Source organism: Shewanella kaireitica, assembly GCF_023284045.1.
In the GTDB taxonomy this organism is placed as follows: Bacteria; Pseudomonadota; Gammaproteobacteria; order Enterobacterales; family Shewanellaceae; genus Shewanella; species Shewanella kaireitica.
Genome location: NZ_JAKIKQ010000006.1, coordinates 1 through 115,343, shown reverse-complemented (window position 1 = coordinate 115,343; position 115,343 = coordinate 1). Strand labels below are relative to the sequence as shown.

Sequence of the window (115,343 nt, the reverse complement as noted above, 5' to 3'; positions counted from 1 at the left end):
GCACCGAGTTCACTTTCTGTTGGGGTATAACTCACTTGAGCGATACCGTTTTCTTTAGTGAGTGCAGAACTTGGAGTTAGATTAACGCTACCCGCTACAAAAGTTGCCATTTTACCGGCAACGCCTAAGCCTTGTTCATCCAAAAACTGTGCTTGCAGTTGTACTGTCTCTTCAGCTTTGAATTGAGTCACTATGGTAGTGCCATTAATGATGGCGCTGTTGAGACTAAATGTTGGCTCTGACGGCGATGTGGCTGAGGTAAATTCGAAATTACGAGTGCCACTGGCAGTATCTTCATTTTCAGAGAAGTTTGCAGTTAGAGTGCCTGCACCTTCAGTTACAGCTGAATTACTAACAATGACTTCGGCTAGACCACTGCTGTTGGTCAGTTTTGTAGCCGCTGAAAGCTCGCCAAAGCTGGTTGAGAAGGCGATCAGCTTGCCATTACGGTTACTGCCATCTTGCTTAAGGTGAGCGACTGCACAGAATGAACTATCGGCACTGAAACTAAGTGCATCAGTGGTTTCTGCACATTGTCCATCAACCACAGTTTTATAGCTTAAAGACAGGCTATAAACACCGCCATTATCGGTATCTTCATTATCGCCTGAAGCGCCATTACAACCACTTAAGGCAGATAAACATAAAAGAGTAACAGGGAGGGCGGCCAGCTTTTTGGTGAGGGGCATTCGCAAATTCCTTGTGCAACTATATACAGTAATGTTTGAAGGGGAGTTGTGTAGTCATATATAGGTCTATTTCCACCCTATTTGACCCAAAAAATAGCTCTCTGAATAAACTACTTATTCAGGGAGCTAATGTCTAGATTAGTCACGCTTATTCTGTGATTTCGTTACGTAAATATTTACTTAACTCTTTCGCTGTTTTCGACAGAGTAATATCAGCATTTTTAGTCAGTTCTTTCTTTGCCTGACGTACAAACTGACGTAACTTCTGTCTATCAAGCTGTGGATGCTTCTCTATTAATGCTTGAATCGCAGGATCGCCTTCGTTCAGCAGCTGATCACGCGTCTTGTCTGCAACGTTAGTTTTAGCACTTTCATTGCTGTTTTGATTCAATACATTTTTCATTGCGAGCTGTAGCTCTTCAATGTCAACGTAGCGCATCAACTTACCAATATATTGCAGGTGACGACGATAGGCTTCAGTATTGATCTTAATCGTCTTCGCTTTTAATACGTTGTCATAAACTATTTCATCTAGATTGAGTCTCTCAATCTGACTTTTACTAAGTAAAATCAATTTTTTACCTAGTTCTTGATAGATGACGATTTCACGCTTAGCATCTGCTCTGCTTTCGTAATCATCATTTTTGTCATAGGGCTGGTGGAAGTGTTCTGAGTCACCGACAATCTTCATATCTTAAATCTCTTACAAATACTAAGATAATAATAACATTTATAAAGCCAGTTGACCTGTCAATTTTTGGCCTAACCTAATTAGGGCGATCTAAAAGCTAAAGTTATTTAATGTGATTGGTTTTTGGGTTTGTTATGCTTATGTCATTACCGATTATTGAAGAGTAGATTTGTGTCCTCACCTAGCATTGATATCGAATTAGTTCCCCTTAAAGACGCTGTTTCAATAGCGTTGGAATATGCCAAGACCTTAGGCACTTCAGGTGCAGAAGTTGCAATTAGCAAGCAACAAGGCCTTTCCGTTTCAACTCGTATGAAAGAGGTTGAAACGGTAGAGTTTAATAAAGATGGTGCTTTGGGGATCACGCTATTTAGAGATGGTTGCAAGGGCAGTTCTTCAACCTCAGATCTTAGCCCTGCGGCAATTAAACAAGCGGTAAAAGCGGCTGATGATATTGCTCGCTTTACTTCTGCAGACCCTTTTAATGGCCTTGCTGAAAAGTCACTGATGGCGAAGGAGTTTCCTGATCTTGACCTCTATCATCCTGAGACTGTTTCGCCTGAAGAGTTAACGCGTATTGCGATTTTGGCTGAAGAGGCTGCTCTTGATGCTGATGATCGCGTGCAGATATCCGATGGGGCTAGCGCTAACGCTCATTCAAGTGTCAAAGTTTATGGCAATAGCCATGGATTCCTACATGGTTATTGCAGCTCTCGATATAGTTTAAGTTGTGTCGCTATTGGTGAAAACGATAACGGTATGCAGCGAGATTATGACTATACCGTCGCTAGAAAATACGCTGACTTGTTAGCGCCTGAATTGGTCGGCAAGAAAGCGGCTACCAAGACAGCAGGCAGATTAGGTGGCCGTAAACTTGCTACCACAGAGCTACCAGTGCTGTTTTCGCCTGAAATCGCTACGGGCTTGATGGGGCACTTAGTTGGCGCCATTAGCGGTGGCAGTATTTATCGTAAATCCAGCTTTCTGTTAGATGCGGTTGATACCCAAGTCTTTCCTGATTGGTTTAGCATTGAGGAGCAACCACTGCTTAAAGGAGCATTAGCCAGTGCTGCCTACGACAGTGAAGGTGTAGGTACTCAAGAGCGTAAAATTATCGACAATGGTCGTTTAGCAACGTATCTGCTAACAAGTTACTCGGCTAGAAAGCTTGGACTGACCAACACCGGTCACGCGGGTGGGATTTATAATTGGACATTGTCATCAACTGGGCAAACATTTGATCAACTCGTTCGAGAGATGGGGACTGGTTTGATTGTCACTGAAGTGATGGGGCAAGGGGTTAATACGGTGACTGGTGATTACTCACGAGGCGCTGCAGGCTTTTATGTCGAGAATGGCGTTATCTTGTACCCAGTGGAAGAGATCACCATTGCTGGTAATTTAAAAGATATGTACAGCAACATTGTCGCAGTGGCAAAAGATAGAGATCTTCGCTCATCAATTCGCACAGGCGGAATTTTGATGGATAAAATGAAGATCGCTGGTAGTTAGGTTATTCGTTTTTGCGAGCTATCCCCCGTTATACCTGAAGAAAAAGGCTTCCTCTGGAAGCCTTTTTTGTGGTTATCTTTTGCTGTGCGCCTGTTCACTCTCTTGCCAAAAGCTATTGAGTGTTTGGAGTAGCTGGTCATTGCTAAGAATGCTGACATGATCTTCATTTAATCCATAAACTTTGACAGCTCGTTGTTGCGCTTTATCGCTGAGTTGGCTCTCGAGGCTAATGACACCATCGCTGCTCTCTTGGTTTAGAATTCCACTCATCTTATAACCAAAAATTAGCAGATGTGGCGGTGTTGTAGAGTGAAGCTCACTGCTAGAGAATAGCTTGCCAATAAAATCACTACTCGGGGCTAAGTCTCGCCATGCTGGCATGACAACTGGGGCGTAATCAATGCCGCTTTGAGCTGAGCCGACTCCGCCAAAAGGGCTAGATATTGAAGTGAAGCTGGCAATATCATTACAGCCTAATTGGTTTCGGCAAAGATCGAGGTAAGCTTGAGCCACTAAGCCGCCCATACTATGAGCCACTAAGTGCAGAGTTTTTACGTTATAGCGATAGTCGATAATTTTAATCAGGCTGTTAAGGCCATTTGCTAATAACTCAAGCGGTAAACCGCTGGGGTAGTTCATTACCCAAACTTGATACTTCTGTCTATCTATATTGGCAAGCAGTGGTGCAAAGTCTCTGGCTGTTCCGTTCATGCCGTGAATGAAAAGAATAGGCGTTTTATTGCTATCAAACTCATCAAGAAAGAACACGCCACTGTTACCCTCAAACAGGTGAGTAACAGGTTTCCACATACCAAGTTTCGCCGTTTTACGATCGAATTTGTCTTCATTTAGCTGAGCTTTTTCACCTATTTTTGCAGGGCTAATTTTTACGTCGACTAGGTTAACGAGTGGTCTATCAATCAATGCCGTTGGCGGAGTCCCCTCTGTCTTGCTGAGCGTTATTGTAAGATCAGTGTCATGGCTATTTACGGCTAATTCAGTAATAGCAAAAGCTTCACCAACCTGAAAGCGCAAGTCATGGTTTACATCGTTGAAAGTAAAAAGATACTTGCTTAGAGCATCGGTTGTTACAGTGATCTGTTGGTTGCCAATAACAACTTCGTAGCCATCGATAGTCTTAGCATCGACTTGCTGCAGCAGCACTAACACAAAAGATCCCACTTGATGCTCAGGCTCGATATTAACCTGATACTCGACATAGACCTGTTCCAGCATGTCGACCTCTTTGGCTAGATCTCGAAAATTGGCACAGCCGCTGAGAAAAATCATCAGTGCTACAGTTAAAAATATTTCCTTTATTTTCATTGCTATGACATGAATACAATTTTGAAAATCATATAGATAACTTAGCAGTAAACGGATCTAAAGCTCAATTTTCACGACTATTTCGTTACTTTTTCAAATTAAAACTTGAATATATGGTAAATCGTATATATCATTTTTCATATATCTAGTCTCTAATACTTATACTCTTCGGGTAATGAAAATGAAACCTTTAACGTTTTTTAAGGCGATGGCCGACGACACTCGACTGCGTAGCTTATTGCTGATCCAGGCTGAAACAGAGCTTTGTGTTTGTGAGTTGATGACGGCGCTTGATGAGATCCAACCTAAAATATCTCGCCATTTGGCACAGCTGCGCAAACTGGGATTATTGGTTGATAGACGTCAAGGTCAATGGGTTTTTTATCGAGTTAATCCGGAGTTACCAGCGTGGGCAAGCGAGATCCTAACGACCTTAGCAAAGCAGCAAAATGAGATTATCAAAGACAATTTAAGTCAGCTTAAGCAAATGGGCGATCGTCCTGAACGCATTAAAACATGCTGCTAACAGGCTGCTATTTTTATTCTGTTTCACTATTTTAAATTTAGGTCAGATGTTATGGGTATTTTTGAGCGTTATTTAAGTGTTTGGGTTGGGCTAGCAATTGTGGCTGGTGTGGTTTTAGGGAACTTATCTCCAGGCTCTTTTGCCATAGTTGCAGGGCTTGAATATGCCCATGTTAACTTGGTCATCGCAGTCCTCATTTGGGTGATGATATACCCGATGATGGTGCAGATCGATTTCTCAGCGGTAAAAGATGTCGGCAAGAGCCCGAAAGGATTAGTACTGACCTTGGTGATTAACTGGTTGATTAAGCCATTTACCATGGCGGCGTTAGGCTGGCTATTTTTCAAAGTGTTCTTTGTCGAGTTTGTCGATCCGCAGACCGCCAGCGAATACATTGCTGGTATGATATTACTTGGGGTTGCGCCGTGCACTGCGATGGTTTTTGTCTGGAGCCAGTTAACTAAAGGTGACCCTAATTACACGCTAGTGCAAGTATCGGTGAATGATCTCGTCATGGTGGTCGCCTTTGCACCTATCACCGCACTGTTACTGGGCGTCAGTGATATTCAAGTGCCTTGGGCAACGCTGTTGTCATCTGTTGGCTTGTATGTGGTTTTACCATTAGTGGCAGGCGCTATTACTCGGCACCTTTTACAAAAAAAGGGCAGTGATGCCCAGCTCAATGCATTTGTTGCCAACTTAAAACCTTGGTCAATGGTTGGATTATTAGCAACGGTTGTATTGTTATTTGGCTTTCAGGCTGAAACCATTATTGCGCAGCCGCAAGATATATTTCTCATCGCAATCCCATTAATGATCCAAACTTATGGCATTTTCTTTATCGCTTTTTATGCAGCGAGAAAGCTCAAGCTAACTCATAAAATCGCCGCACCAGCTTGCATGATTGCCACGTCCAATTTTTTCGAGCTAGCAGTCGCCGTCGCTATCTCGTTATTCGGGCTACACTCTGGTGCAGCACTCGCTACGGTGGTCGGTGTGCTCGTAGAGGTGCCTGTGATGTTGTCGCTGGTGGCAATCGCTAATCGCAGCCGACATATGTTTGCTGATGAGGCTTAGGCCGTTATCACAGAATATGGCAGATGCCATATCGGAAATAGTTTTGCACGCTAGTCTTGAGCATGAACTCGATCACTAGTACTACTTACATGATTAAATAACAGGTTAAGAGGGCACTATGACAATCAAAATTGGTATCAATGGCTTTGGTAGAATGGGGCGTTTAGCACTACGTTCAGCTTGGCATCATAGCGATGTAGAGTTCGTACAGATTAATGATCCCGCTGGAGACGCGGCGACATTAGCCCATCTACTGACTTTTGACTCTATCCATGGCCGCTGGTCTGAAGAAGCGACCGCAGAGGGTGAAAGTATTGTTGTTGCTGATAAACGGATCGCAACTAGCCGCAATAATACTATTGAGGCAACAGATTGGTCTGGTTGTGACGTGGTAATTGAAGCCTCTGGCGTTATGAAGACTAAAGCCTTACTGCAAGCTTACTTGGATCAAGGTGTTAAAAGAGTTGTGGTTACTGCACCTGTTAAAGAGGAAGGGGTGCTTAATATTGTTATGGGAGTGAATCATCAACTTTATAACAAAGATATCCATCCGATTGTGACCGCCGCATCTTGCACCACTAACTGCTTGGCGCCAGTGGTAAAAGTTATTCATGAAAAAATAGGTATAAAGCACGGTTCGATGACAACCATTCATGACATTACCAATACGCAGACGATTCTAGATGCCCCCCATAAAGACCTTAGGCGCGCACGTGCTTGCGGTTTGAGCCTCATCCCGACAACAACTGGCAGTGCTACGGCGATTACTCATATTTTCCCTGAGTTAAAAGGTAAGTTAAACGGTCATGCAGTGCGTATTCCTCTTGCCAATGCCTCGTTGACCGATTGTGTATTTGAAGTTGAGCGCGATACTACTGAAGCTGAAGTTAATGCGCTGCTGCAACAAGCGGCACAGGGTGAGTTAAAAGACATTCTAGGCTTTGAAGAGCGTCCTTTGGTTTCAGTCGATTACAAAACTGACCCTCGTTCGAGCATTATTGATGCACCATCAACCATGGTTGTTAATGGCACGCAAGTTAAGCTCTATGTGTGGTACGACAATGAGTGGGGTTACGCTAATCGCACCGCAGAGCTGGCGATTATGGTCGGTCAACAAGATCAGGAATAGCCTGGCCGCCAAAGAGTAGGGGCTGTCTGTATATTGCTGAGCTGCTTGATTTCTATTGGTCAATGATTACTGTGGTTTTTGAAAAAACTTAGGTTGATAAAAGTGTTAGAAAAATATCGTGCTTTACCTGAAAGTGTTCGGCAGTACTTGTTAGTTACTGCTAACTACTGGGCCTTTACACTCACCGACGGTGCGCTGCGTATGTTGGTAGTGTTGCACTTCTATGACCTAGGTTATACACCTCTTGCCATTGCAATGCTGTTTCTGTTCTATGAGATTTTCGGCGTTATCACCAACCTAGTCGGTGGTTGGTTAGGCGCGCGTCTGGGACTTAATCGCACTATGAATATAGGCTTGGGGCTGCAAATTGCCGCATTATCTATGTTGTTGCTACCAACCGCTATGCTGACCGTACCTTGGGTGATGGCAGCACAGGCGCTTTCTGGGATAGCTAAAGATCTCAACAAAATGAGCGCCAAAAGTGCGATAAAGACTCTGGTACCCAAAGATGCCGAAGATAAACTTTATCGTTGGGTAGCCATGCTAACAGGCTCGAAAAATGCTTTAAAAGGTGCTGGCTTCTTTCTCGGTGGAGTGTTGCTCACAGCGGCAGGCTTTACTGGTGCAATAGCGATTATGGCTGCTGCTTTGCTAGTGGTCTGGCTTTGCAGTCTAGTCAGTTTGAAAGCTGATTTAGGTAAAGCGAAATCTAAGCCTAAATTTACCCAAATTTTTTCTAAGAGCGACAAGGTCAATATTCTCTCTGCTGCAAGACTATTTTTATTTGCAGCCAGAGATGTTTGGTTTGTGATTGCACTGCCAGTGTTTCTTGCCAGCCAACTAAATTGGGATCATAGCAGTGTTGGCGCTTTTCTCGCGTTGTGGGTCATTGCTTATGGGATGGTGCAATCGATAGCGCCATCGTTCACGGCTAGAAAATCAGCCCCTGATGGCAGAATTGCAACAATCTGGGCTGGGCTACTGTCATTGGTTACCGCATTATTAACTCTGGCAATCTATACCGCTTGGGTCGCTCCCCAAGTGGCTCTAATTGTTGGCTTGTTGGTCTTTGGGGCCGTATTTGCGATCAACTCTTCACTGCATAGTTATCTTATAGTCAGTTACGCAGGGGATGATGGTGTCTCTCTCGACATTGGTTTTTACTATATGGCGAATGCAATGGGAAGGCTTATTGGTACCATATTGTCTGGCTGGGTATATCAAGTTGCTGGGCTTGGGGCGTGTTTAGCTATTTCTACAACCTTCTTACTGCTGACTTGGCTTATCTCTTTTAAGTTACCAAGAAAGTAATCAATCACTAACATCTAATAGCGTCATTGGACGCTAGTATCATAATCTTCAAGCGCCTTTCTCTCATGTGGCCTTTTCAAAGGTGAACATTTCGTTGTACTCTGTTTGTTCGATGTATTTTGTTGACTTAAGTCACGTTACATTAGGGCCTTTTGACCTTGCTCTTGTTATGGGGAAGATCAAAAAGCCCTACATAAAAATAAAACGATAAAAATAACTATAAATAATCTGTATCAACGAGGTTTGAATGGAAGCTATTACTGAATTTGTTGGCATGATCAACGGTGTAGTATGGGGTACTCCTATGCTAGTCATGATCTTAGGGGTGGGTTTATTCCTCACCTTTGGTTTACGCCTAATGCCAATCTTAAAACTGGGCACTGGTTTTAAACTGCTTTGGTCAGGCCGTATTCCTGATAAAGACAAAAACATGAAAGGAGAGATTAGCCCGTTTAACGCGCTAATGACGTCATTATCAGCAACCATAGGTACTGGTAATATTGCTGGTGTCGCTACCGCCATTTTTATTGGCGGCCCAGGCGCGCTATTTTGGATGTGGTGTACGGCATTAGTGGGCATGGCCACCAAGTTTGCCGAAGCTGTATTAGCGGTTAAATATCGTGAAGTGGATGACAATGGTAACCACGTGGGTGGCCCAATGTACTACATCAAGAATGGTTTAGGTTCAAAGTGGGCTTGGTTAGGTACAGCGTTTGCTCTATTTGGTTCTCTAGCTGGTTTCGGTATTGGTAATACTGTACAAGCTAACTCAGTGGCCGATGCATTAAGCAGTAACTTTGGCGTTCCGACTTGGGTGACTGGTTTAGTGTTGATGGTATTAGTTGGCGCGGTATTAATGGGCGGCATTAAGCGTATTGCTGATGTTGCCGGTAAGCTTGTACCTATTATGACCATTTTTTATATTGCTGCAGGTATTGCGGTATTGGTGGTATATGCTGCAGAAATTCCTGCGGCATTTGAATTGATTATCCACAGTGCATTTAACCCCGTTGCTGCACAAGGTGGCTTTGCTGGTGCAGCGGTATGGGCGGCAATTCGCTTTGGTGTGGCTCGTGGTGTGTTTTCCAACGAGGCGGGCCTTGGTAGTGCGCCGATTGCACACGCTGCTGCTCAAACTAACAATCCTGTGGCTCAGGGCTTAGTCGCTATGTTAGGTACCTTCATTGATACTTTGATCGTTTGTACCATTACAGGTTTGGCGATTATTGTGTCAGGGGCATGGACATCAGGTGAGAACGGCGCAGCACTCACTTCGTTTGCGTTTTCCCATGCATTCCCGTTAGGTAACTATGTGGTCGCAATTGCTTTGTCAGTCTTCGCATTTACTACTATTTTGGGCTGGAGTTTCTATTGTGAGAAGTGTGTACAGTTCCTGTTTGGTGTTAAAGCGATTAAGCCGTTTAGGATCCTTTGGGTGATCGTTGTGCCTTTAGGTGCAGTCAGCTCATTAGAGTTTATCTGGCTACTTGCAGATACGTTAAACGCAATGATGGCGATACCAAACTTAATCGCATTGGCATTATTAAGCCCTGTGGTGTTTGCGTTGACAAGAGAGTACTTTCTTAAGAAGCGTGAAACGGAAGCTGCTGAGTCGTAGTTTGTAGTATAAGCCTACAATAGACTTGATTCATAAAGCTCCTGGATGTTTTTCAGGAGCTTTTTATTGCGCTTATATCTTTGATATTAAGCCCAGAACTCGTCATCACCCATTGCTTGTTTTAGCTGGGTTCTTTCTAAGTAGGCTTCTAAGCGTTTTTTGACATCTTTCTTGTGCGCTAGATCATCAGCAGCCTTTTTGTTTTTAGGGGCTGTTAACGCTTCAATTTCTGCATCGTTGGGCACAAAATCTAGTATCTGAGCCATCACGAATTCCTCTTTAAGAAGTATCCACTCTCTTGGCATTTTTTTATTGCCGAGTCGTAAGAATGTTATTGATACTTATAGGTTAATAACAGATTTTTTCGTGCTCGCATTGGCATTGTTAACTGCCACATTAGTGAGCGCTTAAGAAGGAATTTAGCAGGCAATTAATTAAAAATATGCGATCTGTGTAACAAAATTACAGTTTGGTCGATTCAATGGTTCTAAATACTACTGAATGCGAGTTTAAGTGAAATTTAATAACGATATATTGCGTAGCTTTAGATTTTATCTCGGCTTGATTCATGTAAGTTTACCACTAAGATAGCGACCTAAGAGAGGTTTTGGCTTGTCAGTGCTGATTATGTATTGAATGAAAATGCAATGGGAGCCAAATGCATAATGCATTCACCTTGCACTAGTTTGCCAAAAACACCCTATGTAGATCGTTTGCTTATAGTTAATCTAGTGATTAGAGAGCGAAACTGTAGCTGTAGCCGAGCAGAACTTTTGCATCATCTTCTTCGAGATCTGTATCGCTAACGATGAAAGATACTGTGCCAAAGTCAGTATCTTTACTGAGAGACAGTGAGTAGTCGGCATAGTTATCGGTGCCATACCAAGCGCTAACCACATCACCCGTTGAATAACCGTAATGAGCAGCAATGGATAAGCTTTCTGAGAGTGGAAAAGTTAAGGTTGTTTGCAAGTAACCCATATCTTTTTCATCGAGTGTTGGTTCGCCTGTGACGTCGCTACCCGCATTCACAACATGGGCGTAGCTGACTTCAATCCACTTCCAGCTAACGGCTGCTGTTACTTCGCCAAAATCAACACTGTCGTCAGCATCAGGGTAGGCGTAGTAAAGATAACTAATATCGTAACCAAACTCGTCCCCTATGCTGCCAGCAAACCCGGCATAGAAGTCAATCTCGTAGCTTGTCTCATTACCAAAATCGACATTGGATGCCCATGTTCCTGCGTAGAAGCCCACATCATGGCTATAATCAATTCCACCTTGAACTGCAACAGCATCATCTGTTTGAGTTATACCGCGCCACAAATAGTTAGATGTTGCACCAATATTGGCTTCAACGGCAGCATGTGCTGAAACACTCAGTAATGCAGTTGTGGTAATAACAGCTGTACCTATTAATAGCTTGTTCATTCTCTTCCCCTAGAATTATCATTTTTGTCATTGTCGTGGAGGATAAAGCAAAGACCAAGCCAGAAATTTTCATGTTATAAAACAGTTGGTTAATTATGCGACTACAATGTCTGTAAGTCGAATTGAATCAATCTAGGGCAGAGGGCACTGGTTTAGTGCAATATTACAGCAGTTCTATTAACTGCATTAAGTCTCTGTTCATACAGTGGGAATTTAAATTGCAGAAGGCAAGGCGAGTTTGAGGTTAATCGCTGTCAGTAGGTCTTCATTGGACTGGCACCTCCTCTATCTGACGGCCAAAGAAGACGGCAATAGCAAATTCTGTACGGAACAAGATAGAGCATTCAGTCATATATCAAGAATGGTTGCAGGCAAGGGGCATAAAAAAACCTCCTTAGAGGAGGTTTTATATTAATCACAGAGATTGTGATTAGTTAACGCTATCTTTAAGCGTTTTACCCGCTTTAAACTTAGGTACTGTAGCCGCTGGGATCTGGATCTCTTTACCAGTCTGTGGGTTACGACCTGTGCGAGCTGCACGCTCTGAAGTTTCAAAAGAGCCAAAACCAACAATAGAGATTTTCTCTCCATTTTTCATCGCTTCTGCAACAGTTTCTTCAAAAGATTTTAATGCACGTGCGGCTTCAGCTTTCGTTAATTCCGCAGATTCAGCCATTTTTGCAACAAGTTCAGTCTTATTCATTTGAATCGTCTCTTCTTTCCGTAGATTTATTTGTTAGTAGCGCTATCTAACATGCCACAAGCTTTTGCATTTGAAAAGCGCTTTAAGCCTATGAAATAGCCTTTAAAGTCAAAAATAGGAACGATTTCTCAATTTTTCTACTCTTCGAGCAGTTGAAACAGGATTTGTTTGACTACTTGAGGCTCAAATGGCTTATCACAAAGTGCATTTACTCCAGCTTGTGACACGTTACTTAGGTGGGTGTCATTAGCTTCTGATGACACCATCAGAATAGGAATGTGAGATTGCTCGCTATCGTTGCGAATAAATTGCGTCAGTGCTAAGCCATCAACACTGGGCATATTGTAATCGGTAATCACCAAATCAAACATCTGTTGCTGCATGAGCTCAATCGCTTCTTGGCCATCTTGCGCTTCGGTAATCATACGTAAACCAAGGTTGGTGATGGTGCGCTTAATGACGTTTCGTGCCATCTTGCTATCATCGACCACCAGTACTCGCAGATCTTGTACATCGAAATGAGTCAGATCTAATTCGTCGTGGCTAAGTAGGTCAATCGTTGCGTTGAGTGCTTTACCAAGATGACTGGACGTAAACGGCTTTGGCAGAATGGCCACAACGCCAGATTGCCGATAGCTTTCTAGCTGCTCTCGACGGCATTCGCTAGAGACTAACATGAACTGAATATCGCTAAATTGTTCTGATGATTTGAGTTGTTTTAGCAGTTCTAGGGCTGTGCCATCCTCAAAATGCATTGCACTGGCAATCAGATCAGGCTGATGGCGTTTAATGATAGTGAGTGCCTGCTGAAGGTTCGTTGCTGTTTGGATCTGTTTGACACCTTCTTGCTCTAATCGATTGGCAATGATTTTTCGCTGAGTATCTGAAGGTTCAACCAGCAGAATCGACAGTTCACTCGGTTGTAAATCGCTCATATATAGCTTTACCACTTGTTATTATTAGTTATATGGTTTGTCCACCGTATTATAGTGCGATGGTCATACTTGTTAAATTGAAACTTATTCTTCTTGTTTTAAGTAATCTTTTGTCTTTTGGCTAAAGGCAATCCAATATTGGAAACTCATGGCAATTAATGCTGAGAAAACTATGGCGCTAATAGGGATATCACGGCCTTGAAAAACCACTTTTACATCTTCCGGAGTAATTTGGTAAGCGATAACCGCTGCAGTGGCTAATGCTAATAGTGCTACGGTTTGAATAGCCAAATATATTTTGAGCACCACAGCAGCCCAATAGCGGCGCATGATAAGGCCGTATAACACCGGGAAAACACCTAAAGTGAACAGGTCATAGGATTGGGTTGTCGCTGTACGCCATAGAGCGGCAAAAGCCAGTAAGACATAGATAAACATTAACACTGCCAGCATGGGGTGAGGCTTCTTCATTGGCTTCCTAACTTTGTTGTATAAAAAAGGTTAACTCTTCGTACAGAGCGCTGTGAGTGTAAAAAAATCAGCGCAATGAGTCCACTTTATCAGCTTGCTAATTGTCATTAGTTTGCTAACTATTTTATCGAGGATTACGCTAGAATAGCGCTATAGCCACCGTATTTTAGAGAGCAAAATGACAGAGTCACAGTTTTGGGAACTGGTTAGCCGTACTTCTCCCACGCAAAATCAAACAGATTTGGCTGAAACGTTGAAACAGAAACTTGAGCCCTTGAGTAATCAAGAGTTGCGTGATTTTGATAAAATCTTTGGCCAACAGATGCGCCGCAGCTATTCATGGACTGTTTGGGGCGCTGCTTACATCATCACTGGTTGTGATTCTGAGTACGCTTTTGCTGAATTTAGGTGCTTTCTGATCTCTCTAGGTAAGGACTGGTACGACAAAGTTGTAGAGTCACCCGACGAGCTTGGGCATTTGACTGAGTGGCCAGAGAAAGATGGCTATGCTTACCCATTTTTAGATGAATATGATTTGATCGCCGGTCAGATCTATGAAGAACGCGTCGATGATGAACTTCCCTATGTGCCATCAGGCCAGGCGTCACCAGCGGGTAAGAAATTCTCTCATAAGAAAAAACAGCTCAAGGCTACTTATCCATTATTGAGTGCCGCTTTTCCGTTTTAAGACGGTAGTAAGAGACAAAAAAACGAGGCAAGGCCTCGTTTTTTTGTATCGCGATATTTAGTCGGTACAAGCGCTAATTTCACTGTCGAAGTCATAACCGTGCGCTTCACATGTTAGCTCCATAAACTCCTCTTCTGAGTCGCTTACCTGCTCGTCAAACTCTGCTTGAAGTTTACTCTCTAGCTCTTGGTCTGATTGAGCTTGCTGTTCTGCAAGGATTTCAAAGTGTCCGTCGACTGCAGCTTGCTCGGCTGGAGTGAAGTCATTGGCACTTGCTTGGCCAATGAAGCTGAATGAGAAAAGTATTGCAGCGATAAATGCCAGACGACCTGAAAACGGTAGTTTTGTAATGTTTGAGTAGTTCATATTTGACTCCAAGTATTAATTAGTGACCAGTATAGGAACTGCTTTCTCTTAACTTGTGCGTATTGCGACTTAGCTAAGAGGTTTTCCTCTGGGGATGCGTTTGCTTGATACGTATGTTATCGAATACTTCATGTACCAAAGCTGAACGAAAAGTGAGCAGAGGGTCGTTTAAGACTTAGAGTTTATAAATATGAATATAAACAAGTGATTAAGTCTCTGCTTGTTTATTTTGAGTAACTGATAATTGTTACGGTTAGAGATTTTTGGATACCAATGCTGTTAACATTTTTATTCGTTAGTCATTGTTTCACAATGAAATCCTTGGCGCATTGAATCAAAACTACAATTAAGGCCGCACTCCCAAGTAGCATTATTCAGTTGTTTAGATTGCTGTTGAGAGAATGCCTTACAGCTAGAGTAATCATCAAAGTTGTCTTTTTTGTCGTATCCTCCCGAATTATAGCCACTCTTATATACGAAAGAGGACCAAGTCTCATAAGATGAGCTTTGTTCTGATTCATTGATACTGACGATAGCCAAGGCTAGGGCAGAAAAAATGACGATCACTAAAATGACTGGAGCAAACTTTTGCATGAAAATATATCCAATTGATATAGGTAGCGAGCTGTTGCTGACAGGATAATATTTAAGCTTGAGAATGCAAACTGTTGCTTCACCCAATTTGTTTAATCGTGAACTGATACAGATTGATGCAACAAATCAGTATGCGCTGTGGTCTACTAATATAAGACTGGCTGAATATTAGACGTTTCATATTAAGCAGTGATTCAGCTAAAGGCGATTATACTTAAGAAATAGAACATACCCTTTGTTTAACCGTGGAGCCAATATATGAATTTAAAACACTTACTCGTTGCAGGACTGATGTTATCAGGTTCGATGGTAACCGCATCAGCTATAGCTGCTGATGAAGCGGTTGAAAACCCGATTACTGAGGATGGTATTGTTAAAGTTGAGTGGCAAGATCCTAAGAGTTTTCGCGATGTTAAATCCAGTGGTGATATTCAATCTCGCTTTGAAGCTCGAACTTTTAAGGAGCTGACTAAAAACCTAAACAAAGAAGCGGCTAAAATTCTTAAGCCGAATCAAAAGTTGGAAATGGTGGTAACAGATCTCGATTTAGCCGGAGATGTGAGACCTACATTTGGGGCGACGACAAATGATTTAAGAGTGGTTAAAGATCTTTATCCACCGCGTATTACCTTTAGCTATAAAATCACTGAAGGTGAGCAAGTAATCATCGCGGGTGATGAGAAGCTGACTGATCTAAACTTTATGTACTCAATTAATAAGACCAATAACAGGCCAAATCGCTATGAAAATGCGATGCTGACTTCTTGGTTAAAAGATACCGTTGCACCTAAGATTTGATTATCGCTAATCATGTTTAGTATTTAAATGCTAAGCAATTCTCTCTTGGTGTAATTGAAATAGGCTAAATGAGCTGCTGGCTTGCTTAGCCTGTTTTTTTGCTTGGGCACTATAGACGGACAACTGATGCTCATTGCAGTTTGATGTGATGAATGGTGGTAATAATCCTGCTGTTAATGCAATTAAGCCGTGATAACAAGTCACCCCTTTTCTATCTTCCGCCAACATGCGTTGCTCTATCCAGTGTTTATCTGAATAAAACAGTGATTTTACCGCTTCAAATTCGTCAATGATGCTGAGTGCTTGCTGCTGAATGTCATCACATGTACTTATGATTACAAAATCATCTCCGCCAACATGACCGACAAAGTTGTCGCTGTTTTGCTGGCGCTGTAATAATCGAGAGACCTCCATGATGACTTCATCGCCACGGCTGAAGCCATAGATATCGTTGTAAGGCTTAAAATACGATAGGTCGAAGTACGCCAAATAGAATGGTTTCTTCTGTTGCTTTAATCGTTGTAACTCTTGCTGGATCGGTATGTTGCCAGGTAAGCCTGTTAACGGATTTGCATGACGTGCGACAGTAATTTTTTGCTCAGTGATTTGTGCTAGCAGATCTTTGGTATGGCCAATACCCAAAAGTCGCCCTTGCTTGAGGACAATAAATTGCTGTGCGACAAGGCCTGTTGATTCTGACGTTAGCCGCTGACTAACCTGGGATAAAGGTTGGTGGGCCTCTATTTGAATGACATTGTTATCGAGAATATTGTCAACAGCTTGATGTTCGTGTAGCGAGCGACCATAGGGGGTGCTGAAAAGTTCGATGACGTGCGAACGTGCAATGAGGCCGATCACCTTATGCCTATCCATTACCACTATCGCCCGTAGGGCCGGCTGTTGACTAAATTGTTTGCCGACAATTTTTAGTTTAGTCCCTGAGTCACAAGTTATCGCGCTGCAACTGAGGCTTTCTGCTGAGTCTGCGAACCGAATGTGATGAGTCATTGGTTCTATATTCGCTTGACGTGGAATGCTTGTTTTTGGTGAGGCTTCGGGACGGCCCAGCAAATAGCCCTGACAATAGATAATGCCCAACTGTTTTAATACTGCGAGCTCCTTTTCAGTCTCAATGCCTTCGGCGATAACTTTGCAACTCAAGTTTTGGCAAAGATCCACGATAGAGCGAACGAACTCCTGTTTAACCGGAGAGGAATCAATCGAATCAATGAAGTGTCTATCAATTTTAACATAATCAGGTGCCAGCTCTGACCATAATCTTAAGCCTGAGTACCCTGCGCCTAAGTCATCAATTGCGGTCAAGAAACCTTGGCTGCGATAGTGATTTAAACAAGACTTTAGCAGGTCGATATCATCGGCAGGGTATTGCTCTGAGAGCTCTATCACGACTTGAGAAGGGTGGATCCCTAAATCCTGCACTAAGCTTAAAGTCAGCCCTTTGGCGTGATTGGGGTCGAGTAGTGCTTTCGGAGATATATTGATAAACAACTTACCGGGCAGCGCGCCATTTTTGAATTGCTGGATAGATATCCGGCGACATAAACTCTCAAGTTCTGACAAACGGCCTTCATAGGCTGCGGTTTTGAATAGCGGCACAGGAGAGTAAAGTGGGCTGTGTTCTGGACCACGGCTCAGTGCTTCAAAACCATGAATTTGGAAAATTGAGATATTACAGATGGGTTGAAAAACCGCGTTGATTTTTTCTCGCTCGATTATTTTAGCGAGTTCATTTTTGAGATCTATTGCGGTCATATTATCTACCTAATATCTAATACTTAGTCTCTAAGAGGCAGAAAATTATATGACGTTAGAATGACATTTAGATGACAGAAATCAATCCATTAACAAATTAGTAGCAACCGATGACCTCTATGCGCTAAGTTTGGTTGCTATGCCATTAATGGACTGTTCTTGCTGTTAAATTATTTGGCGTTAGATTTAAAAGCCTGCATAGTTTGCAGTAATAGGCCAAGCTTACGCACATAACCTTCAAGCGATTGTGCCATTGTCTCTGTGTTTTGAGTCATGGCTTCCATCTCAACTGCGAGCTCTTGTACATAAGGTTGAAAGCGATTGCTGGCAGTAGAAAAGCCTTCGTCTTTGGTAAAGATAGTATCAAACTTAACGTGACCCGCTTTTTTTAGCTCATCAAGTCTGGTATCTGCATCGATAGCTTGGCGGTATGCGGTTTGCAAACTGGCTTTTAATTGCTCGGTAACCTGTGTGTGTGGCATAACAGCCTCTCATTTTAAAATTTGCTGAATTATAAGGGGCAAGTATGTTGGCAACAAGTATCAAGAAAACTTTATTATCGTTAGTTAGTGTTTCTAGTCTATTGTTGGCAACGTTTGTTAACGCTGCCCCCACCGATAAACCGCCGTTTTATCAAATCGATTATCAAGGTAAAACTGCTTACCTGTTAGGTTCTATTCACATTGGAAAAGCTGATTTTTACCCATTTGCCGAACAAATTGAGCAGGCATTTTTACAATCAAAAGCGTTAGTTGTTGAGGCTGATGTTAGAGGCGCTAACGTACCAGCGCTATTGCAAAAATACGGCGCTGAAACTTTACCTATGGATGATGATACTAAACAAGTGTTAGCGACTTATTGTCAGGATAAGGCGGCCTTATGTACTGCGTTAAGCAGCTATGCCCCTTGGTTGCAATCGATGCAGTTAAGTATGGGACGTTATACAGCTTTAGGTTATAGCGCTCTTTATGGTGTTGATTCAGTTTTAGTGGAACAAGCGGGTCAACGCCCTATTTATGAGCTAGAAAGCACTGAGTTTCAGTTTGAACTGTTGTCTTCTTTTAGCCCTGAGACACAGTGGGAGATGGTGCGTGAAGCAATAGAGGCGCCCGATTCAGATATGTTGGAGCTGATTTCGGCCTGGCGAAGCGGTGATGAAACTGAGTTGGCTGACTTGATGGAAGGGGAAATGCTACGTGATGGTAATACGGAGATGGTGGAACGGATGTTATGGGGGCGCAATAAGGGCATGGCGAGTAAACTGATCGAGCTGATGAATTTGTCGACAACAAAACAACCTTTATTCGTGGTTGTTGGTGCAGGGCATTTAGTGGGGGCTAAGAGTGTTCAGGCCTACCTAACGCCTTACGGAGTAAGTAGTAAAAACTGTTGGCAAAGCAGTTGTATTTAAAGCTTTTATAATGTGGATTATCGGCTTTGGGCATTTTAGGGTATAATCCGCCGCTCGTTTTATTTTTGTCTGCGTTCTAATGTAAGGTTTGATTAGTTTGAGTAAAGAATACTGTATTGATTTAAAGGCTATGCCGTCACTGTTTTCGCTGTATCGAAAGATATTTTTTGGGCGTAAACCAGGGTGGGATGAACAGCCGCTGCCTATGATTAAAGTGAGCAGTCCCAATGTGGCATTAGCTACAGATAAGGTCGAGCAGTATGCCAAAGTATGTGGTTTTGAGTTTGATGGTCAAACTTTGCCGCCTACCTATTTGTATGTGATGGCATTTAGATTACATGCGATGATTTTTACTCACGAAGCGATTACGTTTCCTTTGCTGGGGATGATCCACTTAAAGAACAGTATCACTCTGCATCGCGCTACAAGTGTGGCAGAAAACTATGATATTGAATGTTCGTTAACCACCAGTCAAATGACAGATTCAGGTCTAGAGTTTGAATTAGTATCAAAAGCCTTTGTAGCTGGCGAGCTGGTTTGGGAATCACTATCAACCTACCTTTACCGTATTGAAGGTAAAACCAAACGCGTGCGTCCGCCTAAAGCAAGTGATATGAATTGGGATGCGCCTGAAGCGTGGAGCCTAACTGAAGACTTAGGTCGCCGTTACGCTAAAGCATCGGGAGATTACAACCTTATTCACCTGCACCCTGTGTTGTCGAAACGTTTCGGTTTTGACCGTGTTTTGGCCCATGGAATGTGGTCTAAAGGTCGTTGTGTCGCACAAGTTATGCCAGAGATCATCAATAAGCCGTGCAAGATCGATGTCGCCTTTAAACTACCTTTGTTTATGCCTGGCAATGTTAGTTTTTCCGCTGAGAAACAGCAAGATAGTTTAGTTTTTGAACTAAGAGATCAAAAAGGTCGCCGTCCACACCTAACGGGTGAAATTAGCTTCTTGTAAGCTGCAGGCATATATAAAGGCGCGTAATTGCGCCTTTTTTTGTATCTGAAAACTGCCGATATTATGGTACACCGTGGCCGGTAGATGCTTGCCAAATACTAAACCACTGTTGCCGTGTTAGTGTAATCTTATCGGATCTAACTGCTGACTCAATTCGGCTAATATTACCACTGCCAATGATTGGATGAGGCTTACTAGGGAGAGCAAGCACCCAAGCATAAATCACTTGGCTGATGTTCTGTGCACTGACTTCATCTGCAATGGTTTCCAATACTGCACGTAGCCTTAGAGATTGCGGATCGTTAGCCTCAAATATATTACCACCGCCCAAGCAGGACCACGCCATTGGTGCCACATTGTGCTGTTGACAGTGATCTAAGGTACCGTCATGTACCGTGCTCATGTTAATGGGGGAAATTTCTACTTGATTACACACCAGCTTTTGTGAGGTGCGTGACTGCAATAGGTCAAATTGTTGCGGACTAAAATTAGACACGCCAAAGTGCCGTACTTTGCCCTGCTGATGCAGAATCTCGAAAGCCGAAGCGACTTCATCGGCATTCATCAATGGATCGGGGCGGTGGATCAATAGAAGATCTAAGCGGTCGGTTTGCAGATTTTGTAGTGAGGCTTCAGCGCTTTTAATAATGTGTTGGCGACTAGTATCGTAATGATTGAGGTAGTTATCGGGAGTCTTATCAGTGACCAGTTTTATGCCACACTTACTGATGAGTTGGATGCTATCTCTTAAGCTTGGCTGTAAAGCTAAGGCTTCACCAAATAGAGATTCACATTGATAGCCACCGTAAATATCGGCGTGATCCATACTGTAAACGCCAAGTTCAATGTAGCGCTCAATAATGGCTAAGCGCTGCTGGGCTGATAACTGCCAGTCGGCAACTCGCCAAAATCCCGCGACAAACTGTGATAGCTGAAATTCACTACTTTGCATGAGCTATTCCTGTCTATTTTATTGATGTAGATTATGAAAAGCTAAAATAGTGTCGTATCACTATTCTACCGTGGTTTCAGATCCACTATATTGCTCTACTAGCTAGTTTACCCCAACAAATAAAACAGTGGATACATAGCAATGCTGTCAGATATAAACATTTCTCGTAAACATGCCTGTAAACCTATCGTTGAAATCGCGACCAATCTTGGAATACTCGAGTCAGAACTCTCTTTACACGGTACTAACAAAGCCAAGATCTCATTGTCTGTTACTAACCGCTTAGCTAATAAACCTGATGCAAAACTGGTCATTGTCACAGCGGTAACGCCTACGCCTTATGGTGAAGGGAAAACAGTTACTACCGTAGGCTTAACTCAGGCGATGAATGCAATCGGAGTGAAAACATGCGCTTGCATACGTCAACCAAGCATGGGACCTGTATTTGGGATCAAAGGTGGTGCTGCGGGAGGTGGCTACGCTCAAGTGGTGCCAATGGAGGAGTTGAATCTACATTTGACCGGTGATATTCATGCGGTGAGCAGTGCACATAACCTTGCTGCAGCGGCGATTGATGCTCGGTTGTTTCATGAAACAAGATTAGGAGGCCCAGCTTTCACAAAAGAGTCAGGCCTCAACGCTGTGAATATCGATCCTGACAATATCCTATGGCGTAGAGTTGTCGACCATAACGAGCGCAGTTTAAGGCAGATCGAGGTGGGCTTTGGAGCGATAAACGGACCCGTGCATAGTTCGGGCTTTGATATCACTGCAGCATCTGAATTGATGGCGATTCTCGCACTGAGCAAAGATGTTAAAGATCTGCGCCAAAGAGTGGGTCGACTAGTGCTAGCACTTGATCTAGATGGTAAACCTATAACGGCTGAAGATATCGGAGTTGCAGGCGCGATGACGGTTATCATGCGTGATGCAATTGAGCCAACGTTAATGCAAACATTATCGGGAGATCCTTGCTTTATTCATGCCGGTCCCTTTGCCAATATCGCCCACGGTAACTCGTCGATTATCGCTGATAATATTGCTGCAAAATTGGCCGATGTAGTGGTTACCGAAGCTGGGTTTGGTTCTGATATGGGCTTTGAGAAATTCAGTAATATTAAGGTTAGAGAGTCAGGGTACAAGCCATCGGCCGCAGTTGTGGTTGTTACACTAAGAGCACTGAAAGCTAATAGCGGTATAGAATCTGACATAGCCATCGATCAGCCTGATATGGCTCGTTTAGAGGCTGGTTTTGCGAATCTGCAGTGGCATATTAACAATGTACACCAATACGGCGCGCCTGTTGTGGTGGCGATTAATCGTTTCCCAACAGATACTTCAGCTGAGCTTGATTGGTTACAGGCAAAGGTGGCAACGACCAGTGCATTTGGCTGTGCGATCAGTGATGCCTTTGCCAATGGTGCTCAAGGGGCTGTTGAGCTGGCAAAAGTCGTTCATGCAGCAACAATGGTACAGTCCGAGTTCAATTGCTTATACGAAACAGCAGATACGCTAGAGTCCAAATTGATGACCTTGGCCGAAGTCGGTTATGGCGCTGCCAGTGCTTCTCTATCAGATAAAGCAAAGCTACAGCTAGCTTGGTTACACAAACACGGTTACAGCGAGTTACCGCTTTGTATTGCTAAAACACCTATGTCGATTAGCCATGATGCTAATGTGAAGGGAGTGCCCCACGGCTTTGAACTGCCTATTAACGAGTTAAGACTTAATGCTGGTGCTGGATTCATTACTGCGCTTGTTGGTAAAGTGATGACGATGCCTGGACTTGGAGTTAAGCCTGGCTATTTGAATATAGATATCGATGCTGATGATGAGATTATTGGTTTAGCCTAAAATAAACTCGTCATAAAAAAGCCCCATCAGCCTTTGCTGGTGGGGCTTTTTGTTAGCAGTGTATTTTAGGTCGTTTGATAGATATGTACATCGCGTTGCGGGAACGGAATGCTAATACCTTCAGCGTCAAAGCGCATTTTCACTTCGCGGGTAATGTCCCAATAAACATCCCAGTAATCTATAGGCTTAGCCCAAGGGCGAACGATAAAGTCGACAGATGACTCGCCTAATACGTGCAGCTTGATCAAAGGTTCAGGATCTTTTAGCACCTTAGGGTGCGCCATGACAATTTCATTAAGCACCTTTTCAGCATGTTCAATGTTATCGCCATAACCGATACCAAAGGTTAGGTCGACGCGGCGCTGATGTTCAACAGTAATGTTGTTGATAGTGTCTCCCCAGATTTTGTTATTGGGGATAATTAGTCGTTGGTTGTCTAACGTTTTGATCGTGGTTGATACCAGACTCATATGGCTGACTCGGCCGGTAACACCTGCGGCATTAATGAGGTCGTCGACGTCAAAAGGGCGGTAGATTAAAATCATCATGCCTGAAGCAAAGTTAGATAGGGTATCTTGCAGGGCAAAACCAATAATCACACCCGCAATACCAAAACCTGCTAACAGTGGCGCCAGTTCAAATCCGAGTTGTGACAGACCAATTAATAAGCCTAAAGCAAAAACTGCTTTACCAGAAAGTGAGATAAAGAAGTCTTGCAGTAGCAAGCTAAATTTAAGCTTAGAATTACTCACTGTTTTCTGTACTACGCGTTTAACAATTTTGCCAACCAAACTGGATAGAAACAGAATTAGGCTGAAAATAATCAGCTTAAACACAACGCTAGCACCATTTTCTAAGGCTTGGGTTTTGGCAATCGACATCCACTCACTGAGCAGGCTGCTTGCAACATCGAAGTTAAGGACGTCTTGAGTAATATCGCCTGAGATACTAAATAGAGTTTGCTTATACATCGCAGTGTCTTGCCCTAACTCATCAAGCAAGCCAATGGCTATCGACAGGCTTGATGAACTTTGGTCAAGGCGCTCTTTTAGCTCAACCACTATGGCAGTTTGGTCGCTGCTGACATCTTTCCCCGCGACGGTGACATCCGCAACGGCTTGAGCGAGCCGAGACTGATTGTAATGAACAAAACTATCGAGATCGTCAGCTCTGTTAACCAGTGCGGCAATGAACTGTTTGTTTTTGTCTTTTACATCGACACCAACCATTAACGCCCAATCGATTAACTGCTTCTCGGCTACATAAAGCTTGTCTTGCTCCCGTTGTATATGGATCAATTGCAGCATTATCTTGCGGTCATTGTCGGCTCCCACCTGACCCATTAGTGTTTTTTTCTGATCGTTAAAATAGTCCTCAACTAAGTTAGTGAAGGCAAGCTGTTTAACAATATAAGGCTTAAGCATCTCTAAATTAGGTGGTGTTGCCTCAATTTGCTCTTTGAGTTTTTCTTGTAATAAAGTGGCATTACGGCTGATGCGATATTCTAGAAATGATTTTATTTCGCCTTTAGTACCAACGAGCACCTTAGCATCGCTATCAATGGCGCTTTGGATTTTGTTGAGCTCTTTTGTTAGTGGATCATCATTTGCAGATATGATGGAGGAGAAAAAGCATAAGCTGATAAAGATGAGTCGGGTAAGCAATCTATGCATCTGTGCGCGTCCGTTAATTCCCTAAAGTAATAATATTATACCAATTATATTAAATAGGTAGTCAAATCAGAGACGCAAATTTTCTTCAGTTCGCTAGGAATTCGATAATGGCAGTTAGCATATCAGCCGCCCGTTGTAAGTTTGATAGCAGCATTGAGAAAAATAACGCCCTGAAGAAAGTCTAATCTGTTAGAATTGGCGGCCAGTTTTTGGCTGCATATGGCACTTATTGGTGTTGTTAGCCACAAAACAAATTTAATTGATGATATAGAGAGAAACCGCTTTGATATGTGCACATTGTTCTAAGTCTTTCGCGATCGACAAAATAGTCAACCAAAGGGGAAAAGGCTTGAGTGGAGAGATCCAATGTCCACTTTGTGACGCATGGTTAGGAAAAAGTGCACCGATGGCGCGAGTAAAAATGGCAGGTTTCTATATTGGATTTATGGCAATCGTATGGGGGTATTTCGACGAAAGCATACGTAATATCTGTATCCCGGTAGCGATATTTGCGGTGATGTTGTTGCTGGTTAGTCATATGATGGATCATATGAAAGTCACCGAAGCGCCTGAGCAAGTTGATAACAGTGAAGAGCGGCAGAAGTATCGTTAATAGCTTATAGGTAATTAACAGAGTTAGCACTAGAGAGTGCAACTCTGTCATGACGTAAAGACTAGTCTACAACCTGAACCTGTGCTTCAAGTGCAGCTTCAACGTAATAAATCCCGCCAAGCACTACAATAAAAAATAGCGACGTCAAAATAAGAAATTTTAAGTTTGAGCGAAGAAGTTCAAGCATAGTATTTGCGCCTTATTAATAAATAAACTCTTGTTTCATATCACTATGAATGCATTTTACAGCAGTTATATTAGCTGTATGAGCTTAAGACAGTATTAATTGTCATTCAAGTATAAGTGATATTCGTCACAAACACTTTGTAACGCTTTCAATTAGTGAACGCTTGACTTCGACTTCGAACGACATAGAATTGGCATGTTTTTTTTGTAAACAAGGTTAACACTTTGATTCAACTGAGTAGCGTAAAACAGAAACTTGCAATAGGGCTTATTGCCGTATTCTTGTGCCTGTCATTTGCAGCGTCCGCTCATGATCTGAGTCATTTGGATGATGGCGCTCAAAACCATTGTACTCTGTGTTATCACCAACACCACGTCAATAAGCTGCTACCTAGCTTTGAAATACATATTGCGGTAGAACGACAGTTTGTTGAGAGCAAAGAGTATATCCTTCCTGTTTTTAATTCACTTCATGTGAATTTCTTCAATAGCCGCGCCCCTCCTTTTACAGTTTAGTAATTCAAAAAATAACTAAAAATTAAATTAAGTATTCCTATTGGGAAGACTTTGCTTAGCTGTATTTCGGAGACAAAATGACTATTTCTACTATGCGCCTAACCGGTGTAGCTGCTGCATGCGCCTTTTTTTCAATCAACGCTTATGCGGAAGATTCAAGCCTAACCAACCCTGCGATAAGTGCAGTTCTAGATGGTTACTATCAAAACACTGAACGCCCGATGAGCGAACGTGTTGAAGGGTTTGGCTTAGGCCACACTGAAGTGGCGATGAGTGCCAATATCGATGATATGTTCTACGGTAAGCTTACCGCTGTCATAGAGGTGCATGATGGTGAGACTGAACTAGGCCTTGAAGAAGCGTTCATTCAAACAATGGCAATGCCTTACGGCCTTTCCATGAGAGCGGGTCGCTTCTTATCAGACATTGGCTACTTAAATAATCAACATGTACACACTGATGCGTTCTCAGACAGACCAGCAGCCTACCGTGCCTTTCTAGGCAGCCATTATTTTGATGACGGTCTGCGAGTGAGCTATGTGGCGCCTACAGATCTATATTGGACTATGGGGGCTGAGGCATTTAAAGGCGATAGTATGCAAGCCGCTGATGAGCATGGTGAACGCGATTACAAAACCATTGGTGTTTATACTGCATTTACCAAGATCGGTGGCGATGCAGGTGTTAATGGTTCGTGGCAGGCGGGATTAAGCTACCTACGTAATGAAAATGGTCGCATGACTGCTGAAGAGCACGATGATCATGCCGCCGTTCAAGAAGAGCATGATCATAGCCATAGTGCGCAGTACACCGGTGAAAACACCTATGTAGCTGATTTTGTCTACAAATGGGCGCCTAATGGTAACTACAAATATCAGCATCTTACTCTAAGTGGCGAATACTTTAGAGTGACTGATTTTAAACCGTTAGAAGAGGGGCATGATGATCATGACGAGCATGATCACGACGATGCAGGTAAAGACTATCAGGATGGCTGGTACTTAAGTGGTGTCTATCAGTTCTCACCAAAGTGGTCTGCAGGTGTACGTTATGGCCAGGTAGATACTCAATTGATGCATGATGACCATTTTGACCCGCAAAAGCTGAAAGAAACTGAAGTCAGCTTAGCTTGGCACCATAGTCATTTCTCAACGGTTCGTTTGCAATATACCAACCAGCAAGGTACTAACTTTGACGGTATAGAAGACGATAATGTTATAACTCTTCAGTATGTTATGACTCTGGGGGCTCACGGTGCGCATCAATTCTAAGCAGTTTTTAACTGGAGGGCTTAAGGCTCTCACTTTGACCTTGGCTTTAGGTACCGCTAACAGTGCTGTCGCTGGGCTTAATATTTTTGCTTGTGAGCCTGAGTATGCGGCGTTAGCAAAGGAGCTGGCGCCAGATGCGCGGATCTATTCGGCCACAACGGCGATGCAAGATCCTCATCAGGTGCAGGCGAGACCTAGCCTGATCGCAAAAATGCGTCAAGCTGATTTAGCTGTTTGTGCAGGAGCGGATTTAGAGATTGGCTGGTTGCCAATGCTACAGATGAAGTCGGCCAACGCCAAAGTACGCTCAACTGATCAAGGGTTATTCTTTGCTGCTGAGCAAATTGACACACTGGATCAGATGAGTTCTGTTGACCGTTCAATGGGAGATGTTCACGCTAAAGGTAACCCACATCTGCAGTTCGACCCAAGACGTTTGCTGGGCGTAGCAGAAGCACTAACACAGAAGCTGGCTCAAATTGATGCGGATTCTGCTGCTGAGTATAAAGCTAACTTTGCTAGTTTTAGTGAACGCTGGAGCCAAGCTATTCCTCGTTGGGAAGAAAAAGCTAAACCATTACAGGGAAAGAAGGTTATTGCTTACCACTCAAGCTTTAAGTACTTGTATAACTGGTTAGGCTTGGAGCAAGTAGCCGATCTTGAGCCCAAACCCGGTATTCCGCCTAGTAGTTCTCATTTAGCAGGTTTGTTAAATCGTGCTAAGCAGGGCGACATTTTAGCTATTATCATCGCTTCATATCAAAGTGAACGCGGTGCTGACTGGCTAGGGGAGCGTGCTGATCTGCCTGTTATCGTATTGCCAATGTCAGTGGGTGGTAATGATGATAGTGTTGATCTGTTTAGCTTGTACGATAGTGCAATTGATCTGTTGTTAGCAGCTCAATAGTTTCCTATGAGCCCGCTGCAGCTGAGTATTGTTGTTAATACTCAGCTGCAATTTGATCACCTAACCAGAGTTAATGCTAATGTTTGATCTGGACCTATTATCAATTTTACTGCCTGCTTTCGTTGCCGGAATGCTGGTTCTATCTACCCATGTTGTCCTCGGACAACAAGTATTGAAACGTGGCATCATTTTTATCGATCTTGCCATTGCCCAAGTGGCAGCCTTAGGCGCTATTGTGGGTCATATGAACCACGATATTGAGGCTTTACCTTTCTCTAATATTTGGATGCCAGCGCTGTTTGCAATTGCAGGCGCAGGTTTCATCGCCTGGCTGTCAAAACGAATGGCCGATGAGCTGGAAGCCATTATTGGCTGTTTCTATGTATTGGCGGCAGTAGCGGCTATGCTACTACTATCGAATGACCCTCATGGGGCTGAGATGCTAAAACAGCTGATGTCGGGGCAGATCCTTTGGGTCAACTGGAGCCAGTTAGTGTTGCCTGCAGTTATTTATGGCTCAATTTTGTTACTCTTGGCGCTAAAGCCTCAAATCCTTTCTGGTCGTGGTTTCTACCTGATATTCGCCATCGTTATCACGCTTTCTGTTGAGCTTGTCGGAGTCTATTTGGTCTTTAGCTCTTTGATACTACCAGCGCTCGCGGTCAATCACTTTAATGGCCGATTTAAGCTGGGTTGGGCCTACTTTGTTGGTTTATTTGGCTATGTTGCGGGACTAGTGCTATCTGCTTCATTTGATCTACCTAGCGGCGCAGCGATAGTGGCGACCTTAGCGGTAAGTGCAATTTGCTTTAGACTTATACTGCATTTTTCGAGTAAGCCGAAAGCTATTGCTGCTGAGGTCTGACCTTGAAAAAGTCGGTTATAGGCTAGAATTCGCGATGTTTAATATGTGCGCTAGATTAAAGTTCGCTTAAGTTGCGTGCGCTAAAGTAACAAGAGTACGTCATTGTATAGGCTTTGTTCAGGCTACATGTGTAAACTAAACATTGAGTCGCCAGAGCTTGCTGGCTATACTGGCGCCAATTAAATCGCGGGAGATTGTAGTGCTGTTAATCCTTAGATGTTTGATTTTAGCTGTTATGTTAGTTTTAGCCTTTATTATCGGTGGCTTAGCTTGCGTTTTACGACCACGTCACCGTGACAATGTGCATATGTTTGCTAAGATTTTTTCTTGGGCGGCGCCTGTACTTGGCATTAAGGTCATTGTTCGCAACTCTAAAGGCGAAAGTGAAGAGCCTTGTGTTTTCCTCGCTAATCATCAAAATAATTTCGATATGTTTACTCATACCGCAGTCGTGCCTAAAGGGACTGTTAGCCTAGGTAAGAAAAGCCTTGCTTGGATGCCGCTGTTTGGCCAAATTTACTGGCTGTCAGGTAACATATTGATTGACCGTAAAAATCGCAGTAAAGCGTTTGATACCATGGCTGCTACGGCAAGAAAAATTAAAGACAAATGTTTATCGGTTTGGATTTTCCCTGAAGGAACCCGATCTCGTGGCAAGGGGCTACTACCTTTTAAAGCTGGTGCTTTTTACACTGCAATTGCGGCAGGGGTGCCTATGGTGCCTGTGTTGGCGTCCAATCAAGGTCATATCAAATTAAACCGCTGGAATAATGGTGTAGTTATTATTGAAATGATGGAGCCTATCGAAACCAAAGGGGTTGATAAGACACAGGTGAAAGAGCTTTCTAAACGCATTCATACTTTGATGTCGGAAAAGTTATCACAGTTGAATCAAGAAGCTTCTGCATTAATGACTAAAGCGGTATAATCTTCGCGAAATTTTTGAGGAGCAACTGATGTCTATAGAACGCCTGTTAAACGAACAAAAAGCTGAGAACCGTGAAATCGTAGAAGCGATCCTTGCTGACGGTTCATTGCCAGATGCTGATTACACCATTGAGCATCACTTCTCATCGACCAATTTTGATCGCTTAGAAAAAGCAGCTGTAGACGCCTTCAAATTAGGTTTTGAAGTGAATGACGCTGAAGAGATGGAACTAGAAGATGGTTCGGTGATTATCTGTTTCGATGCTGTCGCCTCTCATAAGCTTGAGGTTGAGCTACTCGACACAGCTTGTGAAAAACTATTGCTGTTAGCGAATAAGCAAAAAGTGGATTATGACGGTTGGGGTACTTACTTCATCGATGAAGACGGTGAAGTTCGTGATGAAGAGGAAGACGAACTGGATTAAGCATCATAGTCAACTAAGTTCGAATCAAAAATGCCCATCATTGATGGGCATTTTGCTATCTAAAATCAGCCAATTAAGTGGCTAGCTGCTTTTATGCTGATGGATAGCACATGAGTTTCGGCCCGATTCTTTGGCCCGATATAAAGCCTGATCGGCTAAAGAAAGCCACGCTTCACTACTCATTACTTCTGGTTGGATATCGCATATGCCAATGCTTATCGTGACCTTAATGATCTGTTCGTTAAACACAGTTTCTGATTGTTCGACTTTTTTCCGTAATCGCTCAGCAAAAAATAGCGCATTAGCAGCAGGCGTATTGGCAAGCACTACGCCAAACTCTTCGCCACCATAACGGCCAGCACAATCTGTCTCTCGTAGTGACTTATTGATGAGGTGTGATACGTTTTGAATGACTTTGTCACCCGCCTGATGGCCGTAGGTGTCATTAATCAGCTTAAAGTTATCAATATCCAACATTACCAAGGTCGTCTCATCGCCGTAGCGACTATTGCGATCGAACTCTTTTTGCATACAAAGTTGCCAGTGACGGCGGTTATACAGCTGGGTTAAACCGTCGACCTGACTTAATACCTCAAGGCTTTCATTAACCGCTTTTAGCTGCAACTTGTTAATAGCGACATCAGTAACATCATAAACAATCATACTTAAGTGAGTCACTTCACCCGTCAATGATGACAGCGGCAGCAAAGTTACATTTTGGTACATGAAGTCTGCGCGACCGGTAATCGGACGATAGTTTTTAAATTGAAAAACAAATGGACGTTGTTCCCAGCTAATAAATGCGCGATTTTTTAGCTGAAATACTGACTCCATTTTGTGTTTAAGCCACTTTGAGGGAAGGTACTCAAACTGCTCAAACAGATTATTACCTTTAATCGAATTAGGTGAGACGCCACTGTGGTTTTCCATGAAACCATTCCACAGTTGGATGTTGTAATCGGTATCGAGTACGACTAATCCAACTTCAATGGTTTGCACCATATCAATCAGCCAGTGTAGCTCGTTCATCGCGCTTTGATCGTCTGCCATCTTATGATCCATCTTAATCTAGCAAGTAGCCGAGCTTATAGTTAAGCGTTGGCAATGAGTCTTCAGTAAATAGCAGCAGTAAATCACATTGAATATCATGATCTTCAATTTGATAGTTTATTTCCATTGCTAGGGTACGTTGCCATTTATCTGAATTCTCATGGATGAGTTCATTGGCGGTACAATGACGGCCTAATACCACGGGGTGGCTTTGGCTGAATTTCATGTGTAGCTGCTCTGAGATCCCATTGAGAAAGGCCCCGATAAGCACGTTGCCAGTGTCCATCATGACTTCTAACTCAGTGGTTTCATCTTCTGGATTTTCAAGCTTCATCAGCTTGGCCATATCTTGAAAAGAGGAGTCATGGAATAGCAGTAAAGCTTCACCTGCTATACCTGCACCAATAAAGCCCTGACAAAGTGCGGAGACTGTACCGTTTTCCTCCGTCGCTTTTAGCGTCATTGTCAGTTCACTGACTTCGAGCACATTAACGTTAGGAATAGGCAGCAACACGAAAACATCGAGTAGTTTTGATAACAAGTCTGCGGCTCGTCCCATTGCGACGTTAGCGACTTCTTGGCAAGCATCACGTAGGTCAACCTCAACCATCGGGTTTTCAGTTTGGCCAGTACCAATCGCGAGTTCTAAAATGCCGTACTCTTGCAAGATGTGACTGATAGCGTCAACACTCACTGGTTTTTGAATAAAGTCGAGAGCTCCGAGTACTTTAACCCGTTCGTGAGCTTTTATTTGGATATCACCTGAAACGACAATGACGAGAGCGGGAAGATCTTCTTTTTGGATCGCTTCGAGGACTTCATAACCATCCATGACAGGCATATTTAAGTCTAAGAAAACAATCTCGCCTTTACCTTCACGGATCGCATCGATCCCTTCCGCACCATTAGCGGCATAGGTGAGTTCAACGTCCCACTCTTTTGGAAGTGTTCGTGCCATCTGCTTTCTTGCGAGCGCAGAGTCGTCACATATTAGTACGGGAAAGGGCATTATTGTTCTTTTATCCTAATATTCCTGCTCAAGTTAACTATTTTTTGTTATTTTTAAAAGCTAACTGAAAGTTTACCTTATACCTATCTATATGAATTTAAATGTTTTAATATAAATTCACTGCGTTACTATATTGCTTTTTTAACGCTAATATTGCAATTGAATTAGTTTCCTAACCGTGTCACATCAATGCCATAAATGCAGAAATACACAGATCTTTCACCGATAATTATCCTCTATCCTGACATTGATAGAAAGTAGCACTGTATGACAGTTTATTGACGATAGTCAAAAACAACGACATGTTATAGGTATTAACGATTTATTCCAAATGTGTTAACTTGCAATCTGGACAGACCAGTAGTGAGTAAAAGGATTTGAAAATGAGCAATAAATTAGTCTCGATGCGAAAAGAAGATAATATTGCGTATGTGTCTCTAAATCGTCCTGAAAAGTATAATGCTTTGAATTATGAGCTTTTTAAGCAGGTGGACGCATGCATAGTTCGGCTTAGAAAGGACAAATCGCTAAGGGCGGTTATCTTATTTGGTGAGGGCGGTAGCTTTTGCTCTGGCCTCGATGTAAAGAGTGTCAGTAAATCTCCCTTCGATGCGGTAAAACTGTTGTTTAAATGGCTTCCAGGTAATGCCAATTTGGCGCAGCGGGTATCAATAGGCTGGCGACGATTACCTGTACCTGTCATCGCAGTATTGGAAGGCGTTTGTTATGGTGGCGGGATGCAAATTGCGTTAGGTGCTGATTTTAGAATTGCAGCCCCTAGTTGTAAGTTGTCGATTATGGAGGCGCGTTGGGGATTGGTGCCGGATATGGCTGGTTTTGTCGGCCTTAGAGAGCTAATGCCTAGAGATCAAGCGCTTAAGTTAACTATGACTGCTGATATTTTAACTGCTGAAGAGGCATTATCCTACAATTTGCTCACAGCCGTTGAGGTTGAACCTATGGCTGCCGCAACCATATTCGCTCAGCAATTGATGCAAACATCGCCAGATGCAAATGCGGCCATTAAGCAAAGTATTCAAAAAAGTTGGAGTGCACCCATAAGGCAATTACTGCGCAGAGAGTCTTTTTATCAGGTGAGATTATTGGCTGGTAAGAACCGAATTATTGCTGCAATAAGACAGTCTAAAGACTCTCTAAAGGAGTATAGAAATAGGCAATCAGGTTGGTGATTATGATCTATTGTTTAATTTGTGATGAATATCACAAATAACCATGAAGTTAGTGTGGAGGTGGGAGGCATATTTTACACTTTTGCATCTTACTTAAACTCGTTGGATTAAATGATTGTGCGTGAGCTTTTTGAACGTTTTCTATGGAGTAGCCGACTTTCGGTCATGTTTGGTGTGTTATCTTGCATTATTGCGGCTTTTGTTGTGTTTGCAATGGGGTTAAAAGACGTTATTCACATGCTACATCTTATTTGGGGTTATGTGTTTAGTGGTAGCCATGCAATACGTAATGATCTCGTTATGGTTGTGGTTGAGATCCTAGATACCTTTTTACTTGGCGCCGTTTTACTTATTTTTGCATTTGGTTTGTATGAGCTGTTCATTAGTAACTTAGATGAAGCGAGTAAAAGTGAAGCGGGCGGAAAAATACTGATCATCAGTAGTATCGACTCGCTTAAGAGCAAATTAGGTAAAGTGATACTGATGATGCTGATCATCAAAGTATTTTCGTTCTTTAGTGAAATCAAACCGGCTACAACGTTAGATTTACTTTATATGGGGATAACCGTGGTACTGATTGCTGGCGCATTAAAGTTAAGCAAAGACTAAAAATAATAATGCCTATCCGTTCGGGTAGGCTTTATTTATCCGCAGTGCAAAGCCTTCAATTAATTTAATGCCGTTACTCCAACCTTCTTTGTGTAGTAGATCCAGAGACATTCTGTATTGATGATATTTGTAAGGCTGGTTCTGTGGTAACAATTCTAAACGCATTTGCTGTGTAGCAAGAGATGCAGCAGTGCCGTCTCTAGATTGGATATCAAGTATGGGTATGCTTAGCTCTGCGAGATGTTTTGCTAGTGCTTGATTATGGCTTGGATAGTCACTATAGGGATTGATCACAGTGAGCATATCTGGCATTGGTAACTGATTATCTTTTAGTAATTCGGCGATAATAGCCGCGCTATCACCTGAGCTGATTAAAATCCGTTTGCCTTGAAACTCCTTCCCTAAATTGTCTAACTGAGCCATGCTGCTAATTAGGAAGCTTTGCTGTTGCTCAATATTGAGGGTGAGTTGCTCTTCACTGAACACTGGCATAGCTTGGGTGCTTTGTTGGCTGAGCTGATTATCTCCTGCATTGGCAACATCTTCAGCTTGAGTTGCGTAGTTGGGCATTGTTGGCTTTTTTGGGGGGGTAATGGCAAGTGTTGCCCAGCCTGCTCGGTTAAGTTCACGTCGTATATATGCAGTAAAGCCCGCTTCATCAGGGCTTGAGCCGAGCTGTGGAACAATAATCGCCAGTCCTAACTTTTTCTTACCTTGCCAGGGTCTTAAAAGCGCTGGGTATTGCTGGTCATCCACCTGTAGGTAGTTGACTTCGGTCTGGGGTAGATAAGAAAAATCCTGCGCTATGGTGGGTGCCGCAACAAAGGCCACTGATAGGGTTAAGACAAGCGTAAGCAATATTTTTAAAGGATTAAAAGTTTGTTGATACATACGCGAGTACAACCTTAATGTAGCCAAGCATAGTGAGGTTAATTCATCGAGTATATCGCAAAGCAATGTAGTGCTTAAGGTCTGTTAGTAAAATTGTTGCCATATAAAAATATGGCTGTTAAAAACAAAAAGCCCCACTTAAAAGCGGGGCTGAAACGGTCGTTACTTTAAGCGTGGCTGACTAACACCAAACGAATAGCATCAAGTTGCAGCTGGCTACTATCAAGGTAGCGGTTTAGCTCGCTCATCTGTTCGCTTAAATGAGTTAGCTCTTCATCACGAATATTTGGGTTAACCGCTTTGAGTGCTTTTAGTCGCTCAAGCTCACCCGTCAATTGCTGAGTCATTTTCTCTCGAGCAGTTTCTGTCAATAATTTGAGTTCACTCGCTGCAAAGGTTTCTCCTTTAGCAAATAGCGGGTGCAAAATTGCCTGTGAGGCGGTCACCAACTTACTTGCAATATGACGGTTAACTGCACTTAGCTGTCTGTCGAAACTTTCGTAAGTCACATTATCAGATAGATTGTTGCCACTCTTATCCAGCAAGATACGAATAGGTGTTGGCGGCAGGTAACGATATAGCTGACTAGATTTTGGTGCTGATGCATCAGCCATATAGATTAGCTCTAAGAACACTGTGCCAGCGGGCAATGCTTTGTTTTTCAACACTGCAACACTGGTGGTGCCAGTTTCTGAAGAGGTGATCAAGTCCAAACCAGTCTGAACGATAGGGTGCTCTTGAGTAATAAGCGCGATGTCATCACGTGAAAGTGCCATATCTCGGTCGAAGGTGACGGTTATGCCATCTTCCGGCAGGCCTGGATAGGTCGGGAACATCATGTGCTCACTTGGGTGCAGCACTATCGCATTCTCACCACTATCTTCCTGCTCAACACCTATGATGTCCCATAAACGGATCACTGAACCGATTAGTTGAGTGTCTTCATCTCTGGCTGCTAAGCTTTCAACTAACTTGTTAGCCCGCTCGCCGCCGTGAGAGTTGATCTCTAGCAGTTTATCGCGCCCTTGCTCCATCGCCACTTTCAGTTCTTGGTAACGTGACTTAGTGTTATGAAGCAGTGTCTCAAGGCTTGATTCATCGTCGGTGGTTAAGGTTTCAAGCAGCTCGCCCGAGAACTCACCAAATAGAATATGACCACTTGGACAAGTACATTCGAAGGCGTTCAACCCTTGATGATACCACTGCATTAATCGCTCTTGCGCAGTACCCGCTAAGTAAGGCAGGTGGATCTCAACATCATTTTTCTGACCAATACGGTCGAGGCGACCAATACGTTGCTCAAGTAGATCTGGGTTAAGGGGGAGATCGAATAGAACTAAATTACTGGCGAACTGGAAGTTACGACCTTCTGAACCAATTTCGCTACAGATAAGCGCCTGCGCACCGCCGGTTTCTTGGGCAAAGTAGGCACCAGCTTTATCGCGTTCAATAATCGACATGCCTTCGTGGAATACGGTGGCTTGGATCCCTTCACGTGTGCGCAGTGCTTCTTCTAGGCTCAATGCCGTTTCAGCTTGGCTGGCAATAATAAGTACTTTCTTGCTGCGGTTGGTTTTAAGGAAATCAATTAACCAATCAACGCGAGGATCAAACTTCCACCAACTGGCGCTACCACTATCAAAATCTTGGTAGATTTTCTCAGGACTCAGCACTTGTCGTACTTTTGCATTGGTGTCTAAATGCTTGTTCATCATGGCACTAACACGTGAAGCAGTAACATACTGCTCTGGCATCGACTGTGGATGAATATGCAGGTTACGAGTAGGGAAACCTTTTACCGAGGCGCGGCTGTTACGATACAGCACACGACCTGTACCGTGGCGGTCGAGTAATTCTTGTAGTAGCTCTTCACGAGCCTGATTGCGAGTGTCAGCATTGGCCTTTTCATCTTGAATAAGATTGATGCTGTCGCTGATATCTTTCTCTGATAGCAACAGCGTTAGGCTAGCGATAGCTTCACTTGAGAGGCTTTCGCCACTGGCTAAAGCATCCGCTGCGGTAGCGACATCTTTATAACTCTCTTCCTCTTTCAAGAAAGAGGGGTAGTCATAAAAGCGGTCTGGATCGAGTAAGCGTAGGCGAGCAAAGTGGCTCTGGTGGCCTAGCTGATCAGGCGTTGCGGTAAGCAGTAGTACGCCTGGAACCACTTCACTTAATGCTTCAACCACTTTATAAGCACGACTTGGCGCTTCTTCTGACCATTCTAAATGATGCGCTTCATCGACCACCATCAGATCCCAGTCGGCATCCAATGCTTGGTCTAAACGTTTTTTCTTACGCAGAAGCTCAAGCGAGCAGATAACCAATTGCTCGGTGTAGAAAGGGTTATCGTTATCAGCATAAGCTTCAACACAGCGATCTTCATCGAATACCGAGAAACGCAAGTTAAAGCGACGCAGCATTTCAACCAACCACTGGTGGCGCAAAGTGTCCGGTACAATAACTAAAATACGTTCAGCTCGGCCAGTTAGCAGCTGTTGATGAATGATTAAACCCGCTTCAATGGTTTTACCTAAGCCTACTTCATCGGCAAGTAACACTCGCGGCGCAAAACGTTGGCCGACTTCATGAGCAATCCACTGTTGATGTGGGATCAACCCAACTCTTGGCCCTTGCAGTCCAAGTAGATCTGAGGTCGCCAGCTTATTTCTCAGTAATTGACATTGGTAGCGCACACCAAAACGGTCCATGCGATCAATTTGACCCGCAAACAGGCGATCTTGTGGCTTATTAAAGCGAATATTGTGGTTCAACAGCGTCTCACGCAAGCTAGCTTGCTCACCCGTTTCACTATGAATGCCGTGGTAGATAATAAGGTTATCTTTTTCTTCAACTTCGGTAACGGTTAATGACCATTCATCGTGGCTCTCAACTTTATCGCCTGGATTGAAGATAACGCGTGTTAGCGGGGCTTCTGAACGAGAAAACAGTCTATTCTCGCCAGTCGCAGAAAAAAGTACAGTGACCATACGGCCTTCCATACCGACGACTGTACCCAAACCTAGTTCTGATTCGGTATCGCTGATCCAACGTTGACCAAGGGAAAACGGCATTTAAAAACTCTCATATACTGGGTGAATCACAAGGGGCGCGTATGTTATAACAATCCCACACATTTTGAAATTGAACCTACTAATATTAGCTTAAATCTGTTGGTGATAGATTACAAATTCACCAATTGAATGAACCTATTCTACTGCATCATCAACTTGTCATATTTCAGCGCTAATGATGACACCTTAAATTACGTAAGGGCATTGAAGCGAGACAATATTGGTGGCAGTATGAAGTTAATGACTTGTTACTTACCACTCTTAGAAGGAGCTTCATTTATCTTGTAATCAAAACTAATGCACAATTGGAGGCGCCATGGAACAAGACGACAGAAAGTTGTTTGTACTGGATACCAACGTATTACTGCATGAACCTTTGGCAATTTATTCATTTAAGGAACATGATGTAGTCGTACCAATGACAGTTCTTGAAGAACTGGATCTCATCAAAGATAGAAAGCGAGATGTTAGTCGCGATGCAAGGGTCGCAATTAGAGCCTTAGAAGACATACTCGGTGGGCAAACGACACCGGAGCAAATTGTCCAAGGTGTACCACTGCCTAGGCGAGAAGATCACAGTGATGCTAACGGCACACTCTCCATTTTTCCAGATCATCAAATCGAATTCACCATTGGCAGTATGCCCGGTGATAATAACGATAACCGCATTATCAATACTGCATTACATCTACAAGAGCTCCATCAACCCCGCACCGTCGTGTTAGTGACCAAAGATATTAATATGCGCCTCAAAGCGAAAGGGGCGGGAATACAGCGTGTTGAAGATTATCGTACCGACCAATTAATTGACGACATTCGCTTCCTAACTAAAGGTTTCCATAAGTTCGATGGTGACTTTTGGCAGCATACTGATGATGTCACTACCGAAAGTAATGGTCGCCATACGGTGCACAAAGTGCCAATCGACAAATTAGGCGACGACATTTTTTACACTAACCAATATTTGTTAGACGAGGGACGTGATTTTTGTGGTCGTATTATCGAAAAAACCGATAGCGAACTTAAGTTCTTAGATCTAGGCCGAGAAAGGCTAATGAACTTAGATGCGTGGGGTATAAGACCAAAAAATGTTTATCAAGGGATGGCACTGCAAGCGCTGTTGGATCCAGAGATTGACTTGGTGATCCTAACCGGTCCCGCCGGCTGTGGTAAAACCTTATTGGCGATGGCTGCAGCACTTGAGATGGTCGTTGAGCGTGGCAAGTATGAAAAAGTTATCGTTACTCGAAATACCCCTGAGATTGCTGAGTCGATTGGTTTCTTACCGGGTACTGAAGAGGAAAAGATGGCGCCATGGCTAGCCGCTATTACCGATACCTTGGAAGTACTGCATAAAAATGATGTTAACCCTAGCGGCAGCATGAACTACATCATGGACAAGGCCAACATCCAGTTTAAGTCGATTAACTTCATGCGCGGTCGCTCAATTCAAAACTCGGTTGTACTGCTTGATGAGTGTCAAAATTTAACCGCATCGCAGATCAAAACCATGATCACCCGCATGGGTGAGGGCACGAAGTTGATCTGTAGTGGTAACTTGGCACAAATAGACTCCAATTACCTGACGGCAGTGACTTCAGGCCTAACCTACATAGTCGAGCGCTTTAAAGATTTTGATGGTAGCGCCAATGTTTACTTAAACGGTGTGGTACGTTCTCGTTTAGCAGAGTTTGCTGAAGAGAACCTATAAGTTAAGCCATCGCTTATTAGACTTATACCAATCAGTATAAGAAGTTGATCTACTCAGAGTGTTTTTGGCAAGCTAATTCAAGGCGGATAAATGACATAATGGTTATTCCCTTATGAGTTTATTCAACACAGAAGTAGCAAGCCAAAAACACTCCTACAGGCGAGTTTTAGTGGCTCTGATGCTGCGTTAATGAACTTGAACGTAGAATAGCTTTGTACTTCATTCATTACCTTACTTCAAAGCCGCTAAACTCTCGCTGAGCGATCAAATCTTTATTCTGATTGGTATTACAAGCTTGAACTAAATGGCCTCAGAAATATTGAGGCCATTGTTCGATAATTCGTTACATTTTAAGCTACTATTGAGTATTCCAATACGTTATCTTCCTGATACTATTAGGTAGCATGCCAAGATAAGTCAATGTTCGAATCAAATGAGTATATGTCTTAGGCATTGGCGCTAACCAAGATGCATTTCGATTGAGTATTACCAAGGGTTGTAAATGAAACCGACTGATCAAGCGCCCCAGCTAAAGTCACCGATACAGAAAAATTATAGTAGAGCCGTATTTTACACTTATATTGGTGTAATCATTATGGCGCTAGTCACCGCTTGGTTCTTTTTTGAAAGACAAAAAACCCAAGTGATAGAGCAGCGTGAAGAGCTTGTTGAGCGTCACGTGCTGCAGATCGATCTATTGCTCGAGTCAAGTATTAGAGCGGTGAAGAGTTTACGTAACGTCGCCATTGATCATTTAAGGTTGGGCGAGTTAGTGCGTAAAGAGCGCTTACCTCAATATGAAAAATTTAATGAGAGTGGCCAGTTTTTTACCTTAGAACCCAGTTATGCTAAAAGCGGTGAGCCTTTCACCAATATGGGACGTATTACTGGTGCAGGTTCTCTCAACGGCCGTAGCGATAAATTTTATCAAGAGCTAGAGATGCTATTTGAATTGTCTCTATCATTTCCAGTGGCTACGCTCGCCGCACCGAATGCATCCTCAATTTATTACACCTCTAAACGGCGGATTATGTCTTATTTTCCTTGGCCGTCTAATGAGCAACGCTTCCGTGATGAACTGCTTAATAAGAAACAATTCCAGCTAGCAACGCCTGCCATGAATCCGCAGCGCAGTATTTTTTGGAGCCCAGCCTACGTTGACCCTGCTGAAAAAGGACTGTTAACAACGCTAGGCGTCCCCATCTATTTAGAAGATGAGTTTATTGGCTCTATTAACTTAGATATGACCCTTTCCTCACTCGCAAAACAGATCCGGCTCTATTTTAAAATGCCTGGCACCGTGATTTTGCTGGATCAAGACAACAACATTTTGTCCCACAGTGATATCGATACGTCTGAGTTTAATCGGGTGTACCACATTAGTCAGAAGATCCCCTCTGAGCTGCACTCGATTCCTGAATCTGAGTTATTTGACGCTCATGAAGGGATTATTCGTAATGGGTTCTATATCCATTCTGTTGCTTTGAATAATGCTCCTTGGCGTTTGTTGTACTTGCAAGATGTCGATGGTCTGTTTAAAGATTCTTGGGAAAAACTCGAATTGACATTCGTTTTAGTGGTGATGGCACTGTCTGTATTGGTGACAATCGTGCATTGGCAAACCAGACGTTCATTCGTTAATCCTGCAACTCGATTACTGACACATTTAGAAGAGTGCTCGGCTGAGCCAATTAAACCGCCAGAGAAGATTACTCAAGGTTGGGGGCCTTGGTTCCAGCTGGTTAGCCGGATTTTTGAAGAGAACAAGCAATATACTCGCCATCTTGCGGAGCAAAACAGGCGGCTGGATAAACTAGTCGCGCAGCGAACTGAGCGACTAAAAGATACCACTGAGCGACGTGAAGAGGAGTATGCACTGCTACGCTCTTTACTCGACTCAATTCCTGAGGCTATTGTATTTAAAGATAAAGACGGTCGCTATTTGGGCTGTAATAAATCTGCTGAACGAATGCTGGGCTACACCGAAAATGAGATCGTTGGTCAGTATGCTGATGCCTTGATCCCGAGCGAACAAGCGGTTCGTATTCGCGCCGAAGATGAGAGAGTGCTCGCCAATCGAGTACCGCTTCGTTACCAAGAAAAAGTCGACTTTGCCGGTAAGCCTGTATTACTTGATACCCTAAAAATCCCATTTTATAACCGCCGCGATGAACTACTTGGTTTGATTGCTGTTTGGCGTGATGTCACCCGAGAATATGAGTCGGCAGAGCAGCTACGTTTATCTGAAGAGCGTTATCATTTGGCGATGGACGCGGTAGAAGATGGCTTATGGGACTGGTATTTAGATTCTGAACAAATTATCTGTAACCCAGCCTATTACTCAATGCTGGGCTATAAAAGTAATGAGTTTCCGGCACTAGTTTCGACTATCGATGAGCTGATCCACCCCGATGATCGCATTAGGGTCGAAGAGCATCGTAATGAATACTTGAACAATCCTATTGGCACCTATGATGTCGAATTCAGGATGTTGGGAAAAAGTGGTGAATATCATTGGTTACTGTCTCGTGGTCGTGTGGTCGAGTTTACCCCGACTAATCAGCCAAAGCGTATGGTCGGTACCCACAAAGATATTACCCGCCATAAGCGTAATGAAGTCGCCATGCTTGAAGCGAAACAAGACGCTGAAATGGCCAATCTCTATAAAAGTGAGTTCTTGGCCAATATGAGTCACGAGATCCGCACTCCGATGAATGCGATTATCGGTATGTTGCAGTTAGCGCAGCGTACATCGCTAACTCCTCAGCAGAAAGATTACTTAGAAAAAGCAGGTTTTTCTGCGCATTCACTGCTGCGGATCATCAACGATATTCTCGATTTCTCTAAGATTGAAGCCGGTAAGCTTGAGCTTGAGCGGGTAGCATTCCCACTAGATAAAGTTTTGGATCACGCGCTGGACCTTAATGCGCTAAAAGCGCAAGAGAAAGGAGTCGAGTTACTGTTATATGCGCCAGTCACAGCAGGGCTAATCCTTGAGGGCGATCCACTGCGTCTTGGTCAGGTACTGATTAACATGCTCTCAAATGCGGTTAAATTTACTCAATCAGGTGAAATTGAACTTGGCTGTGAAGATGTTGGTGAGCGTGACCACCGTATAACATTAAAATTCTGGGTGCGTGACACCGGTATTGGGATCAGTAAAGAGCAGCAAGCGATACTGTTTGATGCTTTTGCTCAAGCTGATGGCTCTACCACTCGTAAATACGGTGGTACTGGTCTAGGTTTGTCTATCAGTAAGCACTTAGTGTCGATGATGGGTGGCACTATGCAGGTTGAAAGTGAGATGGGGGTAGGTAGTACCTTTAGCTTTACCATTAGCTTTGAGATTGCTGAAGAAGCAGAAGTGCAGCCGCTGGTTATCCCTTCCACACTAGGGGGATTGAAAACTCTAGTTATAGATGACAACCCGACAGCACTGCAGATTTACTCTAGCGTGATGCGCGACTTCCATTTCTCTGTTGATACCGCAGCTAGCGGTCCTGAAGGATTATACAAACTGAGCAAGAATCCAGTCGACTTGTTGCTGCTAGATTGGATGATGCCTGAAATGGACGGTATTGCGGTAATTGAAGAGATCGACGACATGGTCGCTTCAGGAAAGTTAGCCAAGCGTCCAGTGATTATCATGATGACAGCCTATGCGGCCGAGCCAATGCATAAAGATATAGCGGGCTCAAATGTATACGCACTGCTACAAAAACCGTTTAAAGCCTCGTCGTTGTTTGATGAGATTATTTCGGCATTCTCAGATGAACCTAGCTTAAATACATTGCCTGAAGCCAATGAAGAGGTGGCAGATAAGGATACGGGCTACATATTGCTGGTAGAAGATAACTTCATTAATCAGCAGGTTGCTACAGAATTGCTTAAAAGTGCTGGTTATACGGTAGATGTGGCCGAGAATGGCCAGATTGCGTTAGATATGATTGACGCTGCTAATTACGACGCGGTATTGATGGATATTCAGATGCCAGTGATGGATGGCTTAACTGCGACCAAAGAGCTGCGTAAGCGCTACTCTGCGACAGAGTTACCAGTTATCGCGATGACTGCGCATGCGATGTCGGGCGATAGAGAAAAAAGTTTATCGGCGGGAATGAATGCTCACATCACCAAACCTATAGTACTCAATGAATTGTTTGAAACCTTGAGTCATTGGATTGGAGAGTGCGGCCGCAAATCATAATGTGTAAATGTTTCACGTCTAACTGTTGATATAGGCTTGCTAAAATGCAAGCCTATTTATTAAGCTAACAAATAATTAAGACTATCGAGATTGACGATAGCAACTAATAAGGCTCAAGGAGAGACCATGAAACCCTACAAACTCGCACTGGCAATCGCCTTAGCGACAGTGCCATTGACTAGTGCGTATGCTGCTACAAATACTGCGACTATTATTAAAAAAAGCCAAGCAGCCACCGGTTTCATTAATCTGTTTTATGAGAAAGCCTCTGGTGATCTCTATCTCGAAGCGAACAAGCTAAACAAACCATTCTTACTGCTGACTAGTCTGCCACATGGCGTAGGCTCTAATGATATCGGTTTAGACCGAGGCCAGTTAGGCCGTACACGCATGGTGCAGTTTGAGCGTCATGGTCCATACCTAATTCTTAAGCAGCTTAATACCGCTTACCGTGCGAGTACGGATAATGCAGCTGAGCAACGTGCCGTTAAAGAAGCTTTTGCTGAATCGGTGTTGTGGCGTGGAAAAGTGGTTACAGGTAAGCGTAACTTAGTGGCTATCAACGAGCTGGTGGTCAATGATTTACATGGTATTAGCGAAGTACTAGAACAGACTAAACAGGGCAGTTACCAGTTAGATAAGAGCAAGTCATTAATCTTACCTGAAGGAGTAAAGTCCTTTGAGCGCAACAGCGATGTTGATGTATTGCTAACCTTTAATAGTGCCAAAGCAGGTAAATACGTCGCGCAGGTCACTCCTGATGCTAAGCATTTATCTGTGCGTCTTCGTTATTCATTTATTGCCCTACCAGAAGAGCAATATCAAGTGCGTAGTTACCACCCAATGAGTGGCTACCTCTCTGATGATTACCTCGATTATGGTACTCGTGTTGACCAAGATATCCGTCAGCGCTTTTTACTGCGTCATCGATTAGAGAAAGTAACGCCGGGTGCTGCGCCTAGCCTGGTCGTTAAACCTATTATTTATTACCTTGATCCCGGAGTACCAGAACCTATCCGTTCAGCGCTGCTTGAAGGAGCTCGTTGGTGGGAAGATGCCTTCACGGATGCAGGTTTTATCAACGGCTTTAAAGTGGAGTTATTGCCCGAGGATGCCGATCCGCAAGATGTACGCTATAACGTCATTCAGTGGGTGCACCGTGCAACACGTGGTTGGTCGTATGGCTCTGCCGTTACCGACCCTAGAACAGGTGAGATCATCAAAGGGCATGTCACGTTAGGCAGTCAACGGGTACGACAAGACCACCTTATCGCACGTGGATTAACGGCAGGCTGGCAAGACAGAGCGGCAGCAGATGATGCCGCTATGGCACTGTCTTTAGCACGTATCAGGCAGTTATCTGCGCACGAAGTTGGCCATACATTGGGCTTAGATCATAACTTTGCAGCATCAAGCAATGATAATGCTTCTGTCATGGATTACCCGCATCCTATGGTCACAGTAAATGGCGGTAAGATTGATATCAGCAAACCTTATGATGAAGGTGTTGGTACGTGGGATAAATATACAGTAGCGTATGGCTACAGTGAGTTTGCCCCAGAGCAGGAGCAAACAAAGCTGGCTGAACTTCGCAATCAGGTTGAACGCCAAGGGTTACGCTATATCGGTGAGGCTGATTCACGAAGTGCAGGCGCGAGTAATGCCTATGCTAGTCTATGGGATAATGGCACTGACCCTGTGGCAGAGCTGAAACGATTAGCTGCTGTTCGTGCAAAGGCAATAGAGGATTTTTCTGCCGCAACACTGCTAGCCGAGCAACCAAAAGGTGAGTTAAGTGATGCCTTTGTTCCTATCTATCTGTTAACGAGGTTTCAACTAACAGCTGCGGCTAAGTTTATTGGTGGCACTGATTACACTTATGGAGATGGTGTCGATGGTAAAAGCTGGCACTACTTAGCCCCAGCGCTGCAACAGCAAGCATTAGAAGCCATTTTATCGACGTTAACGCCCAGTGAATTGACTATCTCTGAACCATTGCAGCAGATGTTAGTCCCCAAGGCGGGCAACTATCAAAACACTCGAGAGAGTTTCCACTCTGGATTAGGAGTAGTGGCTGATCCGCTAGGGATGGCTGAAGTATTGAGCCGTCATGCATTGTCGCAAGTGTTCGTGCCAGAGCGAATTAACCGAGTTAATCAAGCTTACCTTAACGATAAAGAGCAGTGGTCAGTGGTTAAGATCACCGACAAAGTGCTAGCCAAAACTGTGTTCTCGGACATTCCGACTGGCCCAGAACTTGGTGTATGGATGCGGGTTAATGCGGTTACTATCGATGTGTTACTGCAGGCCTACCATGACGCAAAAACCAGACCTGAGGTTAAAGCGCAGCTGGCTGAGCGATTAACTTATACCGTTAAGCAATTGAAGCGCAAAGTGAAGCGGGTTAGTGCATATGAAGCTGCGCACTTTGCATGGTTGCAGCACGGTATTGAAAAGGGGTTACTCAATCCAAAAATTAAGCTGATTGTTAAACCGGTACCTATGCCACCAGGTTCACCTATCTAAGCTCATTGATTTTTTTTAGTTAGCACATAAAGCGTTTGGTAATAACCAAGCGCTTTTTTGTTGCTGACGAAGCGAAACTATTTTATGGCCTGCATGTCTATATTAGCGTATTAACTCTATTTGTACTGAAATATAGGAAGCCCTTTGCTTAAACCAATAACACATCTTTTTTTAGTCATCTCGTTGTTGTGGCAGTTTATGCTCATACCCGCGATGGCGTTACCAGATCTGTTGCATACGGTTAGCGAAAATCCAATCAGTATATCTGAGTCATATTCTGGCAGTGTGGCAGTCGATGAGACGGTTTCTAATAGCGATCTGTTAGCTGAGTTAGGGCTTGATTTCACACTCCTTTGCGACAATATTTGTGAAGTTCTAGCCTCTGGCCATTGTTCGACTCATGGAGGTTGTACAACAGGGTTGCACTATTTACCTTTACTAGCTCTACCAACCAGCCTCGAGAGCGAAAAAATTTTTGAGCCGCAGTGGTCTATAAAAACGGTTCCCCCTCAAATAGTTAATCCTCCTCCAATAGCATAATCACCTAACATAATTTTTAAGCTTTGTATGTTATATGTATCAAATTGCAAAATTTGTCCCTTTTTTGTTCTCTAAAACAGGTAAATCAATTAGACTGTTTGTTAACGAAATAGGCAAATAAGATTGGAGTTGTATATGAAAATGTTAACCAGCGTAGCCTTATCAGTAGTTGTTACTTTAGTTTCTGCCTCTGCAATGGCAGAAAGACCTGATTTCTCTAAAACTTCAGCAGCACGTGCTGATTACGATTTTTCTAAAAATGTTGCAGCTAAGCAGGTCAATGATATTGAGCGTGGCACAACTCGCCATGATTTCTCTAAAACATCAGCTGCCACAAAGGGCTATGAGTTCTCGAAAAACCCTACTGCGAAAGTGAAGCAGCATGTTAAGCCATCAACTCAACATGATTTTTCAAAAACAGATGCAGTTAACCAAGCCTGCATCTAGTTGAACCATTAAACAGATAGAATAGAGTTTTGATGTATTTAGGGCTACTCAATGAGTAGCCCTTTTTATGCTGATATAGCGAGATATATAACGTCATTTCTAAGTGCTGGTGAATTAACTAGAGTGGTTTTGTGTATTCACTTTTTGTCTTGTTGTCGACCTAAACGGTATGAATCTGCTACACCAAAAAGCCAGGATAATACAAAGGCTGCAGTTGCGATATTAATCCACAGCGCCTCATTACCTGCAGGCGCTTGAGTAACAGCACTGTAAATAGCATCAAGTTGTAGCGGAATTTCACCATTGATTATCTTCTCAGAGATAAGCTGTGCTTTTTGATAAGCATGCCAACATAGATAACTTATTGCAGCGACTGCAGTAACCAAAATGATATTGCCAGTCGCGCGTTGCTTCAGGTAAAAATGGCCCGCTCCAGGACATACAAATGCTGATAGCAACGCAGCTTTTACTGAGATTTTCATCGTTTTTCCCGTGTGCTTATAGTGGCTAGCGACTTATTTATAGTGCTTACTCAAGATCAATGCGGCGAATAGCTTGCTTTAAAAAACTGACCTTGTGTTCTAATTGTTGCCGACGTTCATCTTGTTGCTTGTGTGCTTCAAGCTGACTTTGTGCGCCCGTTAGTTCTTGTACTAACCAACCTCTGATCATCACGTAGTATCGAGAATCTGTGCCGTATTGGTAGATCAATTCGAGTGAGTCTGTTTGTGAAGTGGTAATGGCTTTGTCGATAGCCTTAACCATTACACCAATTTCATATTCTGATTGCTGCTGGAGGGCGTCATTATGCGCCGATACAGGGCTTGCGAATGAACTTGCTACTAGGATAGCCCCAAGGGTGAATATGTTAGCTAAATGACATAATGCAAAGCGCTTCATAGGTGGCATCGGTCAATGTGAATTAGTTTAAGGTTAACAGTCTGGCTTGGGGATTACTCATAAAATATTGTTCATCTTTTATGGCTAGTGGCTAAAAGTACTCAGGCTCAGCACATTACTGAGCTGAGCCTGAACTGCCGGGAAGCATTTTTTAAACTAGCTAATTTGATCTATTGGGTTATTTAATGCGTGGTAACCCCCTTATCATGCTTGCTTATGTGGATAAGGAATGCGGAACATTATGGTATAGGTAACTGGTAACACAATAAGCGTGAGCACTGACGCAAAACCTAAACCAAAGATGATCGTAATTGCCATTGAGCCAAAGAAGGCATCAGACAGTAACGGGATCATCCCCAGCATCGTCGTAATTGCCGCCATTAATACGGGTCTGACACGACTGACAGACGAGTCCACTACCGCTTGGTAGGCATCTTTACCTTCGCTGAGCTCAAGGTTTATTTGGTCTACCAATACAATGCCATTTTTAATGATCATCCCCGTTAGACTTAACATGCCGAGCATGGCCATAAAGCTAAAGGGCGCATCAAATAGTAGTAGTCCTGCAACGACACCAATAATAGCCAGCGGCACGGTAAACCAGATAACTAACGGTTGCCTTACTGAGTTAAACAGCAATACGGTGATTAAAAACATCGCCAAGTAACCGAGAGGAATAGAACTAAACACCGACTCCTGTGCTTCAAGTGACGTTTCATACTCGCCGCCCCATTCCAGCTCATAGCCACGTGGTAATGGGATAGCTTCAATATCAGCTTTTACCTTTCTAAATACCGAATCGGCAGTCTCGCCTGTGCCATTAATTGGGTCGGCCAGCACGGCAATAACACGCTTACGATCACGGCGCATAATCAGCGGGTTTTCCCATTCTGTTTCGAAGTTAGACACTACTTGAGTCACTGGCACAAAGGTATTGTTGTCTGAACTCCATACTTGTAACTTCCAAATGCTTTCCGCATCCAGTCTTTCATTGGCTGGTGCACGAGCAATAATTGGCAGCAGGTGGCTGTTTTCTCGATAAGTGCCAATCTGTTTTCCACTGAAATTAATCAGTAATGAGTTATCTAAATCTGTTTTACTTATGCCAGTTTCTCTTGCCTGTGCGAGTGCAAGCTGCGGGCGAATAAGGTTAACTTGATTACGCCAGTTGTGGCGCACAGCAGTTGCAGTCGGTTCGTTATTCAGTATCGTGGCGGCTTGCGCGGCTAGTTGGCGCAGTACCTCTGGATCTTCACCATAAAAACGCGCTTCAATCTTTGCTGCTGGGCTTGGGCCATTCTCCATATATTTAAAGCGGTACTCGGCCTCTGGATAATTCTGGCTTAGCTCTGTTTCAAGTTTACGCATATATTGATTCAGCGTAGTTAAATCGCTCATCTCAATCAGTAACTGGCCATAGGCGCTATAACCCTTTTCTGGCACATAAGAGAGTACAAATCGCTGCGCACCTTGGCCAACAACTGTGGTTAAGTTGGTCAGGCCAATATCATGTTCCGCCTGCTGCTGCTTAATGTCTGCTTCAATGCGAGAAAGCAGTTTTTCAGTGGCTTTAATATCAGAGCCTTCAGGCATCCATACATCAACGAAGAACATCGGGGTATTTGAGGCTGGAAAGAAGACATTCTTCACCTGACCAAAGCCAAATACTGCCGAAACCAATGCTGCGATAACCAAGAGTAAAGTGACAGAACGAAAACGCATGGCAATATTTAGCGTTTGACGATACAGGGCAAATAGCCAGCCTTTATAAGGGTCTTCATCGACATCATCATTTGCGACACCATCTTTAAACATAATGTTGCAGAAGAATGGTGTGAGCGTCATGGCGGTTATCCAACTGATAAACAGTGAGATCAACAACACTTGAAATAGCGACACACAGAATTCACCGGTAGAGTTGTCTGACAAGCCAATCGGAGCAAAAGCAATAATGGCGATAATAGTAGCGCCAAGCAGCGGCCACTGAGTTTGCGAGATAACATTTTTAGCTGTTTCTAAGCGAGTTTTACCACGCTTAATGCCGATCAAAATGCCTTCTGTCACCACAATGGCATTATCAACTAACATACCCAGTGCAATAATCAGCGCGCCGAGGGAGATGATCTGCAGCTCAATATTGAGCACGTTCATGACGATGAAAGTGCCGAGAATGGTTAGCAGTAACACTAGGCCCATTAGCAAACCAGAGCGGACACCCATAAAGATCAATAGCACACCAATCACGATCGCAATCGATTCTGCTAAGTTAACCAAAAATCCGCTGACAGTGTCGTCAACCATCTTACTTTGGTCATACACGGTATCTAAAGACATACCGAGTGGCAGTTCGCTATTTAACTCGCTCATACGAGCATTAACCGCCGCGCCCACATCCACTACGTTGACACCACTGGCAAAAGCGATACCAATAGACAAAGCTTTGTTGCCATCGGCGTGGTATATGTTGTCTGGTGTCTCCTCAACGTCTTTATAGATATTGGCAATGTCACCGAGATAGATAAGCTTAGCGCTACCAGGGGGGCTTATTAGCAGACGTTCCATTTGGCTAACATTATCGAACTCACCAGTAGGGTGAATACGAATGCGGTTGTCCCCAACACGAACGCTGCCAGCATTAGACACCACATTTTGGCTCTGGATTAGACCATAGATATAGTCTTGATCTAATCCGAGGGCATTAAGTTTTTGTCGAGAGATCTCAACCACGACTTGATCCATCACTTTACCGGCAATGGTGACCTTTTTAATGCCATCGACCAGTACCAGTTCACGCCTTAAAAAGTCAGCATAGTTTTGCAATTCACGATCGCTATAACCGTCGCCACTGACATTGAGCAAAATACCGTAGACATCACCAAAATCATCAATCACCTTCGGCGTTAATGCGCCCGGTGGCAGTTCATTGATTTTGTCATTCACCTTGCGGCGGACTTCATCCCACACCTGTGGTAACTGGTCACCAGCATAGTTGTCAGCCATCTCTATCTCAATCTGAGACAAGCCAGCACTGTTAACTGAGGTGATATGTTTAACCCCTTCAAGTTGCTGCAAAGCATCTTCTAGTGGAAGCGTCACTTCCTCTTCAACTTGTTCAGGTGATGCACCGGGATAGGCGGTAACAACCAATGCTTGTTTAATGGTAAATTCAGGAAACTCAAGTTGTCCTAAGTTAAAAAATGACACTGAACCGCCTACCAATAACAGTAGGGCAAACATCCAGCTGATCACCTTATGGGTGATAGAATACTCTGCAAAATTCATCGATAAAATCTCTTAGTTAAAACGCCTGCTCGGCTGGCAGCACTCAAGCTCAATGAGTTGTTAATGCGCTAGCAACAACAATCGAATGGGAGTGAGTAACGGGGATAAAAATGGGGTTGCTAACTACACCCCTCGCTGCCAGCGAAGCGGCTTAACATTGAGATCTTCAACAAGATATTGCACACCAGCGACTACAACTTTATCGCCTACGCTAACACCTTGCGTCACTTCAATGCCGTTGGTGGTCACCTTACCTAGCGTAACAACCTGTGAATGAACCTTGCCGCTATCGGCGTTGAAGGTCCAAATAATGTTCTGCCCATCAGTGTCGCGTTTGGTAATAGCACTGGCGGGTAATACTGAGGTAATGCCACTCACTTTACTGTTGGAGACATCCATAGTGAGTTCGGCGCTCATACCCGGCAAGATGTTGATATCAGTTGGCTGCGGTAGGGTAAATACCACTTCGTAGCTTTGAGTTCCTGGGGTCACTTGAGTGGCATGCTCTTTGAGTTTTACCGGAAAAGATAGCTCTGGTTTAGTGGTAAAACGAACCGTAGGTTGGGTGACCGCATTGGGATTAAAGCGGGCAATATTACTGGCGAGTGACTCAGGCACTTGGATCACCACATCTATATTGCGATCTTTTTGCAGCACCAAAATAGACTGGTTTGCTTGTACCATCTGATAGTTATCAATTGATATCTTGGCAATCGTACCGTCAAACGGCGCTTTCAGCTCTGTGTAACTAAGCTGATCTTGCGCGCTAGCAAGATTTGCCTGTGACGATTTTAGCTGTGCTTGAGCTGTGTCATATTCTGCTTGTGAGATAAGCTCGCGGCGCAATAATTCACCTTTACGCTTAAAGTCGGCAGCTGCTAGCTCATAATCAGCTTCGCGGTTAAGTAAGGTGTTGCGGGCATCACGGCTATCTAGCCTTGCCAGTACAGTGCCTTTTTTAACATGTTGTCCCTCAAAAAATGAAAACTCAACTAAATGGCCCGATAATCTAAATGCAAGATCGGCTTGCTTAGTGGCTGCTACTTTGGCTGGGAAGACTCGAATAGAACCCGCGTTTACATCGGTGATCTCAAGTAGCTTAACAGGCCGTACAGTTGGTGCTGGGGTTTCAATAGACTCTGCGCTGCAACCCGCTAACACTGAGGTAAGAACAATAAAGGAGAGAGTAGTGGGCAAGTGCTTCATAAATTGAATTCCGTATAAATGTGACAATATGTATTAACTAGGGCGTCACAATAACAGTCAACTTAGTTGAGTTAAATGGAATTATGTGGAATCATGAGTTCCATAAAGTGGAACAGTTAAAGCTTGCTTTAGCCTGTTTAGTGTGAGCAAAGTGTCATGTATTAGTCATCGAACCGTTAAAATTTTAGAGTTGAATAATGAAAACTGAAGATATAGCCCTGTTCCATCGAATTGTAGAAACCGGTAGCTTAGTCGAGGCGGCAGACATACTTAATCTGCCTAAATCGACTTTGAGTCGACGCTTACAATCATTAGAAGATGAGCTGAATGTAAAGCTGTTTCATCGACAGAGTCGAACCATGACCTTAACAGCTTCTGGCAGTCACTTTTACGATAAAACCACCGGTATGTTAGCGACGTTAGAGCAAACGTTGTCAGAGTTAACAGGTCAAGACTCAGAGGTGGCGGGGCACCTACGGATCCTTATTTATCCTATTCCTGCATTGGTGCATATTACTCATGCTATTTTCGATTTTATGGATGAGCACCCCGAATTAACGGTCGAGATAATCGTTAGCTCAGAGCCACAAGATATGATCCGCAACAATATCGATTTGGCATTTATGCTAGAAGACGCTTTTAATGAAAATGAGATGGTTGCACGGCATATTTTGACTGAAAAAGTGCACTTTTTTGCAAGCCCTGAATATATCGTTCAATCGGGGAACCCTTCAACGCCAGAAGCATTGGCACAACATAATTTTATTCTATTTCGCTATCCTAATGGTCGAATTTTCAATGAGGTTCCTTTCGGTAACGACCGTATGTTTTCAGTAAAAGGCAACCTTTGTGTTAATAGCCTAGATACTTGTTTAGAAGCAACATTGTTAGGACGAGGGATTGCGATGATGCCTCTCACGTTCGCTCAAGAACATGTTGATGCTGGTAAACTGGAGATGCTATTTAAAGAGATTGAACCCCATGAAGGGCACTGTTACCTAGTTTATCCATCAAGGCGCTTTATTAGCCTTGCTAGTCAACGCTTTATCGATTTTATGATGGAGGCGATGGAAGAGTGTATTCAAAATGGCGGTTGTGACCGTAGCGTCAGTATTCGAGGTGCGATTAAATCAATGAAGTAGCCTGATAAGCGGCAAGCGTATCTACAGCCTTGCCGTTAAGTTATTCCGCTATCACTGCAACTATTTTATATGAGCCTAGTTATTACGTGCTCCTTGCTCAATCCAGTCTCTAACTACGTATAGCTCATTTAAGGTCAATGAGTTATCAGTATCACCGTTAAGCGCATCATCATGATGTTTTGGCATCTGTATCGCCGGGTCAACTTGTTGGCTAATGGCTAAGTACAGTGTACTTGATGCCGAGCTACCAGGGACAATGACTGGACCATCTAGCGTGCCTTGCATTAAATTAGCATAGCTATCGAGTCGCAATCCTGTTTGTACAGTTGCTTCGCCCGCAGTGGAGTGACAATCTACGCAAGAGTGATTAAAAATCGGTAAAACCTGACTTTGAAAGCTGATGTTAGAGCTAACGCCAATAGAGAAAGCGAAGAAAACCACTGCCGCAAAAAGAGCAATTTTGAAGGTGTTCATACAGACCTCCTTACATAACACTTTTACAGTGTTGAGCCTGAGTTAATTGCTATATTAAGTATAGTGGTTGCCCTGGCGGTGTAGCCCAATTGGAGGGCTTTTGTCAGCTTATTTGATAATAAATTGATATAGAATAAATGACACTCAAATAGCTAAGGCATTGAGTGTTAATGACAGTGTTAATCGGCAGTAATGATCAAGCCTAACGGTGCCAGTAACTGCTCTTGTTGCCACTGATTAATCATCACCCCATCAAGGGACACGTTGCGCGGATCTAAGCCTTCAAGTTCGACTCGAGTGAGGTTACAGCCGCTAAGCTCGAAGCTACCCCATTGCTCAGAGGAAAACTCGCCACCACTTAAATCGGCACCTTTCATCGAAGCGCCTATTAGATTGGCACCGCGCCAGCGGTTATCAAACAGTTCACATTCCTCTAATAGTGCGCTGTTCAAGTCGGCATAGGCTAAGTTACAGGCGGTGATGTAAGCAGAGCAAAAATAGCTTTTGGCGGTGATGTAATTGGCAAAGCTCGCGCGGCTAAAATCACTGCCCTGCAGGTTGCACTCACGCATTTCAATGCCATAGCAGCGAGCACCTTTAAACAGCGCCATACTCAAATTACAATGCTTAAAACTGGCACTGGTGAGTGTGGCGTAGCTAAAGTCGCAGCCATCCTCTTCACCTTGCACCACAAACTTACAGTGGCTAAAGCGGGCGTCGGTTAAATCGGCATGATTAAAGCGGCAGTGGTGAAATTCACAATGCTCAAACTGTGCATCTTGCAGATCTTGATCGCTAAAATCTTCATGGCTAAAAATCTGCTTTGAAGCTTGCATTATTGTCCTCGATTATTCGCCTGCATTAGTGCTAGGCATTGGCTCTGAGATACGGCGCGCTAGAATATAACAAGCTACGCCCATAATGGCATTGGTGATAGGTAGCGCTAATAATAGACCTTTCACACCACCTAAATAGGAGCCTAAGGCAGCCAAGGGCAGCATGATTAAAAATAGGCGGCAGACGTTTAGAATGAGTGAACTCATGGGTCTGTGGTAAGCGTTTAGTGAGGTCGCCACTAAAATCACCATCCCTAACGGACCATAGGCTGCAGGCAATACCAAGATGTAAAAGCTTAACCACTCAATGACTTGTGGGTCGCTACTAAATAGCCTTGCTAACGGCTCGGCGGCAAATATGAGTGGTAGGTACAGCAGGGTTTGAAATATCAATACAAATTTGAGTGATAACAGCAGTGCGTCACGGGCGCGAGTGGTTTGCCCCGCACCAAGGTTTTGTGCCACAAAAGGCACTAAGCTAGATGACAGCGCCATCACCGCAATCAGCATGACTGATTCTAAACGTGTGCCGGCACCAAAGGCGGCCACTGCACTGTGGTCGATACGTGCCAGCATCGCCATAATCATTGCATTTGCTACGGGGTTGAGCAGATTCATTAGTGCTGCGGGTTGAGCGATATGCGCCAACTGCTTCCAGTTGCATCTTAGTCTGGCAATATTGAACTCAGCAAACTCGACCAGGTGACGTTTAAAAATTAATAGATGAGTCGACAGCGACAGTGCCACTATCCAAGAGAGCACCGTGGCAATGGCTGCTCCTTGGATCTCAAGTCGCGGAAACGGTCCGATACCAAAGATAAGTAGCGGATCTAAAATTAGGTTGATCAATGCTGCCAACATCATAATTTTTGCGGGGGAGCGAGTATCGCCTGTGGCGCGAAGTCCTTGGTTACCTACCATTAACAGCACCAATAATGGTGCGCCTAAATACCAAGTAAACATGTAATCATGGATCAACGGTAAGCTACTTTGGTTTGCACCTAACAAACTAAATAGTGGATCAATAAACAAGCTGCCAAATAGCGATATTAACGCGGTGATCAAAAAGGTGAGCAGCAAGGCGTCATGCAAAAACACTTTGGCTTTATCGGCATGTCCGCCACCGATTAAGCGGCCTAAATTGGTCGATACCCCAGCACCAATACCGATAGCGATGCTTGAAATAATCAGTGTTACAGGAAAGGTAAAGCTGATTGCAGCCAGCGCTTCAGTGCCTAACTGGCTGATAAAAAAAGTGTCAACGAGGCTGAACCCAAGAATGGTTAAGATACCAATCAGGTTTGGGAGGCTCATATTTAGCAGTACACGACCAATTGGCTGTGTAAGCAGCCCGTGTCTGTCTCTCATGGGGAAGTCTTGCCTAGTCTTTACTCGGAGGCGAATTCTATCAGGATTGGCTCGACATTTATAAATCAGAGTCAAAAAAAACCGATTTATTTTGTAAATGGGGCTTGGAAGTGCCGACCTTTACCCCCATATCTCGAACATCAAATGATTTTTGCAGTTCACTAAGGTGAAATTAGCCAAAGTCGTTACTATCTTTAATAGCCAGCAATAAGCGTTGGCGACAAAATAATAGGAGCATCCATCGATGAATATTCGCCCATTACATGATCGTGTCATTGTTAAACGTTCAGAAGTTGAATCAAAGTCAGCTGGTGGCATCGTACTAACTGGTAGTGCTGCTGAGCAGTCTAGCCGCGGTGAAGTTTTAGCTGTAGGTAATGGACGCATTCTTGAAAACGGTAGCGTAATGGCGCTAGACGTTAAAGTTGGCGACATCGTGATCTTCAACGAAGGTTACGGCGTGAAAAAAGAAAAGATTGATGGTGAAGAAGTACTGATCTTATCTGAATCAGACTTAATGGCAGTTGTTGGATAAACCCCACTCTCGCCACACAGGTAGACCATGCTCACCGTTGATGGCAGGCTAAGCCACGTCAACGGAACGAAAAGAATTTAAAGGATAATAAACATGTCAGCTAAAGAAGTATTATTTGGAAACGACGCTCGCGTAAAAATGCTTGCCGGCGTAAACGTACTCGCAAACGCAGTTAAAGTTACTTTAGGCCCAAAAGGTCGTAACGTTGTACTAGACAAGAGCTTTGGCGCTCCACTTATCACTAAAGATGGTGTTTCAGTGGCGAAAGAGATCGAACTTGAAGACAAGTTCGAAAACATGGGCGCACAAATGGTTAAAGAAGTTGCTTCTAAAGCCAATGATGCTGCTGGTGACGGTACCACTACCGCAACAGTTCTAGCTCAATCTATCGTAACTGAAGGTCTTAAAGCGGTTGCTGCTGGCATGAACCCAATGGATCTTAAGCGCGGTATCGACAAAGCGGTTATCGCTGCAGTTAGCGAGCTTAAAAATCTTTCTCAAGAGTGTAGCGACACTAAAGCTATCGCTCAGGTGGGTACAATCTCAGCTAACTCTGACGAAACTATCGGTGAAATCATCGCAACTGCGATGGAGCGCGTTGGTAAAGAAGGCGTTATCACTGTAGAAGAAGGGCAAGCACTAGAAAACGAATTAGACGTTGTTGAAGGTATGCAGTTCGACCGTGGTTACCTGTCCCCTTACTTCATCAACAAGCCAGAGACTGGCAGTGTTGAACTAGAAACGCCATTCATCCTATTGGTTGATAAGAAAGTATCAAACATTCGTGAATTGCTCCCTATCCTTGAAGGTCTAGCTAAAACAGGTAAGCCGCTGCTTATCGTTGCAGAAGACGTTGAAGGCGAAGCATTAGCAACATTGGTTGTGAACAACATGCGTGGCATCGTTAAAGTTGCTGCTGTTAAAGCCCCTGGTTTTGGCGACCGTCGTAAAGCAATGCTACAAGATATCGCAATCCTAACTGGCGGTACCGTTATTGCTGAAGAGATTGGTCTAGAGCTTGAAAAAGCCACTCTAGAAGACCTAGGTACAGCTAAGCGTGTTGTTATCACTAAAGATGACACAACTATCATTGACGGTACTGGTGAAGAGACACAAATCAAAGCACGTGTTTCTCAAATCAAGATCCAAGCTGAAGAATCAACGTCAGATTACGACAAAGAAAAACTTCAAGAGCGTATGGCTAAACTTGCTGGCGGCGTAGCCGTAATCAAGGTTGGCGCAGCAACAGAAGTTGAAATGAAAGAGAAGAAAGCTCGCGTAGAAGATGCACTACACGCAACTCGCGCAGCGGTTGAAGAGGGTGTGGTTGCTGGCGGTGGTGTAGCACTAGTACGCGTAGCAAGCAAAATCGGTGAAGTTGAAGTTATCAACGAAGACCAGAAGCACGGTGTAGTTATCGCACTACGTGCAATGGAAGCGCCACTACGTCAAATCGCAACTAACGCTGGCGAAGAAGGTTCAGTTGTTGCTAACAACGTTAAGAACGGCACTGGTAACTACGGTTACAACGCTGGTAACGACACATACGGTGACATGCTAGAGATGGGTATCCTAGACCCAACTAAAGTAACTCGTAGCGCGCTACAGTTTGCTTCTTCAATTGCTGGTCTAATGATCACCACTGAAGCAATGGTTGGCGAAATTCCACAAGATGCAGCTGGTGCACCTGATATGGGCGGCATGGGTGGTATGGGTGGAATGGGTGGTATGGGCGGCATGATGTAATTTTACTGGTCTAAATCGGTGATAACTGCGTTGCTGCTCGCTCGTGTAGGTGAACTACACGTCGCTCACAGCGCCTTGTTCTAACACGATTTATCCTACGTAAAATACGTTGCTGGTCTGAAGCTTAAAAGCTAAAACCACTTCTTGTAAAAGAATAGAGAAAGCCGATACTTAACAGTATCGGTTTTTTTATGTCTGGAGTTTGCTATGGCGTTGCACCTCAGGGGATAGCTGCGTTGCTTCACCACTCTAAACAGTTAAGAGTAGAAAGCTAAACGTCGTGGTAAAGCGCCTTGTTCTAACACGATTTACCCTACGTAAAATACGTTGTCGGTCTGAAGCTTAAACGCTAAAGCCACTTCTTGTAAAAGAATAATAGAAAGCCTCGATACTTAACGGTATCGGGGCTTTTTGATTTTAGATGGTTAAGAGCTGTTTAGTTAAAGTTTACTCTGACCCTGACGGATCCTTTTGTAGTTCTACGAATGAGTGGAGCAAGAGTAAAAAGCTTACTCTTGCCCCATATTTTTTATGAGTTGTTTTTAATCTTCAATATTGATAAATGGATCCCAGGTTCCATATCCAATCAGTTCGCCACTGCCACTATCATTCACTTGAAATGAGAATTGGTAGGTGATGGTGCCGTGCGCTTCAAGATTAGATTCCATATAGTTGTATGGTGTAGCAATGAGTTCAGTAGATAACGGCAGGCCACCTTGTTCAGGTGTCATAATTTTGGTTGTTAATGTTTTCTCATTTTTAACTCCACCATGAAGTGCAGGAGTTGATATCTCACCTCCTTGGCTTGATTGTGATGCGAAGTTATAAAGTACTACTGACTTTTCAAAGTTTCCGCTTAGTGACGTTGAGCGCCATCGCACGTTATCACCCACTTCACCTTTTATCCTGAGTTCTGCACCACCTTGTCCAGTCACTCCATTAGCGTCTTTAACTCTGAGAAAGATAAAATTGTTTAGCCCTTTTGTTGGATTAGCCTTATCTTGGCTCAGTTCAGGCATACTTTCTAAATCCATTTCAATTAATACATCGATTACTTCAGACATAATATTTCTCCTTTTATAAAATGTGAGATTATCGAGTCGATACGTCAATTCCGTATCTGCTACCTAATTTAGAGATAATTAAACTTATGTGCCTTCTGGAACTCTTCTCTAGTAATGGCCTGTTAAACAACCTAATTGTTTTTTGGTTTTATGCTGGCATATTAAAAGAAGGTAGCAGTCAGTTAGGTTTGGCTGCTTGGCATTCAATGGTGTATTTTTGACATAATATGTCGTAAGGTGTTGTTTTAGCTGTATGCTTTATTAGCTTTAATATAGGGTTAAGGAGAACCAATGAGATTAGTGAGTTTATTTGTCTATTCGCTGCAGTGGCTGGCTATCGCTGCATCGCCGACACTTTTAGGGCTTTTTGTTGGAGTTGTATTGAGTTTGCAATCAGGTCAGCTTAATTCGCTCACCGTCATCGCTTGGGGCGCTGTCGGTTTTATTATTGGTGGCTTTTGGGCGGAACGCATTAGAAAGCAGACGGGTCTGAGTGAATTTTTTGGCAGGCTTGCAGGTGCAAGGGATAAACCTAAGCGTCGCTAAGCTGTATTGTGAGTCGAGTATAAAAGACTCGACTCTATTGCTGAAGGTTTAAGGTGTATTGGAGTAAGTTAGATACCAACCTGCAGATAAAGCAATGCTAAAGTCGATTTGTGTCGAGCGATCTCTATGCGATTCTCGATGAATACTTGGGTTATATGGGTATACAGTTTGTGGATTAAATACGTAGTGCATGAATTGACCCTCACCATTCATTCCCCAGCCCCAAAGGTAGTTAAAAATCCTGCACTCACCGGCTATCTCTGTAGCCGTCAGATCTTCAAGATCTAAGTCAACAAGCAATTGATCTATCTGCTGCAGTATTTTTTCAACTCCAGGCGCGTATTCGTTTAAACGCTGCCACTTAAACTCATATTCATTGTCTGGATAGGTGCTGGGAATACTGAAAAATGGTTCTCTATTGTAGTATTCACCGACTTGATATTCTAGCCTAGATAAATCACTATCGAGTAATGAACAGGTTAGTTTGGATAGTTGCTCAAACTTTTTTTGATTGTCGAAAAAGTATTGCGAGTACTTGGTTTCTTGTTCCTGCTTTAACACGCTGTAAATAATGAATACCATTAACAGGAATGTGATTCCTTTAAAGGCTGATTTTATTTCTTTGGCATAATTCGTTAGTAGATTATTGTAAAAATCCATTTTTAATCCGCATATCACCCAATATTACCAATTGTTAATATTATTGTTTTATCTATTTCAGTTATTATGCATTATTTTTAGTGTTTGAATTTAATGGAAAAAATTAATTATTTTTAATTTTTTACGTCGTTGTAAGAATAAGTTGAATCATAGAAGTCACTAATTCGATGATATTACTCTGCTAGGCGCCACTCTCAGCTTCATCTTTTTGGGCTTTTAGCAAAGTAGTTAGTTGTACATTAAGCATCATCATTTGCGCATCAATATCTTTGCGTTTCTGTTCAGCGGCTTCAGAATGATCATTGGCCAGTGCTTGGCGTTGTTCTTTTAGCTCTTTGAGTTCCTCTTTGAGCTTATCAATCTTCTTTTCTGTCTCAGTTCGGGTATCAACTTGTTCACTCTGCTGGGCTTTGGTGTTGGCACTATTTTTATGCATTGCAGTGCCGAGTTCAGTCGATAACTTCTTTTGTGCTGCATCCGATATCGACACGCTATCTGGCTCTATAGTTTGCGACATAGATGCTTGGGTTGGCGTAGCATCCGATCTGACTTTGATCTCTGCTTGTTGCATGTTTTGAGTGATAGAGGCTGTTGAATTGATACCTGATATGTTCATTGCTATTCCATGCAGGTGAAGATTATAGCCAGTTATCGGCAAATAGTGTCGACACTTTAGCGTTAATCACTGCAAAGGGGTCATCATTTAGTTGTACTGTTTGCTGTGTGCGGTGACTGCAGTTTATTTGTTATGTTCTGAAATAGTTGATTATTTTTTATTGGTTTTTGGGTAAGATGTTTTGCAAGTATTATCAATTGTTTGCATAAGTGAGTGGCGAAGTGAGATCGATGTTAACTAGGCTCGTAAGTCATCCTGTGGCCTTAATGATTATCGCTGTAGGGTTATGGATGTTATACCCTCCTGTCGTTAACCATTTAGTCGATCAAACCAACGTTTTCTATGTAGCTGCAGTGGCGCACTCTTTTGCTGCTTTAGCAACGTTATTGTGTGTCATGAGTCTGTTTATTGGTCGTGAAAAAGTTAAAGCCAGTAACGTGCTTAACAGCTACTCCTTTAGCAAGATCTCACTGCCAACCCTGTTCTCAGGCATATTAATTTGTGCCAACCATCTGCTGCTCTATGCGGCATTAAGTGTTTCGGAAGACTTTGATGTTATAGCCATTTTGGTTTTTGAAACCTGGCCTATTTTATTTTTCTATATTGACAGCATCCTCAGACGCAGTAAGAGAAAAACGAGCATTAATGATTATGTTTTTTCGGGAGCCGCTTTTGCAGGCTTTTTAGTGTTAACGGCGCCGAATGTAGATATTGCCGACTGGTTATTACTCGATAGTCCGATGCTTGAAACCATGGGGCTCGCAGCCCTTGGTGGTTTGGCTATGGCTGTAAACTGTTATTTTCGGATGAAGTGTATGGATGCCTGGAGTGAGGTATCTGATAGCAAAAAGCTCAACTTGAGTAGTTTTAAAAGAGGTTTGCTTACCGAGACTGGTGTGCGACTTGTTGCTGCGCCGTTGTTGATTGCTGCGCTATGGATTTCTGGAGAAGCGATTCCTGCGTTCGATCTCAGTAATGTATTGCTATTGATGTTTGTTGGTGTGGCGATCTTGGCATTAGGTAGTCTGCTGTACGATCTATCAGTGTTTAGTGCTGAGAATGCATCTATAAGTGCATTGTGGTATTTAATGCCGGTTGGAGCCGTGCTGATCCTTGCGATTATGCAAGGTAGAATGTTGAATCAGTACGAAGCTGTGGCATCGGTATTGATTGTTTCATCCAATATTTTCTTAGGCCTTCGATACCCTTTGCGGTCATCATTGTTAGTGCTGTTTGTATCCGTCTGTAGTATTGGTATTTGGATCTTATTTGCTCCGGTTTCTGCAATCGATAGCTATTATGATCTACTGGCTGTATCGACGGTATTTTTTGCTCTGTTAGCGACTTTTGCATTAGATAGAACGACCTCGTTGAACCGCGAACGTGAAAGCTTACTCGGTGAGTTCAGTGAACAGGTTTTTGGAGTGTTAGAACTTCATGATAAGAATGATCGTTCTGAGGAAACCGTCGCCTACGTAGGCAAGATAAAGCAATACGTGCTGTGGAATTTGCATAGTTTTGTCAGAGCATTTTTCAATTTTAAACAGCTTGATAGTAACCAGCTACGAGCTGAAAAGCTCAAGTACGCACTATTGCCGATGTTGGAGAATAAGCCTGCTGAAAGAGATCGTATTTTAGAGCTATTCAAAGTTGGCAATAAGTTGATGACAATGGAGAGCGATAGGATCCCCGCAGAAGAGTTTGTTATTTTATTATTTCTGGGGGCCGCTAATGTTTTCTTTTCATTAGTTTTTCGCCCTGAAACGCTGTCGGCGGGTTTGTTTGCGCTTATTGTCGGTGCTTCTGTTATCTATCTACTGCTTATCATTTATGAGCGAGACCGGTATGCGCAAATTCGCCATGATCATGCATTAGTTTGTACAAATTTAATGCGCTACATTAAATCTAGATCTGCTGAACCTCAAGTTGAAAATGATATCAGCCTAGCGATGCAGCAGGTAGATGATGCGATAGCAACTAAATCGGCCTCAAGTGGCACTCGCGGGCAAGCATATTGGATTTTCAGTATCTTTGCTCTGCTGTTTGTCGGTTTTGGTTATAGCTTTTTGTATGAGTCACTGCAACAGCAACGTTCCTTTGAGAGCTCGCCATTAGTTTCGACGCGAACGACTCATGAAACTAAGATCAATATTGCCTTGCTTGATTGGCCGAGTGCACAAATAAAAGGGCATATCTTAGCGGGGATCATTAATCAGCATACTGAGTTAGATGCTGCGATGATTTCGATGTCGAGTAAGCAAGTATTTAGCGAAATGGATGATGAGGAGGGGAGTGTCGATATTCATCCTGACCTCTGGCTGGAGAATAATAGTAAATTTATCCGCCGTTATGTCAGAGCATTTGGCAGCGTGTCTCTTGGTGAACAAGCTGTAACAGGTTCACAGGGCTTGTGTTATACCGACATTGGCATAGGACACAAACAACTGTCTTATGGCGATCTCACTAAGGATGATTTTGCCAGCCACTTTGACCTTAACGGCGATAACAAAGGTGACATTTGGGTGGGGACGGCAGACTGGACTTCAGCTGATGTTGAGAAGCGACGTTTATCAGCATACGGCTTAAGCGCTTTCTACCGCTACCATACGTTCGATCAAGATATCTTGAATATGCTTATTGAGCGTAATAACCAAAGTGGAGTGCCTAGCCTGTTTTTCTGTTATTACCCTGATGCACTGTTTATGAATCAACATGTTCATTTTCTTGATGAAGCGCCACATGATGCTGCACTTTGGCAAAAGATTAATCGTGACTATGCTGAAGTACCGGATATGGGAACTGCGTGGCCTAAAACAGAGATCCGCGTCGCTTACCGAGCTGGACTAGCTAAAAAATCCCATGAGTTAGTTACGTTACTGAACCATTTTAAAATTGAAAATGAGCAGTCGGTTGTGATGCTCGCCAAATTGAGAGCTGGTGAAACTCCTGAGAGTATTGCAGATGGATGGATTGAATCACATCAAGATCTTATTCTTGAGTGGTTAACTGGATTTGACTTGTCGGCTTCCAAGTAACTTAAATCACAATTAAAAGGGCAGAGTGGCTAACGCGCTCTGCCTGCTTGCAACACTGTCTATATCTTCGCACCATTATCCATAGTGATATCAATTGCTGTACTTCCCTCGTCGGCCAAGTTAAATAGCTGGCATTCAAGCCCACTGTTGTGACGGCCAAACCGGTCACGCGGGTCAGAATACTTAGATAATTGCAGGACTATCGAACCGCTCATCGAGCAGAATTGAATTTCTCATATTCATTCATATTACAATAACTATCGCTTAATCTCTGCTCTATAAACTGACTCATAACGTTAGGTGCTTACATTTAGCTGTAATGAGTTGTAAGTGACCGAGTGAGAAATACTAAGCCATGACATTTACACCTTACCAAGAATTTCTTACTTCACAATTGTTGCCCATGCTTGCTGTTTGTATGGCGGTTATCGCGCAGCTTGAGTATCTCAACCATGCAGCTGCTTACTTCGGAATACTGATGATGGCGGTAATTCACTGCTATTTATGTCCCCCTGTGAATTCACTCCAACAAGTTAGCGATTGAAGAGTTAAAGAGGATTATTATGACTATAAGTAGTTTTATTGTGCTTGGCTTGAAATGGTTTGTCGTGGTCGCTCTATACCTATTTTTAATTTGGGTGATGATAAAAAATAATGGACACTCTAGTTAGATATCAGGGGCGAAAAAACCATTATTCGCCTCTTTTGATGACCTCTTAACTCAATGAGCAATATTGCTAGTTGTCATATAGCGGTTGAATAAATAACTGACATATAAACTAAATGCAGCCACGACCAAGTACAGTTGTTGCAGTTGTTCTACAATAGGCATTTGCGGGAATTCATTCTTGCTTATAGCGCTCAAGGTGCCAAGCAGCAACAGCAATGCCGTTAAAATAAGGTATTGGTAACGCGGTGATAGTAATCTCTCTTTACAGATGAGTGATGCAGTATAAATACTGAGCCAGCCAATAATAGCCCCTAATGCTAAGTCAATCGGCCAGTGGGCACCGACTGAAATCCGCGATACAGCGACTATGATTGCTAAAGAGACAAAGAATATTCTGCTGAGCAATCGTCGAGATGACAGATAGGCTGTGCCTGCGAGTAAGAAAATGGTAGCGGTATGACCTGAAGGAAAGCTCTTGCTGTGACGAACATCGCCTATAATATTTATTTGCTCTAACAGTGCTGCTGGACGCGGCGCATCAAAATAGCTTTTTAGTAGATGTGTCACCACTAGGCAGATCACGGCAGCAAGAAGCACTCGCAAGATCCAAGCAGGTTTGAAGCAAAGGATCATGACTAGAACGCTACCCGTAACAACCCCATTGCCCATGTCGGTAATGCTTGCTAAAAGCTCAGGGTTAAAATGTTGACTGGCTTGATTGATCTTAAAGAAATAAGCGTAATTAACACTTTCTTTCATTAGTAAAATAAATGCTGCCACTAGCAAGAATAACCCCCACAAAAAACCAGTATCATTTTGAGCTGATATTGAGCCTGCGAGAGCCGATTTGTTGATGTTTGGCTGGGTAATGGCCTGGTCGAATTTAGTCATACCTTTCTCTTGTTGGATGAAGTCGACGCTATTGTATTGTTTGCAAAGTGAAGAAAATGTCATTGTGGGAAGATTACGGCAGCTGAATAGAATCGACTCGTTATCAATCAATTTGAGTGGTGCTTTAGAATGGTTAAACTCTCGCTGAGCGAGCAGTGTTTTATACTGACTCGTATTATTTACTCTTTTAGACTCGGCGGAGGCGAGCTTGTCGTGGGCTTAGCGGAATGTTCAAGTTAACTGAGAAAATATCTATGACGCGATGACGTTGCTTATTGATACAGTGATGGCATTACCAGAGTATTAAACTATTTTATATCGCTCTGGTAATACTTAGCCGCAGCTGTTCAGGCATCACTGTTTGAGGTTACATCTCTTCTGTGACGGTACAAAGCCCTTTAAAAGCCTCTTGTCCATCAACTTGAACGGTTGCTAGCAGTTGGTGATCGGCTAGCGGATATTGGCTGTAGTATAAATAGGTTGGTGTAGCGCTAATATCTTTGCCATCTACCGCATCGATGCGATAGATATTGCTCATCACCGGTGATTTATAGCTGCCATCTATTTTCACGATTGATTCGTTAGAGCGCAAAATCGTAATGTTTTTCATAACGACATCATCAGCACCTTTTACTTTGCAGGTAAGGTCGCTAGCCTGTACACCTGTGCTTAATGCCGCGATGCTAATCGTTGAACTGATCAATACTTTGCTCATTATTCTCATTAAATGTTGCCTCTTTATTTTTAATATCCCGGGCTTTTGCCGAGAAAAATTTATAAACACTATTCGTTGAGCTTTCTGTGGTTACATTAGTTCCCTGCATACGGCTGTTAATTTAATGTAGTTCAGAATAATGTGATATCAAACCTTATTAGGCCATATTTTTATTGTGGTTAATCGCTTTTTTTGTAGGGGAAACGTACTTTACGTTTGAGGCGATGGTATTTCAAACTGGGCAATATGATAACGACGGAAGCTATGCTGTTTAGTTATTACCCACTAATGAGCTGCAATACAGAAAATAGTCAAGAAGCGTCAACAAGAGGGATTGTTCCCCCTTGTTGCACACTAGAAGATTGATAATTTAGTCTTTAATCATGTGTTTATATATTTGTCCATCTTTCATCACAAAAGTGACGTTTTCCATAAGACTAATATTTTTAAGTGGATCACCGTCGACAGCTATGATGTCAGCTAAAAAACCTACCTTTATTTGCCCAAGATTGTCTTGCTTTAGCAAGGCTGCACTATTAATTGTTGCTGCTTGTAGTGCTTGAGTTGGAGTCATGCCAAATTTAACCATACGTGAGAATTGGTTGCCGTTATCGCCGTGGGGGTATATGGCGGCATCTGAACCAAATACCATGTTTGCCCCAGCTTTAACTGCTTTTCTAAAGCTATCTCGTTGGGCTTGTGATACTCGCTTTTCTTTGTTGATATTAGCCTCTGGTACACCGTTCGCTGCCCCAAAAGCGAGGGTGTACTCGGTATTGTAAATATCACAAGAAAGGTATGTCCCCGCTTTTACTGCCATCGTTATTGCTTCATCATCCATAAAGCTACAGTGTTCGATACTGTCTATGCCGGCTCTTATTGATGCCTTAATACCACTGGTTCCATGAGCGTGAGCTGCAATAACAAGTCCACGCATGTGGGCTTCATCAACGGCTGACTTTATCTCTTCATAGGTCAACTGTTGAACACCAACTTTTGTACCTTTAGAAAATACGCCGCCCGTGGCGCATACTTTAATAGCATTAGCGCCATACTTTATGTTTTCACGAACTTTTGCGCGTATTGCCCAGGGGCCGTCGGCCACGCCTTGTGCTTTTACCTGCTTTTCTGGAGATGAGAAGTTATCATCACAATGCCCGCCTGTAATGCTTATTGAATGACCTACGGCCCAAATTCTCGGTCCCACAATCTCTCCAGCATTGATACCATCACGAGTCGCTATCACAGCGTAGCCAGACGCACCTAAATCACGCACTGTGGTAAAGCCAGCCATTAAGGTTTTATTGGCATTTTTTACTGCTTTAACTGTTTGGCGGGGAACTGAATAATTCTGGGCTGCTAGAAAATTATCCTCTGCATCACCAGATAGGTGGACATGCATATCCATTACTCCTGGGAGTAGGGTTTTTCCACTGAGATCGACAAGATCGTAATCATTATTCGTCGGAATATTTGACTGTTGGGTGACTTGGGCTATTTGATTGTCACTAATCACTATAGCAACATCTTTAATGGTTTTACCTGCTGCGACATCTACGAAAGCATCGGCAATTAGTAGTGTATCCTGTGCAAGAGTCGGCAAGCTCATCGTCATCGTCATTGCGATTGCTGCTGCTAAGGGGAAGTGCAGGTAGGTTTTCAATTTGTGTTTAGTTAAAGTCTTAGACTCTTTACTCTTCTTATCCATTTTTATCGTCTTCCCTTTATTATTTTTAATTGGAATGAGCACGCAGGTAATTACTATATATATGTTAACTTGCTGTTAATCTACTTTGCCGCTTGAATAGAAACAAGCGATGCCAGAGTAAACTTGTAATAAAAAGAGTAATTCGCTGAGCAGTGTATTTGCAGAGCTAGATGTGAAGGTTTTTTTAATACTTATTTCAGCTAAGTTTATTAAACTAAAATGCTAATTATGTCATTTATAAAAGAGGCTTATCATCATGGATAGTCGTAATCCTGACAGCAGCTCGAGCGCGAGTCGCCGAAAACCTTGGGTTGTGCTTGGGGTCATTGCATCAATTGTTGTGGCGGTTTGGTTGTTGTTGATGGTGATGCCAAAAGGCTTTAAAGCCACACATGAAGAGATAGGTTCTGGCAAACCGGCAGTCGTGTTTGTCTATGATCCAGGTTTAGCTATAAGCAACAGTCAAACTGAGCAGATGAATGAAGCCCGTGCTCACCTTGGTGATAATGCATTGTTTTTGTTAGCTAGAGCTGGCACCCCAGATGGCGATAAGATGATCGCGACTTATCGAGCTGAATCTGCTGAAGTATTGCTGTTTGACCCTACTGGTAAACTAATAAAAAGGCAGTATGGTGTCATTGGAGCCAATGAGTTAATGCAGTGGCTCCGATTATAGAGCAGCTTTCAGTGTTCTAATTACGCGATTTTGCTAAGCTCACTCGCTGTGGGCTTTAGCTGAATTGTTTCATGCTTTAGCGATTCATGACTCTGCTTAAGTTCTCGCTATACTTCCAGGCAATCTTCATTCTTTTTCCTTATTTTACGATAATATTATTACTCATCAATAAGTCATTTCTCTGCCATCGCTTCAAAAACATGTGCTTTTCTCATCATCGACTATATTTAATCAAATAAAAGACTTATATCCATTTATCTGTGGCGGGTTTGTAGATTTTAAATAAAAAATGAGCCGCGATTTCAAAAGGATTTTATGAAAAAGCTTATTCTTTTATGCCTTTTTCCAACAATTGCTTGCGCCGAAGTAGCTGCTCTGAATTCAGTTGAGCAGCTTCCTGTCGGTGATGCTTTGCCATTTTTTAAGACGTTGGAGCAAGCTGAGCAGAGAGCGCAAGCCTATAAAACGGCGATTGATGAAATCGATGACAAACTTGGTGATTGTAATAGCGAATGCGACAAGCTTGAGCAACAGTTAGATAGTTATAAAAAAGCCTTGAAAGACCACTCCACAAAGAATGGCTTACCGCTGTTTTCGATTTTAGGTGGGCCGGGGTATATGCCAGAAACTGGTGTGATGTTGGCCTTAGGGGCTCTATATTCCTTTTCGACTAACAGGCAGGAGCAAGAGCTTCAGCGTTCGAGTCTGACCTTGGTCGCCATCGGCAATAAGGTTGAAAGTGGTGTTGGACTAGGCTTGAGATCAAAACAAAATCTGTTTTTTGATAATAATGCTATGCGCCTTTTTGGTAAATTTACCATGGGTAACCAAAGTGAGTATTACTGGGGAGTGGGCTACGAAGCGGGAGATGCCGTTGAAGCATCAGATGAGCTTCTGTATGAATATAAGTTGCTAAATTATGAGGGAAACCTCACCTTCCTAACATTTAACGGTTTTTATCTTGGCCCCGCTCTGCGCGTTAAAAGCTTTCAGCCTGACGAAGATACTTTACCGCAAACTGCTATTGACGACCCCAATTTTCAAGAGTTTAAAGATAAGCCATTTTCCCTAGGGTTGGGGGTGGCACTTGAGCATGATAGCCGAGATTTCTCTGTCAATGCTTGGAGTGGCCAGTTCTTCAATTTTGAGTACATCGTTTATTCACAGACAATAGGTAGCGATAGCGACTATCAAAAACTACTACTCGATTATCGTTATTACTACTCCTTTAGCAAGGGAAGGGTGTTGGCTTTTTATAATGCATTTCAATGGAGTGACGGAGATGTCCCCTATTTTGATATGCCGACTGTGGGTGGCCAAGATTCTTTAAGAGGTGTCTATCGAGGACATTATCGCGATAAGAACTCTATTGAAAATACCGCGGAATATCGTCACACCTTTAAATACAGCAATGGCCAACTATCAAGGCATGGAATGACGGTTTTTGCCGGTCTAGGCTCTATTGCAGATGAACCGCAGCAGCTATATGACGATCTCATTTATAGCTATGGCATCGGTTATCGATTTGAGCTGCAACCGAGAATGAATGTACGAGTTGATTATGGTCGTAATGCGACTGAAAGCGGCTTCTATTTAACTTTTAACGAAGCATTTTAAAAGGGAATTCACTATGTATAAATTGTTGGTCATACTCATCTCCAGCGCTACATTTTCTGTTTTAGCAACGGATGAACCAGTGCCGAAAACAACAGAAACTGTCGAATCCACGGCTGAAATTGAAGTGCCGGAAACACAAACTGCTAGAGATAAGCGTCAACAAAAGCGTAATGAAACGGTTCGCTCAGATATTATTCCCAGTAAAAGTACCGACCCCAACCGAAAGTGGGAACGCTACTTGCCATTCTTTGGTCAGCAAGTCATTGAAAAAGGTTATGACCTACCTCTACCGCTTTCAATCTCTATTATTCCTAACTATTCCAAACAAGACTTGTCGCTATCTAACTTAAAATTAAATTACAAAGGTGTCGATATCGGTGAGGTTATTGACTTAGATAGCATTGATTTTGGCCAGCCAGATGTTGAAACTGCCAGCATACAATTGCGCGCTGCAGCTTGGATATTCCCCTTCATGCAGGTCGGCATCCACGGTGGCCGATTTGAAGGTTCAACCGATCTTTATATTAAAATCCCGACTGCAATTTTTAAGAAAATTGAAGAGGTGTGTGGCGGCAGAGTGACGCCAGCATTTTGTGATGATGTTCCTGAAAATATTGAGTTGCCTGAAATATCTCCCGATTATTCTGGCTGGAACTATGGTTTTACCACCAACTTTGTTTACGGATTTAATCACTTTTTTGTGCTGGTTCCGTTCAGTTATACTTGGACCAAAACTGATGATGATCGAACTGAATCAGAGACATTGCTTGTAAGTGCAAGAATTGGCACATCATTTAATGTCCCTAATTGGGGGTTTGTGAACCCATATATCGGTGTTTCATATATGGACACCGAAGGAACAACTGGCCAGTCGGATGCTGAGATCAAAGATGGACCAACTTTAGAAGGGCTAAGCTATACCATTACACAACAGAATGTCGCTCACTATGCCGGATTAATTGGTTTTGACTGGAGTTTAACTAAACATCACTCGTTTGATTTAGAAGCTAATATCGGTGACGGTAGGCAGAATTATATCGCTATGTATACCTACAAGTTTTAACTTTTTGGCGGAAATTTGAGCTTCTACTATTAAATAATTGGGCTGATTTAGTGCGTCAGTAGCGATTACTAGCAAGGCTAATGAACTTACTTAATGGCTTTGTGTCCATAGTTTCGACACTCATTAATTAGGTTTTAAAATGTTGAAACAGACACTGGTGATATTACCGCTGTTAAGTGTAACTTCCTTTGCTGCTAACGCGGCAACCTCTGTTGAAACCACGATAGAGTATGAGGCTAAATCTATCTGTTATAACGTGGCGAATGCGCTAAATGAGGACTGGCATAACTGTGATAGTAAAGGTCCGACGCTAGATAAGCAGGGCACCACTGAATATGTTTTTATGACCAAAGATGGCGAACGAGCTTGCCGAGTATGGACAACCAGTAAAGGCCAGCAGAAAGGCTTTTTATCACCCGCGCCCATCCATGCTGATGAGTGCCCGCTCGGTACATTCTTTAATGTTGCACCTGTCAGTAAAGATGAGCACCAAATAGAGATTACCTTTGGTGGTTAACAGCTTGGGTTATTTATTTGGTAAATAAATAGCCCTTTTGCATGTTCATTCTGTTTAATGCCTGCTCACTCTATTCACAACAGCCTGCATTGCCGCGTTCTCTTACCATTTTTTCTTGTTAATACACCTAACAACCCATCAAGATACAATGGCTTAGTCTCTCCATATTAAAGCTGATGTTTCAAATCACTTAGCATTTGCTTAGAGTTTGCTCACTTGAGTGCGATGTGTAGTTGAATCGTTAATATTGAGATATATGCTTGAAATTTATTTTCGGCACTATGCTAGCTTTGAACTTTAGTCAATTTAAACAATATGTTGATGAGTACCTTTTTGGGCTGAGCCTGCTCGTCGATATAACAAGGATGTGTTAATGAATACTTTTGATAGTTCTGCAGCAGTACACAGTCTGTCTCCTCTCTCTAATGCCATTGTTGATAAAGCTATCGATAACGTGACCCGCAAATTGGTTGGTGGCGTGAGAAATAAAAATAATTCCCAACCCAATAGCAACAAAAGCAGCTTAAAAACCACTGTGTCCGATAGTTTAGCGGCGACCTCTGCTGCAGATGTTATGGAGGTCGCTAATAGAGGCGAAGCTTGGAAGGAGATGATCTCTAAAAGTCTTTCTCATGGGATTTCCTCATTATCTAATATGCAGTTTGATGGCGAGTTCAGCGTCAGTGATGGTGTTGCTGAAGGCTTACACCAAGTGCCTAACACTCCGGGAGTTTATGTGGTATTTGATAAACAGGATACTGCAGTTTATGTGGGAGACAGCACTAATATTCGCAGCCGTTGGCATGCTGGTCATTTAAATGAAAACCGCCAAAAGCTCAAAAATGGTGAGCAATATAAGCTAACAGAACAGTTTACAGAAGGCTGTACTGTAAAATTCATCTCTTGCGATTCTAAAGAAACTGCCGCCGCCATTGAGGCGCATCTTATTAAAGATGCAACACCGGAAATTAATGCCCGTGAAGAGCTATTAAATGAGCAAGGTTCACGATCCAATATCGAAGCTAAAAAAATGAAAGACGCTTCAGGTAGTACCGCCGCCTTGGTAAAAGGTGCGGCTAAAGAAGCGGCTGCTAACGTAGGCTGGAACGTATTAGAAACCCTTATCACTGCATGTATTAAAGCGCTTAAAGATGAGTTGGTTGATATAGTCTCAGGCGGTAAAACCAAGTTGAAAGACCGCGTTAAGCGCTTATTCAAAAAAGTTTGGGGTGTGCTGGCTAATATGGTCAAGAATCCCGGCTCAATACTGAAAGGCTTATTCGAGTTCATCGTCAATGCCTTTGCTAGCGCGTTTCGCAAAATCTACCAATTAGCTCGCAATATTTATGATCTAGGCTACGCCGCATGGCAACTTTATAAGGGCTCTAAGAGCCTTTCAAAGGCGGAGCTAGTGCACAAAATATCAGAAATTATCATTACCAGTGGTTGTTTGGTTATATGGGATGCACTTGACCCTATTATAGAAGCGAAGTTAACGGCTTTGTTTCCTCCAATTGCACCGTACTCACCTTATATTGCTGCCACGATTGCTGCGATTGGTTTTGGTGTTTCAAGTCATTATTTATCGGGCTTTATTCCTACGATTGTGGAGAAAATTGTTAACTTTAACCCCATGTTGAACCAATCCTATGAGCAGCAAAAAAGCGCCTGTGCGCAGTTAATCGTTAATGCGGAGAAAGATCTTATTTTGGTGAATGGTCTCGAAGATTATATGCGTTCATCAAAAGACTTAGTGGTCGACTTAAAGGCCAAAACCTGCCAACTAGAACAGCATCAAGCTATCGAAGCATTCAGCATAGAAGACAGATTAAACAGCATTTCATTGGGAGCAAAATAGTGGAACTGGCAACAAAAAAGCAAGAATTAATTGAACGGCAAGAATATCAAGTTTTCTTTCAAGACTTTGAAAGTAACCTAGCCAAGCTCACTGAGGCACTGAAAAGTAGCCAAAATGTGCAGCAACTTGCCAGTGATATCAGTGAAAAGGGCTTTTGGGGCAACGCATTTGGTGGTATTTCAGGCCGTAATACCAAAGAGCTTGCAGGTATGATTGAAAACCTCGGCGCCAGCTTAGAGGTGACTCAGAGCATTTTGAGCATAGTGCTAAAAGTGCAGAACATTAAAAATGGCTTCTTAAAAGACTTCCATCAAGCGCTAGTCGAGAAAATTGCTCATTTAGCCAAAGATGATCGTACCTTAGACAGTAATCAAAAAGATGCGGCACTGGCGATTGTGACTAAGCTAGAGCAGCAAGTTAGCTATCAGTTAGCGCAGTCGGAACAGATTGAAAGTCATCAACGTAAGCTCACTGAGCTGGATGACTTTGTAGAAGTAAAAGATATTCTTGATTCAGAGCAAAGTGCCAAAATTGAGCGGCTAAATAAAACTTCGGAGCAGATTATTCAAGGCGCTGATACGCGCCAACAGCTGATTAATGAACTGCAGCAAAAAAGTGAAAGCAAGCGTAAAAAAGATCTCGCTCAAGATGAAGATATCAATCAGCTGTCTAAATTGGCGCAAGCCCTGCAACAAGAGAGTGAAATTAAAACGGAAAAGGACCAATCTCAAGATAGTGAGATTACAAGACTGAGTAAGCAAAGCGCTGCGCTATTGAAAATACAGCAACAAGCTGATTTACAAATCAAGAGTCAAGCCGAGTTGATAGCAAGCTTACGAGGTGAGCTGGACAAACATACTCAGGATATAGCGGCTAATGCTCGTATGTTAACCGAGCTTACCAGTCAGCTTGAGCAGGCCCATCAAGCTGTGGATTACGCTAAGCAACAACAGCAAGATTTTCAATTGCAGCAGTCGAGTACTCAGGCAAGATTAGCCCGTAATGTTTTGCCAAGTATTGCATTGGTTATTGCAGGAGCTGCCATTTACTTAAATTTGTGGTCAATCTAAGACTATCAGCTCTTTGGTAAAGTGAGCTTTTATCATGGCTTTTCGCAAGTCTAACTAGGTAAATATATAAACAGCCTTGATAGTTTAGTCATCAAGGCTGTTTATTCGAGGGCTTGGGCTATGTGAATATGACTAATAACCCATAAGCTGCAGTCAAGATTCGCTATAGCCGGGGCGAGTCGAACATTAGGTTTTAGTGCTGTAAGAGTTGGCTAAAACGTAGGTTGAAAGTGGCTGAGTCATTGGGATCTAACATCACTCGCACTATGTTGACGCCTTTTGGCTCTTTCAGTGCGTTGAAAATAGCATCCATCTCTTTTTCGGTATTTACCACATAGCTATGTACGTCAACACCTTCTGTTCCGCCAAGTGCTTCACCTAGCTTTTCATATTTCCACACCGCAATGTCATTATATGAGCGCTCTTTACCTGGGTGAATCGCTCGCTCAGCACCGTAACCGGAGTTATCTAAGATGAATAATGCTAAGTCTTTCTTGTGCTCAATCAAGGTCGCTAAATCTTGGGCGCTCATGGTGAAGGCACCTTCGCCTTGAATGCTTACTGAGCGGCGGTTGTGCTGTTCGTTGGCAAAATTTGCACCAACAAACATACCAAAGCCTGCACCGAGTGAGCCCCAGTTACCACAGCCATGCATGACGACATCTGCTGGAAATTCAGCTTGAGACGCATTAATAAAGCCACCAGTATCGCCATACAGCATGTCGCCAGCTTCTAAGTAGTTAGAGAATTGCACAAATAATCGGTCAATGGTCAGATTATTATCTGTGGGAGTAAATCTGTCTTTTTGTTCAAAGGCGAACTTACGACGTGCTTGTTGTTGCAGCCCGCCCGCATCGATATGTCTGATAGCACCTAAAAGCGCAGGCACAAAATCACGCAGATATACCATGTCATAACGTTCACCATTGATCTCAACATAATCTTTACGGATCCAAATGACATCTTGTTGCTGGCCCAGTCGAGTTGTGAAAACACCGGTATCAAACTCATTGAAGGTCACTCCAAGTGCGATCGCTACATCGGCGCCATCCATCATCTCTTTGGTGTAATCTTCGCTGACCTCACCCATATATATTCCGATGTTATTTGGATGCGCTTCAAAGTCGCCCATTTTACAACTGAAGGTGGTAGCAACCGCCGCATTGAGTTGATCAACCAACTGCACACCTTGGGGGATCATATTTTCGCGTTGCAGTAGGTGACCAGTTAACACACTGCGGGTTTTTGACTTCTCAAGCAGTGTCACACTAGCTTCTAGAGCCGCATTTAGATTGCTAGATGAAGACTGTTCAAGCATCAGGTCTAGCGGCCGAGTTGGTGCATCAACCATTGCTGTTTGCAGGTCATAAGGTACTTCTAAGTAAACAGGCTTCTTAGACTGCATTGCTTTACGTAGCATTTGGTCAACGTCGAAAGTAGCAGTGCTTAAATCGACCAGGCGTTGACTGGCGCAGGTAATATGCTTAAACATCTCGATATTGGTATCGAAGTTGTTCTCTATAACATGGTGGTAGCGGCGCTCTGTAGGTGTCGTTAGCACCTCAACCGTTGCGGTACCTGCGATTACCATAATAGGAGTGTCATCAGCATACGCACCGGCAATAGCATTAGTGCAACTTAAAGAACCTACACCGAATGTAACTACCATGGCGCCAAAACCGTTCATTTTTGAGTAACCGTCAGCGGCATAAGTGCCGTTAAGCTCATTTCTTGGCATGATGTGTTTCACGCCGTGGTTGCCATCTAAAATCTCATCGAAGAATGGCAGTACGTAGTCGCCAGGGATACCGAAAACATGGTTAGTGTTTAGCTCTTTAAGACGAGTAAGGATGTAAGTTGCTAGTGTAATCTGTTGCATGGTGTTACCTCATAAGTGAACTGAAATTGGTTCGTTGTTTGTGTGAGGTAATATTAAGCAAAGCCTGAAATCTTCTATATAGCGTATTTTGAGCTTGCCAATCCCAAAAATGAGATTGGCATTTTTTACTGAAGGGGGCTATTTAAAAGCGTTGACGATGGCATCAACGACAGCTCGCTGAGCGGCGGACTGTAAGTTACGACTGCGGTATAAAAGAGAAAAAGGCACTGGTGCCAATTCATAGTCTTCAAATATTTGTACTAGCTTGAACTGTTCGTTGTTTGGCTGCAATGCATAGAGTGGGACGATAGCGTATCCAAGACCATCGTTGACGGCACTGAGTAACATCTCTGCATCTATCACACTGAATTTTTGACTTGGTTGGATCTTTATTACTTCATCAGTGTTTTTATTGGTAATAGGCAGTGAAGGATGAGACAGAGTCGAAACATAGGGCAGCGCATTAAACTCGCCATTAGCAATTTCATCTTTATGCCGCAATGCAAAATCCTCATGCGCCATAAATGCTAATTCGAGTTCAATTAATTTTCTGGCGATCAAATTGCTTTCAGGAAGTTCACCATTTACCACGGCAATATCGACATCATCCGTCAATGTAGTGGAATTGATCGAATGCTTTAACTCTATACTTAATTTCGGATTATCCTTTAGCAGGTTGAGAATGGCAGGGTGAATGAATTGAGTGTAAAAGAGCTTAGTGGTCGATATCACTATATGGCCACTCAGCAAACCTGAGTTGTCGTTGAGCTCATCGATGGTATTAGCCAACTGCTCAACGATACCGCTTAGCTTTTGATAATACTTTACCCCTTCATTGGAGAGTGACAGCTTATTTTTATTACGTATAAAGAGTTGTAAGCCTAGGCTCTCTTCTAATGACACAATTCGTCTGCTGACCGTTGATAGCGGCAGGCGTGTTTTCTCGCTGGCTTGCTTCATGCTGCCATATTTCGCCACCTGACAAAAAACATAGTAATCATCCAATTGGATTTTCATAAGACTGTCCTATCCCTGTTTTATATCAAGATGCGTTATTTCAGCTGCAATTAACAGTGGTTTATGCATAAGCTTCACAGAATTTAGGCTGCACCAGTAAGAATATCGCAATACATGGTACCAGCGCTTTACTCATGAGAAATGACCGCCGTAAAGTTATTATAGTCATGGTTATACCTCCAAGGTTAAACCGCTCAATATTGGCATTAGCCATAACGTCTGGAGCTAAATTGAAAAAGTAATTGTTGAAAACTGTCGTAATGGTAGAATGCGCTCGCAAGTTTATTCTTGATCTGTTTGGCGGCTTTGTTTGAGATTTCTAATGCAAAATACGTCGCTACAATCCTACTATTTCCTTTATCGATTCGAGTACTTATGAAACGGATTTTATTGCTGACCCTGTTTGCTTTTTCTAATGTCGCAGTTGCAGTTGAACCACTATTTGAAACCCCTAAAGATATGGAGCCGACTTGGGTTGACGACATTCTCTCTGTTTTTGGTGCTGACGGTGAGTTTGATGACAGCAAGCCTATCGATATGAGCTACTTGCCGACTGCTTATTACACGCCTGAGAAAAAGTTTGGTGTGGGATTGTTAATGGTAGGCTTATATAAAACAGAGGGGGCTAAAGCTGAAGAGCAGCCGTCGTCATTGGTGCTTAACTCCTTTGTATCGATGAACAACTCTTACGGTGTTGAAGTTGAAAATATGACTTTTTTCAACGCTGGTAAGCAACGTTTGTTATTAGGACTTGAGTTGCATAATGAAGCATCTGTCTATTACGGCCAAGGTATCGAAGACGGTAATATTGACGCTAACCACCATGAATTTGAAGAGCAGGTCTATAGCTTTAAACCCACATGGTTGAACGAAGTTGCCGATAACTATTTTCTGGGGATTGGCGCGGATTTTACCTACGCCAGTGCAGATAAATTAGAGTTAGTTGAAACCGGCGTTCCTGTCGACGTCGACGCTACATTGCCGAGTAATTTTAGCTCTGGTGTGGTGGTAAGCAGTATTTATGATTCGCGAGATTATCGCTTAAATGCCACAAAAGGCTGGTTATTCCAGATAGACGCTGGCCTTTACCAAAACAGTGAGTACTCGACGTTTTCAACCTATAACTTAGAGCTTGCTAACTACATCGATTTAAGTTCTACATCCTTGCTAAGCTCGGCTCCAGGGCTGATAGCTTGGCAAGTGCAGGGACAATTTACCGATGGTGATGTCCCTTGGAATATGTTGCCCGACTTAGGTGGTTCAAGTGCCATGCGCGGCTATATTAAAGGCCGTTACCGTGACAAGCAGATGATGATGGGGCAAGTTGAGTATCGTTTACCTATCTTCCAGCGCTACGGTATGGTTTTTTGGGGCGGAGTGGGCAGTGTTGCTGATAAAGTCAGCGATCTTAATGAGGAGTTGCTGACCAGTTATGGCACCGGTTTCCGCTTTAAGCTAAAAGATAACATCAATTTACGCCTTGATATTGGTGTTGGCGAAAACGAAACTAATTTCTATCTTAATGTGAACGAAGTCTTCTAAGTATGGGCTTATTCACTGTTTACCTGAAATTGAGCTTATTTGGGTTAGCGATGTGGCTAGCGCTTCCTGCTGTGGCTCAGCCATCGCAGGTAGAGCAAACCGCAGCTACGCAAACGGCGAAGCTAAATCAGCTTATAAAACAGTGCCACCGCAGTGCCAGTTATGACATTTTCTTAAGTGGCATTCATACTGGCACTATGGAACGGGTCGAAAACTGGAAAGGTAAAACAGCGGTTGTCACTTCAAGCAGTAAAGCCAGTATTTTGGGGATAGGTACTCAGTATCAGCAGCGTGCAGAGCTGTCTTGGTCAACGAAAACAGATGAATGGCTTACCGATAAGTTCCATCAAAAAGTGACCGGCTTTCGGGCAAGGGATATGCAAGTCTCTTTTAGTAATAATGGCCGCGATACCGAGGTCGATATTGATGGCGATATTGAACGTTATCACTCGAAATCGATTGCACTGCGGGATGTTGATACCTTGGCTATTCAAATGCGGCACTTCTTGCTCCAAGGTCGCACTCAATTTGCTTTAGTAAGACAAGCATCAGATGCTATTGAACCCTACCAGCTTTATGTTAAACAGCAGAAAAAAGCTAACATTGAGCCTTGGGGCGAGCTTACTTTAATTCCAGTTGAGCAAACAGGAGAAGAGAAGGTGACCTACTACTTTGCTCCTGAGCTGGACTATCAACTGGTTAAAGCTCGCTATCATGGCATTATTTTGCAAGGGCTCATTGAGCTGAATGCCTACAGCTCTACATGCGAATAAGTTCTCTCCAATAAATGTTTACTAAAAGTGTCTTTGTGGCAATTCTTCGTTGCCGCTCAGCAGCAATACTGTCTAATTAGCCTTCTGCGCTATCAGTTTTAAGATCTCGCTAATGGCGACTTATCATTAAACAAAATTCCAACTTTAATAATCTGTCCTAAAATAAGTGTAATAGCTCATTCTAGATTTAGAACAAACCAGAGACTGTGTGCATGGATAACGTGGGATTAATTCAAGGAAAGAAATCTACACAGATCATTTCAGTAGGATTTATTGCCATGATTCTATTGGTGATAGTTTTTGGTTTAATGGCCATCGCTGAAAACAGAAAGCTCGCTGAGTTCAATGACAAAATGTACCAGCATCCCTTTTCAGTTAGTATCGCAGTATTAGAAGCCAGTGGCGATATTCTGGCTATGCACCGCTATATGAAGGATGTCGTTTTAGCTAGAACAGAAGAAGAATTAGATACTGCTATTTCACTTGTTGATCAACATGAACTTGACGTTTACCGAAATTTTGAACTAATTAAAGAGCGTTTTCTTGGGGATAAGAATCGAATAAATACTGCCTATATTAGCTTTGTTGAGTGGAAGATTATTAGAGATGAAATCCTCACTTTTAAACGTCAGAATCAGCATCAACTCGCCGCTAACATCACGGTAGGAAAAGAAGCTGAGCATATTGAAAAATTGAATGAAAACATGAGTTACCTCGTCAATTTCGCTCAAAGTAAAGCTCTTGAGTTCAAAAATAACAGCCAACGTTCTTATGGTTTAAGTAAGACTTCTTTGTATCGTTTGCTTATTTTTATCATTATTTCAAATATCATCACCGCATTATTTGTTATCTTTTTAGTTAGAAAAGCAGAGTCTTCTCGCTATGAGAGCGAAGAACGCTTCAGAGCTATTTTTAATAATGCAGAAGTGTCGATTTGGAGTGAAGACTTTTCGGCAGTTGTCATTGAGCTAGAGTATTTGCGACAACAAGGAGTTGTTAATTTAAAAGAACATTTGTACGCAAATATCAAGTTGGCGTGGGATCTAGCTGCCATGGTTAAAGTCAATTCAGTTAATAATGCAACTTTAAAGCTCTTTCACGCTAAAGACCAAGTGGAGTTTTTAAGTAAAATTGACCAAACTTTTGGCCCTAACGCCATTGACGTTTTTATAAATGAATTATGTGCTATTTGGGATAAGCAGGAAACTTTTCTCTCTGAGGCTAATTATGAGACGTTAGATGGTAGGCAGATTACTGCACTTATTTCATTTCAAGTTCCCATATCAACAAATAACTACAGTAACGTACCGATTAGTATTGTGGATATTACTAAACAGAAGCGGCTGGAGAAGCAGTTAAAGCTCTCCTCACGAGTCTTTAGTGGCACCCATGAGGGCATCATGATCACAGATGCTGGAGGACTGATTGTGGATGTTAACCCAGCGTTCTCTGATATTACCGGTTATAGCCGTGCTGAAGTCATTGGTAAAAATCCACATATTCTTAGCTCTGGTAAGCAACGATCTGAATTTTATAAAAAGATGTGGCAACAAGTGAGTGAACAAGGGTTTTGGCAAGGAGAGATTTGGAATCGGAGGAAAAGTGGTGAAGTTTACGCCGAGTTATTGACAACCTCTTCGCTGAAAAATGCCGATGGGCGTATCGTTAACTATTTAGGTATGTTCACCGATATAACGAACAGCAAACGTCAGCAAGAAAGTATGCGCCGAATGGCGCATTACGATGCACTTACTGGGTTGCCAAATCGAACACTGCTGCAAGATCGTTTTAATCTAGCTCTTGCCCATTCAAAACGTTCGAATACGGTACTTGCTGTTTGTTTCCTCGATTTAGATGACTTTAAGCCTGTAAATGACACTTTTGGTCATGATGTCGGTGATAAGTTGCTAATAGAAGTTGCCCGTCGTTTGGTGGCGGCTTTGAGAACCGAAGATACCGTCTCACGTCTCGGTGGTGATGAATTTTCAATGCTTTTAGGCGATATAAAATCAACGTCTCAGTGTGATGAGATATTAGAAAGAATTATCCACGCCACCAGTTCAACTTACTTTATAAACAAACATGCCATCAATATCAGTGCCTCAATAGGTGTGAGTTTATCGCCAATGGATGGTACGGATTTGGATATTTTACTACGACAATCTGATCAGGCTATGTATCAAGCGAAGCAAGAAGGGAAGAATAATTATCAATTTTTCGATTTAGAGCAAGCGCAAGAAACGAGTCAATTACATGTCAAAATACAAGAAATGAAACAGGCTTTACTCAACGATGAACTTTGCCTTTATTATCAACCCAAAGTGAATATGAGAACTGGCAAGCTCATTGGTGTTGAAGCGCTGAACCGTTGGCAGCACCCTGAGTTTGGGATCATTCCTCCGAGTGAGTTTTTGCCTTGCATCGAAGGTTCCGAATTAGAAAATGAAGTCGGTGATTGGGTCATAAACCAAGCAATGAAGCAGCTTGAATCACTCAGTAATCAAGGGATAGATATAGAGGTAAGTGTTAATGTTTCTTCGATGCAGCTTTTAAATGCGAGTTTTTTGGATAATCTTAGTGATGCACTTAAGTATCATCAAAATATCAAATCTAGTAACTTTAAATTAGAAGTGCTCGAAAGTAGCACTTTAGGTAATGTTGAGCGAATAAGAGATATTATCTGTGCTTGTCGTGATGAGTTAGGAGTTAAAATCGCTTTAGATGATTTTGGCACGGGTTACTCATCATTATCTCACCTCCGTGAACTTCCTGCTGACACCATTAAGATAGATCAAAGCTTTGTGCGAGATGTCTTAGTCGATCAGAATGACTTTTCTATCATTGACGGGGTGATTGCGCTGGCAAAATCATTCAATAGACACGTTATCGCAGAGGGTGTTGAATCGACGGAACATGGGCAAATGTTATTGTTGATGGGATGCCATAACGCACAAGGCTATGCAATATCAAAACCAATGCCGGCTAATAAACTATTAGGTTGGATTCATGCTTATAAACCTAATCAGACTTGGTTGGGAATTAGTCAGCAAGAAATGACATTGCAGGTTAGGAGGGTAAGACAACTTGAACTGATCCTTAACCACTGGCTTAAAAATATAGAATGTCTAATAGAGAAGAAGGTGAATAAACAGGTAGATATTGCTGATTTTGGTTGTCATTTTGATAAGTGGATTAGGCGACTAAGAGACGACCTTATTTTTGACGAAGCATGGTTGAATGAGATGGAGCTGGCATACAACGAGATGCATATTGTCTCAAGGGAGATACTAATGAACAATCAGGTTGGCAGCAGTCTGTTTAAAAAAGATGAATTGAATCAGCTTTATAATGCATTTAAGCATACGTTACACACACTATCGCTAGTGAAGGCAATAAAAGAACAACAGCCAATAGTAGCAAGGCGGGCATAAAGTGTTTAGCTATAAAATTTGATTCTGAATGCCAAACTGGCGTCACTTCTGGGCCTGAATCTGTTTAGTTCTCAGCGAGTTAAAGTTAGCTACTATGGCATCAACCTACAAAGGCTCCTTTAGCTACTATGACATCAACCTACAAAGGCTCCTTTAGCTGCTGGTGAACCAGCAATCAAAATAATACACTAGAGTTTTTTTAGTGCCTCTTCAACGAGTGAATGAAGTTTTTGTAGTTGAGGATTATCACTCTTACCACTGATAATAAGCAGGTTGTGCAGAAAGTTACGACTATTGTGCAGCTTAGCTAAACCAAGATTACTGCTGTACACGCTTCGCCAGTCTTTTTCGGCTCTCCATAATGATAAAAATGTCCATGTTTAGCGACAACTTGCGTCGATATTGCAGCGAGTAGCTGCTGCAACAGTGAAGCCGTTATCTGTTTATTTAATGTCAATTGTAGCAATAGATCGGCGCTATGTGCCACAGCATGTCGCCAACCAACGGTGTCATCAAATCCACGGTAATCATCAATGGAGATCATATAATGAGTGCCTGTGTTAACCACATCTTGGCGCTGTATATCTGTTAGGTAAGGGCTTATTCGATCAACCCTTATCACCTCCGCCAGAATTAAAGCTGCAAATGGTTGAGCAAAATTATTTGGGTCTTTATTTGTAGTAGATAGTATTTGGTTCAAAGCGGTAAATAATGTTTGGGTGGTTGTGGTCGTCAACATCTCATTTCTAAGCCAAAAGCTGAGCCCGTCGAATACAATGCCATCGCGGATCTCAGGGGCACTATGATCGATGCAATTAAGTAGTTCTTGGCCGTAGCTTGTCTTTTCGTTGAATCTTCCACTACAAACTCGTTCTCTTTGAGTTGATGAAGCTGCTGCATAGTAAAATGCTTGTCGCATTTAGACGCCCAACTACTAAATGCTATTGAGCACAGTAATAAGCAATAAATTCCATTTAATTTCATGCAGTAGCTTTCCCTATCTTATCTAGAAAATCATTAATAGCATTGGCAACATAGCGAGCTTAAGTGCAAATGTCGAATAGGCTTCACTGTGGTGTAAAGAGAACAATTGCTCAAACGAGGTCAGTTTGCTCGCTAACAGCTACAGTTGAGAAGAAAAGAGGTGGGGCGTCAATAGTTGACTAATTTGCTCAGGAATTATAATATGCGTAAAAAATGCAGCTTAACGAGTTTTGGAGTTTATATGTCAGTATCATTTAAGAAAATATTTGGTTTAAACAAATCTGAGGAGCAAGCTGCAGTGCTAACACCTAAGGCTGCCGAGAAAGCTGAAAAAGCGGAAGCGGCTAATGCTGCAGTCAAAGCTGAAAATGCCAAACCTAAACATGGCGACAGTGGCGTATGTTGCGGATCATGCTCTAACTAAGATTGGGTCGTTACCGTTTCTTATCTAAAAAGGCTCGCTAAGCGAGCCTTTTTAATAGCCGAAAACTCATTGTGTAAGTTGTTAGCTTTGCTTTTTAGTTAGCGCAGCAACCACAAACAGATTTCGCTAGTTGTGCACCAGTGCTAGCATTTTGATTGGTCCATTGACCATTCCACTTAAGTTTACTGGAAGAGTTACTACAGGTGGTCGGGCAGTCCGCTTTAGCTTGAGTATTACTGTTGATGATATTAGCAGCTTGTACATCCAAGCATTGCTTAGAACCGACCGCAATATCATCGAAAATATGACTCAAGCTATTTGACGTTGTGTTGCTGATATTGCTGTCTAAGCCTTCGTAGTTATGACAGCCAAAGCAGTTAGAGACAAAGCCAGCCGAAGGTGATGATTTACCATTAAGGTTAATCGCTGCTGTGTTGACCTCTTGATACTCAGTTTCAGCTACAGTGTTTGCAAGCCTTAAAGAGCCACGCTGATTACTAATTTGAGTTACTGCTTGGCCGTTAGTTGGGGTAGTGTAAGAGCCTTTATTGATATCGCTGACCCACAGAGCACCAACATTAAAGTAGTTTTTCAATACTTCAAAATTGCCGTTTAAATAGGGCTGAACGTTGGCGTTAAGTGATTTAATTGAATCTACATTGTCTTGGAATTTAAGATCGCCTTCCGAAGAACCATAGGGGTACATTCGGCAAATTTGTGTTGGTTTTCCTGTTACCTTAGATTGCTTTGTAGGGTTATTAAATTCGCAGCCAGCTTGGTTGTTTTTTAGCCCAGCGCTACATTCTTGGCTCGCAAAAGACCACCCCGTGGTTTCCTGCGGTAACGTACAATCCGGTGAATTCACTTTATGCTCAAATGTAGCCCAGACAAACTCAGGATGTGCCTGAGTGGCAACCGCAACATGAAAACCAATCATACCAAGTTTCGTTTTTTTGGTATTACTCTGATCTGATACTACTGGAGTAATATTAGCATCCATGGTGATGAAATCATTAGGATCATCATTTTCTCCTAGAACCTTCCATGCGGTTTTCATTTCGGTGGTGCCAGCAGGGAAATTCTGTAGCTGTTGGATCGCTTTTACATTACACATGTTCTTACTAAAGCGAACATCGTAATAGACCACATTACCATTTTGATCATAGATAGTGGCGCCGCCACCAGCCTGTCCTATCATCTCTGGTATGACGATATCTGTGCCATTCTCTTCATGTTTGGCGGTGCGAATAAACAGTACTTGTGAGTCATGCTTGTCATCACAGGAATTCGCTGGGCTACCATCCAAATTCAGTTCTAATTGGTTGAATTGAGTATTGTCTTGAAAGTTGATAACTGATGGGTCGTTTTTTGATTCAGCCATCAAGTAGGCAAATGTTTGCCAAGAGAACTGGTAAAAGTCACAGAACGAACTGTCGCCTGGACCATCACTGGTTTTGACTTCACTAGGCATTGATGGTGAGGTAAACCAACTTGATTCGGCGCTGCAGTTAGCAGTACTCGTAGTGCCTCCTGTGGCGCCTAATTTTGCAATTGTGGCTATGTTAGGCTCTGAAACAGGCGCTGATTGGACAAAACTGCTACTGGCACTCGCCAGAATTAGCGCACTGAATAGTGTGCTGACTTTCCTTAGTGATGCGTTCATAAGATATTCCTTTACTTTAATTAATATTTTTCACTAGAACTTTGTTGTAAGAAGTGATTCCTAGTAAGAGTTTCGACTATAGCGAACCGACTAGTGGGTAACCTTCTGGAATTATTCTGAAAATGAAATATCGCTTTAAGTTGCTGTTTATTATTGTTTTTGTTTTGTTTTCTGTGGAAATGCTTCTGTTCGTCGGGATAAGAAAAATATGAGTTCTTTAGTCTTACGTCTTTGGTTTTAATTCAGTCAATAGAGCGGATTAAACAGTATTCAGCCAAGTTAATCATTGATGTTTAGCATAAAAAAATGCCAGTCGGTGAGGTGACTGGCATTTTTGGGTTGGAGATGTATTTTGCCTAACTAGGTTCGCAATTAACGTAGTTCAACAGGCCACTCTTTTTCAACGCGCTTTTCAATGAACTCTTCTTTAGCCTTTTGCATAGCTTCTAGATTAAGTCCGGCAAGCGGTTGTACTTTTGCTTTAGTATCGTACTTCGTTGCATCGTACTTATACTTTGGTGCGTACTTTGTTAACAGTGCATTTGCTTCATTAAGTGCTTCATCTAATATCGCATTAGATTTCTCAAGTAAACGAATCGCTTCTGCTGGGTTGTGAGCATGGATACCGTGAGAGGCTGTTGCGCTGTCCCAGAACCACTGTGCATGTCTAACCTTAGTTAAAAGACTATTCATCTCTTTGGCTAGAGGCGTATTGGCTTTTAATGCTGCTTCGTAGTTACCTTTGGCTTGAGCAATGCTTTGATCTGCTTCTAGCCCTTTGATACCGTTAGCAGCCCAAATAGCCTGAGCTTTAAAGTGTGCTTCGGTTAAGCGTGGGTCTGTACCATCAGCTTCAAAACGCAGTTTATTGATCTCAGCTTTACGTTCGTCGAAGATCTCTTTAAAGTCGCTGCCGTCATGACAACCTACACAGCTTTCAGGTAGCTTGTTAGCATTAAAAGTGACTTTGTGATTAGAGTATTCAACACCTTTGCTATTTTCCGCTTTAGGCATATGACATGTGGTGCAACCAAACTCCATATGGCTAGACATCGCATGATCAGTTCTATCCATCATGTTTTCAAACTCTGGATGTTGTGCTTTTATTGATGGCACGCCTGAAATAGCGTTGGTCCAGTCTTTGAAGCCTATTTGGTCAAAGTAAGCGAGTTGCGCTTCTGCTGCAAAACCTTCATATAGGCCGCCAGAGCCTTTATAGTTAACGACTTCTTTGTAGTCGGTTTTAACACCAGGTACCCAATGATCCCAAGGGTAACGGACTTTTTTATTGTCCTTACCATCAAAGTAATACTCTACATGGCACTGAGCACAAGTTTGGCTCGCCTGCATAGTTGCTGTTTGCTCTGAGAAATCTTTGCCTATGGCTTGCATAGCTCGCTCAGCATATGGGCGGCTCATTCGAATTTCTGCACTGCCTAACTGATGGCAATCTGCACAACCTATAGTGTTAGACATCTCATGGCCCCACGTCGACCAGTTGTTATTTGAGAAGTTATCTTCTCCAACTTTGTCGTACATGCGAGCGACATCTGGAGTTTTACAAGACCAACAACTTGCAGCCATGGCTTCGCCAACAACGTTGCCGTCATGGCCAACAACAGGATGACCAGTACGAAGTGTTTCGACGATGTCTGTCATTGCATAGTGGTGACCACGTGCTCGGTTATAGTCTTTAGCAAAACCGTAACCAGCCCATGCCGTGACCAAGTTTGGGTTTGCGGCCAATAGATCAACAGGGTTACCGGACTCTGGGTTGGTTTGCTCGGTTTGAGCCCAAGTCTTGTATTGCTCTGGAAATGCTTGTTGCCAGTTATCGCTGTTGTATAGATCTACGTCTTTATCATTGGCAAAAGCTGAACCTGTGAATAGAGTAGATAGCATTATCGCTATGGACAGTTTATTAATTTTCATCATCACTCCTAAATGCAATCAATAAAGTAATAGTTGTTTACTTGAAATTAATTATTGATGGTTGAGAACGAAGTGATTATTACCATTTTAAATTAACTGGTGAATTTATTTTAGCAGGTAGTGTGATGTTGCCCTTATTTAAGTTACGACGTAACTACTCTTTTATATTTAGGGTTACTTAATAATACCTATTAAGGGGTATTGTGGTTTTTAGAGTGGATTAGTTTTGGTTATTTTAAATTGGTAGATGACGGTATGCTTTTAAGTTGCTGTTTTTAATGGGTTGTATCGCCTATCTTTTAGTGTTTGATGTGAGGGTTTATGATTGGTTTTTATTGATGTACTTGTATTTAATTTTCTTTTTTAAAGCTTTCATTAATTTTTATTTTTCAGAGTTTAACTTATTAATTATAACTTAATTCTACATTAATGTTTGGTCTTTTATATTAAATTTCAAGTTGTGTTAGTTTGGATTTATTGTTTTTCTAGTTCGTTGTTATCTTCTAAGGTTAGATTAGTTGTTTTTTATGTTGAAATAACGAATCTCTAAATGCTAATTTACCTGGGTGTAATTTAACCTTGCTTAATTTAGGTTCGTTTGTAGTTGAGATTGCAGGCCATATGCAGGAGTTGATATGGTGAATGGTCAGATTATTATGCTGAGGAGCATAAACTCTTTTGCTCTAGAGCTGTAGCAGCTATAACAGCTATAACTATAGAGCAATGAATTGTAGTGCTAAACAGGCAAAAAAATGCCAGTCGGTGAGGTGACTGGCATTTAGGTTGGAGATGTACCTTTAGCTAACTACATTTGCAATTAACGTAGCTCAGCAGGCCAATCTTTTTCTACACGCTCTTTGATGAACTCTTCTTTTGAAGTCTTCATAGCGTCTAGATCAAGACCTGCAAGCGGTTGTACTTTAGCTTTGCTGTCGTATTTAGTTGCATCGTAGACATAGTCAGCATCGTACTTAGCAAGTAGTGCATTTGCTTCGATGATTGCTGCATCTAAGATGGTGTTAGACTTGGTTAGCAAGCGAATGGCTTCTGCAGGGTTATGAGCATAGATACCATGAGATGCGGTAGCGCTATCCCAGAACCACTGCGCATTACGTACTTTACCGAGCAGGCTATTCATTTCAGTAGCAAGTTCGTTGTCTGCTGTTAGCGCACCTTCATAAGCGGCTTTTGCTTCGCCAATAGTCTTACCAGCTTCTAAGCCCTCAATACCATTAGCAGCCCAAATAGCTTGTGCTTTGAAATGTACTTCAGTAAGACGAGGGTCTGTGCCTGTAGCATCAAAACGAAGTGCATTGATACTAGCTTTGCGTTTCTCAAACTTAGACTCAAATGCATCGGCATCATGACAGCCTGTACAGGTAGCTGGTAGCTTATTAGCATCAAATGCAACTTTGTGATTTGAGTACTCTTGTCCGTCAGAGTTGGTTGATTTCGGCATGTGACAAGTATTACAGCTGAACTCTAAATGACTAGACATCATGTGATCGGTGCGATCCATCATGTTCTCATACTCTGGGTGCTGCGCTTTTAACGACGGTGCACCAGAGATAGCGTTAGTCCAATCTTTAAAATTCTTTTCATCGTAGAAAGCCAGCTGTGCTTCAGCGGCAAAACCTTTATACAGGTTGTCAGTACCTTTGTAGTCAACAACACTGGCGTAATCGGTATCTACACCTGGTACCCAATGATCCCAAGGGTAGCGTACTTTTTTAGAGTCGTTGCCATCGAAGTAGTATTCAACATGACACTGAGCACAAGTTTGCCCGGCTTGATCAACGTGCTCTTGCGCTGTAAATGTTTTATCAATCACGTCCATCGCACGAGTGGTATATGCGCGGCTTAGTCGTAGCGTGTTTTCACCTAGCTCATGACAATCTGCACAGCCGATTGTGTTTGGCATCTCTTCGCCCCACACCGACCAACCATTATCCGCAAACTTGCCTTCACCGACCTCTTCAAACATACGCCCGACATCAGGAGATTTACAAGACCAACAACTTGCTTTCATCGCTTCACCGACGATTTCACCGTCGTGTCCGATCAGTGGTGCACCGGTGCGTAATGTTTTAATAATGTCTGTTAATGCGAAGTGATGACCACGAGCACGATTGTAGTCTTTGGCGAATCCGTAGCCAGCCCAAGCACTGACGAGATTAGGGTTAGCTGCTAACAAATCTGTCGGTACACCTGACTCTGGGTTGCTCTCTTCTGTTTGTGCCCAAGTGGTGTATTGATCAGGGAAAGTTTCTTTCCAGTTGTCGCTGTTGTAGAAATCAGTTTCTACCGGTGGCTCAACAGGTGGTTCTACTGGTGGCTCAACTGGCGGTATAACGACACAGACATTTGTGTCAGGATCTAGCTCTGTTCCATCAGGACAGGTTTTAGTTTTATCATCATCATCGCTACAGGCTGATAATGCGGTCATTACCGCTACGGCGATTGCAAGCTTTTGTAGTCTCATCACAACTCCTCTAAATAATCTATTTGTTATTTATTATTTGCTTGTTTACTTATTATCTAATATAGCTTTATATTGTTAACCTAATAAAAATGTTGTTTTTGTTTCGTGTTATATTTATTTCGATTCAAATTTAACTTTCTTGGTTTAACTTTATTAAACAATATTAATTTGCCGCTAGATAATTAACATGAGGGGTGGGTTTGCCATACATTTTATTAACGATAACGTGAGAGTGATCAATAAATTCACAAAACTTAGTTGTAAACAAAATAAGATAAATCTAACAAATACCTACAAAGGGGTACACCTTAGTAGGTAGTCTGTAAGCCAGTGTTTATCAGGGTTTTCTATGTAAGCCTTTGTTCTAATTTAGAGGTATGCATTATTTGTTGCATATGTGTTTACCTGTCGGCATGTTAATAAACTGTAACTGCTTTTGGTTTTGTAGCGTGATTAGTTTAGATTGTAAATGAGGTTTATTAGTTAAATGCCTATCAGTATTAGTTTTAATTTTTAAGGTTGGTTTTATTTTTTGTTTTATATATCTTGATAAAGATAATCTTGAGGAATAATAACAAATATTTTGTTTTTTACTTTTAGCTGTTGTGGTAACCATTTTGTTTTGCTATGAGTACTATTTTAAATAAAATTACTGTCAGTGCTAATAAACATTATATTAAAGTAGAATTAATTTAAGTAAACCTTGCTTTCTACAGAATGCATTTAAATTTAATAATAGCAAGGCGACTACTTTAGCCTGGTTTGTCATTGAAAAGCTCACATCGGCAGCTATTGATGTCGCTTTACGGCATTACTGTGATGCCATAGGTGCTGTTTTACGTTTATATAAGCGATAACTGATAGCTAAGGTTAAGCAGATCCAGGCTGGAACGATCAAAGCGTAAAACTGAAACTGCTGAAATAACAAGGCGCCTAGAGCTCCGCCACAAATGAAGCCTGTAATAATGAGCAGAAACAGTACCGCTTTACGCCTGTCGAATCCTTCTCCTTTAAGCCAGCTTCCGAGCATAATCCCAAGATCTGTAAAGATCCCGGTGACATGAGTGGTTCTGACAATGGCACCACTGTATGTTGTTGCTAGCGCATTTTGCAGTCCACAAGCTGCAGATGCCATGTAATGCCCCACAAAGCTGCCTGCTTGCAGAAAGTAGATAGCACCGATTAATAGTAAACCTTCAACAACGAGTAAGGTGTCATAGTGACGCCCAAGTTTTACTGAACTGCCAGATAGCAATGCACCGGATAATGTCGCGCCGATGATAAAGCTGATAAGTATCCCAAGTAAGTGAAGCAGGGCATTGGGGGAAGAACTGAGTAATTGAGTGCCCACTAAAGTCGCAGTACCTGACAGGTGCGATACAGACTGGTGCTCGAAACCCAATAAACCAATGGCATTGACGCAGCCAGCAATCAACGCTAGCACAAAGGCGCCATATTCAACCCATTTGGGCAATTTTGATATCACGTACACTCCAGAGTTAGCCAAATTTGGCTGTCATTGTCGATGTTTGCTGTGCCGGTGTTGCAAGGGCTTATCGCAGAGTATTGCTTAAGGTTCAGCGTTAGAGAGGTTGGTTGTTTTACCACTCTATTTTGCCGCCGATCCAGAGAGCAAACTGTATTGTTGCTCGCAAAACTGGGCGCTGTAATAGCACTAGGGGAATACCGAGGCTTTATGCTTAAAGCATTAACTCAATTCAGTGATCTCGAATATTGAACTGCGTGAACTAGTCCACAGTTTAATGCTACCCAGTTACCATATTATCCATAGTAATTGGCGTAGGCCAATAACTCGCAATGGCCATTTAATATTGGCTGATATCTTACCATTGGCAAATTAGGCTGATCGATGTCCAGACCCAAGAAATGTAGAAAGCTATCCTGTAGCGCTCCCTATAGTCTATTTAAGCCTAATGGTGTTCCGTCTGTTGAGTTGGAAAAAATCCATATTGATGCTGATGAGTTTGAAGCTCTGAATTTAGGCGATGTGCAAAAAATGAGTCAACTCGATGCTGCTGCTTCTATGGGGATATCTCGACAAACATTTGGCTATTTGCTGGCAAGCGCACGTAAAAAGGTGGCGACGGCGATTACTCAGGGTCATGGGTTAGTGTTGCCACAATCAACAGATACCAAAAGGGAAGTTCTATGATTATTGCAATGCCAATGAGCCGCGGTCGATTAGCGGGTCACTTCACTAAGGCGCCACGGATCGGTTTTTATAACGAGTACCACCACTTAGTGACCAGTTTCGACAATCCAGCACTAGCAGGCGGCTGCAGTGCTAAAAAGGCGATGTTAGATCTAATTAAACAGCAAAAGACAGATGTTGTCATGGTGCAACATATTGGTGAGCGTATGCTGGGCAAGTTACTCGCTGTAGGCATTAGTGTCAGCAAAGGTGATAGCGCTTTAAGTATCGAACAGCTGTTAGTTCAAAGCACTGATACAACTTATCGATTGCTAGATGCTTCTGAAGGGCGGAGTTCGCTCAATCACCTTAAAAAAGGTGGTTGTTGTGGCGGAGAAACGGGTGGATGTAGCTGCGGTGGTGCAGATGCAAAAACAACGATCTTGAGTCCAGACAATAAGCAAAATACTGCTGCTGACAAGCTTAATTATGCAGGGTTTAGAGTTATAAATTAGTGCTGCTTCGACAGCAAGTTTAAAGAGTTAAACTGGCAGTGGTGTTCCTAGACCACTGCCGTTATGCCGATTCAGTGATTCGAACCTATTTCAATTGCACGCAGAGAATTAATGATTTGCTAATTTTTTACGGATGATTTGAATCAGTGTCGGTGCAATAGAGGCCAAGATCATACTGGCCATAAGCAGGTATTGATGAGGCGTAAATGACTCTCCTAACAATACCATCCCACTGACAATGCCCGCGACGGGGTTCGCTATTCCCCCAAAGGTGAAATCAACCACCGTCATGCGCTGCAGCAACCAGACATACATGATATAGCCAAGTACGGTATTAAGCATGATTATCCAGCCTAGGCCAAACGCATTTTCCATACTAAAGCCCTGTATTGCTGCAAAGTATTGCTCTGGTGAAAATAGCGAGTGAATAGCGGCAGCAATAGACAGCAGTACGCCACCGACAATTAATTGCCAAGTGAGTACCGTCCACCAGTGAATTCGGGTGCCGAGGGCTTTTGTTATGGTGCTACCTACGATAATGCAGCTAATAGCGGCAAGCATTGCCAATAACCCAATCGGATTTAAGCTGATAGCACTCGGGTCAAACAGCATCCAAGCCAATATTACCAATATTGCACCAAATCCTGCCTGCACAGTGCTTGGTCGCTTTTTACTCACGAGCCAATGAAACAGCATGGCAAATACTGGCACCGAAACCATGCCAACCCCAGAGATAGCAGAGGGCAGGGTTAACGCCATAATAAAAATAAGACTAAAGAACAGCGCAATATTAATCGCCCCCAGCTTAATCAGTACTGGCCAGTCTGTTTTGCTGGGCAAACTGGGTTTAAGGGCTAACAGTAATAAACCTGCAGGTAGTGCTCGGATAGCACCTAACAATAATGGCGGCCAGTCTGGCAGCGTAAACTGGGTCATGGCATAGGTGGTACCCCAGAAAAAAGCTGGGATCATGGCGAGAAAAATATTCATAAACTACCTTACTGCTAAGTATCTTTACGTGAAGATAGTTTTAGTTTGAACCTGAATCTTATTTTTGTAAAGTATCTTTTTATCAAGTATCTTTATATCAAGATTAATTAACTGAGCGTTAGTTCCTTTAACTAGCTGAGATAGAATGTGAAATGGATGATATAGATAAAGTTGCCGCGCAGTGGAACAAAGAGAAGCCACAACTCGATACGCAGCCGATGGAAATTTTTGGTCGGATGATGCGTTTGCAAAAACACCTTGAAGTGGAAATTGCTGCCTGCCATAAACAATACGGCTTAACGTTTGGAGAGTTTGACGTGTTGGCAACACTTAGGCGCTCAGGTAAGCCTTTTAATCTCACACCATCAGCGCTGTTATCTTCGATGATGCTGACCTCTGGCGCGATGACAAATCGACTCGATAAGTTGCAGGCTAAAGACTTAATTGAGCGGGTGCATAGCACTGAAGATCGCCGCAGTGTGTCTGTAGGGCTAACCGATAAAGGTTTTGCCATTATAGATACTGCAATAGAAGAGCATGTACGTGTGCAGCATAAGCTAGTGCAGCAGCTTTCAGACACAGACAAGCTCGAGCTGAATCAGCTGCTTAAAACCTGGTTAGCGAATTTTGAAGGGTAATAATATTTATTAGTATAAGAAGTTGATCAGCCCAGAGTGTTTATTGGCGAGCTCATTCAAGGCGAATGACAGGCTGGTTGTTCCTGATGAGTTTATTCAGCGCAGAAATAGGAAGCCAAAAAGCTTCATGCTGGTTAGAGGCTATTGATCTTTCGAGCTTGGTTTTTGTTCGATTATTTTCCGTAAGAAATAATTATTTTAGTACAAGGCTTGAGCTTTTCGCTTAGCCAGCTTAGCTGGCTAAGCGAAAAGCTCGTAACGCATTCTAGTCATAAAAGAATAAAAGAATAAAAGAATAAAAGCATTGAAACGAACCCGAAGGGCCGCGCTTCTTGGCTATTTGTGAAGAATGACTAAACGACATAGCTTCCGCCTTGTCAAAATAGCCAATAAACTGCGGTAAGAACAACCGTGAAAGGTCAACAGCTCTTAGGAACTAAAACCATTTTTGAACTTATTTAAGGAGGGGTTTTACCTACTCTCAGGCGCTTTTAGAATCATTTTTTTAGTAGATAATGAATACATCAAAAACAAACATACTTTCACTATCTCTAAAGAGGATTCATCATGAAAAAATCAATTATCGCGTTAGCAATCGTAGCAACAACAGCTATGGGTTATGTAGGCACATCAAATGCTTGCTCACGTTTAATTACTGACACTGCATCACATGGTATGTCAGTTGTACGTTCATACGATTGGGGCGGCAGTGAGCTTCAGTCTATTGCACAAGTCAATCCAGTGGGTACTGAGCGAGTGACTAAAGCTGTACCTGAATATAAAAATCCAGCTAGCTGGAAAGTGAAGTACCAAACCATCTCATTTACTGAGGTAGAAACATTCCATGGCACGACAGGTGAAGCGATTAACAGCCAAGGGCTTTCAGCCTCATTGTTGTACCAGAACCCATCAAAAGACTTCATCAAAGATGTGAAAGATGATGGCCGTGCGGCAGTACACATGTCAGATGTGGTGCCATTTTTAGTTGAACAGTTTGCCTCAGTAGAGGAAGTGGTTGAGTTTTTTGAAGCGGGTAGCTTTCAAACTGCTTGGATTACCGGTATCGGCGGTCACCAGCATGGGTTCCATTTCTCAGTCCAAGACAAATCTGGTGACATTGCATTATTCCAGCTAAATGAAGGCGGAAAAATGGTGATGCATCGTGGCGATGTTAACGGCGACCTGCGTGTTATGGCTAATGCGCCGCTGCAGCAAGACCACCGTGAGTACATGAAGAATTTTGACATGAATGACTCAACCACATTACCTGGTTCAATCAGCTCTGCAGACCGTAATGTACGTGGTCTATACGCCACGGCTAATACTCAGTTTGAAAGTAAAGATACTGAGTGGGTAGATGTGCGCGGTAAGCTAAAAGCGATGTTTGACTTTGGCAATAAAGTGCCACAAGATTTAGTCGACCCAACTAATGGTGAGTCATACGCAACTTGGGAAACCTACGTTTATAACCTTAACAGCGGCGACGTTACTTACTACAATGAAGGTAATGCAAGCCAAGTGTCGCTAAACATGAATGACCTAGGTAAAGTCACCGAGCCAATGTGTGCAGATATCTACACTCAAGCTAAAACAACAGGCAAAGTATCATTCTCGACTTGTAAGTAGTGTCTTTATCGATGACTCTATGACTTAATCAGCCTCCGTAAGGGGGCTGATTTATTTGTGATGTTAACTAAGCGCGAAAGGTCAACAGACCCTAGTGACCAGGTAAAGTTTGTACAGCATCGATAAACATCTGCATGGCAGGGTTAAGCGCTTTTTCCTTTTGCCAAACCAGCTCAGCATTCCAATTTGAAAAGGGTTCATTTCTGTCTTGATTAATCACCACCTCGCCTTGTTCAAGCGCTTGTTCACAAACAAATTTTGGCAGGTGAGCCCAGCCTACACCGGCTTTGACCAAATTCAACAGTTGGATTGCGCTATTGCACAGCATGTATCTATGGCCAATTACATCGGCGTCTCGCATACCTATATCTTGCAAGAATGAGTAACTGAGTTGTAATTTTTCCCGCAGATCCATCTGCTGGGCAGGATTGGCTATATCCCAACTGGCAGGGACGATCCGCACCACTTCAAAGCTATACGCATTGGCATGAGTGATCTCTGCTGGCATATGGATAGTCGAAAGCATGATGCCAATATCGGCTTTGCCAGACAAAATCCACCCTCTTACTTGCAGTGTGTCGCCGTTTAATACTTTCAAATTAAGGTAAGGGTAGGTTTTTAATACTGTGGATATCACTTGATCCAGCGCGGGGTCAATTAAGCTGGTATCAATAGCGATAGTGAGATTTTCAGGGATCCCCTGCAATAAACTCTCTACTTTTGCATCAAAATGGTTAGCTTCCGATAGCATCGATTTGGCAAAATTATAGAGTTGTTCACCGTGCTCTGTGACCTCCAATGATCTTGGGTGACGCACAAATAGCGTCAGTCCAGTATCAATCTCCAGGTTATTAACTTGCTCTCTCAATGTTGATACGTGCTTGCCGATATGGCGTGCTGCTTGGGCGACGCCACCGCAATCAACCGTAGCAACAAATGCATGTAACTGCTCAAGTGATAATGCCATCAAAAACTCTCTTTCAGTAACAAATTAATTATATTAGGGTGGGGGTTTACCTACTCTTAGCTACTTTGAGGTTAGCATTTTTAATAGATAATGAATACATCAAAGAGCAGCTGGCTCTTACAAAACTTCCACTATCTATCAAGAGGCTACATTATGAAAAACTTCAAATTGAACAAATTTGCACTAGCAGCAATCGCAGCAGTATCTATGGTTGGCATGGCACAAACAGCCAATGCTTGTTCTCGTATTACCTTAGATACACCTCATGGTATGTCAACGGTTCGTTCACTTGACTGGGGTCAACAGCTGGGTAATACCACTCAAGTTAACCCTGTCGGGATTGAGCGCAGCACTGAAACACCTAGCTACAAGCATACGATGCAGTGGACCACTAATTATCATGCGGTTGCACAAATGGAATACGATGTTTTTGGCGGAGTGACTTCTGACGCAATAAACTCACAGGGCCTTGCTGCATCATTGCTTTATATGGCTGATAGCGCAGCCTTCATCGAAGACTACCAAGACACAGGTGCGCCAGCGGTTAGTTTCATTGATGTGATTGCTTACATTACAGAAACTTATGCCACGACTGAACAAGCGGTTACTGCTTTCAACAATAATGAATGGCAAATTGCTTGGAAAGATGGCTTACATGGTAACCAGCATGGATTACACATCTCTATCCACGATAAGTCAGGCGATATCGCGTTATTACAACTCAATGAAGGCGGTAAAATGGTTGTGCATCGTGGTGATGAAAAATCAGACCTACGAGTAATGGCAAACTCACCATTACAGCAAGATCATCGTGACTATGTTGAGAAGGTGGACTTAAGTGACCTTACGGCTAAGAGCATTCCAACGTCAATCAGCTCGCTAGACCGTAACTTACGTGGGCTATTTCATACTTCACATGTCAAATTTGCTGACAAGAAAAGCTGGGCACAAACTCGCGGAAAATTACTCAGCACCTTTAACGCGGGTAACTTAGTACCTCAAGACTTAGTTGACCCAACTAACGGCGAGACTTACGCATCTTGGACTCAGTTTGTTTATAACCATGAAAACGGTGACTTCTTGTTTACCAATTACGACACTCGTGAGCAGATTGGCTATAACTTTAACGACACATTGTCATTTAGCGAAACCATGTGTGCCGATACCGTAGAGCAAGCGTCACAAGGTAAAACAACGCTAACCTTCAGCGCATGTACTAAGTAAGCTGCACTGAAGCGAAAGCAAAAAACGCCCTTTACTGACTAATCAGTGAGGGCGTTTTTACTTGGTTGTTGCACAACAACAGCTTGATTCTTGTGAGCCGCTAAACCATGTTTAGCATCCAACCCATGAGGGTGAATGATATTAGTAACAGTACAAACAAAATTGCTAATAAGCGCCACTTCATTACTTGCTTAAGCATGACAAACTCAGGGAAGCTAGCTGCAACAGTACTCATACAAAAGGCCAGAGTTGTGCCTAAAGGCACGCCTTGCAGTAATAAACTTTCCATAACAGGAATAACGCCTGTAGCATTTGCATAAAGCGGGATCCCCATCAATACAGCAAGTGGAACTGACCACCATTGCCCTTCGCCTAAGTTAGCCTCTAGCCAACCAGCCGGTACAAAACCATGCAGTGCGGCGCCAATACCGACGCCGATAATGACCCATTTCCACACGCGAGCAAAAATCTCAATCGTTTCAGATTTAGCAAACTGATGCCGCTGTTGCCAACCCAAAGTACTCACGGCTTGGGTTGTTGGTATAGCAACTCCAGCAGCCTTGGCTGGCTGTTGGCCTCTGGCGTATGCTTTGGCTGCAACTGGCTGCAACCAACGTTCAGCTTTGAGAAAATCGAGCAAGGCACCGCCCAATATCCCGATGCTGATCCCTGTTACAACGTACAGTAAGGTGATCTCTAAGCCCAACAGACTAAACAGTAATAGGATGGCGACTTCATTGATTAATGGTGAGGTGAGTAGGAATGCCATGGTGATCCCGATAGGGATCCCTGCAGAGGTGAAACCTAAAAATACCGGAATGCTAGAGCAGGAACAAAAAGGAGTAATTGCCCCAAAGCCTGCCCCTAAGCCATAACCGACAAATTTAGGCTTACCAGATAAATAGTCTCTTACTCGCTCAACATTCAATGATGCTCGTAGCCAGCCGATGGCGTAAATCATCACAATCAGCAGCGCAAAAATCTTGCTGGTATCTTCAACAAAAAAATGAACAGCTTGTCCAAACTGCGTTTGGCTTGATAACCCCGCTAAATCATAGATTAACCAATCGGCCAATATCGAAAACCAACTCAGCATTGGCTCACCTCACAAATCAATGGTATTGCTATATGTTCAGTCCCAATTATTATTTGGAACGGTTAAATTATTGTGGCTAGCAGCTGCTTGCTTGATTTAACAGTTGCTCTATTTCGGTCTGGCTAGGCACATTGCCTGCAGTCATAACAACACCATCAACAACAATAGCGGGTGTCGACATTACACCGTAATCTAAAATCTGCTCCATGCTGGTCACCTTTTCTAGCTCAAAACTGATGGACAAACGCTTGGCTACCAGCGCCACATCAGCAGCCAAATTGGTACACTTTTTACAACCACTGCCTAGTATTTCAATTTTCATGTAATGACCTTTTTACTGTTTATGGAATAAATGGGTTTTGGACTACGCTAATCAAACGAGTTCTGCATGATTTTTCGCATTTTTCTCAATTACCGATTCTACGCAGCTAAGCATCTTGAGTAAGCAAGGCGTTTCAAGTCGATAATAGATTTGTTTGCCGTCACGGCGACTTCTAACGATGCCAGCCTGCTTGAGTACTGAAAGGTGTTTGGAGACCGTAGAAATATCAGCGTTTACACCATCGGTAAGATCGCACACACAATGCTCCTGCTGCTGAAGTTGCTCTAATAACCACAAACGAGTCGGATGAGCGAGTGCCTTTAGCACTGCTGCGCGAGCGGTTAGCTTGCGCTGTTGTTCTGCTGTCATATCAATGTTCCTGCAAACTTGAAGGGATGCGATTCTATTACTTTATCATTTGGTTAAATGGCCAAGTGTTTGGCAGTATAGATCTGAGTCAACTTGATTAGTGTGACCAAGTAAACAGTTTTACCTGTGACTGAATAAAGCGCTGGATTGAGCTTTTGGGAAGATAGAAGGGGAGTTTAAGTTGATAAACATAGATGTGGGGAAGGAGTAATTCTCTCTTCCCACAAACGCTTTTGTTACTGCTGTAATTGAGCTTTAGCTGCTTCAACTTTTGAAAAGTCTAAACCTAGCTCTAGAACTGCTTCTTTAATGAGTGTTGGAGTCTGCATTACTAGTGCCATCATCTGCTGCAATTTCTCTGCTGGGATCCCTAATTGGCCAACGGTCGCCATCGCCATCATTGGATTTTCTGTCAGTGTCTGGAATAGCTCACTGATTTGAGCGTCACTGATATTGTGTTCTTTTAAGATCGCTAGAATAGGGTTCATTGCACTGCCTTTTAATTGAATTAAGTAAAATAGGAGCCAGATTCTAGCACATTAGTTATTTTGAGTAGCTATCATCCCATTAAGGTGACTAAATTTAATATCCAGCCCATAAGGGTAAACGATACCAGTAAGATAACGAACAGCAGTGCCAATAACCGCCATTGCATCACTTGTTTTAGCATTACAAATTCTGGAAAGCTAGCTGCTACTGTGCTCATACAAAAAGCAAGCACGGTGCCAAGAGGAACACCTTGTGTCAGTAGACTTTCCATAATTGGGATCACCCCTGTGGCATTAGCATATAGCGGAATGCCCATGATTACCGCCAGAGGAACTGACCACCACTGGCCGTCACCGAGATTAGCTTCAAGCCAACCAGCAGGCACAAAACCGTGCAGCCCAGCGCCAATACCGACACCGATAATGACCCACTTCCACACGCGAGAGAAGATCTCAAAGGTTTCTGATTTAGCAAATTGGTGACGCTGTCGCCAAGTCACTGCTGGACGTGGACCACCTTGAGAGAGTGGCTGTTCGCCTGATGCCTGCCCCATGGCGTATGCTTTGGCAGCGAGTGGTTGCAACCAACGTTCGGCTTTGAGTAAGTCGAGCAAGGCGCCACCTAAAATACCAATACTGATCCCTGTAACAATATAGAGTAGGGTGATTTTCCAACCTAATAAGCTAAATAGCAGCAAAATAGCCACTTCATTAATGAGTGGAGAGGTCAGCAAAAAGGCCATAGTGATGCCAACCGGGATCCCCGCCGAAGTAAAACCTAGAAATACTGGAATACTGGAGCAGGAGCAAAAGGGAGTGATGGCACCGAAACCTGAACCTAGGCTATAACCAACTAACTTAGGCTTGCCCGCTAGGTAGCCACGAACTCGTTCAATATTAAGAGAAGCCCGCAGCCAACCAATGGCATAAATCATTATGATCAACAGGGCGAAAATTTTGCTGGTGTCTTCAACAAAGAAGTGCACCGCTTGGCCTAATTGAGTTTGATTTGAAAGTCCAAAGCAGTCATAAACCAACCAATCGGCAAATAGAGTGAACCAAATTAACATAGCTTTACCTTAATAGTGGAACCAGATAAAACCAGCAGTAGTAACTACCTGCAGCGATAAAAATAGCGCCAGATAAACCGCGGGCAACTTTTTCTATTTGCGTCATTTTTTTAAATACCGTAGCAAGTTGCACTGTGCCTAAATGCAATAGCAGAGCGATGATTAACACCGGTGCGGCGGTGCCGATCCCATAGGCTGCAGGAACCCAGAAACTCGATTGTTCCGCGACGGCTAAGGGTAATAAGGATGCGAAAAACAGCGCTGCAGATGTAGGGCAAAAAGACAGTGCGAATAGGGCGCCAAGCGCCAGTGCTCCTAGCCATCCACGCTGGGCTAATCTTTGCTGCACATGATTGGAAATAGACCAGTTTGAGCTGGGAAATTTGATCCAGCCCAATAAGCATGCACCAACAACCAGCAAGACAGGGCCGAGCAGCATATTCATTTGTGTCTGCAAAAAATTGGATATTTTAGGGGCTGACATTGCTGTGTGAAGTAGCACTGCAGCCAACAAGATATAACTCAGCATACGCCCTACGCTATAGGCAACGCCCATCCACACAGACTGAGAAGCCTTATCGACCTGCTTGCTAAGAAAAGATACCGCAGCAACGTTGGTTGCCAGTGGGCAAGGTGAAATGGAAGTCAGTACGCCAAACCACAGCGCACTGGTCAGAATAAGTATCCATTCATCCATGAGTTGCTTGCTCAACCGCAGCTGTCTTCGCTAGCTGATTGGCTTTTAGCGCCGCGATTTCGCGGTAGATGTAGTTGGTAAATGCTTGCTGATCTTTAAACAGATCCCACACGCGATCTAGGCGACGGTACTCAATCACTTGGCCATTATGCTCAACGGCTAACACCACTGAGCGAGTGATTAGTTGAAAGTCTTCAATAAAATGACCGTTACCTGCTGCTTCAAGGTTTACCACTTTTAGAGCAACAATACCTTGCGCTAATGGTGCACTATAGCCTTGCTGAATCGCAGCAGTTGTATGCTCTTCAATAAGCTGACAAGAGGTGCAGCGCACGTTGCCATGGAAGTAATAAACACTCAGAACCTGATTATCCGCCAGCTTTATCGCTGGTGGTGCAATAGCGAGTTCAGTTTCTGCTCTTAAATGAGCTGAGGCCAAGCTGAGTAATACTGCAAGTGGTAATAACCACTTAAAAATCTTATGGGTTGGGCTCATTTCTAAATCCTTCTGCAAAAATACCTGTAACAGTTAGTTGGCTGGTTGAAGTAGCTGACTAATCTCACTTGCTGAGGGGACATTGCCAGCGGTAACAACCGTGCCGTCAATAACAATGGCCGGTGTAGACATAACGCCATAGTCGAGAATAGCGGCCATATCGGTAACTTTTTGCAATTCAAAGTCCACTGATAATTCGTTAGCAATACGCTCTATTTCTGCTGCTAAATTGGTACATTTTTTACAGCCACTGCCTAATACTTCAATTTTCATTTTTAGCCTCTTTGATAGATTTGGAGATATAGCCTTTAAGCCTTGATTAAAGCTGCATGGGTGCGGGCATTCTTTTCTAAAACAGTTTCGACACAGCTAAGCATGTTTAATAAACATGGCGTTTCTAGACGATAATAGATCTGCTTGCCGTCGCGGCGACTACTGATAATGCCAGCCTGCTTTAGTAGCGATAGGTGTTTGGAGACGGTAGAGATGTCGGCATTAACCCCATCAGTGAGATCACAGACGCAATGCTCTTGCTGTTGCAGCTGCTCTAACAACCATAAGCGGGTAGGGTGGGCGAGTGCTTTTAGCACCGCAGCTCGGGCATTGAGCCTAAGTTGCTCTTGTTCTGTCATGGCGATCGTCTCAGGTTATTTGGCATTTTTTGCAATTGTCATTATGTCATTATGTCATTTGGCAAAATAGCCAAGTGTTGTTTGAAGATCAAGTTTTGCCAAATTATTTAATCGTAAATATGATCGAGATAACAATTTTACTAACGAGCTCGAGCGAATAGGCGCTAATCAGTGTGACTAGCACCCAATGGACTTACTTATTTGGGGGAAGCGGTCTCGACAGGTCAAAGCGATCGTTTTCTGAAATGCCGTAAAAGGAAGTGGGTCCACCTGCTCGCAAAATTGGCGCGGCTTTAGTGGTGAGAAACTCGCCCTCGGGGCTTAACAACTGCTTATCGATATGCACGGCAACGACCTCGCCTAATACTAACCAACTATCAATTTTGTCACCATCAGCCCCTTGTAGTTGAATCAGTTGCGAAAGCTTGCATTCAAAGTTAACTGGGCTTTCTGCAACGTAATCGGCTGCAACTATCGAAGCTGGTTTAGCAGTGAGACCTGCAAAATCGAATTCATCTTCATCGTTGGCTAATGCCACCGAGCTTTGATTCATCTGTGCTGCCAAGCTTTTAGTTGCCAAGTTCCAAGTGAACACCTTAGTTGCAGCAATATTGGCGACACTGTCTTTCCAGCCAATGCTGGCAAAGCCAATGATTGGAGGACGATAGTTGAAGCAGTTAAAGAAACTATAGGGTGCTAAATTTCGCTGACCTTGGGCGTTGCGAGAGCCAATCCAGCCAATAGGGCGAGGCCCGATTATTGCGCTTAACGGATCATGGGCTAGACCATGGCCTTTGCTGGGCTCATAAAAATAGCGCTCATCCATATACCTTGTTCCCTTTCTGACATGCTAAAGCTAATAAGGCTGTAGCTTTTCAACTTAAGGCTTAGTTGTCAATAAGGCTGGCTTTTGGAAATAGCATCACCCGCCAGCATTATGCCTAGCGGGCTTATGTATTGGCTTATAGTGGATTTAAGTATGCTTTAACGGCTTTTAGCCTGACGGTTGCAGCGCCAATGATATCGAGTACCCCTAGTATTGAGTGAGGCTTCTCTGCACTGACCCAAGCGGAGCCTGTGGCGCCAATGGGTAACATTGCCATGGTGTTGTCATCCACTTCAAGCACGACGGTTCTGCCGACTGGCATTGAGCCAAGGTTGATATGACGTGACACCATCTGCTCGCGAGGCAATAAATCGCCCTGAGACTCGCCTGTAGCTTCTACCTTACTGTGCACACGTGCTCTAAATATTTGCCCTGGGTAGGCATCAATATAGAATTCAGAAAACTGCCCCGGTTGAATATAAGCGTAGGATTGATCTGGAATACGCATCTCGACAAACTTTTTACCGGTATTCCACAGGTGCATAGAACCTACTCGAGTGCCATCAGCAATGTAAACGTGAGTCACCATGCCATCGAATGGCGCGCGCACTTTTAGTCTCTCTAATTCAAAATTTTGTTTACGCAGTTGCGCGTACTGCACCTCGAGTTGCGCGGCTTGCACTTTCAAATCAGCTTGGGTGATCTCAACTTTATCGGCAGCGTTTTCAAGATCGCGTTCACTGACGTGCTCACCAAGTTCGGCTTTACGCAGGTAATTGCGTTTCGCTTGGGCAAGTTTAACCTCAGTGGCTTCGACTGCACGCTCGATCTCTTGCACTTTTGCATTAATTTCATCAATGGCGCTGGCGACTTTATCGTCGACTAAGGTATAGATAAGCTCACCTTTTTTGACGTGTTGGTTATGATCAACTGAAATTGATTGGATCTGTTGGCCTATTGCTGGTGAGAGCACGGCATGAGGCGCGCGCACGGTTGTAGAGTCGGTGAGATCAGCTGGTGAATAAAAACGATGCGCCAAGAACAGAGTGGTGGCTATTAAGCAGCCTACCAACACACTAATAAAGTAGTTACGTGGTCTTTTCTTGATCACATTGAATTTAAACAGTAACCAACAAATAAAAATATAGGGCAGCATTATCTCTTTCATGCGCGTGTCCCCCTAATCCACTGTTGTACTTTGTCCCAATCGGTGACGATGGCGATAACAGCTAAAACCCACAGCGGTTTCCAGAGCAGACCAAGCATACAGAGCCAAAATACCAGCTTTGCTTGCTGCATACCGCGCTCTTTGGCCAAGTATTTCGGTAGGGAGTGCAAGTGCCAGAGCTTAATAGCGACCCAGCAAAAAACACCGACGGTGACAGCGGTGATGACCCACATAAAAGCAACGGAATTGAGTAATCCCATAGTGCCTGGCAAGTTGGTATAGATTAAGTCGGTATCATGGATTTTCATTAAACTCTCATAAGCCAATTGGCTAGGATAAAGCTGGTTAGAAATTAGGTTGATCTTAACCTTGGTAAGCTGAATCAAGCTTGAACTGCTAAAGGCAAAAGTGTGACTAAGCTCTGGATTGTTAAACCGTTATATGAAGCTAGCTATCTATGGTTTTGAAACAGCAAGCGGTAATGGAGTCGTTGACTATAATTAGCGCAATCATAGTGTTCATGACTTTAAACAAGGGAATAGGTTGTTGCTGATGAAAATGAATATCGAAAAATTACAGATGCTTTATAGCTTAGAGAAAAGCTTGCTAAAGGCTGAGGTTAAACGACAGCGAAAAGCCGCATTATTGCTGGCTATCTCAATTGCTTTCTTTGCATTGACAGTATTAGCCATAAATGTGGCAATCTATTTAAGTATTGCTGAGTTAGGAGTATATGCTCAAAAAGCGTGGTGGTTGGTTGCTCTTAATGGCATTTTTACAGCTATCCCGGCCAGTATGTTACTGCTGCACTCGAAAAACGAAACTGCTAATGAGACGGCTGTTGAGATCAGAGATGCATTAGCAGATGCGCTTAAAAATGATATAGAGACGTCGGTGCAGGATGTTGCTGTAACGATCGAGCGAATGAGCCAAATAGGCAAGGATATTAAAACCTTTAGCGAAGGTGGTATAGGAGCATTGGTACCGATTGTAAAATTGGCAACCGAGATAGTCTCAGCAAAAAAAGTAGAGTCACAGCCTAACAGGTGATAACCATATATCTATAACATAAAAAAACGCCGCATTTGCGGCGTTTTTACGATAAGTGACTGTTTATTCAGCTTTGCATTTTAGCTTCGGTAGCTGTTTACTTTGTTCAGCATCAGCCAGTTTTATAGAGCATATATCACCCTGAATATACAGCTGCACCATTTGTGGCATCTCATAGTTTCTGCCCATGATTAGCTGGCCTGTAGCATCTTTATGCGGTGCACGTTCAATGGCCAGTAAACTGCTTTGCACAAATGCGGACGGGCTAATTTTGACATTGTCGGTATTGAGTAAACTGGCGATGGCTTGCTCAAGCTGACTGGTGCTATTGGCGTTGGCCGACAATAACACTGCAGGTACTGCTTCCGTTTCACCTTCAGCAAAAGCACTGCAGCCACTTAACCCCACAATAAAAGTGGCGCTAAATATTAGCTTAATCATCTGGCTAAACAATGGCCTACACATTAGTGTGCTCCTTGCATGTCACTTAAAATACGGTTGTTCTGCCAAAGAGTTTGCTTGCGTTCGTCTTTCAACATAAAACCTTCATCAACAAAATCATTTGCAGCCGATGCACGGGATACGCTAGCGGCAACCGCAGGGCAGCGTTGGTTATCACGATAATAAAGCGCAGCACTTAGCAGGCGCTCATCCGGATCACCCAGAGCATGATTTAAGTCATCAGTAAGTGCACAACCTTGTACTTCGCTAGCGAGTGTTGGGCTGGTTGACGGCACAAAACCGTCAGAGTACTCGCCAAAGCCTTTTTCATTTACACCTTTAAATTGAATGGTGAAATAAGTGGTAGCACAGTTAGGTGTTGGGTAGAAACCATATGGCTTACCACAGGTAGTACCGCCTATTTGAATCACTTCGATATCGACACCACGTAAACCGTTCATAAGCGCTTCACTGGCAGAGCAGGTGCTTGATGTGGTTAATACATAGACCCTTTTTAAGTCCAAGCTTGGTAGCGGGGTTCCACCTGTGAGTAAGCCAGTATTAAAGCCCAAAGTCTCGTCTATAAATGGCATAGGAGACAGAGCTTGATTGGTAATTGGGTTAATGTTTGGGTATTTGTCGTTAAAGCTGGTTTCTTCGAAAGTCTTATTTTCGGTTGCTTCTTTACCTGCAATCATATAACCAAGTTGGCTTGCCATTGCGAGTAATCCTCCGCCGTTATAGCGCAGGTCGATAACAAGATCGTCAACGTTTTCTTGGCTTAGGCTGGTTAGCGCATCAAACAGCCCGCGTTCAGCAGTCGCGATATGAGAGTTAAATTGCAGGTAACCGACTTTACCGTTAGCGGTTTGAATTGTTTTAGTATTTTGCACTGGCGTCGAGATGATGGTTTGTGCCGTTAGTGTTACCTCGCGGTCAGCTGAAGCGCCTAAGTCTCGAATGGTGAACGTCGTTTGCTTACCATTTGCGCTTGGAAATAACCCTGCATTGAGAATGTCGATACTGGCGCTATCAGCGGCATTTCTGACACTAACGCCATCAATTTCTACAATGACTGCGCCGCGAGTGACATTAGCAGCGCTGGCGGGAGAATTTGGCTCATTATAAGTCACAGTGACTTTGCGCGCACCAGCTTCTGAGCCATTATCGAGCTTAAAATTGATACCGTAGCCGACAGAAGCGCCAGACTGATTCTGCTGCTCCCATTCTTCAGTCGACATAGAGAAGTGGAAGTTATCTTTCTTGCTGCCAGAGTCTGTAAACTCCTCTGTGACCAGTACCTTAAAATACTCTGCAACTGAATAAGGCGCGGGATCGCGATCTTCAATTTCACTGTACCAAAGGTAAGTGTTGTTGCTCCATGAACGCAGCCATAGCTTTTCAGTCAATGCACTACCCGTTTGGTTAGCGCTACATTGGTTGATTAAACTCGACTCGCTAGCAAACTGTCCCTGCACCCATGTTGGGCCATCATTGCCACCAGAAGGCGGTGTAATGCTAGGAGAACCTGAATCACCTCCACCTCCACATGCAGATAGACCAAGGCTTGCAGCAATGATAAGTGGCAGCATTTTTGTAGAGCACAACTTCATAAATAATCCTTTATTATCTCTAGTTCAACGGAACAGCTGGATACAATCAACGTTAGTTGCAACTTTATTACAGTTGCAGCGGTTTGTAATGTAAATTTGCATTAATGTTGCGTTTTTCGTTGTAAGCCCCTGTTATAAAAATTTACTAATGATTATTTGTCGCAGGAGGGAAACAGAATTTAAGCGATAAAATCTCGATTTGCTTTCAAGAGAGCTAGGCTTAGTATATGAATATGCTTAATAATCATTAAGGCAGTTTATGGAATATCCTTTGCTATCAAACAATATCACTCAACTTATTGGTCATACTGATCTATTACGGATCGATAGCTTATCGACGTTAAGCGGCTGTGACATTTTACTTAAATGCGAACAGCAAAATCCTGGCGGTTCGATTAAAGATCGCGCCGCATTGCAGATGGTGCTGGATGCGGTTGAGGCTGGAAAATTAACAACCGGCATGACAATTGTTGAAGGCACGGCTGGTAATACTGGCATTGGATTAGCGCTTGTTGCTAAAGCGCTGGGTTTTAAAATGCTGGTGGTCATGCCAAGAGGCCAAGCACCAGAAAAAGAGCAGATGATTAAACTCTATGGGGCAGAACTATTATTGGTCGATGCCTGTCCATTTGCTAATCCCGAGCACTTTTATCATACCGCCAGGCGTCTGGGTGAGGCTCGTGATGACTATTGGTGGGCTGACCAATTTGAGAATGTCAGCAATAGTAAAGCTCACTATCAACATACTGCGCCAGAGATCTGGCAACAAACCAATGGCAATATTGATGCACTGGTTTCTGTCGCAGGCACTGGCGGCACCATTGCGGGCAACTCTCGTTACTTATCGGAGCAAAACCCGGCGTTGCAAACTTGGCTTGTTGATCCAGATGGTTCAGGCATCTACAGCTATCTCAAGCGAGGTGAATATCAGTCTAGCGGTAGCTCATTTACCGAAGGGATTGGGATCATGCGCTTAGTGGAAAACTTCAAACAAGCAAAAGTCGATAAAGCGATTACGTTGCCAGATCTTGACCTTATTGCGATCGCGCGTCATGTTCAGCAACAAGATGGCATAGTGCTTGGTAGTAGCGCCGCACTTAATGTAGCGGGTGCACTATTTGCTGCGGCTAAAATGGGCAAGGGCAAGCGGATAGTGACATTTTATTGTGACGTAGCCGAACGCTCATCATCTAAGTTGTACAATGCAGAGTTTTTGGCTGACAAAGGTTTTGAACCTGCGGTTGAGCCACTAGAGCAGATGTTTGAGCGCTATCAGCAGCAAGCAAATGATACGGTTGTGAACGTACGGCGTTAACTGGATTGCAATATCTGCTATGACGCAGGTTATACTGGCGCCAATTATGTAGTGTAAGAGAATTGATATGATTATTTTCAGCACCAACCTTGGTGATATTGAGATCGCTCTCGATTTTGAAAAGGCACCAGTGAGCTCGAAGAATTTCCTTAAATATTGTGAAGATGGTTTTTATGAAGGCACCATATTTCATCGAGTAATAAAGGGCTTTATGGCGCAAGGTGGTGGTTTTACTGCCGAAATGGAGGAGAAACCCACCCGCGCTGCAATTGTAAATGAAGCCAATAGAGGCCTTAAAAATGTCAGGGGCTCTATTGCTATGGCGCGCACTGATGCGCCGCATTCGGCAACGGGGCAATTTTTTATTAACTTAGCCGACAATTCATTTCTTGATTATACCGCAACCACTAATGCGGGCTGGGGTTATGCGGTATTTGGCAGCGTGACCGCTGGAATGGAAGTGGTGACTAAAATAGGCCGAGCTAAAACGGCGACTCAAGCTGGGCATGATGATGTGCCTAGAGAGCAGATCGTTATTGAGAAGGTAACAATTACTCGTTAACAATTCATCACCGATGTGGTTACTTGCAAAAAAGCGCTATTACCAATAGCGCTTTTTTGATTTTCTAAAACGATTTATTGGTGTTAGCAGTCCATACAAAACGCCCAAAAAGCAGCTAACGGCTAGGCTGACCACAGTTTGCTCTAGGCTTAAACTCGCTTCTCTGCTCTGAACAAATAACATGAATAGAAACATTAACACCGCAACAGTTTGCGCCGTTTTAATACAAGGTGTGACAGCGGGTTGAGGCTGAGGTATAGCTTGCATAGCTTTGGTACGGCGTAAGCTAATGAGCTGCCAACGTTGCTTAAACCATGGTTTGAAGCATAACCAAAGCGGGACGGTTATCGTTAGCAGTAATAGGCTAGTCAGGTTCCATAAACAGGGGATCTCACCGCTGCATTTAGGGCAAATATAGCCAAACCAATGGCCAAAGGCGTTGCCCTTACCCCAGAGTTTAGCGGGGTTAAGGGCATTGCAATGGGGGCAGGGCACGAATTGCCGCGCTAGCAAGGCCTGCCCGCTGTGTCGTTCTACTAATATTTTTTGTGGCAGACGTTGGCCTAAAATCAATTCATTGAAAGCGAGTAGAGGATTGACGGCCCAAAACAGCAATTGCGGACTGTTATGGGTTAAAAGCTGATACTTGTCTTGGTCATACTGCATTTCAACGCTCCAGTCTCTCAACGAATTTGCTCGCCATTAACTCGACTCATTGCTTATAAGCAAGCATTGATTCTATTTCTTCCGTCAGCTTTAGCACGATAGAGTGCAGTGTCTGCGGCGCAAAGCAGTGCAGTGCTGGTTCTATATTGGCCGTTAATCTCGCTCGCGTGCCCTTGGCTAACGCTGACGGTTACTGAGGCATCAAGGCCAATATCTATGTAAGTTAAGTCGTTTATGTTCTTTTGCACTAAGCGTGCCGATTGCTCTACTTGTTTGGCATTACAATTAGGCAGAATGATCGCAAACTCCTCTCCGCCATAACGAGCTGCTGTGCAGTCTGCATCAGGTAAGGAGCTTTCAATCGCTCGGGCTATTTTTTGCAGGCAGTAGTCACCTAGGATGTGGCCATACTTGTCATTAAAAATCTTGAAATGGTCAATATCTATCAATAACACACTGATCGGACGATGTTTGTCGGTGCAGCTTTGCCAGTGATTTTGCAGTTCAGAATCAAATACGCGGCGATTGGCTAATTTGGTTAAGCAATCGGTCGATGCCCATTGGTGTAGCTGCTTGTATTCCATGCGGTATTTGGTTAAATCTCTAATCACAATAGCGAACAGCGGAGTATTTAGAGCAAAGTGAGTAATTGACACTTCGACATCTTTATTGCTTTTGTCCATTAGCCGCAAGGTGGTTTCAGCAGGCGCATGGTTTAATGGTCGAGCACCTGTTCGAGACTCTATAACCATCTTTTGATATAAGCTTTTTTGCGGTTCTAGCAAGTAGGTTTGCCACTGTTGACCGATTAAAGTGGGTGTACTCATTGGCTCTTCGATTCTACTCGAATCATCAGGGCTTACGGCTTCGTTATTGTTAAGATTATCACCGACTAGAAGATCAATGGCGTGTTCGTTGATGAGCTGAATCGTGCCATGCTCATCAACGACCACTACCGCTTCCATTAATAGATTTACCATCATTTTTATAGGTTGTAGTTCAGCTTGTTTTAACTGACTGATGGTTTTCAGTGGGGTAAAGCTCAGGGTTTCGTTGTGGGTTGTTTGGTTGATATTGTTAGTCGGTGGCAACTCTGCTTTGGTACTCTTCAGCTCTACTTTACTAGAGTCTGTTGTCGTAGATGTCGCACTAGCAGCCGTATCAGTTGGAGTCGCCAACATAACAATATCCCTTGTTTATAATTTAGTTAACGCTTAGCCCGCGTTTATTGAGTGATTACTTTAGCGAAAGTCGTGACTGATAACCTTTCGGCAACCTTCCTGCTTAAGTTGTTGTTACTAAAGCTTTGTTTTTTTATTTAGGGAAGGTTGTAAGTCAGTCTAAAGTGTTGCTTTTTGTAGGAATGAAGTGGAAAAAGGTCTAATCATCAAAGTGAAGGCAGAGGTACAGGCTCGATTTTTCTACAAGCATGCTTACTGTTAACAATAGCTTGCAACTGCTTTTAGGTTGTTGGCTGGCGGCAAAACTTGTCGTTGCTTGAGCGTGATCTGGCTTGATAGCAGCGTAAGCAATCGTTGCGCTAATGTGGCTGCCACATCGGTTAGCGGTTATGTCCATAAATTAATTTTCTATGGGGGTTGTATTAAGGGTGTAATGCTTGACTGTAGGGTTTACCTTTACACCAGTGGCCACTTTGTTGTCGTTTTTTAAACTGGCACATCGCTTGCCAGTCTCCAATTACAGCGCCATATTGGTGCCTAAATGATTTAGCCGAGGTTACCCAGGCATCGGAAGATATGCCGAGCTGTATGAGTAACTTAGGTTGTTTGGCATCAATGTAACCTGCTTTATCGGGCCTGATGGCTCTGCCAGTCCAATCGATAAGTTCCAGATAATCACAAAAATGAAATGGAATGCCAGTTTGAGCGTCCAAATGAGCCGCGCCGTCAAATTCAACAAGGGGTTTTTGTGTTAATTTTTGAGGCTCTGACAATTTATCTAATGGCGGTTTAGCAGCCGTTTCAGTGTGGTTAAGTTGGTTAATGCGTTGCTGAATTGAGGTGAAGTCCGACTCTTGTAGGCTGCCGGCAATACCAGCTCGGATCGGGTTTAAATCAACATACATCATACAAGCGAGCAAGGCTTGCTCATCAAGCAGTGCTTGTGACTTGAAACGTCCTTCCCAAAAAGCGCCTTTACATGCGTCTTCTCGATTAGCTCTACGCGCAATATCTTCATTAAGGCAGCGCATAAACCAAGAAATGCTAGACAGACGCTGATGCCATTCGGCAAGTAGGCTATCAAGCAGTAAACGTTCCCCTTCTATTAAGGTATCGCCGTTGATGTACTTAGTGGCTACAGTATGACCTTTAGTTACTTGACACCACCGGCTGATAATTTCGCTATTAGTCAGAGATTTAGCTTTATCAATATCAATCTTAAGTACCAAGTGGTAGTGATTATTCATGACCGCATAAGCGCAAATATCAATGCAAAAAATACTCGAAAGTTGTTTGATTTTATCAACAATCCAGCCCCGTCGATGCTCAAAGCTTTTGCCAGTGAGTTTATCTTCACCACATAAGTAAGCTCTTCTAACACAACGATTAATGATGTGATAAAACGGCGTGGTATCCGGGTCGATGAGGGTTCTTCGTGCAGAGGTCATAGGGTTCACCAAA

The 115,343-nt window shown here is 43.1% G+C and carries 104 protein-coding genes (1 of these 104 running past the window's edge); 47 read left to right on the top strand and 57 right to left on the bottom strand.

What is annotated here, in order from left to right; all coding sequences use genetic code 11:
* Nucleotides 1–689 carry the start of a hypothetical protein gene (locus L2730_RS10315; protein WP_248974522.1) on the bottom strand. It extends 1,837 nt beyond the left edge of the window, so the window shows 689 of its 2,526 coding nt (coding positions 1–689); its start codon is at nucleotides 687–689; its stop codon lies off the left edge, out of view.
* Between the two features lie 148 nt (nucleotides 690–837).
* On the bottom strand, nucleotides 838–1,380 hold the full coding sequence (gene yjgA, locus L2730_RS10310; protein WP_020910730.1) for a ribosome biogenesis factor YjgA: 543 nt from the start codon (nucleotides 1,378–1,380) through the stop codon (nucleotides 838–840).
* Nucleotides 1,381–1,551: 171 nt separating this feature from the next.
* Between yjgA and pmbA the strand changes: the two genes are divergently transcribed.
* A complete protein-coding gene (gene pmbA / locus L2730_RS10305) occupies nucleotides 1,552–2,892 on the top strand; it encodes a metalloprotease PmbA (protein ID WP_248974521.1) in 1,341 nt (446 codons plus the stop codon).
* Nucleotides 2,893–2,964: 72 nt separating this feature from the next.
* On the opposite strand, the gene L2730_RS10300 is transcribed toward pmbA, so the two are convergent.
* Complete coding sequence (locus L2730_RS10300; protein WP_248974520.1) at nucleotides 2,965–4,218, bottom strand: alpha/beta fold hydrolase; 1,254 nt, start codon at nucleotides 4,216–4,218, stop codon at nucleotides 2,965–2,967.
* A gap of 181 nt (nucleotides 4,219–4,399) precedes the next feature.
* On the opposite strand from L2730_RS10300, the gene L2730_RS10295 reads away from it, so the two are divergent.
* The 5 genes from L2730_RS10295 (at nucleotide 4,400) to L2730_RS10275 (ending at nucleotide 9,879) form a co-directional block, all read left to right on the top strand.
* Nucleotides 4,400–4,744, top strand: coding sequence for a metalloregulator ArsR/SmtB family transcription factor (locus L2730_RS10295; protein WP_248974519.1), 345 nt, complete (start codon nucleotides 4,400–4,402; stop codon nucleotides 4,742–4,744).
* A gap of 51 nt (nucleotides 4,745–4,795) precedes the next feature.
* Nucleotides 4,796–5,821 carry an ACR3 family arsenite efflux transporter gene (gene arsB, locus L2730_RS10290; RefSeq protein WP_248974518.1) on the top strand — a complete coding sequence of 342 codons (1,026 nt, stop codon included), beginning with the start codon at nucleotides 4,796–4,798 and terminating at the stop codon, nucleotides 5,819–5,821.
* A 118-nt stretch (nucleotides 5,822–5,939) separates the two neighbouring features.
* Nucleotides 5,940–6,950 (top strand): ArsJ-associated glyceraldehyde-3-phosphate dehydrogenase, encoded by a 1,011-nt coding sequence (locus L2730_RS10285; RefSeq protein WP_248974517.1) that lies wholly within the window; start codon nucleotides 5,940–5,942, stop codon nucleotides 6,948–6,950.
* A 102-nt stretch (nucleotides 6,951–7,052) separates the two neighbouring features.
* A complete protein-coding gene (gene arsJ / locus L2730_RS10280) occupies nucleotides 7,053–8,261 on the top strand; it encodes an organoarsenical effux MFS transporter ArsJ (RefSeq protein ID WP_248974516.1) in 1,209 nt (402 codons plus the stop codon).
* Between the two features lie 247 nt (nucleotides 8,262–8,508).
* Nucleotides 8,509–9,879 carry an alanine/glycine:cation symporter family protein gene (locus L2730_RS10275; protein WP_248974515.1) on the top strand — a complete coding sequence of 457 codons (1,371 nt, stop codon included), beginning with the start codon at nucleotides 8,509–8,511 and terminating at the stop codon, nucleotides 9,877–9,879.
* Nucleotides 9,880–9,965: 86 nt separating this feature from the next.
* Here L2730_RS10275 and L2730_RS10270 read toward each other — a convergent pair whose 3' ends face one another.
* From L2730_RS10270 to L2730_RS10250, 5 genes are all read right to left on the bottom strand, one after another.
* Nucleotides 9,966–10,145, bottom strand: a complete 180-nt coding sequence (locus L2730_RS10270) for a hypothetical protein (RefSeq protein WP_044555588.1) — start codon at nucleotides 10,143–10,145, stop codon at nucleotides 9,966–9,968.
* 469 nt (nucleotides 10,146–10,614) lie between these two features.
* Complete coding sequence (locus L2730_RS10265; protein WP_248974514.1) at nucleotides 10,615–11,310, bottom strand: TorF family putative porin; 696 nt, start codon at nucleotides 11,308–11,310, stop codon at nucleotides 10,615–10,617.
* A gap of 430 nt (nucleotides 11,311–11,740) precedes the next feature.
* Nucleotides 11,741–12,013: an HU family DNA-binding protein gene (locus L2730_RS10260; RefSeq protein WP_020910742.1), complete on the bottom strand. Its 273-nt coding sequence runs from the start codon at nucleotides 12,011–12,013 to the stop codon at nucleotides 11,741–11,743.
* Between the two features lie 137 nt (nucleotides 12,014–12,150).
* Complete coding sequence (locus L2730_RS10255) at nucleotides 12,151–12,948, bottom strand: response regulator (protein WP_248974513.1); 798 nt, start codon at nucleotides 12,946–12,948, stop codon at nucleotides 12,151–12,153.
* Between the two features lie 84 nt (nucleotides 12,949–13,032).
* Nucleotides 13,033–13,419 carry a hypothetical protein gene (locus L2730_RS10250; protein WP_052634154.1) on the bottom strand — a complete coding sequence of 129 codons (387 nt, stop codon included), beginning with the start codon at nucleotides 13,417–13,419 and terminating at the stop codon, nucleotides 13,033–13,035.
* Between the two features lie 178 nt (nucleotides 13,420–13,597).
* Between L2730_RS10250 and L2730_RS10245 the strand changes: the two genes are divergently transcribed.
* Nucleotides 13,598–14,107 (top strand): DUF4240 domain-containing protein, encoded by a 510-nt coding sequence (locus tag L2730_RS10245; protein WP_248974512.1) that lies wholly within the window; start codon nucleotides 13,598–13,600, stop codon nucleotides 14,105–14,107.
* A gap of 57 nt (nucleotides 14,108–14,164) precedes the next feature.
* Here L2730_RS10245 and L2730_RS10240 read toward each other — a convergent pair whose 3' ends face one another.
* Together L2730_RS10240 and L2730_RS10235 are read right to left on the bottom strand one after the other, a co-directional pair.
* Nucleotides 14,165–14,473, bottom strand: a complete 309-nt coding sequence (locus L2730_RS10240) for a hypothetical protein (RefSeq protein ID WP_248974511.1) — start codon at nucleotides 14,471–14,473, stop codon at nucleotides 14,165–14,167.
* A gap of 288 nt (nucleotides 14,474–14,761) precedes the next feature.
* On the bottom strand, nucleotides 14,762–15,067 hold the full coding sequence (locus L2730_RS10235) for a hypothetical protein (RefSeq protein ID WP_248974510.1): 306 nt from the start codon (nucleotides 15,065–15,067) through the stop codon (nucleotides 14,762–14,764).
* Between the two features lie 258 nt (nucleotides 15,068–15,325).
* On the opposite strand from L2730_RS10235, the gene L2730_RS10230 reads away from it, so the two are divergent.
* Nucleotides 15,326–15,865 (top strand): DUF3016 domain-containing protein, encoded by a 540-nt coding sequence (locus tag L2730_RS10230; RefSeq protein WP_248974509.1) that lies wholly within the window; start codon nucleotides 15,326–15,328, stop codon nucleotides 15,863–15,865.
* 30 nt (nucleotides 15,866–15,895) lie between these two features.
* On the opposite strand, the gene L2730_RS10225 is transcribed toward L2730_RS10230, so the two are convergent.
* Both L2730_RS10225 and L2730_RS10220 read right to left on the bottom strand, forming a co-directional pair.
* Complete coding sequence (locus tag L2730_RS10225) at nucleotides 15,896–17,638, bottom strand: GGDEF domain-containing protein (protein WP_248974508.1); 1,743 nt, start codon at nucleotides 17,636–17,638, stop codon at nucleotides 15,896–15,898.
* A gap of 170 nt (nucleotides 17,639–17,808) precedes the next feature.
* The gene (locus L2730_RS10220; RefSeq protein ID WP_248974507.1) at nucleotides 17,809–18,120 is read right to left on the bottom strand and encodes a prephenate dehydrogenase; all 312 of its coding nucleotides are present in this window, start codon (nucleotides 18,118–18,120) and stop codon (nucleotides 17,809–17,811) included.
* Nucleotides 18,121–18,164: 44 nt separating this feature from the next.
* Here L2730_RS10220 and L2730_RS10215 point away from each other — a divergent pair, with 44 nt between their 5' ends.
* A complete protein-coding gene (locus tag L2730_RS10215; protein ID WP_248974506.1) occupies nucleotides 18,165–19,049 on the top strand; it encodes a TraB/GumN family protein in 885 nt (294 codons plus the stop codon).
* Nucleotides 19,050–19,179: 130 nt separating this feature from the next.
* Nucleotides 19,180–20,013: a MaoC family dehydratase gene (locus L2730_RS10210; protein ID WP_248974601.1), complete on the top strand. Its 834-nt coding sequence runs from the start codon at nucleotides 19,180–19,182 to the stop codon at nucleotides 20,011–20,013.
* Between the two features lie 61 nt (nucleotides 20,014–20,074).
* On the opposite strand, the gene L2730_RS10205 is transcribed toward L2730_RS10210, so the two are convergent.
* Nucleotides 20,075–20,965, bottom strand: coding sequence for an aldo/keto reductase (locus L2730_RS10205; protein ID WP_248974505.1), 891 nt, complete (start codon nucleotides 20,963–20,965; stop codon nucleotides 20,075–20,077).
* 141 nt (nucleotides 20,966–21,106) lie between these two features.
* On the opposite strand from L2730_RS10205, the gene L2730_RS10200 reads away from it, so the two are divergent.
* Nucleotides 21,107–22,819, top strand: a complete 1,713-nt coding sequence (locus L2730_RS10200; protein WP_248974504.1) for a formate--tetrahydrofolate ligase — start codon at nucleotides 21,107–21,109, stop codon at nucleotides 22,817–22,819.
* Between the two features lie 65 nt (nucleotides 22,820–22,884).
* Here L2730_RS10200 and L2730_RS10195 read toward each other — a convergent pair whose 3' ends face one another.
* Nucleotides 22,885–24,492 carry a mechanosensitive ion channel family protein gene (locus L2730_RS10195; protein WP_248974503.1) on the bottom strand — a complete coding sequence of 536 codons (1,608 nt, stop codon included), beginning with the start codon at nucleotides 24,490–24,492 and terminating at the stop codon, nucleotides 22,885–22,887.
* 349 nt (nucleotides 24,493–24,841) lie between these two features.
* Between L2730_RS10195 and L2730_RS10190 the strand changes: the two genes are divergently transcribed.
* The 6 genes from L2730_RS10190 (at nucleotide 24,842) to rraB (ending at nucleotide 30,202) form a co-directional block, all read left to right on the top strand.
* Nucleotides 24,842–25,105 carry a hypothetical protein gene (locus L2730_RS10190; RefSeq protein WP_346347819.1) on the top strand — a complete coding sequence of 88 codons (264 nt, stop codon included), beginning with the start codon at nucleotides 24,842–24,844 and terminating at the stop codon, nucleotides 25,103–25,105.
* Between the two features lie 779 nt (nucleotides 25,106–25,884).
* Nucleotides 25,885–27,078 carry a hypothetical protein gene (locus L2730_RS10185; protein ID WP_248974501.1) on the top strand — a complete coding sequence of 398 codons (1,194 nt, stop codon included), beginning with the start codon at nucleotides 25,885–25,887 and terminating at the stop codon, nucleotides 27,076–27,078.
* Complete coding sequence (locus L2730_RS10180) at nucleotides 27,062–27,985, top strand: metal ABC transporter solute-binding protein, Zn/Mn family (RefSeq protein ID WP_428848447.1); 924 nt, start codon at nucleotides 27,062–27,064, stop codon at nucleotides 27,983–27,985. Before L2730_RS10185 ends, L2730_RS10180 begins: the two co-directional genes overlap by 17 nt.
* Nucleotides 27,986–28,064: 79 nt before the next feature.
* Entirely contained in the window at nucleotides 28,065–28,850 is a 786-nt protein-coding gene (locus tag L2730_RS10175) for a metal ABC transporter permease (protein ID WP_248974500.1), read from the top strand.
* A gap of 199 nt (nucleotides 28,851–29,049) precedes the next feature.
* Entirely contained in the window at nucleotides 29,050–29,778 is a 729-nt protein-coding gene (locus tag L2730_RS10170) for a 1-acylglycerol-3-phosphate O-acyltransferase (protein WP_248974499.1), read from the top strand.
* A gap of 28 nt (nucleotides 29,779–29,806) precedes the next feature.
* A complete protein-coding gene (rraB, locus tag L2730_RS10165; protein ID WP_220736917.1) occupies nucleotides 29,807–30,202 on the top strand; it encodes a ribonuclease E inhibitor RraB in 396 nt (131 codons plus the stop codon).
* Nucleotides 30,203–30,283: 81 nt separating this feature from the next.
* On the opposite strand, the gene L2730_RS10160 is transcribed toward rraB, so the two are convergent.
* Both L2730_RS10160 and L2730_RS10155 read right to left on the bottom strand, forming a co-directional pair.
* Nucleotides 30,284–31,252 carry a sensor domain-containing diguanylate cyclase gene (locus L2730_RS10160; RefSeq protein WP_248974498.1) on the bottom strand — a complete coding sequence of 323 codons (969 nt, stop codon included), beginning with the start codon at nucleotides 31,250–31,252 and terminating at the stop codon, nucleotides 30,284–30,286.
* 13 nt (nucleotides 31,253–31,265) lie between these two features.
* A complete protein-coding gene (locus L2730_RS10155) occupies nucleotides 31,266–32,261 on the bottom strand; it encodes a response regulator (RefSeq protein ID WP_248974497.1) in 996 nt (331 codons plus the stop codon).
* A 383-nt stretch (nucleotides 32,262–32,644) separates the two neighbouring features.
* On the opposite strand from L2730_RS10155, the gene L2730_RS10150 reads away from it, so the two are divergent.
* Complete coding sequence (locus tag L2730_RS10150; protein WP_248974496.1) at nucleotides 32,645–33,451, top strand: crotonase/enoyl-CoA hydratase family protein; 807 nt, start codon at nucleotides 32,645–32,647, stop codon at nucleotides 33,449–33,451.
* Between the two features lie 111 nt (nucleotides 33,452–33,562).
* On the top strand, nucleotides 33,563–34,060 hold the full coding sequence (locus L2730_RS10145; protein ID WP_248974495.1) for a YqhA family protein: 498 nt from the start codon (nucleotides 33,563–33,565) through the stop codon (nucleotides 34,058–34,060).
* A 12-nt stretch (nucleotides 34,061–34,072) separates the two neighbouring features.
* On the opposite strand, the gene L2730_RS10140 is transcribed toward L2730_RS10145, so the two are convergent.
* Together L2730_RS10140 and rapA are read right to left on the bottom strand one after the other, a co-directional pair.
* Nucleotides 34,073–34,951 carry a DUF3530 family protein gene (locus tag L2730_RS10140; protein WP_248974494.1) on the bottom strand — a complete coding sequence of 293 codons (879 nt, stop codon included), beginning with the start codon at nucleotides 34,949–34,951 and terminating at the stop codon, nucleotides 34,073–34,075.
* A 167-nt stretch (nucleotides 34,952–35,118) separates the two neighbouring features.
* Nucleotides 35,119–38,025, bottom strand: a complete 2,907-nt coding sequence (gene rapA / locus L2730_RS10135; protein WP_248974493.1) for an RNA polymerase-associated protein RapA — start codon at nucleotides 38,023–38,025, stop codon at nucleotides 35,119–35,121.
* 316 nt (nucleotides 38,026–38,341) lie between these two features.
* On the opposite strand from rapA, the gene L2730_RS10130 reads away from it, so the two are divergent.
* The 5 genes from L2730_RS10130 to L2730_RS10110 all read left to right on the top strand — a co-directional run bounded on the left by L2730_RS10130 (nucleotide 38,342) and on the right by L2730_RS10110 (nucleotide 47,456).
* Nucleotides 38,342–39,736, top strand: a complete 1,395-nt coding sequence (locus tag L2730_RS10130; protein ID WP_248974492.1) for a PhoH family protein — start codon at nucleotides 38,342–38,344, stop codon at nucleotides 39,734–39,736.
* 502 nt (nucleotides 39,737–40,238) lie between these two features.
* Nucleotides 40,239–43,943: a response regulator gene (locus L2730_RS10125; RefSeq protein ID WP_248974491.1), complete on the top strand. Its 3,705-nt coding sequence runs from the start codon at nucleotides 40,239–40,241 to the stop codon at nucleotides 43,941–43,943.
* A gap of 126 nt (nucleotides 43,944–44,069) precedes the next feature.
* Complete coding sequence (locus L2730_RS10120) at nucleotides 44,070–46,469, top strand: zinc-dependent metalloprotease (RefSeq protein WP_248974490.1); 2,400 nt, start codon at nucleotides 44,070–44,072, stop codon at nucleotides 46,467–46,469.
* A 144-nt stretch (nucleotides 46,470–46,613) separates the two neighbouring features.
* Entirely contained in the window at nucleotides 46,614–47,009 is a 396-nt protein-coding gene (locus L2730_RS10115; protein WP_248974489.1) for a hypothetical protein, read from the top strand.
* A 135-nt stretch (nucleotides 47,010–47,144) separates the two neighbouring features.
* Complete coding sequence (locus L2730_RS10110) at nucleotides 47,145–47,456, top strand: hypothetical protein (RefSeq protein WP_248974488.1); 312 nt, start codon at nucleotides 47,145–47,147, stop codon at nucleotides 47,454–47,456.
* 137 nt (nucleotides 47,457–47,593) lie between these two features.
* Here L2730_RS10110 and L2730_RS10105 read toward each other — a convergent pair whose 3' ends face one another.
* From L2730_RS10105 to L2730_RS10090, 4 genes are all read right to left on the bottom strand, one after another.
* Nucleotides 47,594–47,938, bottom strand: a complete 345-nt coding sequence (locus L2730_RS10105) for a DUF6677 family protein (RefSeq protein ID WP_248974487.1) — start codon at nucleotides 47,936–47,938, stop codon at nucleotides 47,594–47,596.
* A 46-nt stretch (nucleotides 47,939–47,984) separates the two neighbouring features.
* Nucleotides 47,985–48,356, bottom strand: a complete 372-nt coding sequence (locus tag L2730_RS10100) for a hypothetical protein (protein WP_248974486.1) — start codon at nucleotides 48,354–48,356, stop codon at nucleotides 47,985–47,987.
* A gap of 204 nt (nucleotides 48,357–48,560) precedes the next feature.
* Complete coding sequence (locus tag L2730_RS10095) at nucleotides 48,561–51,638, bottom strand: efflux RND transporter permease subunit (RefSeq protein WP_248974485.1); 3,078 nt, start codon at nucleotides 51,636–51,638, stop codon at nucleotides 48,561–48,563.
* 123 nt (nucleotides 51,639–51,761) lie between these two features.
* Nucleotides 51,762–52,844, bottom strand: a complete 1,083-nt coding sequence (locus L2730_RS10090; protein ID WP_248974484.1) for an efflux RND transporter periplasmic adaptor subunit — start codon at nucleotides 52,842–52,844, stop codon at nucleotides 51,762–51,764.
* Nucleotides 52,845–53,041: 197 nt separating this feature from the next.
* Between L2730_RS10090 and L2730_RS10085 the strand changes: the two genes are divergently transcribed.
* Nucleotides 53,042–53,986: a LysR family transcriptional regulator gene (locus L2730_RS10085; RefSeq protein WP_248974483.1), complete on the top strand. Its 945-nt coding sequence runs from the start codon at nucleotides 53,042–53,044 to the stop codon at nucleotides 53,984–53,986.
* Between the two features lie 75 nt (nucleotides 53,987–54,061).
* On the opposite strand, the gene L2730_RS10080 is transcribed toward L2730_RS10085, so the two are convergent.
* From L2730_RS10080 to L2730_RS10070, 3 genes are all read right to left on the bottom strand, one after another.
* Nucleotides 54,062–54,460 (bottom strand): c-type cytochrome domain-containing protein, encoded by a 399-nt coding sequence (locus L2730_RS10080; RefSeq protein ID WP_248974482.1) that lies wholly within the window; start codon nucleotides 54,458–54,460, stop codon nucleotides 54,062–54,064.
* A gap of 179 nt (nucleotides 54,461–54,639) precedes the next feature.
* Nucleotides 54,640–55,296, bottom strand: a complete 657-nt coding sequence (locus L2730_RS10075) for a Qnr family pentapeptide repeat protein (RefSeq protein WP_248974481.1) — start codon at nucleotides 55,294–55,296, stop codon at nucleotides 54,640–54,642.
* Between the two features lie 12 nt (nucleotides 55,297–55,308).
* On the bottom strand, nucleotides 55,309–56,664 hold the full coding sequence (locus L2730_RS10070) for an MATE family efflux transporter (RefSeq protein WP_248974480.1): 1,356 nt from the start codon (nucleotides 56,662–56,664) through the stop codon (nucleotides 55,309–55,311).
* Between the two features lie 244 nt (nucleotides 56,665–56,908).
* Between L2730_RS10070 and L2730_RS10065 the strand changes: the two genes are divergently transcribed.
* Together L2730_RS10065 and groL are read left to right on the top strand one after the other, a co-directional pair.
* Nucleotides 56,909–57,199, top strand: a complete 291-nt coding sequence (locus tag L2730_RS10065) for a co-chaperone GroES (RefSeq protein WP_020910789.1) — start codon at nucleotides 56,909–56,911, stop codon at nucleotides 57,197–57,199.
* A gap of 93 nt (nucleotides 57,200–57,292) precedes the next feature.
* On the top strand, nucleotides 57,293–58,945 hold the full coding sequence (groL, locus tag L2730_RS10060) for a chaperonin GroEL (protein WP_248974479.1): 1,653 nt from the start codon (nucleotides 57,293–57,295) through the stop codon (nucleotides 58,943–58,945).
* A gap of 542 nt (nucleotides 58,946–59,487) precedes the next feature.
* Here the strand turns inward: groL and L2730_RS10055 are convergent.
* Nucleotides 59,488–60,009, bottom strand: coding sequence for an AidA/PixA family protein (locus tag L2730_RS10055; RefSeq protein ID WP_248974478.1), 522 nt, complete (start codon nucleotides 60,007–60,009; stop codon nucleotides 59,488–59,490).
* Nucleotides 60,010–60,300: 291 nt separating this feature from the next.
* On the opposite strand from L2730_RS10055, the gene L2730_RS10050 reads away from it, so the two are divergent.
* Complete coding sequence (locus L2730_RS10050) at nucleotides 60,301–60,555, top strand: hypothetical protein (RefSeq protein WP_220740166.1); 255 nt, start codon at nucleotides 60,301–60,303, stop codon at nucleotides 60,553–60,555.
* A gap of 48 nt (nucleotides 60,556–60,603) precedes the next feature.
* Here L2730_RS10050 and L2730_RS10045 read toward each other — a convergent pair whose 3' ends face one another.
* Nucleotides 60,604–61,215, bottom strand: coding sequence for a hypothetical protein (locus L2730_RS10045; protein WP_248974477.1), 612 nt, complete (start codon nucleotides 61,213–61,215; stop codon nucleotides 60,604–60,606).
* 181 nt (nucleotides 61,216–61,396) lie between these two features.
* A complete protein-coding gene (locus tag L2730_RS10040) occupies nucleotides 61,397–61,831 on the bottom strand; it encodes a hypothetical protein (RefSeq protein WP_248974476.1) in 435 nt (144 codons plus the stop codon).
* 230 nt (nucleotides 61,832–62,061) lie between these two features.
* On the opposite strand from L2730_RS10040, the gene L2730_RS10035 reads away from it, so the two are divergent.
* Complete coding sequence (locus L2730_RS10035) at nucleotides 62,062–64,866, top strand: glycine betaine ABC transporter substrate-binding protein (RefSeq protein WP_248974475.1); 2,805 nt, start codon at nucleotides 62,062–62,064, stop codon at nucleotides 64,864–64,866.
* 721 nt (nucleotides 64,867–65,587) lie between these two features.
* Here L2730_RS10035 and L2730_RS10030 read toward each other — a convergent pair.
* The 3 genes from L2730_RS10030 to L2730_RS10020 all read right to left on the bottom strand — a co-directional run bounded on the left by L2730_RS10030 (nucleotide 65,588) and on the right by L2730_RS10020 (nucleotide 68,763).
* Nucleotides 65,588–66,427 carry a phosphatase PAP2 family protein gene (locus L2730_RS10030; protein ID WP_248974474.1) on the bottom strand — a complete coding sequence of 280 codons (840 nt, stop codon included), beginning with the start codon at nucleotides 66,425–66,427 and terminating at the stop codon, nucleotides 65,588–65,590.
* A 367-nt stretch (nucleotides 66,428–66,794) separates the two neighbouring features.
* The gene (locus L2730_RS10025) at nucleotides 66,795–67,142 is read right to left on the bottom strand and encodes a hypothetical protein (protein WP_248974473.1); all 348 of its coding nucleotides are present in this window, start codon (nucleotides 67,140–67,142) and stop codon (nucleotides 66,795–66,797) included.
* A 370-nt stretch (nucleotides 67,143–67,512) separates the two neighbouring features.
* Nucleotides 67,513–68,763, bottom strand: a complete 1,251-nt coding sequence (locus L2730_RS10020; protein WP_248974599.1) for a Xaa-Pro dipeptidase — start codon at nucleotides 68,761–68,763, stop codon at nucleotides 67,513–67,515.
* Nucleotides 68,764–69,106: 343 nt separating this feature from the next.
* On the opposite strand from L2730_RS10020, the gene L2730_RS10015 reads away from it, so the two are divergent.
* The 6 genes from L2730_RS10015 (at nucleotide 69,107) to L2730_RS09990 (ending at nucleotide 75,651) form a co-directional block, all read left to right on the top strand.
* Nucleotides 69,107–69,526 carry a hypothetical protein gene (locus tag L2730_RS10015; protein WP_248974472.1) on the top strand — a complete coding sequence of 140 codons (420 nt, stop codon included), beginning with the start codon at nucleotides 69,107–69,109 and terminating at the stop codon, nucleotides 69,524–69,526.
* A 315-nt stretch (nucleotides 69,527–69,841) separates the two neighbouring features.
* Nucleotides 69,842–71,143: a BamA/TamA family outer membrane protein gene (locus tag L2730_RS10010; RefSeq protein ID WP_248974471.1), complete on the top strand. Its 1,302-nt coding sequence runs from the start codon at nucleotides 69,842–69,844 to the stop codon at nucleotides 71,141–71,143.
* Between the two features lie 13 nt (nucleotides 71,144–71,156).
* Nucleotides 71,157–72,206 carry an autotransporter outer membrane beta-barrel domain-containing protein gene (locus tag L2730_RS10005; RefSeq protein ID WP_248974470.1) on the top strand — a complete coding sequence of 350 codons (1,050 nt, stop codon included), beginning with the start codon at nucleotides 71,157–71,159 and terminating at the stop codon, nucleotides 72,204–72,206.
* A gap of 139 nt (nucleotides 72,207–72,345) precedes the next feature.
* Nucleotides 72,346–72,723, top strand: a complete 378-nt coding sequence (locus tag L2730_RS10000; protein WP_248974469.1) for a hypothetical protein — start codon at nucleotides 72,346–72,348, stop codon at nucleotides 72,721–72,723.
* A gap of 373 nt (nucleotides 72,724–73,096) precedes the next feature.
* Nucleotides 73,097–74,581 (top strand): GIY-YIG nuclease family protein, encoded by a 1,485-nt coding sequence (locus L2730_RS09995; RefSeq protein ID WP_248974468.1) that lies wholly within the window; start codon nucleotides 73,097–73,099, stop codon nucleotides 74,579–74,581.
* Complete coding sequence (locus L2730_RS09990; RefSeq protein ID WP_248974467.1) at nucleotides 74,581–75,651, top strand: coiled-coil domain-containing protein; 1,071 nt, start codon at nucleotides 74,581–74,583, stop codon at nucleotides 75,649–75,651. Before L2730_RS09995 ends, L2730_RS09990 begins: the two co-directional genes overlap by 1 nt.
* Nucleotides 75,652–75,844: 193 nt before the next feature.
* Here the strand turns inward: L2730_RS09990 and L2730_RS09985 are convergent, their stop codons facing one another.
* Nucleotides 75,845–77,530, bottom strand: a complete 1,686-nt coding sequence (locus L2730_RS09985) for a thiamine pyrophosphate-binding protein (protein WP_248974466.1) — start codon at nucleotides 77,528–77,530, stop codon at nucleotides 75,845–75,847.
* Between the two features lie 138 nt (nucleotides 77,531–77,668).
* The gene (locus L2730_RS09980; protein ID WP_248974465.1) at nucleotides 77,669–78,547 is read right to left on the bottom strand and encodes a LysR family transcriptional regulator; all 879 of its coding nucleotides are present in this window, start codon (nucleotides 78,545–78,547) and stop codon (nucleotides 77,669–77,671) included.
* A gap of 375 nt (nucleotides 78,548–78,922) precedes the next feature.
* Between L2730_RS09980 and L2730_RS09975 the strand changes: the two genes are divergently transcribed.
* From L2730_RS09975 to L2730_RS09965, 3 genes are all read left to right on the top strand, one after another.
* Nucleotides 78,923–80,089, top strand: a complete 1,167-nt coding sequence (locus L2730_RS09975; RefSeq protein ID WP_248974464.1) for a BamA/TamA family outer membrane protein — start codon at nucleotides 78,923–78,925, stop codon at nucleotides 80,087–80,089.
* A 2-nt stretch (nucleotides 80,090–80,091) separates the two neighbouring features.
* Complete coding sequence (locus L2730_RS09970; RefSeq protein WP_248974463.1) at nucleotides 80,092–80,862, top strand: hypothetical protein; 771 nt, start codon at nucleotides 80,092–80,094, stop codon at nucleotides 80,860–80,862.
* A gap of 212 nt (nucleotides 80,863–81,074) precedes the next feature.
* Nucleotides 81,075–84,293: an EAL domain-containing protein gene (locus tag L2730_RS09965; RefSeq protein ID WP_248974462.1), complete on the top strand. Its 3,219-nt coding sequence runs from the start codon at nucleotides 81,075–81,077 to the stop codon at nucleotides 84,291–84,293.
* A 307-nt stretch (nucleotides 84,294–84,600) separates the two neighbouring features.
* On the opposite strand, the gene L2730_RS09960 is transcribed toward L2730_RS09965, so the two are convergent.
* Nucleotides 84,601–85,212 (bottom strand): DUF2785 domain-containing protein, encoded by a 612-nt coding sequence (locus tag L2730_RS09960; RefSeq protein WP_248974461.1) that lies wholly within the window; start codon nucleotides 85,210–85,212, stop codon nucleotides 84,601–84,603.
* Nucleotides 85,213–85,518: 306 nt separating this feature from the next.
* Between L2730_RS09960 and L2730_RS09955 the strand changes: the two genes are divergently transcribed.
* A complete protein-coding gene (locus tag L2730_RS09955) occupies nucleotides 85,519–85,701 on the top strand; it encodes a CCGSCS motif protein (RefSeq protein WP_248974460.1) in 183 nt (60 codons plus the stop codon).
* Between the two features lie 94 nt (nucleotides 85,702–85,795).
* Here L2730_RS09955 and L2730_RS09950 read toward each other — a convergent pair whose 3' ends face one another.
* From L2730_RS09950 to L2730_RS09935, 4 genes are all read right to left on the bottom strand, one after another.
* Entirely contained in the window at nucleotides 85,796–87,364 is a 1,569-nt protein-coding gene (locus L2730_RS09950; RefSeq protein ID WP_248974459.1) for a mannan-binding lectin, read from the bottom strand.
* Nucleotides 87,365–87,736: 372 nt separating this feature from the next.
* Nucleotides 87,737–89,296: an ammonia-forming cytochrome c nitrite reductase subunit c552 gene (locus L2730_RS09945; RefSeq protein WP_248974458.1), complete on the bottom strand. Its 1,560-nt coding sequence runs from the start codon at nucleotides 89,294–89,296 to the stop codon at nucleotides 87,737–87,739.
* Between the two features lie 817 nt (nucleotides 89,297–90,113).
* A complete protein-coding gene (locus L2730_RS09940; RefSeq protein ID WP_248974457.1) occupies nucleotides 90,114–91,778 on the bottom strand; it encodes an ammonia-forming cytochrome c nitrite reductase subunit c552 in 1,665 nt (554 codons plus the stop codon).
* Nucleotides 91,779–92,589: 811 nt separating this feature from the next.
* Nucleotides 92,590–93,264 carry a YoaK family protein gene (locus tag L2730_RS09935; protein ID WP_248974456.1) on the bottom strand — a complete coding sequence of 225 codons (675 nt, stop codon included), beginning with the start codon at nucleotides 93,262–93,264 and terminating at the stop codon, nucleotides 92,590–92,592.
* A gap of 384 nt (nucleotides 93,265–93,648) precedes the next feature.
* Here L2730_RS09935 and L2730_RS09930 point away from each other — a divergent pair, with 384 nt between their 5' ends.
* Both L2730_RS09930 and L2730_RS09925 read left to right on the top strand, forming a co-directional pair.
* A complete protein-coding gene (locus L2730_RS09930; RefSeq protein WP_220739563.1) occupies nucleotides 93,649–93,951 on the top strand; it encodes a DUF134 domain-containing protein in 303 nt (100 codons plus the stop codon).
* On the top strand, nucleotides 93,948–94,445 hold the full coding sequence (locus tag L2730_RS09925; RefSeq protein WP_248974455.1) for a NifB/NifX family molybdenum-iron cluster-binding protein: 498 nt from the start codon (nucleotides 93,948–93,950) through the stop codon (nucleotides 94,443–94,445). Before L2730_RS09930 ends, L2730_RS09925 begins: the two co-directional genes overlap by 4 nt.
* Nucleotides 94,446–94,553: 108 nt before the next feature.
* Here L2730_RS09925 and L2730_RS09920 read toward each other — a convergent pair whose 3' ends face one another.
* Nucleotides 94,554–95,435, bottom strand: a complete 882-nt coding sequence (locus tag L2730_RS09920; protein WP_248974454.1) for a DMT family transporter — start codon at nucleotides 95,433–95,435, stop codon at nucleotides 94,554–94,556.
* Nucleotides 95,436–95,587: 152 nt separating this feature from the next.
* On the opposite strand from L2730_RS09920, the gene L2730_RS09915 reads away from it, so the two are divergent.
* Both L2730_RS09915 and L2730_RS09910 read left to right on the top strand, forming a co-directional pair.
* Nucleotides 95,588–96,073: a MarR family winged helix-turn-helix transcriptional regulator gene (locus tag L2730_RS09915; protein ID WP_248974453.1), complete on the top strand. Its 486-nt coding sequence runs from the start codon at nucleotides 95,588–95,590 to the stop codon at nucleotides 96,071–96,073.
* Between the two features lie 567 nt (nucleotides 96,074–96,640).
* Complete coding sequence (locus L2730_RS09910; RefSeq protein WP_248974452.1) at nucleotides 96,641–97,699, top strand: linear amide C-N hydrolase; 1,059 nt, start codon at nucleotides 96,641–96,643, stop codon at nucleotides 97,697–97,699.
* A gap of 91 nt (nucleotides 97,700–97,790) precedes the next feature.
* Here the strand turns inward: L2730_RS09910 and L2730_RS09905 are convergent, their stop codons facing one another.
* On the bottom strand, nucleotides 97,791–98,666 hold the full coding sequence (locus L2730_RS09905; RefSeq protein ID WP_248974451.1) for a LysR family transcriptional regulator: 876 nt from the start codon (nucleotides 98,664–98,666) through the stop codon (nucleotides 97,791–97,793).
* A 153-nt stretch (nucleotides 98,667–98,819) separates the two neighbouring features.
* Between L2730_RS09905 and L2730_RS09900 the strand changes: the two genes are divergently transcribed.
* Nucleotides 98,820–99,890 carry a linear amide C-N hydrolase gene (locus tag L2730_RS09900; RefSeq protein WP_248974450.1) on the top strand — a complete coding sequence of 357 codons (1,071 nt, stop codon included), beginning with the start codon at nucleotides 98,820–98,822 and terminating at the stop codon, nucleotides 99,888–99,890.
* Nucleotides 99,891–99,990: 100 nt separating this feature from the next.
* On the opposite strand, the gene L2730_RS09895 is transcribed toward L2730_RS09900, so the two are convergent.
* The 12 genes from L2730_RS09895 to L2730_RS09840 all read right to left on the bottom strand — a co-directional run bounded on the left by L2730_RS09895 (nucleotide 99,991) and on the right by L2730_RS09840 (nucleotide 107,362).
* Nucleotides 99,991–100,986 (bottom strand): permease, encoded by a 996-nt coding sequence (locus L2730_RS09895; RefSeq protein WP_248974449.1) that lies wholly within the window; start codon nucleotides 100,984–100,986, stop codon nucleotides 99,991–99,993.
* A 76-nt stretch (nucleotides 100,987–101,062) separates the two neighbouring features.
* A complete protein-coding gene (locus L2730_RS09890; protein ID WP_248974448.1) occupies nucleotides 101,063–101,308 on the bottom strand; it encodes a thioredoxin family protein in 246 nt (81 codons plus the stop codon).
* A 51-nt stretch (nucleotides 101,309–101,359) separates the two neighbouring features.
* Nucleotides 101,360–101,677: an ArsR/SmtB family transcription factor gene (locus L2730_RS09885; RefSeq protein WP_248974447.1), complete on the bottom strand. Its 318-nt coding sequence runs from the start codon at nucleotides 101,675–101,677 to the stop codon at nucleotides 101,360–101,362.
* Between the two features lie 236 nt (nucleotides 101,678–101,913).
* The gene (locus L2730_RS09880; protein ID WP_220739584.1) at nucleotides 101,914–102,165 is read right to left on the bottom strand and encodes a DUF2999 family protein; all 252 of its coding nucleotides are present in this window, start codon (nucleotides 102,163–102,165) and stop codon (nucleotides 101,914–101,916) included.
* 71 nt (nucleotides 102,166–102,236) lie between these two features.
* Nucleotides 102,237–103,235, bottom strand: coding sequence for a permease (locus tag L2730_RS09875; protein WP_248974446.1), 999 nt, complete (start codon nucleotides 103,233–103,235; stop codon nucleotides 102,237–102,239).
* Nucleotides 103,236–103,239: 4 nt separating this feature from the next.
* Nucleotides 103,240–103,932, bottom strand: coding sequence for an aromatic aminobenezylarsenical efflux permease ArsG family transporter (locus tag L2730_RS09870; protein ID WP_248974445.1), 693 nt, complete (start codon nucleotides 103,930–103,932; stop codon nucleotides 103,240–103,242).
* Nucleotides 103,925–104,428: a nitrophenyl compound nitroreductase subunit ArsF family protein gene (locus tag L2730_RS09865; protein WP_248974444.1), complete on the bottom strand. Its 504-nt coding sequence runs from the start codon at nucleotides 104,426–104,428 to the stop codon at nucleotides 103,925–103,927. Before L2730_RS09865 ends, L2730_RS09870 begins: the two co-directional genes overlap by 8 nt.
* Before the next feature lie 33 nt (nucleotides 104,429–104,461).
* Entirely contained in the window at nucleotides 104,462–104,701 is a 240-nt protein-coding gene (locus L2730_RS09860; RefSeq protein WP_248974443.1) for a thioredoxin family protein, read from the bottom strand.
* A gap of 35 nt (nucleotides 104,702–104,736) precedes the next feature.
* Complete coding sequence (locus tag L2730_RS09855) at nucleotides 104,737–105,060, bottom strand: ArsR/SmtB family transcription factor (RefSeq protein WP_248974442.1); 324 nt, start codon at nucleotides 105,058–105,060, stop codon at nucleotides 104,737–104,739.
* Between the two features lie 193 nt (nucleotides 105,061–105,253).
* A complete protein-coding gene (locus L2730_RS09850) occupies nucleotides 105,254–105,886 on the bottom strand; it encodes a flavin reductase family protein (protein ID WP_248974441.1) in 633 nt (210 codons plus the stop codon).
* A gap of 136 nt (nucleotides 105,887–106,022) precedes the next feature.
* The gene (locus L2730_RS09845; protein WP_248974440.1) at nucleotides 106,023–107,054 is read right to left on the bottom strand and encodes an HlyD family secretion protein; all 1,032 of its coding nucleotides are present in this window, start codon (nucleotides 107,052–107,054) and stop codon (nucleotides 106,023–106,025) included.
* Nucleotides 107,051–107,362 carry an Mg2+ and Co2+ transporter gene (locus tag L2730_RS09840; RefSeq protein WP_220739592.1) on the bottom strand — a complete coding sequence of 104 codons (312 nt, stop codon included), beginning with the start codon at nucleotides 107,360–107,362 and terminating at the stop codon, nucleotides 107,051–107,053. The genes L2730_RS09845 and L2730_RS09840 overlap by 4 nt, the downstream gene beginning before the upstream one ends.
* A 244-nt stretch (nucleotides 107,363–107,606) precedes the next feature.
* Between L2730_RS09840 and L2730_RS09835 the strand changes: the two genes are divergently transcribed.
* Nucleotides 107,607–108,104 carry a hypothetical protein gene (locus L2730_RS09835; protein WP_248974439.1) on the top strand — a complete coding sequence of 166 codons (498 nt, stop codon included), beginning with the start codon at nucleotides 107,607–107,609 and terminating at the stop codon, nucleotides 108,102–108,104.
* Nucleotides 108,105–108,167: 63 nt separating this feature from the next.
* Here L2730_RS09835 and L2730_RS09830 read toward each other — a convergent pair whose 3' ends face one another.
* Nucleotides 108,168–108,569 carry a hypothetical protein gene (locus tag L2730_RS09830; protein WP_248974438.1) on the bottom strand — a complete coding sequence of 134 codons (402 nt, stop codon included), beginning with the start codon at nucleotides 108,567–108,569 and terminating at the stop codon, nucleotides 108,168–108,170.
* Nucleotides 108,569–110,158, bottom strand: a complete 1,590-nt coding sequence (locus tag L2730_RS09825; RefSeq protein WP_248974437.1) for a S41 family peptidase — start codon at nucleotides 110,156–110,158, stop codon at nucleotides 108,569–108,571. The genes L2730_RS09830 and L2730_RS09825 overlap by 1 nt, the downstream gene beginning before the upstream one ends.
* Before the next feature lie 259 nt (nucleotides 110,159–110,417).
* Between L2730_RS09825 and L2730_RS09820 the strand changes: the two genes are divergently transcribed.
* Both L2730_RS09820 and L2730_RS09815 read left to right on the top strand, forming a co-directional pair.
* Entirely contained in the window at nucleotides 110,418–111,473 is a 1,056-nt protein-coding gene (locus L2730_RS09820) for a cysteine synthase A (RefSeq protein WP_248974436.1), read from the top strand.
* 67 nt (nucleotides 111,474–111,540) lie between these two features.
* Nucleotides 111,541–112,035, top strand: a complete 495-nt coding sequence (locus L2730_RS09815) for a peptidylprolyl isomerase (RefSeq protein WP_248974435.1) — start codon at nucleotides 111,541–111,543, stop codon at nucleotides 112,033–112,035.
* Between the two features lie 39 nt (nucleotides 112,036–112,074).
* Here L2730_RS09815 and L2730_RS09810 read toward each other — a convergent pair whose 3' ends face one another.
* The 3 genes from L2730_RS09810 to L2730_RS09800 all read right to left on the bottom strand — a co-directional run bounded on the left by L2730_RS09810 (nucleotide 112,075) and on the right by L2730_RS09800 (nucleotide 115,330).
* Nucleotides 112,075–112,701 carry a hypothetical protein gene (locus L2730_RS09810; protein ID WP_248974434.1) on the bottom strand — a complete coding sequence of 209 codons (627 nt, stop codon included), beginning with the start codon at nucleotides 112,699–112,701 and terminating at the stop codon, nucleotides 112,075–112,077.
* A gap of 53 nt (nucleotides 112,702–112,754) precedes the next feature.
* On the bottom strand, nucleotides 112,755–113,882 hold the full coding sequence (locus L2730_RS09805) for a sensor domain-containing diguanylate cyclase (RefSeq protein WP_248974433.1): 1,128 nt from the start codon (nucleotides 113,880–113,882) through the stop codon (nucleotides 112,755–112,757).
* Between the two features lie 422 nt (nucleotides 113,883–114,304).
* Complete coding sequence (locus L2730_RS09800) at nucleotides 114,305–115,330, bottom strand: transposase (RefSeq protein ID WP_248974598.1); 1,026 nt, start codon at nucleotides 115,328–115,330, stop codon at nucleotides 114,305–114,307.
* Nucleotides 115,331–115,343 lie beyond the last annotated feature (13 nt).

Excerpts from the sequence above, each read along its gene's own strand:
- yjgA (WP_020910730.1), bottom strand. The coding sequence starts at position 1,380 with ATGAAGATTGTCGGTGACTCAGAACACTTCCACCAGCCCTATGACAAA.
- L2730_RS10300 (WP_248974520.1), bottom strand. The coding sequence starts at position 4,218 with ATGAAAATAAAGGAAATATTTTTAACTGTAGCACTGATGATTTTTCTC.
- L2730_RS10295 (WP_248974519.1), top strand. The coding sequence starts at position 4,400 with ATGAAACCTTTAACGTTTTTTAAGGCGATGGCCGACGACACTCGACTG.
- arsB (WP_248974518.1), top strand. The coding sequence starts at position 4,796 with ATGGGTATTTTTGAGCGTTATTTAAGTGTTTGGGTTGGGCTAGCAATT.
- L2730_RS10285 (WP_248974517.1), top strand. The coding sequence starts at position 5,940 with ATGACAATCAAAATTGGTATCAATGGCTTTGGTAGAATGGGGCGTTTA.
- L2730_RS10275 (WP_248974515.1), top strand. The coding sequence starts at position 8,509 with ATGGAAGCTATTACTGAATTTGTTGGCATGATCAACGGTGTAGTATGG.
- L2730_RS10270 (WP_044555588.1), bottom strand. The coding sequence starts at position 10,145 with ATGGCTCAGATACTAGATTTTGTGCCCAACGATGCAGAAATTGAAGCG.
- L2730_RS10265 (WP_248974514.1), bottom strand. The coding sequence starts at position 11,310 with ATGAACAAGCTATTAATAGGTACAGCTGTTATTACCACAACTGCATTA.
- L2730_RS10260 (WP_020910742.1), bottom strand. The coding sequence starts at position 12,013 with ATGAATAAGACTGAACTTGTTGCAAAAATGGCTGAATCTGCGGAATTA.
- L2730_RS10255 (WP_248974513.1), bottom strand. The coding sequence starts at position 12,948 with ATGAGCGATTTACAACCGAGTGAACTGTCGATTCTGCTGGTTGAACCT.
- L2730_RS10250 (WP_052634154.1), bottom strand. The coding sequence starts at position 13,419 with ATGAAGAAGCCTCACCCCATGCTGGCAGTGTTAATGTTTATCTATGTC.
- L2730_RS10245 (WP_248974512.1), top strand. The coding sequence starts at position 13,598 with ATGACAGAGTCACAGTTTTGGGAACTGGTTAGCCGTACTTCTCCCACG.
- L2730_RS10240 (WP_248974511.1), bottom strand. The coding sequence starts at position 14,473 with ATGAACTACTCAAACATTACAAAACTACCGTTTTCAGGTCGTCTGGCA.
- L2730_RS10235 (WP_248974510.1), bottom strand. The coding sequence starts at position 15,067 with ATGCAAAAGTTTGCTCCAGTCATTTTAGTGATCGTCATTTTTTCTGCC.
- L2730_RS10230 (WP_248974509.1), top strand. The coding sequence starts at position 15,326 with ATGAATTTAAAACACTTACTCGTTGCAGGACTGATGTTATCAGGTTCG.
- L2730_RS10225 (WP_248974508.1), bottom strand. The coding sequence starts at position 17,638 with ATGACCGCAATAGATCTCAAAAATGAACTCGCTAAAATAATCGAGCGA.
- L2730_RS10220 (WP_248974507.1), bottom strand. The coding sequence starts at position 18,120 with ATGCCACACACACAGGTTACCGAGCAATTAAAAGCCAGTTTGCAAACC.
- L2730_RS10215 (WP_248974506.1), top strand. The coding sequence starts at position 18,165 with ATGTTGGCAACAAGTATCAAGAAAACTTTATTATCGTTAGTTAGTGTT.
- L2730_RS10210 (WP_248974601.1), top strand. The coding sequence starts at position 19,180 with ATGCCGTCACTGTTTTCGCTGTATCGAAAGATATTTTTTGGGCGTAAA.
- L2730_RS10205 (WP_248974505.1), bottom strand. The coding sequence starts at position 20,965 with ATGCAAAGTAGTGAATTTCAGCTATCACAGTTTGTCGCGGGATTTTGG.
- L2730_RS10200 (WP_248974504.1), top strand. The coding sequence starts at position 21,107 with ATGCTGTCAGATATAAACATTTCTCGTAAACATGCCTGTAAACCTATC.
- L2730_RS10195 (WP_248974503.1), bottom strand. The coding sequence starts at position 24,492 with ATGCATAGATTGCTTACCCGACTCATCTTTATCAGCTTATGCTTTTTC.
- L2730_RS10185 (WP_248974501.1), top strand. The coding sequence starts at position 25,885 with ATGACTATTTCTACTATGCGCCTAACCGGTGTAGCTGCTGCATGCGCC.
- L2730_RS10175 (WP_248974500.1), top strand. The coding sequence starts at position 28,065 with ATGTTTGATCTGGACCTATTATCAATTTTACTGCCTGCTTTCGTTGCC.
- rraB (WP_220736917.1), top strand. The coding sequence starts at position 29,807 with ATGTCTATAGAACGCCTGTTAAACGAACAAAAAGCTGAGAACCGTGAA.
- L2730_RS10160 (WP_248974498.1), bottom strand. The coding sequence starts at position 31,252 with ATGGCAGACGATCAAAGCGCGATGAACGAGCTACACTGGCTGATTGAT.
- L2730_RS10155 (WP_248974497.1), bottom strand. The coding sequence starts at position 32,261 with ATGCCCTTTCCCGTACTAATATGTGACGACTCTGCGCTCGCAAGAAAG.
- L2730_RS10150 (WP_248974496.1), top strand. The coding sequence starts at position 32,645 with ATGAGCAATAAATTAGTCTCGATGCGAAAAGAAGATAATATTGCGTAT.
- L2730_RS10145 (WP_248974495.1), top strand. The coding sequence starts at position 33,563 with ATGATTGTGCGTGAGCTTTTTGAACGTTTTCTATGGAGTAGCCGACTT.
- L2730_RS10140 (WP_248974494.1), bottom strand. The coding sequence starts at position 34,951 with ATGTATCAACAAACTTTTAATCCTTTAAAAATATTGCTTACGCTTGTC.
- rapA (WP_248974493.1), bottom strand. The coding sequence starts at position 38,025 with ATGCCGTTTTCCCTTGGTCAACGTTGGATCAGCGATACCGAATCAGAA.
- L2730_RS10130 (WP_248974492.1), top strand. The coding sequence starts at position 38,342 with ATGGAACAAGACGACAGAAAGTTGTTTGTACTGGATACCAACGTATTA.
- L2730_RS10125 (WP_248974491.1), top strand. The coding sequence starts at position 40,239 with ATGAAACCGACTGATCAAGCGCCCCAGCTAAAGTCACCGATACAGAAA.
- L2730_RS10120 (WP_248974490.1), top strand. The coding sequence starts at position 44,070 with ATGAAACCCTACAAACTCGCACTGGCAATCGCCTTAGCGACAGTGCCA.
- L2730_RS10110 (WP_248974488.1), top strand. The coding sequence starts at position 47,145 with ATGAAAATGTTAACCAGCGTAGCCTTATCAGTAGTTGTTACTTTAGTT.
- L2730_RS10105 (WP_248974487.1), bottom strand. The coding sequence starts at position 47,938 with ATGAAAATCTCAGTAAAAGCTGCGTTGCTATCAGCATTTGTATGTCCT.
- L2730_RS10100 (WP_248974486.1), bottom strand. The coding sequence starts at position 48,356 with ATGAAGCGCTTTGCATTATGTCATTTAGCTAACATATTCACCCTTGGG.
- L2730_RS10095 (WP_248974485.1), bottom strand. The coding sequence starts at position 51,638 with ATGAATTTTGCAGAGTATTCTATCACCCATAAGGTGATCAGCTGGATG.
- L2730_RS10090 (WP_248974484.1), bottom strand. The coding sequence starts at position 52,844 with ATGAAGCACTTGCCCACTACTCTCTCCTTTATTGTTCTTACCTCAGTG.
- L2730_RS10085 (WP_248974483.1), top strand. The coding sequence starts at position 53,042 with ATGAAAACTGAAGATATAGCCCTGTTCCATCGAATTGTAGAAACCGGT.
- L2730_RS10080 (WP_248974482.1), bottom strand. The coding sequence starts at position 54,460 with ATGAACACCTTCAAAATTGCTCTTTTTGCGGCAGTGGTTTTCTTCGCT.
- L2730_RS10075 (WP_248974481.1), bottom strand. The coding sequence starts at position 55,296 with ATGCAAGCTTCAAAGCAGATTTTTAGCCATGAAGATTTTAGCGATCAA.
- L2730_RS10070 (WP_248974480.1), bottom strand. The coding sequence starts at position 56,664 with ATGAGAGACAGACACGGGCTGCTTACACAGCCAATTGGTCGTGTACTG.
- L2730_RS10065 (WP_020910789.1), top strand. The coding sequence starts at position 56,909 with ATGAATATTCGCCCATTACATGATCGTGTCATTGTTAAACGTTCAGAA.
- groL (WP_248974479.1), top strand. The coding sequence starts at position 57,293 with ATGTCAGCTAAAGAAGTATTATTTGGAAACGACGCTCGCGTAAAAATG.
- L2730_RS10055 (WP_248974478.1), bottom strand. The coding sequence starts at position 60,009 with ATGTCTGAAGTAATCGATGTATTAATTGAAATGGATTTAGAAAGTATG.
- L2730_RS10050 (WP_220740166.1), top strand. The coding sequence starts at position 60,301 with ATGAGATTAGTGAGTTTATTTGTCTATTCGCTGCAGTGGCTGGCTATC.
- L2730_RS10045 (WP_248974477.1), bottom strand. The coding sequence starts at position 61,215 with ATGGATTTTTACAATAATCTACTAACGAATTATGCCAAAGAAATAAAA.
- L2730_RS10040 (WP_248974476.1), bottom strand. The coding sequence starts at position 61,831 with ATGAACATATCAGGTATCAATTCAACAGCCTCTATCACTCAAAACATG.
- L2730_RS10035 (WP_248974475.1), top strand. The coding sequence starts at position 62,062 with ATGTTAACTAGGCTCGTAAGTCATCCTGTGGCCTTAATGATTATCGCT.
- L2730_RS10030 (WP_248974474.1), bottom strand. The coding sequence starts at position 66,427 with ATGACTAAATTCGACCAGGCCATTACCCAGCCAAACATCAACAAATCG.
- L2730_RS10025 (WP_248974473.1), bottom strand. The coding sequence starts at position 67,142 with ATGAGCAAAGTATTGATCAGTTCAACGATTAGCATCGCGGCATTAAGC.
- L2730_RS10020 (WP_248974599.1), bottom strand. The coding sequence starts at position 68,763 with ATGACGATGACGATGAGCTTGCCGACTCTTGCACAGGATACACTACTA.
- L2730_RS10015 (WP_248974472.1), top strand. The coding sequence starts at position 69,107 with ATGGATAGTCGTAATCCTGACAGCAGCTCGAGCGCGAGTCGCCGAAAA.
- L2730_RS10010 (WP_248974471.1), top strand. The coding sequence starts at position 69,842 with ATGAAAAAGCTTATTCTTTTATGCCTTTTTCCAACAATTGCTTGCGCC.
- L2730_RS10005 (WP_248974470.1), top strand. The coding sequence starts at position 71,157 with ATGTATAAATTGTTGGTCATACTCATCTCCAGCGCTACATTTTCTGTT.
- L2730_RS10000 (WP_248974469.1), top strand. The coding sequence starts at position 72,346 with ATGTTGAAACAGACACTGGTGATATTACCGCTGTTAAGTGTAACTTCC.
- L2730_RS09995 (WP_248974468.1), top strand. The coding sequence starts at position 73,097 with ATGAATACTTTTGATAGTTCTGCAGCAGTACACAGTCTGTCTCCTCTC.
- L2730_RS09985 (WP_248974466.1), bottom strand. The coding sequence starts at position 77,530 with ATGCAACAGATTACACTAGCAACTTACATCCTTACTCGTCTTAAAGAG.
- L2730_RS09980 (WP_248974465.1), bottom strand. The coding sequence starts at position 78,547 with ATGAAAATCCAATTGGATGATTACTATGTTTTTTGTCAGGTGGCGAAA.
- L2730_RS09975 (WP_248974464.1), top strand. The coding sequence starts at position 78,923 with ATGAAACGGATTTTATTGCTGACCCTGTTTGCTTTTTCTAATGTCGCA.
- L2730_RS09970 (WP_248974463.1), top strand. The coding sequence starts at position 80,092 with ATGGGCTTATTCACTGTTTACCTGAAATTGAGCTTATTTGGGTTAGCG.
- L2730_RS09965 (WP_248974462.1), top strand. The coding sequence starts at position 81,075 with ATGGATAACGTGGGATTAATTCAAGGAAAGAAATCTACACAGATCATT.
- L2730_RS09960 (WP_248974461.1), bottom strand. The coding sequence starts at position 85,212 with ATGCGACAAGCATTTTACTATGCAGCAGCTTCATCAACTCAAAGAGAA.
- L2730_RS09955 (WP_248974460.1), top strand. The coding sequence starts at position 85,519 with ATGTCAGTATCATTTAAGAAAATATTTGGTTTAAACAAATCTGAGGAG.
- L2730_RS09950 (WP_248974459.1), bottom strand. The coding sequence starts at position 87,364 with ATGAACGCATCACTAAGGAAAGTCAGCACACTATTCAGTGCGCTAATT.
- L2730_RS09945 (WP_248974458.1), bottom strand. The coding sequence starts at position 89,296 with ATGAAAATTAATAAACTGTCCATAGCGATAATGCTATCTACTCTATTC.
- L2730_RS09940 (WP_248974457.1), bottom strand. The coding sequence starts at position 91,778 with ATGAGACTACAAAAGCTTGCAATCGCCGTAGCGGTAATGACCGCATTA.
- L2730_RS09930 (WP_220739563.1), top strand. The coding sequence starts at position 93,649 with ATGTCCAGACCCAAGAAATGTAGAAAGCTATCCTGTAGCGCTCCCTAT.
- L2730_RS09925 (WP_248974455.1), top strand. The coding sequence starts at position 93,948 with ATGATTATTGCAATGCCAATGAGCCGCGGTCGATTAGCGGGTCACTTC.
- L2730_RS09920 (WP_248974454.1), bottom strand. The coding sequence starts at position 95,435 with ATGAATATTTTTCTCGCCATGATCCCAGCTTTTTTCTGGGGTACCACC.
- L2730_RS09915 (WP_248974453.1), top strand. The coding sequence starts at position 95,588 with ATGGATGATATAGATAAAGTTGCCGCGCAGTGGAACAAAGAGAAGCCA.
- L2730_RS09910 (WP_248974452.1), top strand. The coding sequence starts at position 96,641 with ATGAAAAAATCAATTATCGCGTTAGCAATCGTAGCAACAACAGCTATG.
- L2730_RS09905 (WP_248974451.1), bottom strand. The coding sequence starts at position 98,666 with ATGGCATTATCACTTGAGCAGTTACATGCATTTGTTGCTACGGTTGAT.
- L2730_RS09900 (WP_248974450.1), top strand. The coding sequence starts at position 98,820 with ATGAAAAACTTCAAATTGAACAAATTTGCACTAGCAGCAATCGCAGCA.
- L2730_RS09895 (WP_248974449.1), bottom strand. The coding sequence starts at position 100,986 with ATGCTGAGTTGGTTTTCGATATTGGCCGATTGGTTAATCTATGATTTA.
- L2730_RS09890 (WP_248974448.1), bottom strand. The coding sequence starts at position 101,308 with ATGAAAATTGAAATACTAGGCAGTGGTTGTAAAAAGTGTACCAATTTG.
- L2730_RS09885 (WP_248974447.1), bottom strand. The coding sequence starts at position 101,677 with ATGACAGCAGAACAACAGCGCAAGCTAACCGCTCGCGCAGCAGTGCTA.
- L2730_RS09880 (WP_220739584.1), bottom strand. The coding sequence starts at position 102,165 with ATGAACCCTATTCTAGCGATCTTAAAAGAACACAATATCAGTGACGCT.
- L2730_RS09875 (WP_248974446.1), bottom strand. The coding sequence starts at position 103,235 with ATGTTAATTTGGTTCACTCTATTTGCCGATTGGTTGGTTTATGACTGC.
- L2730_RS09870 (WP_248974445.1), bottom strand. The coding sequence starts at position 103,932 with ATGGATGAATGGATACTTATTCTGACCAGTGCGCTGTGGTTTGGCGTA.
- L2730_RS09865 (WP_248974444.1), bottom strand. The coding sequence starts at position 104,428 with ATGAGCCCAACCCATAAGATTTTTAAGTGGTTATTACCACTTGCAGTA.
- L2730_RS09860 (WP_248974443.1), bottom strand. The coding sequence starts at position 104,701 with ATGAAAATTGAAGTATTAGGCAGTGGCTGTAAAAAATGTACCAATTTA.
- L2730_RS09855 (WP_248974442.1), bottom strand. The coding sequence starts at position 105,060 with ATGACAGAACAAGAGCAACTTAGGCTCAATGCCCGAGCTGCGGTGCTA.
- L2730_RS09850 (WP_248974441.1), bottom strand. The coding sequence starts at position 105,886 with ATGGATGAGCGCTATTTTTATGAGCCCAGCAAAGGCCATGGTCTAGCC.
- L2730_RS09845 (WP_248974440.1), bottom strand. The coding sequence starts at position 107,054 with ATGAAAGAGATAATGCTGCCCTATATTTTTATTTGTTGGTTACTGTTT.
- L2730_RS09840 (WP_220739592.1), bottom strand. The coding sequence starts at position 107,362 with ATGAAAATCCATGATACCGACTTAATCTATACCAACTTGCCAGGCACT.
- L2730_RS09835 (WP_248974439.1), top strand. The coding sequence starts at position 107,607 with ATGAAAATGAATATCGAAAAATTACAGATGCTTTATAGCTTAGAGAAA.
- L2730_RS09830 (WP_248974438.1), bottom strand. The coding sequence starts at position 108,569 with ATGTGTAGGCCATTGTTTAGCCAGATGATTAAGCTAATATTTAGCGCC.
- L2730_RS09825 (WP_248974437.1), bottom strand. The coding sequence starts at position 110,158 with ATGAAGTTGTGCTCTACAAAAATGCTGCCACTTATCATTGCTGCAAGC.
- L2730_RS09820 (WP_248974436.1), top strand. The coding sequence starts at position 110,418 with ATGGAATATCCTTTGCTATCAAACAATATCACTCAACTTATTGGTCAT.
- L2730_RS09815 (WP_248974435.1), top strand. The coding sequence starts at position 111,541 with ATGATTATTTTCAGCACCAACCTTGGTGATATTGAGATCGCTCTCGAT.
- L2730_RS09810 (WP_248974434.1), bottom strand. The coding sequence starts at position 112,701 with ATGCAGTATGACCAAGACAAGTATCAGCTTTTAACCCATAACAGTCCG.
- L2730_RS09805 (WP_248974433.1), bottom strand. The coding sequence starts at position 113,882 with ATGTTGGCGACTCCAACTGATACGGCTGCTAGTGCGACATCTACGACA.
- L2730_RS09800 (WP_248974598.1), bottom strand. The coding sequence starts at position 115,330 with ATGACCTCTGCACGAAGAACCCTCATCGACCCGGATACCACGCCGTTT.